A 115,343-nucleotide genomic window follows, 5' to 3' on the forward strand; every position below is an offset into this window, starting at 1 on the left:
CCGCAAGCGTCGACACCGCCATTGCCGGTCTCCGGCTCCGCTTCGCTCCACCTCCGCCCGGCAATGGCGGCGGACACAACAATGCACTAACAATCACCCCGGACCACCCGGTGGGGGCTGCTCAGTTTACGAGGAGCGGCCGGCAGGCGCCGGAAAAGGCAGTATCTGGGGACGAGGATTAAAGGGCATCGGCGACACAATCCTGAGTGCGTTGGGCATATGATCGCATTAAGCTTATGATACACCCAACGACCATTTCTGTCGCAGTGGCCCGCCACAGCTAAATCATGATGACTCGCCAGCCCACCTTCCTGTCCGGCGTGCCAGAGGATCTGGTCCGCGCAGCCCTCAGCAAAGCCGGCGGCAATGAGATCGACAGCGGCAAGCTCGACAGTCCGGAGAGCAGCGCGGCGCTGGCGATCAACGCGTTCGGCTGGTTTCTGGAACGGCCGGCTGACCTGCCACCGTTCCCTTCGCTCGCCGATCTCAACTGGCCGGCAGTTCGCGTCGATGTCGAGCGACAGATGCGTTTCCCATGGCGCGGTGGGCGGCATCCTTGGCTCGACGCGGCGGTCGAAACCGCGACACAGTTGGTCGGCGTCGAGTCCAAGCGGTTCGAACCGTTCCGCGACGCCAAGTCGATCAAACTGTCCGACGCCTATGATCGCGACGTCTGGGGCGAGCGGATGGCGCCGTTCATGGCGATGCGCGACCGCCTGCGCACCGGCGATGCTCGCTATGTCCACCTCGATGCCGCGCAACTGGTCAAGCACGCCTTCGGTCTGGTCACGGAGGGGCGCCGTCTGGAGAAGATGCCGGTGCTGCTTTACCTCTACGCCGAACCGACGCACCGAGGCACTACCGCCATTCCGGCCACCGCGATCGAGCGGCATCGCGCCGAGATCGCCGATTTCGCCACCGCGCTAGCGGGCGCCAAGGTGCGGTTCGCCGCCTGTTCGTGGCGTGAATGGCTTGCAGGCTGGACCGGCGACACCCGCGATCACGCCAATGCGCTCATCGAGCGCTTTCAGGCATGAGGGGGACGACCATGACCGATCGCCCGCGCCGCTTCGGCCTCTCCAAGTCGAAGATCACGATGTTCGACCAATGCCCCAAGCGGCTGTGGCTGTCGGTGCATCGCCGTGAGCTGGCCGAGCAGGACGAAGGTGCCGAAGCACGCTTCGTCACCGGGCACGAAGTCGGCGCGATTGCCTGCTCCTTGCTGCCGGACGGCGTGATGGTCGAGGCCGAGCCGGACCTTGCAACAGCGCTCGCCACTACGCAGGCGCTGCTTGATGGCGAACACAATCGACCGATCTTCGAGGCAACGCTTCAGCACGACGGCGTCCTCGTGCGCATCGATGTGCTGGAGCCGGATGGTGCAGGCGGCTGGCACATGGCGGAGGTGAAGAGCTCGACCAAGGCCAAGGACTATCACGTCGGCGACCTCGCGACCCACCTCTGGGTCGCGCGCAATGCCGGTGTGCTGATAAGCAGCGCGGCGATCCGACATATCGACAGCAGCTTCGCTCTCGAACGCGCTGGCGATTACGATGGCCTGTTCGCCGATACCGATCTGATGGCGAAGGCCGAGCCGATCATCGCCGGTCGAGGCGAGACCGTCGCGGCCGCGCGGGCGACGCTGGCCGGTGCCGAACCGGATACCGCGCCGGGCGCCCATTGCGATGCGCCGTTTCCGTGCGAGTTCGCCGGCTATTGTCACGCAGCGCTGCCGCCCGTGCCGGAATGGCCCGTGTCCGTGCTGCCGCATGGCGGCGGCAAGCGCTGGATCGAACAGGGTGTCGTCGATCTGCTGGCCGTCGATCCCGCCGCGCTGACCAATGCCGTCCACGCTCGGGTCCATCGCGCAACCGTGTCAGGCGAGGTGTATCACGATGTCGAGGGCGCCCGCGCAGCGATGGCCGGCTGGGCGTTCCCGCGCACCTGGCTAGACTTCGAGACGATTGGTTTCGCTGTTCCGCGCTGGATCGGCACGCGACCATACAGCCAAGTGCCGTTCCAATTCTCGGCCCACGTCGAGACTGCGGACGGCACCATCACGCATCTCGAATTCCTGAGCCTCGACGGAAGTGATCCGCGGCGCGCGTGCGCCGAGGCGCTGGTCGAGATGGTGCCGCCGACCGGCGCGGTCATCGGCTACAACGCCAGCTTCGAAAAGGGGCGCATCCACGAACTGGCCGCCGCGTTCCCGGACCTTGCCGACGCGCTGAACGCGATGGCGGCGCGCGTCGTCGATCTGCTGCCGGTCACCCGCGCGAACTGGTATCACCGCGACCAGCGTGGCAGCTGGTCGATCAAGGCCGTGCTGCCGACGATCGCCGCCGAGATGGACTATGCCGCGCTCGAGGTGAAGGACGGCGGCAGCGCACAGGAGGCTTACGCGGAGGCGATCGCGGCGGGCTGCACGCCGGAGCGCAGGCTGGCGCTGGATGCCGCACTGCGCGCCTATTGTGGTCGGGATACCGAGGCGATGATCGTGCTGGCGCGGCGGCTGCAACTTCATGATGATGTGTGCGGAGGGGAGAAATGAAGATGGACGACGATGCCAATTCGCTGGTGCTGGAATCGATGCCGCCGAAGCGCGTGCTTCGCGACCGCATCGACCGCCTGTCGGTGTCGGCGGATGCAAAGGCGCTGCTGAACGATCTGCTCGAGATGGCGATAGAGGTCGGTGGTCGTGTCATCGCCGGCCGACGAATCCTCGCCTTCGTCTTCGATCTGGTCGAACGCTTTCCGAACACCGCCTTCGGCGTGATCGTCGCTTCGGTGGTTTCCACGCTGATCGCGTCGATCCCGCTGCTCGGCCTGGTGCTCGGTCCGCTTCTTTCGCCGCTGTTGCTGGCTTTCGGCCTGGCTGCCGGCGCGATCGCAGACCTCAAGGATGCCCCGCTACGAGCACGGGTGGGCGCACTGGAGCGCCATTTCGCATCCGCGAACCAACATGCGTGAGGGTGGCGCAGTCGACCTTACGCTGAAGGAAGGGTTCGCCTCCGTCGATCGCGTGGTGGCGGATCCGGTACGCTTCAAGCTGCGCCTCGGGATCGGTGAGGAGGCGTACACATCGCTGCGTCTGAAGAACAACGTCCTGAAGGTCTGGGATATCGGCAGTTGGGGCGGGACCGGCGCGGCAGTGGCGTCGTCGAAGATGGTCGCCAGCACGTTCTTCGCGCCGACCGGCTTCATGGCGCTGATCGGCCTTGGCACCGCGGCGACGCCGGTCGGATGGGTCGTGGCGGCGGCGGTGACGTCGGCCGGCGCCTATTACGGCGTGACGCGCCTGTTCGGCCGCTATGCCGGATCACGCGTCGACACGATCCCCAAGTTCATCAACACACCCATCGACGTCCTCGGCGCTGCCCTGCTGGACCTGATGGGCGGGCTGGCGATCCGTGTCGCCGCCATCGACGGCGAGATCGACGATCGCGAGATCGAGACCATCGTCGATCACTTCGTCGCCGATTGGGGCATGGATCGGGACTACGTCGAACAGGCGCTGTCGGTGTTCCAGGCAAATATCGCCAAGGCAACGATCAAAGAACTCGCGGGCGAGCTCGCGAAGTTTATGACCGCTAACCCTGATTGCAACGCGACCGCAATGTCGGCAACGCTGACCGCCTTTCTGCTGGATATCGCGATGGCCGATGGACGGATCGACGAACGCGAAGATCTGGCGATCGACGCTATCGCCGGCGTCATGGCACAGTCAGAGCCGGGAATGATCGTCAGACTTGGGGACGGTGCGAGCCGTGCATGGTCGGCGACTACGGATGCGGTCGCAGCGGTCGCGCAGACCCTGCCAGACAAAATGAAAAATCTCTATGCGCTAGGCGGGAAGCAAACCAAGGCGAGCAGTGACGAGGCCTGACGGAAGCCGTCCCTGAAAGCAGAGCTGAGGCCAAGCAGCGCCAAATCGCACCTCCATCACTGACGACGAACCGAAATTATCCAACAATCTGAGTGCCCAGCTTTGTCCCCTGTGGGGCACCACTTCTCCTGAGGGGAGGAGAACCGAAAAGTCGGTAGGCATCGGCAGCCAGTGGTACCTAGACCCGCCACATGACAGGCTTCCGAATGCGCGCGCACAGCGAACCTTGGCCGGCGCGGCCAGGAGTGGGTCTTTCGGGGGCGATAATCGTATCGCCATCGGCTTCGGGAAAACCGTCCGTAACCATCCCGCCATGGTCACTCCGGCCGTCACAATCCTGCGGCGCCGATAGATGCCCTCCCCTCCTAGACCTTCAGCAGCCAGCCGCGGCGGTCGAGCCACCAGCCGAACGCCCAGCAGACCAGCGCGTAGCAGATGGCGCAGGCCAGCGACCCGACCGGGCCGGGGGCGATCGTCTGGAAGACAGCGATTCCGATCCAGTCGTACAGCCCGCCATAGCGCGGTACCGGCACCAGTTGCAGCGTCACGACCAGCAGTTCGGAGAAGATGTAGATCGCGAGCGGATTGCGCCCGAGGATGGTCAGGAACCGCCGCCCGACGGCAACCCCGCGCATCTCGATCGCCCAGACGAAACCGGCCAGCAACAGCATGTCGATACCGATCGTCAGCAACGCGAACGGCCCGGTCCACAGCCGCTTGCCGATGGGAAACCAGGGCGACCAGAGAAGGGCGAGCGCGATCGATCCTGCGCCGGCGACTGCGATCCCCGCGACCGATCGGGCATGTTTGCCGGCCCGTTGCACCCGGCGGCCAACCAGAAACCCGGCTAGCACATTGACCGTCGACGGCAGCGTACCGAGCAGCCCTTCGGGATCGAAGCCGTCCATCTTGCGGTAAAGATGATCGCGCCCGAACAGGGTGATGTCGATCGTCGTGCCGATATTGCCGAGCGGGGCATAGGCCTGTCCCGCCGGACTGAACCCCAGCAGGATCAGCCAATAGCCGATGAGCAACGCAGCACAGATCACCAGTACCGCGCGCGGCGAGCAACAGCGGGCGATCGGCGCGGCCAGCAGATAGCAGAGCGCGATCCGTTGCAGCACGCCTGGGATCCGCGCGTCGCCAAGCGATTTCGCCACGAAGCCGCCATCGGGTCCGGGTGCCACGAACGGATACCAGAACATCAGAAAGCCGAGCAGGAAGATCAGCGCCGCCCGCTTCGCCACGCGAGCGAGGAAGGCGGCTGCGGGCATGTCGGGCCGCAGCGCGAAGCTCATCGCATTGCCGACCGCGAACAGAAAGGTCGGGAAGATCAGGTCGGCCAGGGTAAAGCCGAACCATGGTGCATGGCTCAGTTGCGCGAAGGGCGCGGCGCCCGGCCCGGCGGTGTTGACGACGATCATCAGGAAGATCGTCGCGCCGCGGAACATGTCGAGCGAAACGAAGCGCACGCGGGCGGGTGCGCTCATTCGGCGTCTGCCAGTGCCAATACCGTGCGCGCCTGTGCGATGACGTCGCGCGGGCGGGTGCGGCGATAGACCTTGTCGTCCTGCACCCAGTCGCGTTCCCATGCCTTCATCGCGGTGCGGAAGGCGGCATCGTCGAACGGCTTGCCGGTGACGGCGGCGGCGCGGCGGTCCTGCAGAAAGCGTTGCCAGCGCGGCAGGTAGAAATCGGCGACCATGCCCTGCCACGCCTTCGATGCATAATCGGCGAGATTGCCGTCACCACCCCAGATCGTCACCTGCGCTTTGGCATTGGCGACGAAGTCGCGCGCGTCGGCAGGTGTGCGGGCATAGCCGCGCGCCATGTCGATCCAGCTCGACAGCGTCTCCTGCTGGTCGCCGAGCAGCAGGTCGATGGCCCGCGCCAGCGGCGCGATCCCCGCTGCCGCCCGGTCGCCGCCGGCGACGTCGCCCGCAGCATAGGCGGTCACCGCCCGCTTCACCCGCGCGTCGAGCCGAAGCAGTGCGTAATGGCGGGTGAAGTCGACCAGATCGTAGCGATAGAGCGCCTCCCCGTGCAGTTGCGGTGCCTGACCCAACAACAGGTCGATCCCGGCGCGCAACGCCGCCGGGTCGCCCGGCGATGCCGGCCAAGCGGTCGCCACCTCGGTCGGACGCTTGAAGAACAGATAGGCGCCGGCCTTGTTCTCCCACCAGCGTGGCGTCCAGTAACGGCTGCTATAGGCGCCCTTCGCAATATCGACCCACGCGGCATCGATTGCCGGGTTCGCCGAACCATAGCGTGCCGCTGTATAGTCGTGCAGCCAGCCGGCGGTCGACGCGCCGCCCCGATTCCACGCCAGATCATAGCTGTTGGCGTAGACGATCGAGTTATTGTGCAATCCTTCGGGGAACATGCCGAACCCGGTCAGCCGCCCCTTGCCCGCGTCGGCGGCGAGCGCCGCCAGATCGCGGCGATAGAAATCGAGATCGCCATAGACCGGGTTCGACCCGCCATAATTATGGACATAGCCATAGACCCAGTTCTTGCCGTCGAACGCATTGGTATCGTGCCAGATGCCGGGATAGCGATCATTGCCGATATCGAGCAGCAGCATCCGCTGGTCGGGCACCTTCGACAGGAAAGCGGCGATGGCATCGGGCGTCCAGAAATGCTTGTCCGCGCCGAACAGCCAGCCCTGCATGACCCACGTCGCGCCCGGCGCGGCATCGGCGATCGAGCGGTACAGCCGTTCGCCATAGGCGGCGAGCCGCACCGCGCGGACTTCGGGCGGCAGGGCAGCGGCGCGCGCGGCGGCCGTGTTGGCGATGCTGTCGCCATACACCGCGCTGGCCGCATCGCTGCCGTCCTCGGCGATCGGCGGCACCATTTCGTTGAAGGCGTCGGCTAGGTAATATTGCCCCGCGCCATATTCGCGAGTGTAGAGGTCGATGAACCGCTTCGCCAAGACCGCGAAGAGCGGGTCGGACGGGTCGAGCCAATAGGTGGCGTTGAACCCTTCCCATGCCCGCATCTTGTAGATCCGCGCCTTGGGATGGGCGTCTGCGAAGGCTTTGGGCACATAGCCGGCAAAGGCGGGCAGCACCGGCGTCATGCCGAGCGCGCGCATCCGCGACAGGATACGCCGTTGCAGCGCGTGCTTGTCGTCGATCCAGTTGGCCGACAACGGGCTGCGATACCCCTCGATATTGCCCATGCGCTGCCAGGGAAGGAAGGCCGGACCCGACATCGACCCGGCAATGGCAGCGTCGGACAGGCCGTTCTCCCGCCACAGCGCGCGCCAGATATATTCCTGCCCCTCCATCGCCAGCGGCATGTCGACGCCCTGCGCCGCCATCCAGTCGATCTCGCGTTCCCAGCGCGCCCAATCCCAGAAGGGCGTGGTGTAGCCATAGGTGCAGGTGTTCAGATAGACGCGGTGCGCAAAGGGCGACGTCACCGGTCCGGTCGTGCCCTGTGGCAGCCGCGCGGGCAGCGCGATCCGGTCGCCCTCCCAACTGAGCGACGCCGCGCCCGCCGCGTTCCAATAGCTATAGGCGCCCCGCACCAGCGCCACCGGCGAGGTCGCCTCGATGCGGGTGCGGCGACCATCGGCGGTGATGCTATAGGCCGGATCGGTACCGGGGGTCAGCGTCAGCGCGAGCCGTTCGGGTGCGAGCCGCAACCGGGCGAGCGCCGCCCGTGCCGCCGCGACGCCGGTCGGTTCGGCCTTCAGCGCGGGGGCCGTCGGGGCGGGGCGGGCGGACAGGGGATTGGCGATCCCGGCCAGCACCATCGCCCCGGCCCAGAACAGCGTCCTCGGAATCGTCATCGCACACCCCCGCCGGAACGCGATAGCGACGGGATGGGGGTAGGTCCGGCACCCCCCATCCCGCCATCACCGGATCAGAAGCGCGCGGTCGCCGACAGGTAATAGTTCCGGCCGGTGACGCTGCTCATCTGCCAGCGATCGGTGAAGTCCTTATACGCTTCCTCGCTGGCGTCGTTGAGGTTGATGATCCCCGCCGCGAAGTTCAGATGCTCGTTCACCGCATAGCCGAGCGCCAGATCGACCTGGGTGCGGCCCCGCACCGTATGGCCTTCGCGCGCGAAGAAGCTGTCGGAGAAATCCTGTTCGTACGAGCTGCGGCGATTGACCGACGCCCGGATCGAGAAGGTGTCGTCCTCCCAGTAACCGGTGAAGTTCCACGTCTGCCGCGACAGGTTGCGGACGCGGTAGCCCTGGCCATTGGCGACCTTTTCGGGGATCACGCGGGTATAGTTGCCGGTAAAGCCGAAGCCGTCGACCGGCAGCAGATTGTCGAGCGACTGGGTCCACGCCGCCTCGAACCCCTTGATCGTCACCGTCGAGCTGTCGTTCAACGTTTCGGTGATGTCGTAATATTCGCCGTTCGAAGCCCGGCATTCGCCGTCGCCATCGATCGCGAGCGACGCCCCTTCGAACGTCGAGGGACAGATCAGCCGCGAGAAGGTGCCGTTGCGGATATCCTTCCAGAAACCGTTCAGGCTGAGCGCGTTGCCCTGTCCGTAATAATATTCGACGCCGAGGTCGTACTGCTTGGCGGTCAGCGGCGACAGGTTCGCCTGACCCAGGTCGATATTGTTGAATACCCGGTTCTGGCTGTCGCGGGTGGTCGAGCGGACCTGCGCCAGCGAGGTATTCGAATTGAGCAGCGGGCGCACCAGCACCTTGGCTGCCGCCGCGCGCACCAGCACCCCGTCGGTCACGTCGAGGATCAGCGCCGCGCTCGGCAGGAAATTGCCATAATCCTTGCGCGTGACATAGGTGCCGGCGACCGCATCGACCTCCGCCCCCGGCACGTCGCGGGTCAGATAGCCCGCGATCTTCTGCTTGGTACGTTCGTAGCGAGCGCCGATATTGCCGCGCACCCCCATGCCGAACAGCGTGGTGTCGATGTTCGTCATCGCATAGACCGACGGGATGAAGCGATCGACCTGATAGCTCGATTCCGGCGCGAACAGGTCGGGCACGGTGACGTTCTGGTCCTTCAACGCCTGTTCGTTGGCGGCGAGCGACGGCGCGACCCAGCTGTTCGGGATCGACATCCGCCCGTTCAGGAAGTCAGTGACGAGGTAATTGGCACTGGCGATCGTCGGAAAGGCGGTGAACGGTACCGCGCCCGATGCGTCGCGATCGTGGCGCGAGACATGCCGGTCGAAGCTTTCGTGCCGATACTTCGCACCGATCGTCACCGACTTGAGGAAGCCACCGTCGAGATCGCGGGTGAGGTCGAATTGCGTCGCGCGTTCCGCTGCATCGGCCAGACGGGTGGCACCGTTCGGATAGGTCGCGCGCAGCAGACGATTGGTCGCATATTGGTTCGTATCGGTCAGCGGCGTGGTGACGCTGAACTTCACATCGTCCGGATCCGAATAGTCGAGCGACAATCCGTTCATATAGACCGAATAGATCGCCGCATCCTCGCGCTGCAGCAAGTCGCCCTTGGTGTAATGGCCGACCAGTTGTGCGTGCCAGCCTTCGCTGTTCCACTTGGCGGTCGCGGTATAGGCGGCACTCGACAGGTTGCGCTTCTCCGCCTGCCGATTGTTGTCGGTATAGACATTGTCGGCGGTAATCGCCGAATTGGTCAGACCCTGCGTCTTAGTGATGGTCTGCCGGGTGCGGTCGAACCCGAATACCTGCTGATTGACGTCATAGGTCGTGTGGTCGCGGGCATAGATAGCACTGGCAGCCAGTTCGAGCGTCTCCGTCGGCTGATATTGCAGCCCGGCGTTGAGCAGCAGACGGTTGGTTTCGCGATCGATCCGGCGATAGCGCAGGCGGCGCGGTGTATAGACGGTGCCGGCAGCGGTCGCGCTGGTGAACCAGCGGTCCATCCACAGATAGTCGGCGCGATCCTTCAGCTTCTGGTAGCTGGCGTTCAGGAACACACCGAGGGTGTTGTCGAGATATTTGTTCACATAGGTCGCGCTGACCTTCGGCGTGATGCCGCCATCGGCATTCTCCGCCTTCTGACCCTTCACCGACAGGATGATATGGTCGCCGCGATACTCCAGCGGCTTCAGCGTATCGATATTGACCGTGCCCGACAGGCCGCCGGCGTCCATATTGGCGGTCGGCGACTTGATGACCTGAATGCTCGACGCGAGATCGGTCTGCACGACGTCGTAGCGGAAGCCGTCGGTGAAGTCGGCGCTCTGGAACGTCTGCCCGTTGATCGTCGTGTTGGCATATTGCGGCCCCAGACCGCGGATGCTGATCGTCGCGCCGCGTCCGTTGACGTTCGACATTTGCACGCCGGAGATGCGCTGCACCGCTTCGGTGATGTTCTCCGACGGGAACTTGCCGATATCCTCCGACGAAATGCCGTCGGTCACGCGGACATCGGCACGCTTCGCCTCCAGCGCGGTCGCGATCGAGCGGCGATATCCGGTGACGGTGATCTCGCCATCCCCCGCATCTTCCTGACCGGTCACGACTTCCTGCGCGGTCTGGGGCGCGGGCAGGCTCGGCTTGGGCGTCTGTGCCTGCGCCAGCGGGTCGGCGGGCGGCTGGGCGGTGGTGGACTCCTGGGCCAGCGCGGGACTGGTCAGCATCGCTGCGCCACCCGCGATCAGCAGGGCGCGCCACGAAATTCGCGAGGCGGCGGGGGAAAACTGGTGGACGCGCATAATCATCTACCTCGTCAAAGGCATGGAAAGGATCGGCGGATACGCGGGATCGGGCGAAGCCCGTTGACTAGGTTCCGACACGGTATTCCGTATGCGGATGGCGACTTGTCAGATGATTGCGATTGGTCGTCAAGATGGTCTTACCAAAAAAAGTACCAATCTAGACCGGCTTGTCTTGCGACCACTTCAGAACTCGCTGAATAAATAGGCAGCCGACTATGGATTCGGTATCGCACCTTGATCTCCCGCGATGTTTTCGCCGTAAAAACAGCGCACTACCGTCCAAGTCCAAGATCGAGGCGTTGCCTGAAAATTGGTCAGCCTGCTCGCGTTCGCATCACCGCCGATTCAAGAAAATTTTGGGTGGTGGATTCGAACCAGGCGGGAGGACCGGCGCGGCCGCCGGGAAGACGCACGAACGTAGCCGACACCCGCAATTTGCATTTGATTCCGCATCCGCGGCAATGGCGCGGGCCGGCGTCGCGGCTGCTTTTATTTGGTGTAGGCGATTCGGAAACCAATGTGCGACGTTGGGAAATCCTGTTCCTGTGCCTGAAACGCGGCGGGGCGAAAATTCGCGCAATAGTTGGTCGCGCACAGGAAGCTACCGCCCTTGACCAGTCCGACCGGACCGTCGCCTGCGACCCATTCCCAGACATTGCCGACCATGTCGTACAGGCCGAAATCGTTGGCGGGAAAGCGTGCGACGGGAGCGATGCCGGCATAGCCGTCGTCGGCGGTATCGCGCATCGGGAAGACGCCTTCCCAGACATTGGCGCGCGGCCTGCCATGATCGAACGCCCATGCCATCGCATCGCGCGCGGTCGTCTGGCCGCCGCGCGCGGCACGTTCCCACTGCTCGACATCGGGCAGGAACCCGCCGGCCCATGCGGCATAAGCGGCGGCGTCGGTGCGGTCGACATGCACGACCGGGTCCTGCCAATGGCCGTCGAGCGCGCTGCCCGGCCCCTGCGGATGGCGCCAGTCCGCGCCTTTCACGAACCGCCACCAGCGCGCGGCGTTGTCGAGCGGCACCGGTTCGGTAGGTGCTACGAACACGGCCGAGCCGCCCTCGCGTTCGGCACGGGTGCGATGGCCGGTGGCGGCGACGAAGGCGGCGAACTGGCGGTTGGTCACCTCATGCGCGTCGATGCGGAAGGCGGCGACGGGGGTTGCCGTGCCCGGTCGCCTGGCACCATCCTCGCCGAGCAGCACGGTGCCGGCGGGGATCGCGACGCAGGGGTCGGTCGCGTCGCAATGCGCGGCGGGGCGGTTCGCGCCGATCGAACCCAGCCCGGCCATCGCCGCGAGCAGCGCCGCCACCCGCCTCACGGCTTGGCGACGCCGGCCGCGGGGGTTTCGGCGGGGGGCAGCGGCACGACGCCCTTGTCCTTCGCATAGGCGTCATAGGCGGCGACCAGTTCGGCAAGCCGCGCCGGTTCGGCAGCGGCCAGATCGCGGGTCTCGCCCGGATCGCGCGCGACGTCGAACAATTGCCACCGCCCGGTGCTGACCCCCTTGCGCGTATAGCGGTTGGTCCCGGCGGGCAGGTACACGACCTTCCAGTCGCCCTTGCGCAGCGCACGGCGGTAGAAGAGTTCGTAGCCGACCGCTTCGTCCGCGCTTCGCACCGCCGGGGCAGTCGCGGCGAGCACCGGACGCAGGCTGTGCCCCTGATGCGGCAGGATCGCGCGGCCGGCAAAGGTCGCGGGCTGGGTCAGCCCGGCATAGTCGAGCAGCGTCGGCGCGATGTCGCGCACGTCGAGATTGGCGGTGGCGATGCGGCCGCCACCGGTCACGCCCCTGCCCGCGGCAAAGGCGCTGACCCGAATGCCACCCTCGCTCGGATAGCCCTTCACCAGCCATGACGGCGTCGAATTGGCCTGTGCCCAGCCCGGACCATAGCCGACATAGCTGGTCGCCTTCCCGATATTGGCGAGACGGTTATCGATGCGAAGCGACGGATCGGCGGGGGTCGGCGCATCGGGATCGGCCGGCGGCGCCTTCGGATCGGCGACCTTGAAGCGGGGGGAGGGCTGTTCGATCACATTCCCCTCCGGCCCATTGTCGGCGAGGAACAGGATGATCGTGTCGTCATAGCGGCCCTGCGCCTTCAGCGCTGCGACCACCCGCCCGACATTCTGGTCGAGCCGGTCGACCATCGCCGCATAGACTTCCATCTTGCGGGCCTCGATCGCGCGTTCTTCGGGCGAGAGCGACGCCCAGGGGCGGACCTGTTCGGTCGCATGGGCGACGGCATCGGCGGGGACGAGGCCGAGCTGTTTCTGGCGGGCGAGGCGGGCGTCGCGCAACGCTTCGTAGCCGGCGTCGTAGCGGCCCTTATATTTCGCGATCGTCTCCGCCGGGGCCTGTAGCGGCCAGTGCGGCGCGGTGAAGGGGAGATAGGCGAAGAACGGGCGGGCGTCGCCCGCGCGCTTCGCTTGGTCGAGATAGCCGATCAGGCGATCGGCGAAATAATCGGTCGAATAGCGGCCGGCAGGGAGCGCGGCGGGTTTGCCGTCGTCGCGGTAGCTGGGGTTCAGCCCGGCCCTGGTCCATGCCTTGTTCTGGTCCGCACCGAAATGGTTCGACAAGCCCTGCAACAGCGCGAAACTATGTTCGAAGCCGCGCGCCGCCGGTTCGCGATCGGGGGTGAGGCCGAGATGCCATTTCCCCGACATCAGCGTGGCATAGCCGCCGGCGCGCAGCAGTTCGGCGATCGAGGCGACGCGGTCGTTCAGATACCCCTCATAGCCCGGCCGGCCGGTCGTCGCGTCGCTGAGCAGTTCGGCCATGGTGCCGAGACCCGCCTGGTGATTGTCGACGCCGCTCATCAGCATCGAGCGGGTCGGCGAACAGGTGGGCGCAGTGTGGAAGCCGGTGAAGCGTACGCCCGATAGCGCCAGCGCGTCGAGATTCGGGGTCGCGATCTCGCCGCCGAACGCGCCGAGGTCGGACCAGCCGAGGTCGTCAGCGACGATCACGAGGAAATTGGGAGCGTTTTTGGGCGCAACCGCCGGCGCGGGCGCGACCGGTGGGGTGTCGGGGGCGGCGGCGGCGGGGAGCGCGAGCAGCAGCGCGGGGAAAGCGGCGGCGATCAGGGGCTTGGCCGGCATGGGCACTCCAAAGGTGACGAAGGTTACACGCACGGCATAGCCACCCGGTGGATTCCAACAATAAAGAATATCTATCAATTCAATGGGAATTAGTCTGTTCGTTTCGATGGCGTCCCTATCCTAGCCAGTGGCGGTCCGGCGGGTGCCGCCGCCATTCGTGACCGAAGGACCATCGATGCCGATTTCGCCCGCCCGCGCCTGCCGCCTGTCCCTGTTCGCCGGCGCCGCGCTGTTCGCGATGCCCGCATGTGCCGCCGATCCGGTGCCGACGACCGCCGAAGTTGACGGCGAAGCCCCGAAGGACGCTGCGACCGGTGAGGATATCGTGGTCACCGCGCGCCGCCGCGCCGAACGCAGCCAGGACGTGCCGATCGCGATCAACGCGTTCGGCGCGGCGCAGATCGAGGCGACGCGGACCTATAATCTCCGCGACCTGCAACAGCTGACCCCCAGCCTGGTCGTCACCAACACCAACCCGCGCAACACCAGCATCAACATCCGCGGCCTCGGCAACAATGTCGCGGTCTATAATGACGGGCTGGAGCCGGCGGTCGGGGTCTATGTCGACGGCGTCTATCTGGCGCGGCCGGGGCAGACGGTGTTCGACCTCGCCGATCTGGAGCGGATCGAGGTGCTGCGCGGGCCGCAAGGGACGCTGTTCGGCAAGAATACCTCGGCCGGTGCGGTGGTCGTCACGACCAAGGCGCCGACGTTCGAACCCGAAGCGGGTGGCGCGTGTCGCTCGGCAATGTCGGCTTCCGCCAGCTCCACGCCTATGTCTCCGGCCCGATCACCGACAGCCTCGCCGCGCGGCTGTTCGTGTCGAAGACCGACCGCGACGGTTTCACCCTGAATCGCTTCGACGGGCGGCTCGGGCAGGATTTCCACGACCTGAATCTGCGCGGGCAGTTGCTGTACAAGCCGACCGATACGCTGACGCTGCGGCTGATCGGCGATTGGGGGCGGCAGCATTCGTTCACTGCCGGCACCATCCTGCTGGGCGCGATCCGCACGTACGACAACGGCACCAACTTCGCGAACAACTATTACGACCGGGCGGCGCGGCTCGGCTACACGCCGGTGCCGGCCGACCCGAAGCTGCGCACCACCGATGTCGATGCGAACCCGCGCTATGCGATGAACCAGCACGGGCTGAACCTGACCGCCGATCTCGATCTGGGCGCCGCGACGCTGACCTCGGTCACCGCCTATCGCGCGTGGAACTGGTATCCGCACAATGACGGCGACAGCACCAGCATCGATGCCGGCGCCGATTTCCATCAGAGCAACGAACAGCGCCAGGTCAGCCAGGAACTGCGCATCGCATCGAACGGCGACCGCCCGGTCGATTATGTCGCCGGGCTCTATTATCTCTACCAGTCGATCCGGGCCGAGGCGGTCAACCGCTATGGCAGCCGTGCCGCCGACTGGTTCCTGCCGCCGACGACCAATGCCGCGGTCGGGGCGGCGGCGCTCAACGATTACAATGTCGTCAGCCAGTCGCGCCCGGTCACCGACAGCTATGCCGCCTTTGCCCAGACGACATGGCATGTAGTGCCCGGCGTCGATCTGACGACGGGGCTGCGCTATACCTATGAGACCAAGACCGGCTATTTCGATCAGGTCGCGACCGGCCGGTCGCTGGCCGGGCTCACCGCCGCACAGCAGGCGGCGGCGCAGACGATACGGTCGCGCTACGGCATCGCCAACCGCTATGAGGCGGAGACCAAGGCCGGGCGGCTATCGGGACAGGCGACGCTGTCGTGGAAGGTCGCCGAACCGGTGCTCGGCTATGTCACCTATGCGCGCGGCAACAAGTTCGGCGGGCTGAACCTCGCCAACATCACCACCACCGGACAGTTCGCCGCCAACCCGGTGATCGCGCCCGAGACGATCGACAGCTATGAGGCGGGCGTCAAGACGACGTGGTTCGGCGGGCGGCTGACCGCCAATGCCGCCGCCTTCTGGACCGATGTGAAGGACTATCAGACCACGATCATCGACATCGAACGCAACGGCGTCAGCTTCTTCACCAATGCCGCGAAGGTCCGCACGCGCGGGTTCGAAGGCGATGTGCGCGCGACGCCGACGCGCTGGCTGACGCTCTATGCCTCGGGCACCTATGACGATGCGCGGTACATCTCCTATGCCAATGCGCCCTGCCCGATCGAGATCACCGGCCGCACGCTGTGCGATCTGTCGGGGCAGCGATTGCCGGGCGTGTCGGAATGGGCGGCATCGGCGGGCGGCGAGGTGCGCGCGCCAATCGCGAACATGGCGGGCCGATCGGGCGAGGTCTATTTCGGCAGCGACTACAGCTATCGATCGAGCACGAACACCACCGCCAGCCTCAGCCGCTATTCGGTGATCCCGGCCTATGATCTGCTCAACCTGCGCTTCGGGTTCCGCACCGACGACGGGCTGTTCGACATCCAGTTGTGGGGCCGCAACGTGACCGACGAAACCTATTTCCTGTCGCGCGCCGCCGCCAATACCGGCGCGATCACGGGCACGCTGGGCGATCCGCGAACCTATGGGATCACCCTGCGCACGCGGCTGTAACCGAAGCGGTGCCGGACGACGGACCGGGATCGGGGGCTGGCGCGTGATGACGACCGTCAGGGCGGATCGACATTCAGCGACGATCGTGCATGTTCGTCATTCCCGCGCAGGCGGAAATCCATGACCGCCGACGTTCCGGCCGGATGCACGGCGATGGCGCATATGGGCGCCCGCCTGTGCGGGAGTGACGATAGCAGATAGAATAGTCGTCCCGCGTACCGGGAACCGAATGTCGATCGCCCTGGAGCGTTACCGGACCAGGGGCTGCGCGAAGCCGAAGCGCCGTATCGAAGCACTTGACCACAAACGGTCCGTCGATACGCCATTTCGTCGGGCGCAATGCCTGCCCCGGGCAACTGCCGCCAGGACGAACGGGCGAGGCGCACGGCATCACGCTCTATCGTCGGTCGCCCGGCGCCGTGCAGGACAACGACGTGTCCATGCGCCGGATCAGCCGCTCGGCGACCGAGGACCGGATCGGCTGGCAGCGATCGATCCGGCGCCACGTATTATAGCTGATGCCGAAGACCTGTTGCAGTCCCTCGTCGGTCTTTGGCACCGACAATCGACGCATTTCGCTGACGATCTCCTCCGGAAGGAGACGCAGGGAACCGCTCATCGCGCCGCTCCCAGCATCGCCGTTACCTGAAGGAGGGCGTAGAGGTAGCCGCTATGCCCTGCGCCGGCGATGACGGTATCCGCCCGCAACGAGACATAGCTGTGGTGGCGGAATGCCTCCCGCTTGTGGATGTTCGAAAGATGGACCTCCACGACCGGCCCCTCGAAGGTGTTCAATGCGTCGAGCAAGGCGACGGAGCTATGGGTGAATGCCGCCGGATTGATGATGATGGCGGCGGCGGCATGCCGGGCTTCCTGTACCCAGTCGACCAACGCATGTTCCGCGTTGCTCTGCCGGAAATCGACGGTGAAGCCGGTTCCCGCGACATGGTCGGCACAGGCCGTTTCGATATCCGCGAGCGTAGTCGTGCCGTAGATTTCGGGCTGGCGCGTCCCGAGCAGATTGAGGTTCGACCCGTTCAGAATGAAAATCGTCTTCACGTCGCTACAGTCTCCGGTCCGGATCGTCCTTCCCCCGTGGCGGCCCGCCGCGTGCGCGGCGGGCCGGTCATGTCGTCAGAACCGGGCCTTGACCCCGACATAGAAGGAGCGGCCGAGGACGTCATAGGTGCCGGGCAGCGTGTTGCCGGGGGTTCCGGCGACGACCAGCGGCGCCTTGTCCAACAGGTTCGTGACGCCCATCCGGAACTGGTACGCATCATTGACCCGGACCCGTGCGGTCAGGTCGAACACGTCATAGGCCGGCACGCCCGCCGCCGGGCTGGCCGGGCGGATGACCGACGTCACGTCGCGCATCCCGTCGAGATGCCGCCAGCGCAGGCCGAAGTCGAAATCGCCCAGCGTCAGGTTGCCGGTGGTGGTGTAGCGCCAGCGCGGCAGTGGCAGGGCGTTGGTCGCGTCGATCGTGCCCCGGAATTCCTGGAAGGCGTCGGTCGCGAAGTTCTTGATCTGATAGCTGTCGAGATAGCTGACCACCGAATTGAGCGTGAACCGCGCATCGCCCAGATCGCCCAGCGTGCCGAGCGGGATCGCCCAGTCGAGCTGGAAGTCGACGCCCCGCGTCTTCAGCCCGCCAAGGTTCAGATAGGGCAGCGACACGTTGACGATACCGCCGGTATTGTCGCGGCTGATGAGCTGGCAGAAGGTGTTGGTCGCGCTGTAGCCGGGGTTGCTGCCGTCCTGGTTATAGCATTTGGACAGCGCGGTGTTGCCCGCCACGGTCGAGATGACGTCGCGGATCGCGATGTCGTAGAAGTCGACCGAGAAGGACAGGCTGCGCAGTACCGGCGAGGCGAAGTCGGGCTTCACCACCAGGCCGACGGTCTTGGTGGACGCCTTTTCCGGGGTCAGGGCGAGGTTGCCGGTGTTGGTCACCGGGATCGCCACCGTGGTGAAGTTGTAACTGTCGACCAGGCTGGCCGGCACGCCGGTCGCGACGCAAAGCGCGCGCAGCTGGCTGGCATTGGCACCGTTGCGCGACACGCTGCGCACGTCGCAGGGGTCGCCCGATGCCGGCGGGTTGCCGATCTGGACCTGCGCGCCGGTCGGCGAGCTGAACAGTTCGCCGATATTGGGCGCGCGCACCGCCCGCTGATAGCCGCCGCGGACCAGCAGCGCCCGCACCGGGGACCATTCGCCCTCCGCCTTGTACGTCCACACGCCGCCGGTGACGTTATAGTCGGAATAGCGCCCGCCGAGGCTGACGTTCAGCGAGTGGAAGAAGGGCTTTTCCTTCAGGATCGGCACGAACAGTTCGCCGGCGATCTCCTTCACATTGGTCGCGCCGCGCGTCGGATTGGTGGCGTTGGTCGCGAAGACGTCGCCGGCGATCAGCGCCGCGTCGGGGACGAAGCTGTACCGGTTCTCGCGATAGGTGCCGACGACCGACGCCTTGACGTCGCCGGCGGGCAGCGCGAACAGCGATCCCTGTACCGCGCCTTCGACCGTGTTCTGGCCGATATCCTCATACCGGCTGATCCGCCGCGTGATATAGGCGGCGCAGGCCAGGCTGATCGTGGCGGCATTGCCGATGCCGAACGGATTGTAGCCGCCCGCGCACAGTGAATTGCCGCCGTCCGCCGCCTGCAGCAGCTGGTTGACCCGCGACCCGATCACGCCGGGCGCGATATCGTCATGGATGACGTTGCGGTCGCGCGAACCGTAGATATCGTAGGTCCAGTCGCCAAAGCCCAGCTTGCCGCGCGCGCCGATGATGAACTGGCTGGTTTCGAAGCTGGTGTCGAACACGCGCGGCGGCAGCTCGACGAACCGGCGGTTGATCGAAAAATTCGCGGTCGGGTTCGGCCGCGACGCCAGCACCGCGCGCAGGCTGGCGGGGATGAAGGGATTGTTGACCGATATGTTGACCGGGATGAACTGGGTCAGCGAATTGCCGACATTGGTCTGGGCATCGGTGCGGGTGTAGAGCGCCTGCGCATAAAGCGTGATCGCGTCGGAGATCTCGTAATCGGCCTTGGCGAAGAAGTTATAGCGCTCGAGCGGGCGATCGATCGACTGCTGCCGCGCGACCGGCTGGCGCACCACATTGCCGAAGGTCACGTAATCGCCGGTCGTCGGTCCGGTATAATTATAGGCGCCGACCTGGCTGAACAGCGATCCGTTGGCGTTGAAGCCCAGCGCGTTGGTGCGCGACACCCGTCCGGCCGGCTGGCCGGGAAAGGCGGCGTCGACCGCCGCCTGCGACGGCAGGTTGGTCGCCGATGGCAGGAACGTCCCCTGGCCGATGAACGACGACAGGATGCCGAGGTCGAAGAAGGAGCGTTCCGACCCCTTCAGCTCGTCGCGCTTGGTATAGCCGGCCGAGGCGATGATGTTGAACCGGTCGTCGTCCGAGGTCCAGCCGCCGATCGCCGACACGTCCGCCGCAAGGCGATCGCCGCGGAACGTGTCGCCGATCTGGCCGTCGATCTCGATACCGTTGATCCGGCGCCGCGTGCGGAAGTTGACCACGCCCGAAATCGCGTCCGATCCATAGACCGCCGACGCGCCGCCGGTGATCGTCTCGACGCTCTCGACGATCGACTGGGGCACGACGTTGACGTCGGTCACGTTGAAGACGGTCGACGGCGGCAGGCGGCGGCCATCGAGCAGGACGAGGTTGCGCTTGTCGCCCAGCCCGCGCAGGTTCAGCGTCGCGCGACCCGCGCTCGCCGCCGCGCTGGCGCCGCCGCCCTGCGACCCCGAACCCGGCACGAACTGCGGCAGCTGGTTGAGCGATTGTTCGATGTTGACCGCGCCGGTCGCCTTCAGCGCTTCCTGGCCGGTCGTCACGATCGGGCTGGTCGAACTATAGTCCGACCGGCTGATGCGCGATCCGGTGACGACAATATCGGCCTCACCGCTCGTCGTTTCCGCCCCCTGGACCGCGGCCGGGGTCGCGGCGCCTTGGCTCGGCAGGTCGCCGGGCGAGGTCTGGTCGGCGGCGGGCGGCATCGTCGTGGCGTCGGCGGCCGGTGCAGCCTGCGGCGCCGTCTGGGCAAGCGCCGGCGCGGCGACGATCATCGACCAGCCCAGCGCTGCGGTGGAAATTCCACCGGCAAGTTTCGACAACATGATTCCCTCTCCTTTTATTTTTTAACTATCTGTTTCGTACAATTTTATGTGCGTTCAGAGTTCGATCCGTTTCACGTCGCCGAGGATGACGATGTACGAGAGTGCGCCCAGCAGCGCGACGACCCCGATGAACCCGATCGCGTAGACGAAGCTGCCGGTCGCAGCGACGATCGCGCCGATAATGATCGGGGTCACGATCCCCGCGAGGTTCGCGGCGAGGTTGAAGATGCCGCCGGTCACGCCCAGCATTCCCTGCGGTGCGATATCCGACACCAGCGTCCAGCCCAGCGCCGCCATCCCCTGGGCGAAGAACGCCAGCGACAGCACGGCGATGACCAGCCGGTTGTCGTCGATGAAGTTCGCCGACACGATGGTCGAGGCAAGCAGCAGCCCGAGGATGATCGGCAGTTTGCGCGCGACATTGGGCGAACGGCCCTGCCGCAGCATCCGGTCGGACCACCATCCGCCGAACAGCACGCCGATCGAGGCGGCAATGAACGGCAGCACGGCGAAGAACCCGATCTTCAGCCAGTCCATGTGCCGTTCGACCGCGAGATAGGTCGGAAACCAGGTCAGGAAGAAGACCAGCGTCGAATTGCCCGCGAACTGGCCAAGACAGATGCCCCACATCTGGCGGGTGCGCAGCAGGCGCCCGGCCGCCGACCAGTCGACGCGCTGCTTGGCCGGCTGTTCGACCAGGCCACCGCCCTCGACGATCAGCGCGAGTTCGGCCGCATTCGCCCGGCTGTCGCGCGGTTCGCGATAGCGCAGCCACCACACGACCGCGAACACCATGCCCAGCGCGCCCGCGACGAGGAACAGCGACCGCCATCCCCAATGGGCCAGCATCAGGAACAGGACCGGGCTGAGAAAGGCGAGGCCGATATATTCGCCGACCGTGTAGACGCCGGTCGCCATCGCCCGTTCGTTGCGCGGAAACCAGGTGGCGACCACCCGGCTGTTCGCCGGAAAACAGGGCGATTCCGCGATACCGAGGAGCAGGCGCAGCCCGAACAGACCGGCGACGCTGCCGATCACCGCATGCAGCAAGGTGAAGAACGACCAGAAACCGACCGACAGCATATAGGTCAGCCGCGTGCCGAACCGGTCGAGGAACGCCCCGCCCGGGACCTGCGACGCGGCATAGGTCCATGAGAAGGCGGAAAAGATCACGCCCATCAGTGTCGGACTGATCGCAAGTTCCTTGGTCAGCGCAGGCGCCGCAATGCCGAGGATCGTCCGGTCGAGATAGTTGATGAGCGTGCCGGTGGCGATCAGCGCCAATACGCCATAGCGGACCCGGGTCGGGCGGACCGCCGCACCCAGCATCCCGCTCATGCCGCAGCCCCCTGGGTCAGGCTCGCGAAATGTCGGACCATGCGGTTGGCATCCGCCTTCGCGCCGGTGAAAATCTCGAACGCGCCCACGGCCTGGAACACGGCCATGGTGCCGCCATGCGCCGTCCGGCAACCGCGTTCGCGTGCCACCCGCAGCAGCTCGGTCTCGAGCGGGAAATAGACGATCTCCGCTACCCACAGCCGGTCGGTGAGCAGCTGCGGGTCGAGCGGAAGGCCGGGATGCCCGGCCATGCCGGTCGGGGTCGCGTGGATCAGCCCCGATGCCGCCTCCAGTGCGCCTGCAAGGTCCCGGCCCGCACTGGCGCGCCCGTCGAACCGGGCGGCGAGCCGCTGCGCCAGCGCTTCGGCACGTTCCATATCGGTGTCGAAGATCGTGACATGCCGCACGCCCAGCGCCAGCGCCGCGGCCGCCGTTGCGGCGCCGGCACCGCCGCCGCCGAGCTGCACGACCATCTGCCCGGCAATATCCCCGATATCGCGCGAGATGCCGGCCGTGAAACCCAGTGCGTCGGTATTGCTGCCCGTGGTCCGGCCATTGACGATGCGCACCGTGTTGACCGCGCCGATCGCTTCGGCGATCGGATCGATCGCGTCGAGCAGCGGCATGACGACCTGCTTGAACGGGTGCGTGATGTTGAGACCGTTATAGCCCAGGTCGACTGCGCCTTTAAGCAGGCCGTCCAGCCGTTCCGCCGACACCGGCTCCCCGGCAAGGTCGATCAACCGATAGATATAGGCGAACCCTTGCGCCCTGGCCTCGGCCATGTGCATCGCGGGGGTAAGCGAACCCTGGATATCCTGTCCGATCAGCCCGGCGACGATGCCGTTGCGGCCGGGTACAGGCACGCCTTCAGGTTCAAGGTTCGTATCGACCACCACCCGCTCCTATCAAACTTTTTCCGGCTTCGACCGGTTATGAGTGGCAGTGTACGAACTAGTACGTTACTGTCAACGGGTCATATGAAGCTAACGTTGCTCCCCGGCTGCCGCTATCAGGACGGCATGAAAACGAAACAAATTGAGGCAGCTGACGTCAGCCGCGCGGATCGCACGCGCATGGACATCCTGACGGTCGCAACCGAGGAATTTGCCGACAAGGGTTTCAGCGGCGCGCGAATCGACGAGATCGCGGAGCGGACCGACACCAGCAAGCGCATGATCTACTATCATTTCGGTAGTAAGGAGGGCCTCTACCGATCGGTATTGGAGGCAGCCTATGGCGGGATCCGTTCGACCGAGGCGGTAGCCGAGCTAGGCGATCTGCCGCCCCTGGAGGCGCTTGCGCGGCTTACCGAGATCACGTTCAACTACCATCTCGAGCATCCCGAATTCGTCCGGCTGGTCATGAACGAGAACATCCAGCGCGGTTCGGTCATCGCTTCGCTGGACAGCACGCGATCCCGCAACGATTCGGTCATCGCCATGATCGGACGGCTGATCGAGCGCGGCGTCGCGGAGGGCGTGTTCCGCGACGGGATCGATCCGCTCGACCTGCACATGACGATGAGTTCGATGGCATTCTACAATATTTCGAATCGCTACACGCTGGGCAAGATCTTCGGGATCGACATGGATTGTCCCGACACGATCGCGCGGCGCCGGCAAAGCGTCATCCATACGGTCATCGCAAGCTGCCGACGCTGATCGGCGCGCACAAAGGAGCGGCACGTCCCATGAAGTTCGGAATCGCGACGGTATCGTTGAGTGGTACGCTCGAACACAAGCTTCAGGCGGCAGCCGCGGCCGGGTTCGACGGCGTCGAGATTTTCGAGAACGACCTGATCGCTTCGCCGCTGCGCCCGCGCGAGGTGCGGCGGATGATGGACGATCTCGGCCTCGCCTGCCAATTGTACCAGCCGTTCCGCGATTTCGAGGGGATGCCCGGCGCGCTGCGGCAACGCGCGCTGGACCGCGCCGCCGCGAAGTTCGACCTGATGGGCGAACTGGGCACCGACCGGATCCTCGTCTGCTCCAACTGTTCGCCCCAGTCGCTGGGCGAGCGCACGCGGATCGTCGACGACCTGTCGGAACTGGCGACCATGGCGAACCGGCACGGCATCGTCGTCGGCTATGAGGCGCTGGCATGGGGGCGGCACGTCTTCGACCACCGCGACGCGTGGACGATCGTCGAGGCGGTCGATCATCCGTCGCTCGGCATCATCCTCGACAGTTTCCATTCGCTGTCGCGCGGCATCCCGAGTGACAGCATCCGCGACATTCCCGGCGACCGCATCGCCTTCGTCCAGCTGGCCGATGCGCCGCGGCTCGACATGGACCTGCTCTACTGGAGCCGGCATTTCCGCAACTTTCCCGGGCAGGGCGGGCTGGATGTCGCGGGCTATGTCGCCGAAATCCTGCGCACCGGCTATGCCGGGCCGCTATCGCTCGAAATCTTCAACGACCGCTTCCGCGCCTGGTCGGCCGAACCGATCGCGCGCGATGGCCTCCGCTCGCTGCGCTACATCCACGACGCAGCGCAACGCCGCCTCGGCCGGCCGGTCGCGATGCCCGCCTGCCCCGAACGCGTGGCGACCGAGTTCGTCGAATTCGCCGTCGACGCGGAACAGCGCCCCCGGCTGGAGGCGATGCTCGGCTCGCTCGGCTTCGCCCATACCGGCGTGCATCGCACCAAGCAGGTCAGCCGGTGGCAGTCCGGCGCCGTCAACCTCGTGGTCAATGCCGAGCAGACCGGTTTCGCCCACAGCTACAATCTGACGCACGGCCCCTCCATCTGTGCGGTCGGCCTGAAGGTTCCCGATCGCCGGGCCGTCGTCGCGCGCGCCGAATGCTTCGACGTCCGCAAGGGTGCCGAGATCGAGACGCCCGGCAATCTCGACGTTCCCGCCATCCGCGGCGTGGGGGGCAGCCTGATCTATCTGGTCGACGAGGGCAGCGCCGAGCAGGTGTGGAACGCCGAATTCGTGCCCACCGGCACGCCAGCTCCCGATAGCGACCTGACCTTCGACCATCTGGCGACCGTCGTGCAGATCGACGAGTTCCTGTCGTGGCAGCTGTTCTGGCGCTCGCTGTTCGGCTTTCGCGAAAGCGCGCAGGCCGATGTGATCGATCCGGCCGGACTGGTGCTCAGCCTGCCGCTCGAGTCCCCCGACGGCGCGACCCGCATCACGATGAATGCCAGCGACGCGAGCGGCACGCTGTCGGCGCGCTTCGTCAGCAAGGGATTCGGCGGCGGGTATCAGCATGTGGCGTTCGCGACCGACGACCTGTTTTCGGTCGCGGGCGATCTTCGGGCGAACGGTGCCGAGGTCCTGCACATTCCGGCCAATTACTACGACGATCTCGCGGCGCGGATCGGCGATGTCGAACTGGCTGGCGAGCTGCGTCGGCTCGGCATCCTGTATGATTCGGATGCGGATGGCGACTATCAGCAACTCTATAGCCGCGCGTTCGACAAATTCTTCTTCTTCGAATTTGTCAGAAGGCGCGGCTATCGCGGGTTCGGCGCCCCCAATGCCGGCGTCCGGCTGGCAGCGCAGGAACGGTTCAAGCCCGCCCCGGGAATTGCGCTCTAGCGCTGCCCGTCAGAGCGGGAATGCGGAGCGCGGCCGTAACCGCCGCCGCCCGGTGTTTCGATCACGAAGCGGTCGCCGGGCGCAAGCTCGACCTGATCGGTGCCGGCCAGCGGCTCGACGCTGCCGGCCTGCCTTTCGACCCGCTGCACGCCGACGGCACCATCGCCACCGCCCGCCAGACCGAAGGGGGCGACCGTGCGGCGCGAGGCGACGATGGTGGCGGTCATCGGCTCCAGCGCGGTGATCGCGCGGATCACCCCGTCTCCGCCCCGATGCGCGCCGACCCCGCCGGAGCCGCGACGGATGGCGAAGCGATCGAGCCTTACCGGATAGCGATGCTCGAGGATTTCGGGGTCGGTGATCCGGGTGTTCGTCATGTGGCTGTGGATCGCGGCGGTGCCGTCGAAATCCGGTCCGGCACCGGTCCCGCCGCAGATGGTTTCATAATATTGGTAGCGGTCGTTGCCGAACAGGAAGTTGTTCATCGTCCCCTGCGCGGCGGCGCACGCGCCCAGCGCCCCGAGCAGCGCATTGCAGACCGCCTGGCTGACTTCGGTATTGCCCGCGACCACGGCGCGGCCCGGCGGGGGAGCGAGGAACGAGCCTTCGGGAATGACGATGTCGAGCGGGGCGAGGCAGCCTTCGTTAAGGGGGATATCCTCACCCACCAGACAGCGAAACGCATAGAGGACGACCGCGCGGGTGACGGCGGGCGGCGCGTTGAAATTGCCGGCGCTGGCGGGACCGGTGCCGGTGAAATCGATCGTCGCCGCCCGGGCCGCGCGATCGATCGTCACGCGGACCCTGAGCGGCGTGCCGTCGTCCATCGCATAGTCGAACTGCCCGTCGGACAGCCGGGTCAGCACGCGGCGGATGCTTTCCTCCGCATGGGCCATGACATGTCCCATATAGGCCTGCACGACGCTCCAGCCGCTGGCGGCGACCAGCGCGGTCAGTTCGGCGATGCCGGTGGCGTTGGCGGCGAGCTGCGCCTTGATGTCGGCTACATTCGTATCGGGGCTGCGCGCCGGATAGCGGGCCCGGGCCAGCAGCGCGCGGAACGCGTCCTCGCACAGGCGACCGCCATCGACCAGCAGCAAGTCGTCGATCACCACACCTTCCTCTTCAAGGGTGCGCGAGGCGGGCGGGGTCGATCCGGGGGTCAGGCCGCCGATATCGGCATGATGGCCGCGATTGGCGACGAAGAAGCGGATCTCGCCGCCCGCTTCGTCGAACACCGGCGCGATCACCGTCACGTCGGGCAGGTGCGTGCCGCCATTATACGGATTGTTCAGCGCGACGACATCGCCGGGCTTGAGCGTCGTGCCCCGGCTGGCAAGGATGGTGCGCACGCTTTCGCCCATTGCGCCCAGATGCACCGGTACGTGCGGGGCGTTGGCGACCAGCCGCCCCTGCGCATCGAACAGCGCGCAGGAGAAATCGAGCCGCTCCTTCATGTTCACGCTGCTGGCGGTATTGCGCAGCACGACGCCCATCCGCTCGGCAATCCCCATGAACCGGGTGTTGAACAGTTCGAGCTGGACCGGATCGGCGATCGCGCCATCGTGCGCCGTGCGCGCGGCGGCGCGTTCGTGCCGCAGGACCAGTTCGCCGCCGGCACCCACCTCGACCGTCCAGTCCGGCTCGACCATCGTCGTCGCGATCGCCTCGCGGATCAGCGCGGGGCCGGCGATCCGGTCGCCGGGGCGCAAGGTAGCGCGGTCATGGACCGGCGTGCGATGGTCGGCCCCGCCGGTCCAGACGGTGACATGGTCGAGCGGCGCGGGCAGACCGCCGTCGCGCGGCGGGAGCGGTGCCGGCGTGACCGGTTCGCCCGCGACGACCGCCTCCACCACCACGCTTTCGATGATGATGGCGCGGTCCGGGCTGACGAAGCCGAAGCGGGCACGGTGCGCGTCCTCGAACGCGGCGCGCATCGCTTCGACATCGCCCCATTCCACGGCGAGCGCGGTGTCGGTGCCGGCATAGCGCAGATGGACCGTCGCGACCCGGTGCGCGCCGTCGCCGACCTCGCCCGCCGCCTCGTCGCCCAGCGCCGCGACCAGATCGTCGAGCATCGTTCCCAGCGGCCGTTCGACCGAACGCTGGCGGATCGCGACCTTGTCGGCCAGCCCCATGCCATAGGCCGACAGCACGCCCGCGAACGGATGGATCAGGACGGTGCGCATCCCCAGCACCTCGGCCACACGACAGGCATGCTGCCCCCCGGCGCCACCGAAACATTGCAGGGCGAAGGTCGCGACATCCTCCCCCCGTTCGAGCGCGACGCGCTTGATCGCGGCGGCCATCTGCGCGACCGCGACGTCGAGAAACCCCTCCGCCACCCGGCGCGGGTCGTCCATGCCGGTCGCGGCAGCCAGATCGGCAAAGCCGCGCCGCGTCGCTTCGAGATCGAGCGGTTCGTCGCCCTTCGTCCCGAATACCGCCGGGAAATAGGCCGGCTGGATCTTGCCGACCAGCAGATTGGCATCGGTCACGGTCAGCGGCCCGCCGCGCCGGTAGCAGGCCGGTCCCGGAAAGGCGCCCGCGCTGTCGGGGCCGACGCGGAACCGCTGTCCGTCATAATGGAGGATCGACCCGCCGCCCGCCGCGACCGTCTCGATCGCCATCATCGGCACGCGCATCTCGACCCCCGCGACCACGGCGTCGAGCACGCGTTCGAACCGCCCGGCGTACAGGGTCACGTCGGTCGACGTGCCGCCCATGTCGAACCCGATCACCCGGTCGAACCCGGCCGCCCCGGCGGTGCGGGCCGCGGCGACGACGCCACCGGCGGGGCCGGACAGGATCGCGTCCTTGCCCTGAAACGCATGCGCATCGGCAAGGCCGCCGCTCGACTGCATGAACTGGAGCGGGACCGTGCCCAGCCCGCCCGCGACCCGGTCGACATAGCGGCGCAGCACCGGCGACAGATAGGCGTCGACCACCGTCGTCCGCCCGCGCGCGACCAGCCCGATCAGCGGGCTGACCGCATGGCTCGCCGAAATCTGCGCAAAACCGGCCTGTCGGGCGAGCGCGGCGACCCGCCCCTCGGTCGCGCCATATGCCCAGCCATGGGTCAGGGCGATCGCCACCGCCTCGAACCCCTCGGCGCGCTTCGCCGTCAGCAGCGCGAGGATGGCGCCGTCGTCGAGCGGCGTGACCTCGGCCCCGTCGCGATCGATCCGCCCGCCAATCTCGATCACGCCATCGTACAGCGGATCGGCCCGGCGGATGGCGAGGTCGAACAAGCGCGGCCGGGTCTGGTCGCCGATCGCGAGCAGGTCGGCAAAGCCGCGATCGACCACCAGCAAGGTCCGCGCGCCCTTGCGTTCGAGCAGCGCGTTGGTCGCGACGGTCGTCCCCATCTTCACCGCCGCGATGGCGTCCGTCGGCAGCGGCGCGTCATCGGCCAGCCCGAGGATCAGCCGGATGCCGGCGATCGCGGCATCGGCATGACGTTCGGGATTTTCGCTGAGCAGCTTGGCGGTCTGCAACCCGCCATCGGGAGCGCGGGCGACGATATCGGTAAAGGTACCGCCCCGATCGATCCAGAAAGACCAGCCCGCCATGCCCATTCCCCTGAACGACGAATCATCGATAAATCGTCGATAAATGATTTGTATGGATTGACAGATTCGCGTGGCGGCGCAACCCTCCGCCAACGAAAGGGGACAGGATCTTGGCTGGGGACAAGCGTGCCATCGTCTCGTCGGCGCATCTGGCCGATGGCGCGGCCCCGGCCCTGTCGGAGCTGGAGTTCAGCCTGACGCTGGCCGCTGCCGCCTATCAGCGGTGGATCGCGCGCTGTGCGGCGGCGGCGGGGCTCGCGTTGTCGCCGCTGGAGGTGCTGATCCTCCACACCGTCCGCCATCGCGACCGGGCGAAGCGGATCGCCGACATCACCCTCGTCCTCGATATCGAGGACACGCATCTCGTCACCTATGCCATCGGCAAGCTGCAGCGCGCCGGGCTGATCGCCACCCACCGCGCGGGCAAGGAAAAGCTGGTCGCGGCGACCGATGCCGGGCGCGATTTCTGCGCACAATATCGCGACATCCGCGAACGGGTGCTCGCCTCCGCCATCGTCGCCGACGGGCCCGACAGCGCGCATCTGTCCGAGGCGGCGGACCTGCTGCGTCGCCTGTCGGGACAGTATAACCAGGCGGCGCGCGCCGCCGCGACCCTGTAGCGGCGCGGGCGCGATGCTGGTCCTGTCGGGGATTGCGATCATCGTCATCGGCTTCGCGCTGGGCGTGAATCCGATGCTGGTCGTCACCGTCGCGGCGCTGGCCAGCGCGGCAGCGGCGGGCCATGGTCCGGTCGAGGTCGTGGCGATGATCGGCAAGGCGTTCGTCGATGCGCGATTCCTTGCGGTCCCGTTCCTCGTGCTGCCGACGATCGGCCTGCTCGAACGCGCCGGGCTGCGCGTCCGGGCGCGCGCCATCGTGCAGGGGCTGCGCCAGGCGACGACCGGGCGGGTGCTGATCGGCTATCTCGCGCTGCGCCAGATCACGGCGGCGCTGGGACTGATCTCGCTGGGCGGTCATCCGCAGATGGTGCGCCCGATCGTCGCACCGATGGCGGAAGGGGCGGAGGAGCGCGACGAAGCCCGCCCGCTCGACCCCGACACCCGCGACCATATCCGCGCCCATGCCGCCGCCGTCGACAATATCGGCGTGTTCTTCGGCGAGGACGTGTTCATCGCGATCGGATCGATCCTGCTGATCCGGGCGATCCTCGAACAGGATGGCGTGACCGTCGCGCCGCTCGACGTGGCGGTGTGGGCGATTCCGACCGCGATCGCGGCGTTCGTCGTCCATGGCGTGCGGCTGCTGCTGCTCGACCGCCGGCTGAAGCGGCGCCCATGATCGGGCTGGATGCGCTCGGCATCGCGGCGGCCATATTGCCGGCGGCGGTCGCGCTGCACCACGCGTGCGACCATCGCGAGGCGACGCGGTGGCGCAATGCCGGATTCTGGGGACTGTTCGCGGTCCTGCTCGGTGCCGGGCCGTGGCTCCCCGACCTGCTGAACGGTTGCCTCGTCCTCGTCATGGTCGGCCTCGCGACCCGGGGGCTGCGTCCGTCGACGCCGGCCGGCCACGATGTCGAGGCGCAGGTCGCGCAGGCGGCGCGGCTGGGCAACCGGCTGTTCGTGCCCGCGCTGGCGATCCCGGCGGTCACGCTGGCGGGTACGCTGGCGATCGGCGACGGGCGCATCGCCGGTGTCGCGGTGATCGACCCGAAACAGGTGACGCTGGTCGTGCTGACCATCGGTGCGGGCGTCGCGCTGTTGCTGGCGACCCGGCTGACCCGCGCGCCGCGATCGGCCCCGGTGGCGGAGGGGCGGCGGCTGGTCGATTCGATCGGCTGGGCGATGGTGCTGCCGCAGATGCTGGCGGCGCTGGGCGGCGTATTCGCGCTGGCCGGCGTCGGCAAGGTGGTGGCCGAACTGGTCGTGAACGTCGTCGCGCTCGACACGCCGCTCGTCGCGACCATCGCCTATTGCGTCGGGATGGCGCTGTTCACGATGGTGATGGGTAATGCCTTTGCCGCCTTCCCGATCATGACCGCCGGCATCGGCTTGCCGATCGTCATCCGCCAGTTCGGCGGTGATCCGGCGATCGTCGCGGCGCTCGGCATGTTGTCGGGCTTCTGCGGCACGCTGATGACGCCGATGGCAGCCAATTTCAACATCGTGCCGGCTGCGATCCTCGAATTGCGCGACCGGTTCGGCGTCATTCGCGTGCAGTGGCCGACCGCGATCGTCCTGCTCCTTTTCAACATCGCGGTGCTGGCGCTGTGCGCCTTTCCCGGAGGACCGGTTCGATGACCCCCATACAGGCCGCGGGTTTTGCCCGGATTGCGCTCGGCCATGTGACCCGCGAATATCCGCACAAGGCCGACCATGTGATGGCCGGCGACGGCGACGTCTATCTGCCACGGCGGGTGCATCCGATCTTCTTCGGCAGCTTCGACTGGCATAGCTGCGTCCATGGCTATTGGCTGCTCGCGCGTATCCGGCGGCTGTTCCCCGACCTCCCCGAAACCACCGCGATCGACGCGCTGTTCGCCGACGCCTTCACCGAGGACAAGGTCGCGGCGGAGCGTGCCTATCTCGACGATCCGCTGTCGCGCGGGTTCGAACGGCCCTATGGCTGGGCATGGCTGTTGATGCTGCAGGCCGAACTGATCGTCGCGGACACGCCGCATGCCGCGACGCTCAGGCCGCTGGCGCATGCCTTTGCCGAACGCTGGCGCGCGCATCTGCCGTTGATGACCTATCCGGTGCGCGTCGGGACCCATGCCAATACCGGCTTCGCGCTGGTGCTGGCCGATCGCTATGCGCGGGTCGCCGGCGATACGGCGCTGCGCGCGTCGATGGCGCAGCGGGCGGAGCATTGGTTCGGAGCCGACCGCGCCGCGCAGGCGTGGGAGCCGAGCGGCGAGGATTTCCTGTCGCCGGTGCTGATGGAGGCGATGGCGATGCAGCGGCTGTTGCCGGCCGACGCCTTTGCCGCATGGTTCGCGGACTATCTACCGGCGCTTGGGGCGGGCAATCCCGCCACGCTGCTGACCCCCGCGCGCGTCAGCGACCGGAGCGACGGGCGCATCGCGCATCTCGACGGCCTGAACCTCAGCCGCGCTTGGGCGATGCGCGCGCTGGCGCCGGCCGTCGGCGGCGCGGCCGGTCGCGTTCTGGAGGCGGCCGCCGCCGACCATCTGGCGGTCGCGCTCGGCGAGGTCGCGGGCGACTATATGGGCGAACACTGGCTGGCCAGCTTCGCCCTGCTGGCGCTGACCGGTGTTGACGGACCGGACGCGGCATAATCCCCGGCGAACGGTGGACGTCGATCGGTCGACCCCGATTACTCCTTCAGGGATCGAGCCCGAGCGCCGCGCGATCCGCCGTGGCGGCGGCGAGTTCGGCACGGGCGGCGGCGATGCGCGCCTGCGCGTCTATCAGGCGGACCCGGGCGTCGTTCGCCGTCTCCTCGCGCTGGTTGACGAGGAAGAAGTCGCTCGATCCCAGTTCGAACCGGCGCCGCTCGGCCGCCGCCAGCCGTTCGGCCAGTTGCCGTTCCTGGTCGGCGATCGCCGCCAGCTGCTCGGCCGCGCCGACACCGATCGCGATCCCCTCCACCTCGACGGCGATCTGGTCGCGCAGGAAGCGGCTGCGCGCCGACAGCGCGTCCAGCTCGGCCTGCGCCTCGACCACGCGTCCCTTGGCGGCGCGGTTCTGCAGCGGCAGCGAGAAGCGGAAGCCGACCGCCGCCTCCAGCGGGGTGCGCGACGGACCGCCCAGCCCGACCGGGCCGACATCCTTGCCGACCTCGCCGCGCAGGTCGAGCCGCGGGCGCAGGTCGTTTTCCGCCAGCGCCAGCCGCGCCGTCCCCTGGTCGATCCGCGTCAACAGCATCTGCAGGTCGGGGCGGCGCTGCACGAAATCGTCGCGGGCGACGGTGGCGACGCCGGCCAGCGCGCCGATATCGCCCGGCAGCCGTTCCGGTCCGACCAGTACCGGTTCGCCCGCGCCATCGCGATAGTAGAGCGACAGCGCATTGGCGGCGGCGGCGAAATCCCCCTCGGCCCGCACCACCAGCGCGCGGCGGCGGACGAGATTCTGGTCGTTCTCCGCCAACAGGATTTCGGGCCGCGCGCCCAGCTGGACCTGCCGCGCCAGCCCGCCGCGCCGGCTTTCGGACAAGGCGAGCAGGTCGCGATAGGCGCGCAGCCGCAACCCGGCCGCGACCCAGTTCTGATAGGCGTCGATCGCGCGGCGCTGCACCCCGATCGCCACCGCGCCGCGTTCGAACCGGGCGATGTCGATATCCCCCGCCGCCAGCGTCCGCTTCGTCCGCCGCTCGTCGATCAGCCGGTCGCGCAACAGCGCATAGAGCGCGCCGACCTTCGCCTCGCCCAGCCGGTTGGTATATTGCTCGTCCTCATAGACCGGGAAATCGCCGCGGCTGACCCGGTAATTGCCATAGACATAGCCGCCATTGCCGGTCAGCGGCCGCGTCGCGCGCCCGGCCACATAGGTGCCGTCATAATAGCCGAGCGCGCGCGAGCGCCCTTCGGCATCGAACACCGTGTCGAAGGCACCATCGGCGGTGATCGCGCGGCCTTCGGCGGAGCGGACCCTGGCCAGCGCCTCGACGATCTGCGGCGCGGCCCGGGCGGAGGCACGCAGCACCTCGTCGAGAGTCAGCGGCGCGGTGGCGGGCACCGGCGTCGCGGGCGGGGTCTGCCCGCGCGCCACGGGGGCGAGCGGAAGCTGCGCGGCGAGCAACACGGACAGGAAGCGGATCATTTCGGCTTGCCCGCCTTCGTCGCGATCTTCTTGTCCTCCTCCTTGTCGCCGGCCTGCCCCGTCTTGTCGGTCGCGGCCTGCCCGAATTCGAGCGGGAAGTCGTTCAGCTGTCGCCACAATTCATAGCCGACGGTGACCGTCTCCCCCTGTACCCAGCCATAGACCTTGCCACCCAGCCGGACGAAGCGCCGCTCGGGCCAGGCGGGCTTGCCCGGCGCCGGTTCGACGAGGATGCGGAACAGCCCCTGCGCATTGGCATTGGGATCGATCGTACGGACGCGCCCGTCGAAAAAGCCATAGGCGACCGACGGCCAGCCGCTGAACTGGATCGCCGGCCACCCTTCGAACTCCAGCCGCACCGGCCGTCCGGGCCGCAGCAGCGGCACGTCGCGACCGTCGATCAGCAATTCGACCGCGCGCTCGACCCGTTCGGGGGCGACCACCGCGAGCACCGTGCCCGCCGACACCAGCGCGCCGCCGGTCGCGGCGCTCAGATTCTGGATGCGGCCGTCGCGCGGCGCACGGACCAGCTGCGCCGACTGGCGGTTGAGCTGCACGTCGATGCGGTTCAGCTTGGCGCGCGATTCGGCCAGCTTGGCCCCCGATTCGGCGACCTTGATCTGGGCTTGTTCATAGTCGCGGCGCGATGCCAGGCCTTCGGAAAAAAGTTGCCGCATCCGGCCGACATCGATCTGCGCCACCGCCTGCGACTGCTGGACGCTGGCAATCTCCGCCTGCACCTGCGCCCGTTCGGCGGCCAGCCGCGACAGGAGATTGGGATCGAGGTCGACGATCCGCGCGATCGGATCGCCGCGCGTGACATGCTGGCCGTCATGGACATACCAGCGCTCGACCCGCCCGGGGACCAGCGCCGTCACCTCCTGCGCGCGGTCCTCGGGATCGAGCGAGACGACCTGCCCGCGCCCCTGCGCGGTCTGCAGCCACGGTACGAAGAACAGGACGAACACCGCCGCCACGACCCCGATCGCCAGCAACCACGCGACGGCAACGGCGACGCGCGGCGGGCGCAGCGTGGCCAGCGTGCGAAAATGCGCCATGGTTTCAGGCGGATGCGGCATCTTCGCCCTCCTGGTTGGCGGCGGCCTGCAGGTCGGCGAGCCGTTCGAACCGGCGTTGCCGGGTCAGGCCGAGATGGAGATAGCCGTCGAGCGTCAGATCCTCGGGCCGGCCGGTACATAGCAGCACGGTCGTACCATGCGCCTTGAGCAGCCGCAGCGCCGCGACCAGCCGTTCGGGCGGCAACAGGTCGAAGAGCTGGCCGAGCAGCAGCAGCCTGGGCCGGACCAGCAGCGCATTGGCGAGTTTGAGCGCCATCGTCTCGCCGACGCTCAGGGGATAGCCGGTCGACCCCAATTGCGTGTCGAGCCCCTTGGGCAGGCTGGCGATGCGGCGTTCCAGTCCGACCGTCGCCAGCGCCTCCATCGCCGCCGTATCGAGTTGCTCGGAGGCGAGCCGCAGATATTCGCGGATCGTCGCCTCGACGATGGTCGATCGGTCGAGCACCGTCACGTCCGAACGCAGCCGGTACATGTCGAACGAGCCGAGATCGGCCCCGCCGATGCGCACCAGACCGCGCTCGGGCACCGCATGCCGCTTGAGCAGCATCGACAGTCGCCGCTCGGCCCCCGGTTCGGCGACCGTCACAAGCTGTTCGCCCGCCGCCAGCGTCAGGTCGTAGCGGGCATCGTCGAACACGACGTCGGTCAGCTTGACCGAACCGTCGCGCGGACCATTCTCGCCGCGCACGGTGGTTTCCTGCGGGATCGCGAACAGCAGCGACAATTCCTCGGAACTGGCGACTAGGTCGTAGAAGGTGTCGAGATACCAGCCGAATTGCGAGATGCCGTAAAAGACCCCCGACAGGATCAGTTCGGCCGCGACCAGCTGCCCCAGCGACAATTGCCCGCGCAGGATCAGCATCCCGCCCAGCAGCAGCAGCCCGGCGCTCGCCAGCGCATAGGTCAGCAGGAACGCGACCGTCTGGGCGAAGTGATAGCGGAAATAGCGCCGGTGACTGGCGACATAGGCGGCGGTCACCGCCTCCGACCGCTGCATCGCGAAATCGAGGTGACGGGACGATTTGTAGAAACCGTTCGATCCGCCGACGCTTTCGAGCCAGCGCGCGGCATTGTGCTTGGCATGGCTCACGCCGACCGCGCTGGTGATCGCGCCACGCCGCCACAACATCCATACCAGCAGCAGTGCGGCCACCAGCACGGCGTTGAAGGCGAGGAAGACCGGGTGATAGAAGCTGGTGATGGTCAGGCCGATCACCGCCTGCAGCATGATGGTGAAGGCACCGATCACCAGGCTAGGCACCGCTTTCTGCACGACGACCAGATCGAAGAAACGGTTGAACAGGTCGCCGCGATTGCCATCGGCAAAGAACGGGTCCTGCGCATGGACCGCGCGCAGCGTGACCTCCGCGACGACGCGCGCGAACAGCCGGCGTTCGAACGCCGCCATGATCCACACCCGCAGCGCACTCAGCACCGCGACCATCAGCAGCAGCAGCAGCAGGATGCCCGACAATGCCCAGAGCGGGGCGGGCATCGCCGTATTGGCGACGCTGTTGATGAGCAGCTGGACCGAGATCGGCGTGGCCAGCGCGAGCAGGCTGATCGCGATGGTATAGACGATGCCGAGCCGCACATAGGCCGAATCAGGTCCGATGATCTGCGACAGCCAGCCGATCGCATCCCGGAACCCCAGTCGTTGCGTCGCCAAAACACACCCCTTTTCCTGCGCCCCGGTCCATTGCCATGGCCGTGCGGCGCGACGTTCGTTCCCCTCCCCGATGACGGACCACCCCTGATCCATGCCGTTACAGCGTAACGACATATCATCAGCCCGGGCAATCCGATTTATGGTGGATCGCCGAGCACAAAGGGCTATGGCGCAGTGGGTTGCTACGTTCCGGCGGGGTCAGCTGTTCGCGGTCGATGCCGGCGTATCGCGGGCGGGTGCCTCGAACGTCGCCCAGTCGCCCTCTTCGCCCGGCCGGGGCGGCGGTCCGGCGATCCCGGGGGGCTCGTTCGCCGCGCCGCTGCGCAGCCGGTGGAGATGGACCTTCGCGATCATGTTCGCCGAAATCGGCGCGGTCAGGAACAGGAACAGCGAAATCAGCAATTCGTGCGCGGTCCACACCCCCAGCTGCGTCCGGAAATAGACGACCGAGGCGAGCAGCAGCGCGCCGAGACCCAGCGTCGTCGCCTTGGTCGGCCCGTGCAGCCGCTCCATCGTCGCGGGCAGCCGCACCAGCCCCCAGCTGCCGATCAGCGCAAAGCCCGCCCCCAGCAGCGACAGGACGGCGACGACGATCTCGGCCAGCGTCTTCATTCGACGATGTCCCCGCGCAGCACGAACTTGCAATAGGCGATGGTGCTGACGAACCCGACCATCGCCAGCAGCAGCGCGGCTTCGAAATAGGTGGCGTTGCCGCCGATCATGCCGATCAGCACGATCAGCGCGATGGCGTTGATGACCATCGTGTCGAGCGCGACGATCCGGTCGCCCAGCCCCGGCCCGCGCAGCAGCCGCCAGCCATTGAGGATCAGCGCGAGCGCGATGCAGCCGGCGGCGATGGGGAGCGCGATGTCGATCATGCGAAAATCCGTTGCAGTCGTGCTTCGTAGCGTGCCTTGATCCGCGCGACCTCCGCCGCCGGATCGGCGGCGTCGAGGGCATGGACCAGCAGGAACCGGCCATCGGCCGACACGTCGGCCGTGACCGTACCCGGCGTCAGGCTGATCGTGCCGGCCAGCATCGTGATCGCCTCCGGACTGGTCAGCGCGATCGGCACGACCAGCCAGCGCGCGCGCAGATCGGCGTTGCGGCGGAACAGGATCAGCGCCGCCACCTGAAAATTGGCGACGACGATGTCGAACAGCACGATCGCCAGATAGCCGGCGAACGCACGGCCGAAGCGCATGCGCGGCCGCGCCGGCCAGAAGGGCTCGGTGAATTTCGGCAGGACCAGCGCGAGGCATCCGCCCAGCACGAGGCCGCCGACGGTGACGCTGTTGGCCATCAGCAGCCAGACGATCAGCAGCATCGCCGACAGCGCCGGATGGGGCAGCAGCCGCCTCATCGTGCCGCTCCGAGGATCGCGGAGCCATAGCGTTCGGGGGCCATGACCTGCCGGGCGGCGGCACCCGCCTGAGCCGTCGCCCATCCGGCGGCGACGGTCAGCGCCGCCGACAGCGTCAGCAGCACCAGCGGCGCGGCGAACTCGGCGGCGGATCGCGCCGGTCCGGCGACCGGGTCGGCATCGGGTGGGGCAGCCTTCCAGAACAGCGTCGACCCCGTGCGCGAAAAACCGATTACGCCGATCAGCGTGGTGCCAAGGATCGTCGCCCAGATCGCCTGCCATCCCGGCGCGGCGAAACTGGCATTCAGGATCAGCAGCTTGCCGACGAATCCGGCGAGCGGCGGCAGCCCGACCGCCGCGATCGCCGCGACCATATAGAGCAGCCCCGCCGCATCCCGTCCGGCGAAGTGCGGCGCGGGGACGATCGCATCGGCATATTGCCCGCGCCGCCGCAGCGTCACGTCGGCGACGAGGAACAGCGCCGCCCCGGCCAGCACCGCCTGCACCAGATAATAAAGTGCTGCGGCCAGCGTCGCCTCGCGCCACGGCGCCACCGCCAGCAACAGCGTGCCGGTCGAGGCCAGCACCGCGAACGCCGCCTGCTCGCGCAATCCCCTTGCCGCCAGCACGCCGATGAAGCCGAGGATGGCACCGGCCATCGCCGCGGGCAGCAGCCACGGTGCCGGCACCCATGCCGCGGCCCCCGCCCCGTTGCCGAACAGCAGCGGCACCGTCCGGATCATCGCATAGACGCCGACCTTGGTCATGATCGCGAACAGCGCGGCGACCACCGGCATCGTCGCCGCATAGGTGCGCGGCAGCCACAGATGGATCGGCACCACCGCCGCCTTCAGCGCGAATACCGTCATCAGCAGCAGCGCGGCGATGCGCAGCAATCCCTGGTCGTCGCTGCCCAGCGTCGCGATCCGCCGCGACAGATCGGCCATGTTGAGCGTCGCGGTCAGGCCGTAGAACAGCCCAAGCGCGATCAGGAACAGCGCCGATCCGACGATGTTGACCACGACATAGGCGATCCCCGCCTTCAGCCGCAGCGCACCCTGCCCGTGCAGCATCAGTCCATAGGAGGCGATCAGCAGCACTTCGAAGAAGACGAACAGGTTGAACAGGTCGCCGGTCAGGAACGCGCCGTTCAGCCCCATCAGCTGGAAATGGAACAGCGGATGGAAATGCCACCCGCGGCGATCGGCGGCGGTGACGATCGCATGGCCGAGCACGACCAGCGCCAGCACGGCGGAGAGCAACAGCATCGTCGCCGACAGCCGGTCGAGCACCAGCACGATGCCGAACGGTGCGCCCCAGTCTCCCAGCGCATAGCTGCGGATCGCATCGTCCTGCGCCATGGCGAACAGCGCGATCGCCACCGCCAGCATCGCGACGCACCCGCCGACCGACAGGATCAGGCTGAACACGCGCCGCCGCCGCATCAGCAGCATCGTCACCGGCACGACGACCGCCGGCACGAGGATGGGCGCGACCAGCAGATGGTCGGACGCGGTCATGCGCCGTCCTCCATGTCGCGGTCGGCACGACCATCGACCTGATCCGATCCGGTTTCGAGGAAGCTGCGCAGGCTCAGGATCACGGTCAGCGCGGTCATGCCGAAGGTGATGACGATCGCGGTCAGCACCAGCGCCTGCGGCAGCGGATCGGCATGGTCGACCACCCCCTTCGCCCAGAGCGGCGGGCGGTCGACGACCAGCCGCCCGACCGCGAACAGGAACAGATTGACCGCATAGGACAGCAGCGTCAGCCCCAGCACCACCTGAAACGTGCGGCCCCTGAGCGCCAGATAGATGCCGCCCGCGACCAGCACCGCAATGGCGGAGGCGACGAGGAATTCGAGGCTCATGCCGCACCCTCCCCGTCGTGCCGCGCGGCACGCTGCGCGACCTGCGCGAGTTGCGCCAGCGCCATCAGCACCGCGCCGACCACGACGCAGGCGACGCCCAGATCGAACAGCATCGCCGTCGCCAGCTCGACCTCGCCGATCAGCGGCACATGGAAATAGCCGAAGCTGCTGGTCAGGAACGGCGCCCCGAACAGCAGCGACCCCGCTCCGGTCGCCGCCGCGATCAGCACCCCGGTGCCGATCAGCGCATGTTCGCCGAACCGGCGCCGCTCGTCGGTCCAGTCGAAGCCCGAGGCGAGATATTGCAGCAGGATCGCGATCGAGAAGACCAGCGCGGCGATGAACCCGCCGCCCGGCTGGTTATGACCGCGCAGGAAGATGTAGCTGCCGACCAGCAGCGCCAGCGGCAACAGCAGCCGCGTCGCCATCACGAACATCATCGGATGCCGCTCGGGCGAATGCGGATCGCTTGACCGCCATGTCCGCAGCCGCCGCCCCGCCACCCCGCGCGCTGCCGGTTCGAGCAGCGCGTAGATGGCGAGACCGGCAATCCCCAGCACGATGATCTCGCCCAGCGTATCGAAGCCGCGGAAGTCGACCAGGATGACGTTCACGACATTGGTCCCGCCCCCGCCCGCATAGCTGTTGTCCCAATGGAAGCGCGCGATGCCGTCGCGCGCCGGGCGGGTCAGCACCGCCCATGCCAGCCACCCCGCCCCCAGCCCGCCCGCACCGGCGATGATCCCGTCGCGCAGCCGACGCGGCACGCTCGACAGGCGCGGCGGGCTGCCCGGCAACAGATGCAGCGCCAGCAGCATCAGCAGGATCGTCACCACCTCGACCGCGACCTGGGTCAGCGCGAGGTCGGCGGCGGACAGATGCACGAACGCCAGCGCGATGACGAGGCCGATGACGCTGATGAACAACAGCGCCAGATAGCGCCGCCGGTCGACCGCGACCACCGCGACGGTCGCCGCGACCAGCGCCCCCCATGCGACGATCGCCACCGGCGAGGCCGGGGTCGTCGCGCCCTCCCCCGCCGGCACCGCGTACGACCACCCCGCCGCGACACACAGCGCGATGGCGACGACGAACAGCACCGCCAGATACCGTTGCAGCGACGCGGCATGGACCGATCCCGACACCCGCCGCAGTCCGGCGACGGTCGCCGTCATCATCGCATCGAACAACCGCCTGGCATCGGGTGCCGGGATGCGTGCCACGCCCGTAGCGATCGACCGATAGCGCCCCAGCAGCACGATCGCGCCCAGCACCGCGCCGATGCTCATCCACAGCGCCGGATTGATGCCATGCCACAGCGCCAGATGCAGCGCCGGCGGTGCGCCGCCGGTCACCGCCCCGCTCACCGCCGCCACCAGCGGCCCCGCCAGCGTCATCGGCGCCAGCCCCAGCCCCAGCGCCGCGAGAGCGAGGATCGCCGGCGGCACCAGCAGCATCGCCCCCGGGTCATGCGGTGCCGCGACCTCGCCGGTCCGCCGCGCCCCGAAATGCAGCGCCACCGCATAACGCAGCGCATAGGCCGCCGACAGCAGCGCGGCGATCGTCGCCAGCGCCGGCACCAGCAGCGCCTGTCCAGCGAACACCGCGTGCGCGCTTTCCTCCAGCATCATCTCCTTCGACACGAACCCGCCCATCGGCGGCAGCCCGGCCATCGCGGCGGCGGCGAGCACGCCCAGCGTCGCGGTCAGCGGCATGATCGCCGCCAGCCCGCCCAGCCGGCGGATGTCGCGCGTGCCCGTTTCGTGGTCGACGATGCCGGCATGCAGGAACAACGCGGCCTTGAACGCGGCATGGTTCAGCAGATGGAAGATCGCCGCGCTCACCGCCGCGCCGGTGCCGAACCCGAGCAGCATGACCATCAGCCCCAGCTGGCTGATCGTCGAATAGGCAAGGATCGCCTTCAGATCGTGGCGGAACAGCGCGACCCCCGCGCCGAACACCATCGTCGCCAGCCCGACCGGCACGACGATGCCGAACCACCATTCGGTGCCGGCCAGCACCGGCCACAGCCGCGCCAGCAGGAACACCCCCGCCTTCACCATCGTCGCCGAATGGAGATAGGCGCTGACCGGGGTCGGCGCGGCCATGGCGTGCGGCAGCCAGAAATGGACCGGAAACTGCGCCGATTTGGTGAAGGCCCCGATCAGGATCAGGACCAGCATCGCCGGATAGAGCGGCGACGCCTGCACCGCATCGGCGCGCATCAGGATGGTGGCGAGGTCATAGCTGCCCGCCGCCTTGCCCAGCAGCACCATCCCGGCGATCAGCGCCAGCCCGCCGCCACCGGTGATGGTCAGCGCCATCCGCGCCCCCTGTCGCGCGTCCGCCTGCTCGCGCCAAAACCCGATCAGCAGGAACGAGGCGAGGCTGGTCAATTCCCAGAACACCAGCATCAACAGGATGTTGCGCGACAATGCGATGCCGATCATCGCCCCCTGGAACAGCATCAGGAACGACAGGAACCGCGCCATCGGCTCGGTCTTCGCCAGATAGCCCTGCGCATAGACCACGACCAGCAACCCGATGCCGAGGATCAGCCCGGCGAACAGCAGCGCCAGCGGATCGAGCCACAGCGCAAGGTCGAGCCCCAGCGCCGGCACCCAGGCGATGGTCAGTCGCGGCGCCGGCCCGGACAGCGCCGCCCCGGCCTGCGACAGCAGCACCGCCAGCCCGGCGCCGCTCGCCGCCGCCGCGATGCCGACCTGCACGCCCCGCCCCGCCCGCCGGCGCGCCAGCAGGACCAGCACCGCCATGAACGGCAGCGACAACAGGATCAGCAACGCCATATGCTGCCTCCTGCGCGGTAGCGGCGCCTGCGGTAGCTACCCTCTTCCCTCGACGCAGACCCCTGCGAGACGCTCTTCTTGCACCCCGGCGAAGGCTGGGGCCCAGTTGGGGGACGTCGGTAAGGTACGGACAAGCCTTCCCGACTGTACCCCGGCCTTCGCCGGGCTACGGGATTTTCCAGGTGATCGGGCGACTTTCGCGGCGGTCTCCCAGACAGGAAGGGCTGGCGGGTTGGCCCGAAAGGAAAGGCCACGACTTTCGACGGGCGGCCCCATCCCCTGCCCCTCGCTTTCAGCGAGGGGAGGGAAACAGCCGCTTTGGCGGGAGCGAGACCCGTGCGCGCGACACCGACTCCTCGCCCGCACCGGACGATCCGCACGTCAACGCATTGCGACAGGAAGGGTCGATCGGACAATCCGATGCTCCGGGCAGCAGGGTTCGTCGCTGGCGGCCCGACCAGCGCATAAACCTGCCCGCCCCCGACCGGGACGGACACCCATGGTCGAAACTGCCCGATCGGCCGGCATGGCACAAGCCGCTTCGACGGTTTCGGATCAGAAGCTGTACGCGATCCCGACCGCGCCCAGCCACTGGTTGCTCGACCCGTTGCGCGCGACGATCGGGCTGTCGGCGAAATCGTTCAGCAGCTTGCGATAGACGACCGTCCCGAACAACTGCCATCCCGAGCGCAGGTCGCCGCTGATCGACCGGCCGCCGAGCAGACCCAGCGTCCAGTTCTTCCACCCGCCGCGCGCATTGTAGACGGGCAGGCCGCTCGCCAGCGACTGGGCCGGCGTGATCGAGAAATAGCTGTCGGCATAGCCCTCGCCGACGCGTTCAGCCGACACGATCACCCCGGCGATGGCGCGGGTGCTCAGCGGGGTGACATAGTTGATCGTGGGGGCGAGCACCGTCGACTTGTGCCCGCCACCGACATCCTTGCGATAGCTGAGCGAGGCCGACAGCCGGTCGAACTGCGAGGTGACGACCCCGGTCTTGCCGATGCCGACATAGCCGCCCAGTTCGATCGCGGTATCGACCGTGCCCAGCGCGCGGACCTGCGCATCGTCGATGCCCTTGGTCGAATTGCGGTTGAGGTTGACGACCGCGATCGGCCCCGCCTGGAAATCCCAGGTCGGCCCGACGCCGTCGGGGATCAGGTCGACGCTGAAGCGGTTGCCGGCCAGCAGGAAATTGAACCCCGAGACGCGACCGGTCGCGGCCGGCACCGGGCTGAACGAATAGTCGTCCGACCCCTCGTAATCGGGCAGCACGGCGGCACCCAGCCCGACGACATAGAAATCGGCACCGGTATCGGTGTTGGGCAGCGCAGATGCCGGCACCGCCGGCGTCGCCGCTTCCTGTGCGAAAGCGGGCGTGGCGAAGGCTGCGGCGGTCAGGACGGCGGCGAAAATGGCGCGCAAGGGCGTGGCTCCGAGAAAATATTACTCCCCCGTAACGCTATCCTGCCCGCTTCGGTCCGTGCCGACGATTAGAGGAGATAGCGAATCCGCACCTGTTGCATGGTTACATCACCCGCCAGCGGGAATTCCGCCGCGCTGAATTTGGGCGGACCGAAGCGGATCGCGGGGTTGCGCGAAAAACCGAATCCTTCGCGCGGGATGCCGGCAAAGGTGTCGAGCTTCGCATTGTTGTTTTCGTCATGGATCACCGACACGGCATAGTCGCCGCGCCCCAATCCCGCGATACGCACCCCGCGCTCATCGGCCGCGAAGGTGCGGGTGACCGCATTGCGATCGTCGGTGCAGCCGGGGAAATTCTTCGGATCGGCGGTCAGGCAGAGGCGGATGACGCCCTTGGTCGAACGCAGGTCGGCGATGCGGACGTCAAGCGTGCCGGTCGGCATGGCCCCGGGCAGCATCGCCAGCGCCAGCGCCGCCAGCGCGATTCGCCCGCCGCGCGACGCGCGCGCGTTCCTTTTCGAAATCGCCAAGACCGCCATCGGTGCCGCACACCCGGTCCCAGAAGCGGAAATAGAGCCCGAAATTGCAGCCATAGCGCTCGTGATGCCTCTGATGATGGCTGGCGGTAATCAACCAGCCGCCCACTCGCCCCGCCCACATGAACCGGGGGAACATTTCCCACCCCATATGGTTCGTGACGCCCATAACCGTCATGATCGTCAGCACCAATGCCAGTGCGCCGATGTGAATCGGAATGACGAACACCAGTAGCGGAATTACCACAGCGCCGGTCAGCGCCTCGATCGGGTGGAACGCCATCGCCGCCCATGCCGTGGGCGGTCGGCTGGCATGGTGCACGGCATGGGCGATCCGAAACCATTTCGGCCGGTGCATCCAGCGGTGCGTCCAGTAGAACCAGGTGTCGTGCGCGAACAGGTACAGCAGCACCGACAGCGGCAGATACCAGAGCGGATAGGCGTGAACGTCGCGGTAGATCTGCGTCCAGCCGCGATGTTCCCATCCCCATGCGACGATCCCCGCCGGAATGCCGTAGATCGCGGCCGACAGCAGCGACCAGCGGATTTCCTTGGCGATCTGCGCGTCCAGCCCGCGATACAGCCCCGGATGTCGGCTGCGCGTCGCAAAGGCGAACCCGGCGGACGCCAGCAGATAGCGGACACCGACGATCACCGTCATCGCCACGGCGGACAAAAGGATAGCCAGCGGGATCGACATGGATGGCGCTGTAGCGGATTGCGGGGAAGGATGACACCCCAACTTCCCCGGCAGAAGGGGCGCCTCAAAATCCTCCCCGGCACGGGGAGGGGGACCATGCGCAGCATGGTGGAGGGGGGTATCCGCATACGAGACCGTTACGTTGCGCCGCCACCCCCCTCCACCATCGCCTTCGGCGACGGTCCCCCTCCCCGTGCCGGGGAGGATCTGAGGACCGCGGTTGCTACCCGGACGCCCCTCCCCTAGTGCACCCCAATGCCAACCATCCATCACTGCGACCTCGCCATCGTCGGCGGTGGCCTTGCCGGCGCGCTCATCGCGCTGGCGGCGGCGAAGCGGCGGCCCGATGCGCGCATCCGCCTGATCGAGGGCGCGGCGCAGTTTGGCGGCAACCATGTCTGGTCGTTCTTCGGCAGCGACGTGGCGGACGAACACCGGGCGCTGGTCGCCCCGCTCGTCGCCCATGCGTGGCGCGGCTACGACATCGCCTTTCCGGGCCATGCCCGCACGCTCGACACCGCTTATTACTCGATCACCTCCGAACGGCTCGACACCGTGCTGCGCCAGACGCTGTCGCCCGAAACGCTGATGGCCTCGGCGCGCGTGCTCGGCGCCAGCCCGACCGCCGTGGTCCTCGCCGATGGCGACCGGGTCGAGGGGCAGGGCGTGATCGACTGTCGCGGTCCCGGCGACGTGTCGCATCTCGATCTCGGCTGGCAGAAGTTCATGGGGATGGAGCTCAAGACCGCCTATCCCCACGGCGTCGAACGGCCGATCGTCATGGACGGTTCGGTCGAGCAGCTCGACGGCTATCGCTTCGTCTATACCCTGCCGTTCGATGCCTCGACGCTGTTCGTCGAGGATACCTATTACAGCGACACTCCCGATCTCGATACGCAAACGCTCGCCCGGCGCATCTCCGCCTATGCCGCCGCGCAGGGCTGGGACGGCGTCAGCGTCGGCCGCAGCGAGACCGGGGTGCTGCCGGTCGCGATGGGTGGCGATTTCGAGGAATATTGGCGGTCGGGCGGCAATCGCGTGGCGAAGGGCGGGATGCGCGCCGGGCTGTTCCATCCGCTGACCGGCTATTCGCTGCCCGATGCCGTCCGGCTCGCGCATCTGGTCGCCGACAGCGGCGACTGGTCGGGCGGCGCGCTGCACACGCTGACCCATGATTATGCCGCGACGCTGTGGCGGCAGCGGCGATTCTACCGCATGCTGGCGACGATGTTGTTCCGCGCGGCCGATCCGGCGGAACGCTACCGCGTGCTCGAACGCTTCTACCGGCTGGACGCGGGACTGGTCGGGCGCTTCTATGCCGGACGGTCGACGCTGTTCGACAAGATGCGGGTGCTGACAGGCAAACCGCCGGTACCGATCGGACGTGCGGTACAGGCGTTGATGGGGAGACAGGGGTGAAGACGGCAGCCGTTATCGGCGCGGGGTTCGGCGGCCTTGCGCTCGCCATCCGCCTGCAATCCGCCGGGGTCCAGACGACGCTGGTCGAAGGCCGCGACAAGCCCGGCGGCCGCGCCTATTACTGGGAGCGCGACGGCTTCGTCTTCGATGCCGGCCCGACCGTCATCACCGCGCCCGAAGCATTGCAGGAATTGTGGCAGCTGACCGGCCGCGACATGGCCGAGGACGTGACGCTGCAGGCGGTCTCGCCCTTCTACCGGCTCAATTGGCCCGACGGCACCAATTTCGACTATACCAACGACGACACGCTGCTGCGCTCGGAAATCGCCAAGCTCGATCCGGGCGACATCGCCGGCTATGCCCGCTTCCTCGAATATTCGGCGGGCGTGTACGAGGAAGGCTATGTGAAGCTCGGCCATGTGCCGTTCCTCGACTTCGCCTCGATGATCAAGGCCGCGCCGGCGCTCGCCAAATATCAGGCGTGGCGATCGGTCTATTCGATCGTGTCGTCGTTCGTGAAGAACGAGAAGCTCCGCCAGGCGCTGTCGTTCCACACTTTGCTGGTCGGCGGCGATCCGATGAAGACCAGCAGCATCTACGCACTGATCCACAAGCTGGAGCGCGATGGCGGCGTGTGGTTCGCGCAGGGCGGCACCAACAAGCTGGTCGCCGGCATGGTCCGCCTGTTCGAGAAGCTGGGCGGGACGCTGATCCTGAACGATCCGGTCGAGCGTATCGACACGCTCGGCGACCGTGCGACCGGCGTCACGACCAAGAGCGGCGTAGTGATCGGTGCCGACATGGTCGCGACCAATGCCGACCTGATGCACAGCTACAAGGACCTGCTGTCGGGATCGCGCAGCGCGCAGCGCAAGGCCAAGCGGCTGGAGCGCAAGCGTTTCTCGCCGTCGCTGTTCGTCGTCCATTTCGGGATCAAGGGCACGTGGCCGGGCATCCCGCACCACATGATTCTGTTCGGCCCGCGCTACAAAGGGTTGCTCGCCGATATCTACGACCATGGCGTGCTGTCGGAGGATTTCTCGCTCTATCTTCACCACCCGACCGTCACCGACCCGTCGATGGCGCCGGAGGGACATTCGACCTTCTACGCGCTGTGCCCGGTGCCGCACACCGGCAAATTCCCGGTCGACTGGGACCAGATCGGCCCGATCCTTGAGCGGCGCATCCTCAACGAGGTCGGCCGCCGCCTGATCCCCGACATCCACGAACGGATCGTGACGAAGTTCAGCTATATGCCGAGCGACTTTACCCGCGACCTGAACGCGTATCAGGGCTCGGCCTTCTCGCTCGAGCCGATCCTGACGCAGAGCGCCTATTTCCGCGCGCACAACCGCGACGACGATATCCCGAACCTGTATGTCGTGGGGGCGGGTACGCACCCCGGCGCGGGGATTCCGGGCGTGGTCGGCAGCGCCAAGGCGACGGCCAAGCTGATGCTGGGCGGCGAGGACTGAGCCCCACCTTAACCGTTCGGTTCGAGCAGCTTCGAGCTTGTCGAGAAGCGGTAGTCGAGAACCCCCCGTTTGAGGCACCCCCTTCTCGACTTCGGTTCTCGACAGGCTCGAACCTCCGCTCGAAGCAAACGGATTTGAAGGGCATAGGAGGGCACCCGCTTGCCCCCCACCCCCCGATCGCCTAACCCCGCGACCATGCAGCGTCTGGCCATCTATTGCGGGTCCGCAACCCCCGCCGACCCCATCTATATCGACTCCGCCCGCGCCGTCGGCCGTGCGCTGGCGGAACGCAACATCGGCGTCGTCTATGGCGGCGGCAGGCTCGGGCTGATGGGCGCGGTCGCCGATGGCGCGATCGAGGCGGGCGGCGAGGTGATCGGCGTGATCCCGACCGCGCTGGTCAAGGCCGAGGCCGCGCACAAGGGCCTCACCGAACTGCACGTCGTCGACACGATGCACCAGCGCAAACAGGCGTTCACCGACCTGTCCGACGGCTTCGTCACCATCCCCGGCGGCACCGGCACGATGGACGAATTGTGGGAAGCGATGAGCTGGGCGCAGCTCGGCTATCATGCCAAGCCGGTCGGACTGCTCAACACCGCCGGCTATTACGACCATCTGATCGCCTTCGTCGAAAAGATGGCGGAAGTCGGCTTTATGCGCCCCATGCACCGCGACATCCTGCTGGTCGCCGATACGCTGGACGTCCTGCTGGACAAGATGGCGGCGCATAGGCCGGTGATGCCGATCATCCAGATGAGCAGCAAAGACCTTTGATCCCGCCACGCGCCGACCTCGTCGCGCATGCCCGCGACACGATCGCGCGCGGCTCGAAAAGTTTCGCGGCGGCGAGCAAGCTGTTCGACCCGGTCACCCGCGAACGGGCATGGCTGCTCTACGCATGGTGCCGCGCCTGCGACGATCTGGCCGACGGGCAGGATATGGGCCATGGCATGCAGCGGCTCGACGATGCCCCCGCCCGCCTGCTGCTGATCCGCCAGCGTACCGCGCAGGCGCTGGCCGGCCAGCCGACCGGCGATCCCGCCTTCGACGCGCTGGGCGTGGTCGCGGTCAAAGTCGGCCTGCCGCACCGGCTGGTGTACGACGTCATCGACGGGTTCCAGCTCGATGCCGATGGCTGGCAACCGGTGAGCGAAGGTGATCTCTACCAATATTGCTATCATGTCGCCGGCGCGGTCGGCGGACTGATGGCGGTGGTGATGGGCGTGCCCGCTGGCGACAAGGACACGCTCGACCGCGCCTGCGACCTGGGGCTGGCCTTTCAGCTCGCCAATATCGCCCGCGACGTGCGCGAGGATGCCGAAGCCGGGCGCTGCTACCTGCCGCGCGACTGGCTGGCCGAACAGGGCATCGACCCGGCCGATCCGATGGCGACGCCCGACCGGGTGGCGATCCTCACCCGGCGGATGGCGGCGCGCGCCGCACTTCACGAGGACAGCGCCCGCGTCGGTGCCGCCCGCCTGCCGTGGCGATCGGCATGGGCGGTACTTGCCGCCGCCGACATTTATGGCGGCATCGCCCGGAAAGTCGCCGCCGCCGGCCCCGCCGCATGGGACAAGCGCCAAACCACGTCGAAGGCGGAAAAGATCGCCGCCATCGCCCGCGCCTTTGTCGCCGCCCGCTGGCGGCCGGCAGCGGACACGCCACGCGATCCAGTGTTGTGGACAAAAAACACCTCATCCGTTCATGCTGAGTAGGGACTGAGCGAAGTCGAAGGCCCGTATCGAAGCACCTGCACCAAACGGTCCTTCGATACGCCCCTTCGACAAGCTCAGGGGCTACTCAGGACGAACGGGAGGGGGCAGTGGTGAAGCCCTCACTCCTCCTTCACCTTGTCCGTCGCCACGGTGATGTCGCGCCCCAGCAACGCTTGCACGTAAATCCGCTGCACCAGCACGAACACGACGATCGTCAGCGGCGCCGCCAGCAGCACGCCGATGAACCCGAACATCAGCCCCATGCCGATGACCGAGAACAACAGCACGGCAGGCGGCACGTCGACCGCATGCTTCTGGACGATCGGTTGCAGGATATTGCCCTGAATCTGCTGGACGATCAGGAACACGCCGATCGTCCACAGCGCGGTCGATGGTGACACGGTAAAGGCCAACATCACCGCCGGCACCCCGGCGATGATCGGCCCGACATAGGGCACGACGTCCATCAACCCGGCGATCAGCCCCAGCCCGATCGCGGCGGGCACGCCCAGCAGCCATAACCCCGTCCCGGTCAGCACCGCGACGACGATGATCGCCACCGCCTCGCCCTTCATCCAGCCGCGCAGGCCGCCTGCGGCATCGTCCACCGCCTTGCGCGCGACCGGCTCGGCCTTGGGCGGCACCAGCTTCACCAGTCCCCGGCGATACAGTTCGGGATCGGCCGCGAGGAAGATCGCCCCGACCAGCACCAGCACCGCATCCGACAGCCCCGACCCGATCGACAGGACATAGCTGCCCGCGCGCGACATGATCGTCGACAGGTCGCTGCTCCCCTGCGACAACAGGTCGCGCGCCGGCTCGCCCAGCCCCCATGCATCCAGCTGCCGCTGGATCGCCTGCAACGCCGACGGAATCTGCTCGCGGATCGTGTCGAACTGCTGCACCAGCTGCGCGCCGAAGCCATAGAAGATGCCGATCACGATCCCCAGCAGCAGGATGATCGACAGCGCCAGCGCCAGTCCGCGCGGCAGGCGGGTCCATTTCTGGATCCGGCGCGCGACCGCGCTGAACAACACCGCGATGACCGTTGCCGCGAACACCAGCAATATCAGCCGCATCATCGAAATCAGCAGATAGCCGGTGCCGATGATTGCCAGCACCATCACCGTCATCGCCGCGACCCGGCCATAGCTCGGGCCCTGTCGTTCCGTTTCGCCGTCCATCGCCGCTTCCCCTTTGTGCGTGAACGGACCATGGCGCCACCGCGTTCCGGTTCGGCTCCGTCACGATCGGCCGAAAATCGTATCCGAAACAATTGCCCTTAAAACGCACCTTCGCTAATGCGACCGCCTATCAATATCAGGGGGACGGTAGTGAAGCGTTGGTGGATGCCCGCGATGGCGGTATTGGTCGCGAGCCAGGCGGCGGCGCAGGACCGTTCGTCGAACGACGACGCCGACATCATCGTCGAAGGGCGCGCCCGGCAACTCTATCGCACCACGCTCACCACCGTCGGCAAATCGGCGCAGGACCCCCTCGACATTCCGCAGGCGTTGCAGGTCATCAACAGCGACCTGTTCACCGATCAGGGCGCGCGCGACGCGACCGACCTCTATCGCAACATCTCGGGCGTCAGCGCCTACAGCTATGCCGGCGTCACCTTTCGCGGCTTTCGGCAGGACGAATCTTTCTACGACGGGATGCGCGGCAATCCGTTCGTCGGCTTCACCGTGCCGCAACTGTTCAACATCGACCGGGTCGAGGTGCTGAAAGGTCCGGCGGGGCTGTTCTTCGGACCCGGCGCGCCGGGCGGCATCATCAACTATGTGTCGAAGACCCCGTCCGATCGGGCCAGCCTGCGCACCGTCGCCACTGCCGGCAATTACGACCGGTTCGGCATCTCGGCAGAGGCGACGAACCGGATCGATGCCGATGGCGTCGTCTCCTATCGCATCGGCGGCTTCACCGAATCGATGCGGCCCTATCGTTTCAATACGCTGTATAAGGCGCTGATCGGCGATGCCGGCCTGTCGATCCGCACCAATCCCGGCGGGCTGCTGACGCTGCAGGTCACGACCTACGACAATTATCTGCGCGCCAACCGGCTGCGCGGGGTGCTGGTCGATGACAGCGGCCGCTTCCGCACGTCGATCGACTGGAACGCCAATGAGCGGAGCGACTATCTCCACCTGACCTCGACCGCATGGGCCGCGCGCTATGCGACCGCCATCGGTGAAGCGGTGACGTTCGATGTTGGCGCGCGCTATTTCCGTTCGACCGAACGGCAGAAATATCACGAACCGCGTGGGACAAGCCCGACCAACCCCGACCTCGTCCTGCGCGAATTCCGCGATCAGGTCCGCCCCGTCGATGGCCTGTCGTTCATGGCCAACGCCACCGCGCGCACGACATTGTTCGGCCTGTCGCATCGGTTGCAGGTCGGCAGCGACTGGTATCGCGAAGCCAATGGCCTCGAATCGCGCATCCTGCGGGCCGGCGTGGCACCGCTCAGCCTGTCCAATCCGGTCTATGGCCGGTCCGACGGTGACGCGCTGCGCGCGATGACACTGCCCTTCACCGTCACCGACACCGATGCGCGCCGCTTCGGCATCTATGCGCAGGACCAGATCGACCTGACCGATCGGCTGCTGCTGGTCGCGGGCGTCCGCTACGACCGGTTCGAGGATCGCACCCGGGTCGCCACCGCCGGGCGGGTCACGTCGAACGCGCGCTATAACGACCACGACGTCACCTTCCGCACCGGCGCGATCTACAAGCTTCAGGACGATCTGTCGCTATATGTCAGCTGGTCGCAAGGCTTCGATCCGCAGGCCCCGGCCAGCCAGCTTCCCGCCGCCGGCGGCCCCTTCGCGCCGATCACCGGCAACCAGATCGAAACCGGCGCCAAATCGCGCCTGTTCGACGGTCGGCTACAGGCCAATGCCGCGCTGTATCGCATCGTCCGCCGCAATCTGTTGCAGGTCGACCCCTCGCTGCCCCCGGTCGGCGGCGTCGACCAGCTTCGCCCGATCGGGGAGGTGACCAGCAAGGGGTTCGAACTCGACCTCGCCACCGATCTGACGCCGAACTGGGTGCTGCTCGCCAATTACGGCTATAACGACACCCGCGTCACCGGCAGCGTCGCCGGACAGGCGCTGACCGATGCGGTCGGCAGCCATTTTCCCAACGCGCCCGCGCACAAGCTCGGCTTCTGGACCCGCTATCAGGTCGCGCCGATCCGGACCGCCTTCGCCGTTGGCGGCGAGCATGTCTCGCGCCGGATCAGCCGCTCGGGCCAGCCGGTGTTGCCCTACACCATCTTCGATGCGTCGATCACGCACCAGTTGGGCTTTGCCGAACTGATGCTGCGCGTCGATAACATCTTCGACAAGGTCTATGCCGCTTCGGGCTTTACCGCGATGAGCGGCCATTTCCCCGGCGACCCGCGCACCGTCTTCGCTGAACTACGGACGAAATTCTGACCACGCATCGATCGCTGCCCAGCCGGCAATGCCCGGCAACGTCCGCGCGCGCCGCTCGGTCATCCCGCCCAAGGCGATGACCGGCAGGCGCGCGCCGCGGATCAGCAGCGCGAAGCGGATGCGGCCCAGCGGCCTTGCGCCCGGATGCGAGCGGGTGGCGAACACGGGGGAGACGAAGGTTGCATCGACCCCCGCGCGCTCCGCGGCGATGCGTTCGCGCACCGAATGCACCGGCCGCGTCGCCAACCCATTGTTCTTCTTCGCCTTCTTTCCATGCACACCGTCCGCGCCGGGCAGAAACGGTCCGGCGATCAGCAGCGTTATCCGCCGCGCCCGTGCGATCCGCCGCACCTGTGCAAACATCCGCCGTCTTTTCCCTTTTGGCGTAGCATATTGGCGGAAGACGACACCGCTGCCGCGTGGCAACTTCGCCACCTTCGCCGCCAGCTCGTCGCCCAGCCGCTCGTCGGTCATTAGCCAGCGGCGCGGCAAAGGGTGGCGGCGATCCATGACCCCCTTTATAGCGCGCCCAATGACCAACGCCGCAACCTCGCTTGGCCGCATTCGCGACCGGATCGCCCATGCCGAATCGATCGCGCGCCGGGACGCAGGCGCGACGACGCTGATCGCGGTCAGCAAGACCCATGACGCCGCCGCGATCCAGCCGCTGATCGACGCCGGACAGCGCGTGTTCGGCGAAAACCGGGTGCAGGAGGCGCAGGCGAAATGGCCGGCGTTGCAGGCGCTTACCCCCGGGATCGAACTGCATCTGGTCGGGCAGCTGCAATCGAACAAGGCCGAGGACGCGGTCCGCCTGTTCGACGCGATCCATTCCGTCGACCGCCCCTCGCTGGTCGCCGCGCTTGCCAGGGCGATCGACAAGGTCGGTCGCGCGCCTGCCTGTTTCGTCCAGGTCGATATCGGCGACGAACCGCAAAAGGGCGGCTGCGCGCTATCCGACCTGCCCGCGCTGCTGGCCGAGGCACAGGCGGCGGGCCTGCCGGTCGCCGGGCTGATGTGCGTGCCCCCCGCCGGGCTCGACGCCGCGCCCTATTTCGCGCTGACCGCCAAACTGGCCCGCGACAATGGCTTGGCCGGGCTCAGCATGGGCATGTCCGACGATTTCGAAGCCGCCGTCACGCTCGGCGCCACCCATGTCCGCGTCGGTTCGGCCCTGTTCGGCCCGCGCGCCTGATCTTCCAAGAGGTTATGATGACCCGTCCGCAAGCCCTGCTCTTCGATTTCGACGGCGTGCTGCTCGAAAGCGAATATGCCGGCAACCGCCAGATCGCCGAGTTTCTCACTCAGGCCGGCCACCCGACGAGCGCCGCAGATTCGATGGCCAATTTTATGGGCCTGTCGGGCGCGCACTTTACCAACGCGATCGAACGCTGGGTCGGCGGACCGATCCCCGCCGGCTTCTTCGAAGCCCGCGCCATCGAGGATGCACGCGTGCTCGAAGAAGGCGTCGAGGCAGTCGCCGGCGCGATCGCCTTCGTCCGCTCGCTTCCCGCCGACCTGCCGCGGGCGATCGTTTCGTCGAGCACGACCCACTGGATTTCTACGCATTTGCGCCATCTGGGCATCGCCGACGCGTTCGGCGATCACATCTATAGCGGCAAGGAGCATGTCGCGAACGGCAAGCCCGCGCCCGACCTCTATCTCTACGGCGCGCAGCAACTGGGCGTGCCGATCGATCAATGCGCGATCCTCGAGGACTCACCGGTCGGCGTCACCGGCGCGGTCGCATCGGGCGCCCGCGTGATCGGCCTGTGCGCCGGCACGCATTGCGGTGTCGGCCATGACGCCCGCCTGCGCGAACTGGGCGTGACCGAAATCGCGCACGGCTTCGACGAAGTGGCGCGGTTGCTCGGACTGGAGCCCGCGACGGTTTGATTTTCTCGGATTCACGCGAAGGCGCGAAGAAAGATTGGGTTTCGCGCAAAGGCGCAAAGGACGCAGAGGATGTTCGTGCAGTCATCGGCACGTCCGATCGGCAGGCCTATACTTCCTTTCCGATCAAAGCGTAGACCGCTGACGGGGATCGGCCACACATAGGCGGCCTCTTCGCGTCCTTTGCGCCTTTGCGCGAACCATCATCCTGATGGCCCCCGCCCGAACGCGGACGAAGCGTTACTCGCCCTTCTTCGCCGCCTGTTCCGCCGCCGCGGGATCGACCGACGGCGCGCCCGAAGCGGGCGTGGCCGCATTCACGATATCGGCGGTATTGGCGGTCGCGCCTTCCTCGACATTCTGCACGCCTTCGTCGGCCGGCGCGGCCCCGGCTGCCGGTGCGGCGGGCAGCGGCAGGTTCGACCCTTGCGAATTGAGATAGGCGATGACGTTCGCCCGGTCCTCGGCACTGCCCAGACCCGCGAAGGTCATCTTGGTGCCCGGCGCATATTTGCGCGGCGAGGTCAGCCACGCATTCATCGCGTCGAAATCCCAGTTGCCCGGAATACCGGTCAGCGCGCTCGAATAGGCGAAGCCCGGCAGATGCCCATGCTTCTTGCCGATCACGCCCCACAGGTTCGGGCCGATGCCATTGGCCCCGCCCTGGTTGACCGTGTGGCAGGCCGCGCATTTCTTGAAGACTTCCGCGCCCTTGGCGACGTCGGCGGTCGCCAGCAGCGTCGCGATCGGCACCGCCGCCGCACCGCCGCCGCCACCGGCCTCGGCCGCGCCCTCCACCGGATAGCCGGGCTTTTCCGGCGGGCCGGAATGGAAGATCATGCCACTGGCAATGGACAGTCCGAGGGCCGCGGCACATCCGGCCAATACCCAACCCGCGATCGTGTTCGTCCGGTCGTCCATGCGCTGAGCCGTCTCGCCTAAGATGGTTTTGTTTGGGGCCATGCTTAGAGACGGCATCCCGTACTGGCAAGTCAGGCTTGCCGGGCCATACTGGCAAGACAGGCTTGCCGCTCGCGCGCTTGACCGATAATCGCCGCGACCCATGCACAAATATGCCGCACCGGCCCGCCCCCTCGTCGCGCAGATGACCGAAGCCGCCGCCCGCGAACCGCATCGCGCAGTGGCGTTTCAGGGCGCGCCCGGCGCCAATTCGCACGTCGCACTGGCGCAGGCGTTCCCCGACGCGCTGCCCTTGCCCTGTTTCGGCTTTGCCGATGCGATCGATGCGGTGCGCTCGGGCAAGGCCGATTGCGCGATCATCCCGATCGAAAACTCGCTGCACGGCCGCGTCGCCGACATGCATTTCCTGCTGCCCGAATCGGGGCTGGTCATCACCGGCGAACATTTCCTGCCGATCCGCCACGCTTTGCTGGGGCTCGGCCCGGTCGAGGCGGTGAAACAGGCGATGAGCCATGAACAGGCGCTCGGCCAGTGCCGCCACTGGTTGAGTGCGCGTGGTATCGAGCCGGTGGCGCATCCCGACACCGCCGGCGCCGCAGCCTCCGCCGCGGCGATGGCCGATCCCGGCGTCGCCGCGCTCGCTCCGCCCGCTGCCGCCGCGCTATATGGCCTGAAGATACTGGCCGACGACATCGCCGATGCCGATCACAATACCACCCGGTTCGTCGTCCTCGCCCGCGCCCCGCTCGCCGAACTGCCCGCCGGGCCGTGCATGACGACCCTGGTGTTCGAGGTGAAGAACGTGCCCGCCGCGCTGTACAAGGCGATGGGAGGGTTCGCGACCAACGGCGTCAACATGACCAAGCTGGAAAGCTACCAGCGCGGCGGCACCTTTGCCGCGACCGAATTCTTCTGCGACATCGAAGGACGCCCCGGCGAACCGCATGTCGACCGCGCGCTGGAGGAATTGCGCTTTCATACGAAGAGCATGCGCCTGCTCGGCAGCTATGGGCGGGCACGCGAACGCGGATAGGTCTCACTCCGCCCACGCCACCAGCAGACTATGCGCGATCGCATAGGCCGGGGGCGCCACGAACCGCCCGCTCTCCCCCGCCAGCGCCGCACGAACCTCGTCGCGCGTCGCCCAGAACGCGTCCTCCAGTTCGGCCGTGTCGATCCGCAACTGGTCATCCTCGGCAATCGCGACGCACCCGATCATCAGCTGCGACGGAAACGGCCAGGGCTGGCTGGCGACATAGCGCACCGCGCCGACCCGTACGCCCGCTTCTTCCAGCACCTCGCGCCTGACCGCTTCCTCGATCGACTCACCGACCTCGACGAAGCCGGCGAGCGTCGAATAGCGCCCCGGCGGCCAGCTCGGCTGCCGGCCGAGCAGCACGCGGTCGCCCTGTTCGACCGCCATGATGACCACCGGATCGGTCCGCGGAAAATGCTGCGCGGTGCAATTGCCGCACGCCCGTGCCCAGCCGGCGCGCGACACCGACGTCGCCTGCCCGCAATTGGCGCAGAAGCCGTGCCGGACATGCCAGTCGATCAGGCTACGGGCGATGCCGTACAATGCCGCCCCTTCCGCCGGCATCGCGGCCAGCGCGGTCATCAGCGTCGGCGACCGCATGGCTGGCGCGGTCGCGACGCCGTCGCCGATCGCGAACAGCGGCGCTCCGCCCAGATTGCCGAGCAACAGCGCGTCGCCGCGCTTTGGGTCCATCGGCACCAATGCCAGCCGGTCGTCCGCGATCGGCGGTTCGAGGCCGTGCAGCACCAGCAATCGCGCGCCCGGATGCGTCAGCGCCCGCGCAAATGCGGCCGGATCGTCGCGTTCATGGTCGACCCGCTCCAGCGTCGCCCCGGTAAAGCCGATCATCGCGCCGCCATCAGGTCGCTCGCCAACGCCTTCACCAGATCGTCGCGCAACGGAAAGCGATCGGCCGGGAAATAATTGACCATCACCGTTCCCCGCACCTGCCGAACCGGATCGACGAACGCCACGGTCCCTGCCGCACCGCCCCAGCCATAGGTGCCCTTGCCCGGCCGCCCCGGCAGCGTTTCGAGATAGACCGAACCACCGGCACCAAAGCCCATTTTCGGCCCCGCCTGTCCGCCGGTCGCCCCGTCGACGCCGCCGAAGGTGACGCCGCCGGGCAGCAGGTTCGACATGGCGAGCGCCACCGTCTCCGCCTTCATCACCCGCTTGCCGTCCAGCGTCCCGCCATTCTGCAACATGTGCAGGAACCGGTCGTAATCTCGCGCCGACATGGCAAGTCCCGCGCCGCCATACGGAAAGCTCGGCCGCTGCAACCACACCGACGTCGCCGCCGGATCGAGCGGCAGCAGCGTGTCGCCTGCCCAGGCATAGTTGCTCGCCAACCGTGCCTTCTCGCGCTCGGGCACCTGCCAATAGGTCGAGGTCATGCCGAGCGGGCCGAACATCCGCGTCTGCAGGAACTGCTCGAACGACATGCCGCTCGCCACCTCGATCACCCGCCCCAGCACGTCGAGCCCGATCGAATAGCTCCACTTCGTCCCCGGTTCGGCGATCAGCGGCAACGTCGCGACGCGATCGGCGAACTCCGCCAGCGATTTGGGCCGGACCGGCGCCATCGCCGCCTCGGCCTGCGCATTCACCGCGGCGGGAATGATGCCTAGCCGCTCATATTCCTTGAGCAACGGCCCCTTGGTGACGATGGTATAGCCCAACCCGGCGGTGTGGGTCAGCAGGTTGCGGACCGTGATCGGCTTCGTCGCCGGGCGGCTGGCAAGGCTGTTGTCGGGATCGGTCAGCACCTTCATCGACTTGAACGCGGGGATGAAATCGCTGATCGGCTGGTCGAGCTTCAGCTTGCCGTCCTCGACCAGCATCATCGCCGCCATGCCGGTGATCGGCTTGGTCATCGAATAGACCCGCCACAGCGTGTCGGTATTCGCGGCAGGCGCGCCGGCCTCTACGGCGGTGCGTCCGGCGGCATGGGCGCTGGTCCAGTTCGGACCGCCGACGACCACGACCATGCCCGGTACCTTGTTCACCGCGGCATAGCGCCGGACCATCGCCTCGGTCGCGGGCAGCGTCCGGGTGGCGGGGGCGGCCGGCGGCCGGGGCGGCGCGGCCTGTGCGAATGCCGCTACCGGTTGCGCCAGCAGCACCACCAGCGCCATCGATCCGTGCGCCCATCGTCCGATCGTCATCGCATTCCCTCCACCACCGCGATCGCCCGCGCGAACAGCGTCGGCAGCCCGGCATCGGCGATCTGCGCCACCGGCCACCATTCGCCCTGCGCGACATCGTCGCCTGCATCCGCCACCATGACGGTGCAGGCAAGATCGAAATGGGTAAAGCCGTGGCGAACCAGTCCGATCGCGCGCCAATCGGCGGCGAACGGCGCGCCCTCCGGCCCCGGATCGCTATCGGCCCATGGCCCGGTCGGCAGCGCGCGCATGCCGCCCAGCAACCCCTTGTCGGGTCGCCGCACCAGCAGCACCCGCCCGTCCCGCTCCGCCCAGAACAGCGTGCCGAACCGTTGCGGCTTGGCCTTCTTCGCCGCCTTGACCGGAAAGGCTTCGGGCGTACCCGCTGCGAATGCCGCGCAATCCTCGCGCAACGGACACAGCAGGCAGCGCGGATTGCGTACCGTGCAGACGGTCGACCCCAGATCCATCATCGCCTGCGCGAAATCGCCGGCGCGGTCGTCGGGGGTGATCGTGTCGGTCGCCGCACGGATCGCCGGACGGGCGCCGGGCAGCGCCTGCGAAATCGCGAACAGCCGCGCCACGACTCGCTCGACATTGGCATCGACCACCACCGCCCGCTGGCCAAAGGCGATCGCGGCGATCGCGGCGGCGGTATAGTCGCCGATCCCCGGTAAGGCGCGCAGCCCGGCTTCGCTGTCGGGCAGCGCCCCCCGCGCCGCGACCACCCGCGCACAGGCCAGCAGATTGCGTGCCCGCGCATAATAGCCAAGCCCCGCCCATGCCGCCATGACATCGGCATCGTCCGCCGCCGCCAGCGCCGCGAACGATGGCCAGCGCGCGGTCCATGCCTCGAAATAGGGCCGCACGCTCGCCACCTGCGTCTGCTGCAGCATCACCTCCGACAGCCACACCCGATAGGGATCGGGCGGCGGCGTGCCGGGCGGGCTGCGCCACGGCAGGCTGCGATGATGGCGATCATACCAGTCGAGCAATCGTTCGGCGACAGAGAGATGCTTGGCGTCCACACCGGCTCTATGGCATGGGGTGGCGACAATGACGACGCGTCCCCGCCCCCATGCGACGATTCCCGAACCCCGCCGCCGTGGGGGAGCGCGCGCCGTGGCCGAACTGCTCCCCGAAATCGGCGGTGCGGCGTTCCGCAAATTCGGTTTCGTCCAGTCGGCGGTCGTCAGCCGCTGGGGCGAGATCGTCGGCGAACGCTTCGCGCGCGTATCCGCCCCCGAATCGATTCGCTTCCCGCCGGGCAAGCGCGCCGACGGCACGCTGACGCTGATCGTGTCGGGCGCGCACGGCACGATGATGCAGCATATCGCGCCCGAGATCGTCGAGCGGGTCAACCGCTTCTTCGGCTATCCGGCGGTCGCGCGGTTGCAGTTCCGCCATGGCGAGGTCCGCCCGCGCCGTGCGGTGCCGGTGCGGCGCGATCCGCCGCCGATCCCGGCCGACATGGGCGAATCGATCCGCGACATCGCCGATCCCGAGCTGCGCGAGGTGCTCGCCGCGCTCGCCGGTGCCGTCGCCGCCCCGCCGCCCCCCGCCATCCCGATCCTCGGCAAGGTCCGCTGATGCGTATCCTCCTCCTCGTCTGTTCGTTCCTGCTCGCGCTGTTCGGCCTGCCGCCCGCCAAGGCGCAGGCGCCTGCGCGCGCCACTGCCAGCCGCGACTGGTCGACCAATGTCGTGATGCTGCCGACCGGCGGTATCGTCGTCGGCAACCCGATGGCCCGGGTGCAGCTGGTCGAATGGGCCAGCTATACCTGCCCCCACTGCGCCGCCTTTGCCAAGGAGGCGAAGGCCGAGCTGCCGGCGATGCTGAAATCGGGCAGGGTGCGGGTCGAATATCGCACGCTGCCGCGCGACGCGCTCGACCTTGCCGCCGCGATCCTCGTGCGCTGTGGCGGACCGAACCGCTTCCTCGCCGCGCATGACGCGATCATGGCGCGGCAGAAGGAGATGCTCGACAAGGCCGATGCCTTTGCGCAGACGCCCGCCGCGCAGACCCGGACCGCGACCATCGCGATCCGCCTGCAGCAACTGGCCGACGCCACCGGCTTGCGCGCGCTGATGCGTGGCCACGGCCTCGCCGATGCGCAGATCACCGCGTGTTTGAACGACGAAGCGGCGCAGAAACGCGTTATCGCCATCGCCGAAGCGGCACAGGCGGCGAATGTCGCCGGCACCCCCAGCTTCGAGATCAACGGGCAGAAGGCCGACGTCCATGACTGGGCGACGCTCAAGCCACTGCTGCTCGCCGCCAAATAATCCCTGTCGCCAAGAGAGTATCGCCCATGCGTTTCGCACTTCCCCTGATCGCGCTCGCTTCGCTGTCGGCCTGTGGCGGCGGCGGTGACGCCGGCGGCAATGGCAGCGCCGCCGCACCGGTCGCCAATGTCGCCGCGCCTGCCGGGCAGAAATGGACCGACATGGTCGCGGTCACGCCCGAGGGCGGCTATCGCATCGGCAACCCCGATGCAGCGGTGAAGCTGGTCGAATATGGCTCGCGCACCTGCCCGACCTGCGGCGCGTTCGGCCGCGAAGGCAACGAGCCGCTCATCAACAACTATGTCTCGACCGGCAAGGTCAGCTTCGAATTCCGCGATTTCGCGATCCATGGCGCACCCGACCTCGCCGCAGCCGTGCTGGGCCGGTGCAACGGCACCGCCACCTTCTTCCCGCTGCTCGAGGCGATGTATCAGGATCAGGCGGCGACGCTCGACCGGATGCAAGCGCTGCCGCAGGCCGAACAGGCCCGGCTCCAGTCGATCCCGCCGCTCCAGGCGGTCTCGGCATGGGCCGATGCGGCGGGCTATGTCGACTTCGTCAAGCAGCGCGGCGTGCCCGAGGCCAAGGCCCGCCAGTGCCTTGCCGACCAGAATCTGCTGCAACAGGTGGTCAAGATCACCGAAGAGGGCGGCGCGGTCGTCACCGGCACGCCGACCTTCCTCATCAACGGCGAGAAGGCCGAGAATGCGCTGTCGTGGCCGCAGGTCGAGGCGGCGCTGAAGGCGGCCGGCGCCTGACCCCATGGCCGCGCCGGATGACGCGGCCCTTCCTCCCGCGCCGGGGCTGACGCTCCAGCGGCTGCGGCTGAGCGGGTTCAAAAGCTTCGTCGACCCCGCCGATCTGGTGATCGAGGCGGGGCTGACCGGCGTCGTCGGCCCCAATGGCTGCGGCAAGTCGAACCTGCTCGAAGCGTTGCGCTGGACCATGGGCGAGAACAGCGCCAAGTCGCTGCGCGGCGCGGGGATGGACGACGTCATCTTCGCCGGCACCGCGACGCGACCGCAGCGCGATTTCGCCGAAGTCGCGATCCTTGCCGAAGACGCGAATGGCGACGAGGTCGAGATCGTCCGCCGGATCGAGCGCGGTGCCGGTTCCGCCTATCGCATCAACGGTCGCGACGTCCGTGCCAGGGACGTGTCGCTGCTGTTCGCCGATGCCGCCACCGGCGCGCATTCGCCCGCGCTGGTCAGCCAGAACCGGATCGGCGCGGTCATCGCCGCGCGCCCCGCCGAACGCCGCGCGATGCTGGAGGAAGCCGCCGGCATCGCCGGGCTGCACGTCCGGCGCAAGGATGCCGAAGGCAAGCTCCGCGCCACCGAGGCCAATCTCGAACGCTTGGCCGAGATCGCGCAGGAACAGGATGCGCGCGCCGCGACGCTCCGGCGGCAGGCACGGGTCGCGACACGGTATCGCGAACTGACCGATGCGATCCGGGTGGCGGAGGCGCGGGCAATCTATGCCCGCTGGCGCGACGCGGTCGCCGCGGCCGAAGCCGCCACTACCGAAGCCAAGACCGCCGAGGCGCTGGTCACCAGTCACGCCGGGATGCAGGGTCGGACCGCCGGCGACCTGTCGGCGGCGACCCAGGCGCTGGCGACGGCCCGCGCCGATGCCGAACGCCTGCGCCAGCAGTTGAGCGACGTCGGCCATGCCCGCGAGCGGGTACAGGCGCAGGCCAATGCCGCGACGCGGCGGCTGGCCGACCTGACCGCACAGACCGCACGCCTGACCGAAGATCGCGCGCGCGAAGCGGCGCTGGCCGGCGACGCCGAAACCGCGCTCGCCCGGCTCGACGCCGAACGCGCGCAACTTGCCGACGCGCTGGCCGACGCCACCGCGCGCCTGCCGCTGCTCGATGCGGCACTGGACGCGGCAACCCGTGCTGCCGCCCTTGCCGACGCCGCCCATGCCGAGGCGCTGGCCGCACAGGCCGCCGAACTGGCCGAAGCGCGCGTCGCCACCGCCGCCCACGATGCCGCCCGCGCGCGACTCGACCGGGCCCGGCGTGAAGAAGCACGGCTGCTCGCCGAGCAATCTACCCTGTCTGCGGTCGCGCCGCTGGTCGCCGAACGTACGGCCGCAGCCGAACGGCGCGCGGCGGCGCTGAACGATGCCGACACCGCCCGCGCGGCGATCGCCGCCGCCGAAGCCGCCGACCGGTCCGCCCAGGAAGCGCGCGGCCGCGCCCAGTCCGACCGCGCCGCCGCCGCCGCCGAACTCGCCGCGATCGATAGCGAGATCGCCGCGCTCGACCGCGCGCTACGGCGGACCGGGCGGGCGCGAATCATCGATTCGGTCGTAGTCGAACCGGGGTTCGAAGCGGCGCTGGCGGCGGCGTTGGGCGACGATCTCGACGCCGGCACCGATCCCGCCGACGATCGCTATTGGCGGGACGACGCGATTGCCGGCGAACAGCCCGCGGTACCGGTCGGCATCGGCCGCCTGTCGGCGCATGTCACCGCCCCGCTCCTCGCCCGGCGACTGGCGCAGATCCTGGTCGTCGAGCGCGACGACGGCACGCCATTGGCGGTCGGACAGCGGCTGGTGACGCTCGACGGTGCGCTGCGCCGCTGGGACGGGCTGCGCAGCCGTGCTGGATCGGGAGCGGCGGCGGCCGAGCGCCTCGCCCGAACCAATCGCCTGCGTACGCTGCGGGAGAGCCGCCCGGCACTGGCCGATCGACGTGCCGTTGCCGACACCGCATTGTCCGCCGCCGATACCGCCATCGCCGAAGCGCGAACGACGTTGACCACCGCGCGGCGCACGCTCGACAGCGCCGAGACTACCGCCCGCGAGGCCGCACGTGCCGAAGACCGCGCCGTCGCCGCGATCGAACGCGCACAGGCGCGTGCCGACGACGTCGCGGCAAGACTGGAGCGTCTGCGCGGCGAACTGGCCGAAGCCGCCGCCGATACCGATCGCGCCGCCGACGCCGTCCGCGCGTTACCCGACCGCACGCTCGTCGGTGCCCGCGTCGCCGCCTTGCTGGCGCAAGCCAATGCCGCCCGCTCCGGTGTCGCCGACGCCCATGCAGCACGGTCGACGCTGGATACCGCCCTGGTCCGCGATCATGCGCGGGCCGCCACGGCGGAGGCCGAAATCGCATCGTGGCACGCCCGCGCGACGGACGCGGCCGGACGGATCGCCGATATCGATGACCGCATGGCGACCATCGCCGCCGATCGCGACGCGCTGCGCGACCGTCCCGCCGCACTCGCCACCGAACTCGTCGCGATCGAGCAGGACTTCGCCCGATTGCGCACCGCCGCCGCCGAGGCCGCGACCGGCGAACAGGCCGCCGAAGGCCGGCTACGCGCCGCCGAACGCGCCGCCGGCGATATCGCCGAAGCGATCGCCGCCGCCCGTGAAACCCGCGCCGGCGCTGCGGCGCGTGCCGAGGGGCACGAGCAACGCCGCCTCGAACTCGGCCGGCTGTCGGGCGAGCGCTTCCAATGTCCGCCGCCGCTGCTGCCGCGCATCGGCTTCGTCGCGGCGGAGGTCGGCGACGCTGCGGCCGAGACGGCGGCACATGACGGGTTGCTCGGGACCCGCGACCGGATCGGCCCGGTCAACCTGATCGCCGAGACCGAACTTGCCGAACTCGAAGCGGCGCAGGGCGAAACGGCGGCCGAGCGCGCCGACCTTGCCGAAGCGGTCCAGCGGTTGCGCGGTTCGATCGGGACGCTCAACCGCGAGGGCCGCCAGCGGCTGCTCGCGGCGTTCGAGGCGGTCGACACCCATTTCCGCCGCCTGTTCGGTGCCTTGTTCGACGGCGGGCAGGCGCAACTCGAGTTGATCGATTCGGACGATCCGCTGGAGGCGGGCCTCGAAATCCTTGCCCAGCCGCCGGGCAAGCGCCTCCAATCGCTGACCCTGCTGTCGGGCGGCGAGCAGGCGCTGACCGCGGTCGCGCTGATCTTCGCGCTGTTCCTGACCAATCCCGCGCCGATCTGCGTCCTCGACGAGGTCGACGCACCGCTCGACGACGCCAATATCGATCGCTTCTGCGACCTGCTCGACCGGATGGCCGCCGACACCGACACCCGCTACCTGATCGTCACCCACAATGCCGCGACGATGAGCCGGATGCACCGCCTGTTCGGCGTCACGATGATCGAACGCGGCGTCAGCCGGCTGGTATCGGTCGATCTGGGCGGCGCGACCAGCCTGCTCGCGGCAGAGTAACCCTCGCAGCCTACCCCATCCCGTTCGGTTCGAGCAGCTTCGAGCTTGTCGAGAAGAGGGTCGGGTGAACCATGCCCCGCATGGTTCAGGATTGTCCGGGGGACAATCCGACCCGCCCCTCGTCGAGAACGGCCCGCTTGGGGCACCCACTTCTCGACTTCGGTTCTCGACTTCGGTTCTCGACAGGCTCGAACCTGCGCTCGAAGCAAACGGGTGGCGGGTAGACGGAACACCTCCGCACATCCTTGCGCCCTGCCCCCTTGTCGCCTAGTCGCCCGGCCAACCGTTTTCGCGACCCCCAAGGAGCCTGCCCATGGCCGAATCCATCAACCGCGTCGTCCTCGCCTATTCGGGCGGTCTCGACACCAGCGTCATCCTGAAATGGCTGCAGCAGGAATATAAGTGCGAGGTGGTAACCTTCACCGCCGATCTCGGCCAGGGCGAGGAGCTGGAGCCGGCGCGCAAGAAGGCCGAGCTGATGGGCATCAAGCCCGAGCATATCTTCATCGACGACCTGCGCGAGGAATTCGTCCGCGACTTCGTGTTCCCGATGATGCGCTCGAACGCCTTGTACGAAGGGCTGTACCTGCTCGGCACCTCGATCGCGCGCCCGCTGATCGCCAAGCGCCAGATCGAGATCGCGCGTCAGGTGAATGCCGACGCGGTCAGCCACGGCGCCACCGGCAAGGGCAACGACCAGGTCCGCTTCGAACTCGGCTATTATGCGCTCCAGCCCGATATCAAGGTCATTGCGCCCTGGCGCGAATGGGACCTGACCAGCCGTACCGCGCTGATCGCCTTTGCCGAGCAGCACCAGATTCCGGTGCCCAAGGACAAGCGCGGCGAATCGCCCTTCTCGACCGATGCGAACCTGCTGCACACCTCGTCCGAGGGGAAGGTGCTGGAGGATCCGTGGGACGAGGTGCCGGACTATGTCTTCTCGCGCACCGTCAATCCCGAGGACGCGCCCGACACGCCGCAGGTCATCACCGTCGCCTTCGAACGCGGCGATGCGGTGGCGGTCGATGGTGAGGGCATGTCGCCCGCGACCTTGCTCGCGAAGCTGAACGAGCTGGGCCGCGCGCACGGCATCGGCCGGCTCGATCTGGTCGAGAACCGCTTCGTCGGCATGAAGTCGCGCGGCATGTACGAAACGCCGGGCGGCACGATCCTGCACGCCGCGCACCGCGCGATCGAACAGATCACGCTCGACCGCGGTGCCGCGCACCTCAAGGACGAACTGGCCCCGCGCTATGCCGAGCTGGTCTATAACGGCTTCTGGTTCTCGCCGGAGCGCGAGATGCTGCAGGCCGCGATCGACCACAGCCAGCACAAGGTGTCGGGCGAAGTCCGCCTGAAGCTGTACAAGGGTGGCGTCCATGTCATCGGGCGTCGTTCGCCCAATTCGCTGTACAGCGAAAAGGTCGTGACGTTCGAGGATGATCAGGGCGCCTATGACCAGCGCGACGCGGCGGGCTTCATCAAGCTGAACGCGCTGCGCCTGCGCCTGCTGGGCCGGCGCGACCGGTAAGGCGCTAACGCGCGCTTAACCATGCCGGGATAGGCAGGGGCGATGCCAGCCCCTGCCGCACCGGCCGCGCGCACTGCTTTGCTCGCGCTCAGCCTCGCTTCGGGGATGGGCGCGGCATGGACTATGGTACGATGGCGCGACCTGCTGGCGCGCAACCTGCCCGACCCCGACGATCTGATGCGGCTGCAACAGGTTGACGACTGGCTGGCTGGACAGGCTTTCGCGGATCTGACCCAGCACCGCATCGGGCTTCGCGGCGTGGCGATGCACTGGTCGCGGCTTCCCGATCTGATCCCCGCCGCGATGCTCCGCGCGCTGCGTCCGCTGATCGGGGAGGCCCCTGCCGAACTAGCGATGCTGATAATGTGGCCGACGCTGCTGTTCGCGGCATTGCTGTGGGTTGCGGCATTGCTGGGGCGGCGCATCGGGGTTCGCCCGATCGAAACGATGCTGGTGGCGCTACTCGCCTATCCGCTGACCCCGTTGTTCGCGCCGGGGCGGATCGACCATCATGGGTTGCAGATGGTGCTGCTGCTCGCCGGACTGCTGGCGCTTGGCGGCCGTGCGACGCTGCGTGCCGGCATCGGCGGCGGTCTGGCGCTGGTCGCATCGATCGTCGTGGGGATGGAAACGGTGCCGCTGTTCGTCGTGGCGGTGGCCGTGCTCGCGCTGCGCTGGTGTGGCGATCGATCGGAGGATGCGCGGCTGACCGGCCTTGCGCTGGCGACGGGCGGCGCGGCGGTGGCGGCGATGCTAGTCTTCGCAACCGATAGCTGGGCGCTGCCGGCATGCGACGGCTTCCTGCGCCAGAGCTGGATCGCGACGATGATCGGCGCGGTCGCGCTCGGTTCGCTCGCGATGGTCGGACGCTTCGCAACGACCCGCGTCGCGCGATATCGCTGTGTGGCGGTCGCCGGCATCGGCACGGTTCTGGCGATCGCCGTCCTGGCACCTGCCTGTCGCAATCCCTATGGCGCGGTCGATCCCCTATTGGCGCGGCTTTGGCTGCGCGAGGTCGGCGAGGCCGGCAGCATCCTGACCGCCGATCCGCGCTGGTCGTTGCGCTATACCGGCTTGCTGGTGGCCGCGATCGTCGCCGGCATCGTTCGCGAACGCGCTTCGCCCGCCGCGCTGCGTCGCATGCTGCTGATGGTGGCGTTTGCGTCGCTGGCGCTGGCGGCGGTGCAATTGCGCGGCGCCTATGGCGGGATCGCGGTGGCCACGATCCTGCTGGCCGACGCCATCGCCGCAACCCGGCGACACGGTGTCGCCGCCGCATCGGCGATGCGACTGGCGGGGGCGGGTATCGCCTATCCGCTGCTTGCCGCCGCATTGCCCATCTCCGCCCGATCGGCCGGCCCACCGTCCTGCGTTACGCCAGCGACCCTGCAGGCGCTGGCCGCGCTGCCGCCGGCCCGCGTCCTCGCGCCGGTCGATCTCGGCCCATGGCTGGTTCGCCACGGGCACCATGCCATTGCCGCACCCTATCACCGCAACGCCGCCGGCATCCTTGCGACCTATCGCTTTGCCGCAGCTGGGGAGCGGCAACGCCGGACGCTGCTGCATCGTCTCGACATCGACTATGTCGTCGGATGCGACGGGCGGGGATTGATCGCGACCGCCACCCCCGCACTGTGGCGCGTGCCCTGACCGGCACCGGACACGGCCAGCGCCGGCCATACCGGCACCCTGTCAACAACGCTTGTCGGAACCGGCGCCGACCCTATAGAAGCGGCACATGAACGGGGGCAAAGCGGCTTGGTGGCAGACGCGATGGTTCGTCGCGCTGATGGCGGTGCTGGCGGTCGTCCCGCTGCTATGGCCCGACGTCCCGCCGCTGGTCGACCTGCCCGGCCATATGGGGCGCTACCGTGTCCAGCAGCTCTGGGACACCGGACAGGCACCCTGGTTCCACGACTGGTATAATTTCGACTGGAGCCTGATCGGCAATCTCGGCGTCGACCTGCTGGTCTGGCTGTTCGAGCCGCTGCTCGGCCTCGAACCGACCGTGAAGCTCATCATCATGGCGATCCCGCCGCTGACCGCGGTCGGGCTGCTGTGGATCGCGCGCGAGGTGCATGGCCGCATCCCGGCGACCGCGCTGTTCGCGCTGCCGATCGTCTACAGCTTTCCGCTCCATTTCGGCTTCGCGAACTTCGCGCTGTCGATGGCGCTCGCGCTCAACGCCTTCGCGCTGTGGCTGCGGCTCGGGCGACAAGGGCGGCTGCTGCTGCGCGGGATCGTGTTCGTGCCGATCGCGGGGCTGATCTGGCTGACCCATACCTTCGGCTGGGGGACATTGGGCGTGCTCGCCGCCTCGGCCGAGCTGATCCGCGAACATGACCGGCGGCGCAACTGGTTCGCCGCCGCCTTCCATGCCGGGCTGCACTGCCTCGTCCTCGCTCCGCCCGCGCTGCTGATGCTGCTGTGGCGTTCAGGGGGCCATGTCGGCGGGCAGACCGCCGACTGGTTCAACTGGCGCGCAAAGATGTTGTGGATGACCATGACGCTGCGCGACCGGTGGCAGCTCTACGACCTCGCCTCGGTCGCGGTCTTCTACCTCGTGTTGTTCAAGGGGCTGCGCGATCCCAATATCGGCTATTCGCGCAATCTGGGTCTGTCCGCGCTGTTCCTGATCGCGGTCTATATCCTGTTGCCGCGCATCGTGTTCGGGTCGGCCTATGCCGATATGCGGCTGGTCCCCTATCTCTTCGGCATCTGCCTGATCGCGCTGCGCCCCAAACCGGGCCTCTCGATCCGCCATGCCGGGGTGCTCGCCGCGATCGGCCTTGCCATCTTCGTCGTGCGGATCGGCGCGACCACGGCCAGCTTCTGGCTGTACGACCGCGACTATGACCGCGAACTGGCGGCGCTCGACCATGTCCCGGTCGGGGCGCGGCTGGTCACCTTCGTCGGCGAAACCTGCTACAATGAATGGCGGATGACCCGGCTGCAGCATCTGCCCGGCATGGCGCTGACCCGGCGGCTCGCCTATGCCAACGACCAATGGTCGATGGCGGGCGGCCAGTTGCTGACCGTACGCTATACGCCCGCCCGCGGCTTCTCCCACGACCCCTCCGAACTGGTCACCGACGTCAAATGCCCGCGCGAATATTGGCGGCCGATCGCCGGGGCGCTGTACAAATTCCCGCGCGACGCCTTCGACTATGTCTGGCTGATCCGCCCGCCCAAATATGACCGCCGGCTGGAACAGGGCCTGGTACCGATCTGGCGCAACGGTCGCAGCGCGCTGTTCCGCATCGACCACCGCGTGCCCCCGCCGGTGCTGACATGGAGCGATCTGGGCAACCGGCCGTTTGCCAAACCCCGCCGCCGCCCGTCACGCCAGATGGCGGCACGCGACACGATCGTCCGGTAAAGGAGACGCCCATGGACTTTCTCAACAACGCGCTGAACCTTGCCGGCCGCTTCGACCTGCCCGCCATCGCCGAAAAGGCGGGCATCACCCCCGAACAGGTGCAGACCGTGATCGGCCTGCTCGGCAAGTTCGCCGGCCATGCCGACCCGGCACAGGACGCCGCCGACCATAGCGGCGTGTCACGCCATCAGATCGAGGCGATCCTGTCCGAAATCGGCGGCGCCGACGCGCTGGGACAGGTGGCGCAGGCATTCGGCTTCGATGTCGATCCGAAGGGTGCGGGCGACGTGCTGGGCAATCTCGGCGGGATGTTCGGGCGGAAGTAAACGCAAAGCGCGATTCATCCGACTGAACACGTCGCCCCAGCGCAGGCTGGGGCCTCTCGCGGCTCCTGCTGCGTGCGATCACTGGGAGATCGCAGCCTGCGCTGGGATGACGTACGGTTCAATGCCGGTAATTCAACGCTCACCCCCGCCGGAACGGGGTCATCTCGCCCAGATATTCCTGCTCCTGGCCCACCGCCGCGCGCTCGCGTTCCAGAAACTCGGCGACCGCGCGGCGGAAACCGGGATCGGGCAGGAAATGCGCCGACCACGTCGTCACCGGCACATAGCCGCGCGCCAGCTTGTGCTCGCCCTGCGCCCCCGCCTCGACCCGTTGCAAGCCCCGCGCGATCGCGGCATCGATCGCCTGATAATAGCATAGCTCGAAATGGAGGAACGGCACCTCCTCCACCGCGCCCCAATAGCGCCCGTACAGCGCATCGCCACCGATCAGGTTGAGCGCCCCCGCAATCGGCCGCCCGTCGCGCTCGGCAAGGATCAGCAGCACGTCGTCGCCCATCGTCTCCGTCAACAGCGGAAAGAAGCTGCGCGTCAAATACGGCCGGCCCCACTTCCGGTTGCCGGTGTCCTGATAGAAGGCCCAGAACGCATCCCAATGTTCGGGCCGGATGTCGCGCCCGGTCAGGTGCCGCACCGTCAGCCCGTCGAGCGCCGCCGCGCGTTCCTTGCGGATCGCCTTGCGCTTGCGACTGGCAAGCTCGTTCAGGAAATCGTCGAAACCGCCATAGCCGCGATTGGCCCAGTGAAACTGCGTCCCCGCCCGCGTCAGCCAGCCCGCCGCCTGAAACGCAGCCAGCTGCGCCTCGTCGACAAAGGTCGCGTGCGCCGACGACAGCCCGTTCTGCCGCACCACCGCCTCGATCGCGCCGATCAGCGCTGGCGCCTGCTCGGCATCGCGCAGCAGCAGTCGGGGGCCGGGCACCGGGGTGAAGGGCACCGCGATCTGCAGCTTGGGGTAATAATCGCCCCCCGCCCGCTCCCACGCATCGGCCCAGGCGTGGTCGAACACATATTCGCCCTGGCTGTGCCCCTTGGCATAGGCGGGCGCGATCGCGACCGGCATGCCGGCGGCATCATCGACGATGATCGGCAGCGGCTGCCATCCCGACCGCCCGCCGACGCTGCCCGACGCCTCGAGCGCCGAGAGGAAGGCGTGGGACAGGAACGGATTGCCCGTGCCCGCGCACGCATCCCACTGATCGGCAGGCACGGCACGGACGCCCTCGGCGATGCGGGCGGTGATGGTCGTCACGGTGGCGAAGATAGGGGGTGAGACGTTGCGAGGAAAGGTGTCGGCCGCCCATCACGTCACCCCGGCGCAGGCTGGGGTCTCTGCCGGCTCCTGTCCTGAACTATAACCGGGAGACCCCAGCCTGCGCTGGGGTGACGTTAGGGAAGCAGGCGCACCCTACTCCCGCGTCACCGTCAACCCATCGCGGAACAGCAGCTCGCGCCGCGGCACCGGAATCTCGATCCCGTTCTCCTTGAACAGGTCCCACAGCCGGTTGAGCACGTCGGACCGGACATTGCCGACCCCCTGTTCGGGGTCGCTGATCCACGCCAGTATCTCATGCTCGACCGCATAATCGCCGTACGAGATCAGCCACACATTCGGCTTGGGACTGCGCAGCACACGCGGGCTTTCCACCGCCGCCTGCAACATCAGCTTCTGCGCCAGCCGCAAATCGGTCTCATACCCCACCCCGACCGGAATCCGTACCCGGACGTTGCGGTCGGAAAAGGACCAGTTCTCGACCTCCTGCGTCATCAGGTTTTCGTTGGGGATCAGATGTTCCTTGCCATCGCGGGTGATGACCGACACCGCGCGCACCCCGATCTTGTTGACCCAGCCGAAGCTGTCGCCGACGACGATCACGTCGCCCGGCTTGATCGAGCGGTCCATCAACAGGATGATCCCTGCGATCAGATTGCCGACCGTCTTCTGCAACCCGAAGCCGACCGCCAGTCCCAATCCGCCCGAAAAGATCGCAAAGGTCGTGAGGTCGATGCCGAGCAGGTCGATCCCGAAGAAGAAGGCGGTAATGACCACCGCGATCGACGCCAGCTTCTGCGCCAGCAATTTCTGCGCAGGGTCCAGCCCCTTGGCCTGCGCCACGCCATGCGCGACCAGCTTGTTGACGATCCGCACGATCGCATAGAGCACCACGGCGGTCAGCAGCGTGCTGACCAGCGCCAGCAGTGACAATCGCCGCCGCCCGATCGAAAAGCCGATCGCATCGAGGGTATCGGTGATCGGCTCCAGCCCGCCGATCGCGCCCGACAGCACGGCGACGAACAGGATGAACCCGACGGTCCACGCCATCCACCGCGCCAGATGGACGCCGCGCAGCAACTGCACCGCCAGCCGCGCGACCGCCGCGCCCAGCGCCACGCCGACGACGATGTCGGCCAGCGCCCCCCAGTCGCGTCCCTGTGCGACGATCGCCAGCGCCAGCACCGCGACCAGATGGCGGACGATGTCGCACAGCCGTCCGACGATGCCGGTGGCATGCTCGCCCACCCGCTCACGCCACAGCCCGGTCAGCCCCGGTCCCGCCCAGCGCCCTGCGAACCAGCCGAGCGCCAGCGACAACAGCACGAGGCCGAGCGCTACGCCCGCCTCGATCAGCCCCGCGCCGCCGCCGACCGGCAGGCCGCGCGCCGCCAGCCAGTCGGCGACCCCGTTCACCGCGTCGCCCGGAACCGTGCGAGGCCGGCGTCGAGATCGGCGATGAGGTCGTCGGCATCCTCCAGCCCGATCTGCAACCGGATCATCGGTCCTTCGGCCGCGCGCCGGGTGACGCTGCGATAGCGATGCGGATCGATCGGCAGTGCAAGGCTCTCATACCCGCCCCAGCTATAGCCGATGCCGAACAGCGCGAGGCCGTCGATCAACGCCGCGCGCGCATCGTCGCTACCCCCATCGAGGACGAAGGCGAACAGCCCGGCACTCCCCCGGAAATCGCGGACGAAGACGTCGTGCCCCGGACAGCCGGGCAGCGCGGGATGCAGCACCCGCGCGACGCCCGGCTGGTCCATGAGCCATTTGGCGATACGGATCGACGACTCGCCATGCTGCTTTAACCGCACCGCCATCGTCCGGAGACCACGTGCGCCCAGCGCGGCGTCGTCCGGCCCGACATGCTGGCCCAGTTGATAGGTCGCATCGCGCAATGCCTGCCAGTGCGACGCGACCGCCGTCGCCGACCCAAGCATCGCGTCGGAATGGCCGACGACATATTTGGTGCAGGCCATGATCGTCACGTCGACGCCATGCGCCATCGCCGGGAACAGCAACGGCGTCGCCCAGGTATTGTCGAGGATCGTCGTGATCCCCCGTTCCCGCGCGATCGCCGTCATCGCCGGCACGTCCTGCACCTCGAAGGTAAGGCTGCCGGGGCTTTCGAGGAACAGCACCCTGGTGTTCGGCCGGATCAGCTCGGCGATGCCGGCACCGACGACCGGATCGTACAGCGTCGTCTCGACCCCGATCGTCTTCAGCATGCCATTGGCGAAGGCGCGGGTCGGATCATACGCGCTGTCGGGCAGCAACAGGTGATCGCCGGGCTTCAGATAGGCGAGCAGCGCCGTCGTGATCGCCGCGACGCCGGAGGGATAGAGCAGCGTCCCCTCCGCCCCCGGCTCCAATTCGGTCAGCGCCTCGGCCAGCGACCATTGGGTCGGCGTACCGCGCCGCCCGTAATAGAGCCGGTGATGGGTGTTCGCGCCCGCCGCCGCGCGCAAATCGGCGACATCGTCATACAGGATCGTGGAGGCGCGCCAGACGGGGACGTTGACGACGCCGCCGGTCCATTGCTCGCGGCGGCCGCCGGTGACGACGCGCGTCGCGGGCGATTGCGGGGTATCGTGCTTGCTCATGCGATCACCTTCGGCGTCTGCGGGTCGGCCGCCCATTCGCTCCAGCTGCCGTCATACAGCGCCGCGTCGCGCCCCAGCAGATGCAGGGCAAAGGCGGGGATCGCGGCGGTGATGCCCGACCCGCAGGTCGTCGTCACCGGCCGGTCCAGATCGACGCCTTCGCTCGCGAACAGCGCCGCCAGTTCGTCGGGCGAACGCCATGTCCCGTCGTCGCGAAAGAAGCGCGCATAATGCAGGTTGCGGCTGCCCGGGATATGCCCCGACGGCAGCCCGCGCGGATCGGCCTCGCTCCCGTCGAACCGCGCAGGAGACCGAGCGTCGACCAATTGCGCACCATCACCTGCCAATATCATGGCTTTAGTCCGCACTGCCGCCAGATCGGGATCGGCAACGAACTGCACCGGCTCCGCCATCACCGCGCCGCTCTCGACTGGCCGCCCTTCGCTCCGCCACTTTGCAAGGCCGCCGTCGAGGATCGCGACCGGCAGCGACGGCGCGAACCGGCGGAATAGCCACCAGCCCCGCGCCGCCGTATGGTGCGGCGAATTGTCGTACAGCACGACCTGCGCATCCTGACCGACCCCGATCGAGCCCAACCGTTCGGCGAACTTGTCCGCCGTCGGCAGCGATGTCGCCTGTCCCGTCGACAGGCCACGCAGATCGAGGAAGCGCGCATCGGGGATATGCGCGGCGGCATATTCAGCGCCCTCGTCGCGCGGCGGATCGGGCTGGACCGGCACGAACGTCGCGTCGAGGACGATCAGCCCGGGAGTGCCGATCCGATCGGCCAGCCATGCGGCGGAAACAAGCGATTGCATGGGGGAGAGGCTTAGGCTGCGTTGCCCGGCGGTCAAGCGTCGGATGCCCTTCGCTGCCCTACGACACTTCGTTCGTCATTCCCGCGCAGGCGGGGATGACGAACCGCGGCAGTATCACCCCTCATACCGTGGCAACCCGTCAAGCGCCTCCAAAAACCCCGCCGCCTGCTTCCGCAAATCGCGCTGCGTTTCCTCGGCCATCTTGTCCCAGCTGCGATAGGGCATCGCCATGCGCGGATTGTTGCCGAACTTGCCGCGATTGCGAACGATGAAGTCCCAATAGAGCGCATTGAACGGACAGGCGTCCGGCCCGATCCGCTGCTTCACGTCATAGCGGCAGGACCGGCAATAATCGGACATCCGGTCGATATAGGCGCCTGATGATGCATAGGGTTTCGACCCCAGCAGCCCGCCATCGCCGAACTGGCTCATCCCCAGCGTATTGGGCAACTCGACCCATTCATAGGCATCGGCATAGACTTCCAGATACCAGCGATGCACCTGTTGCGGTTCGGCCCCGATCAGCAGCGCGAAATTGCCGGTAATCATCAACCGCTGGATATGATGGGCATAGGCATTGGCCAGCGTCTGTCCGATTGCCTGGCGCAGACAGTGCATGTCGGTTTCGCCCGTCCAGTAGAAGCCGGGCAGGTCGCGCTTCGCGTTCAGGAAATTGCGGTTCACATAGTCCGGCCCCTCGCGCCAATAGATGCCGCGGACATATTCGCGCCAGCCGATCACCTGCCGGATAAAGCCTTCGGCGGCGTTGATCTTGACCTTTCCGGCGACGAACTGCTTCTCGACCGCGCGGCATAGGTCGAGCGGATCGAGCAGCCCGGCGTTGATGTAGGGCGAGAGCACCGCATGCCACAGATAAGGTTCGTCGGTCAGCATCGCGTCCTGATTGTCGCCGAATCCAGGCAGGGCATGGGTCAGGAACGCGCGTTGCTGGCGCAGCGCATCCTTGCGCGTCACCGCGAAGTCGAACCCGTCGAGCGTCCCCGCATGATCGCCGAAGCGTTCGCCGACCAGTTTCAGCACGTCCCGGGTCACATCGTCGGGCGCGAACGACAGCGGCCGGGGCATCAGCATGTCGCGCTGCGCCGGCTTGCGATTGTCGTGGTCAAAATTCCATTTGCCGCCGACCGGCTTGTCGCCGTCCATCAACAGCCCGGTCTCGCGCCGCATGTCGCGATAGAAATATTCCATGCGCAGTTCGCGCCGTCCCTCCGCCCATGCCGCGAACCGGTCGTGCGAGCAGATGAAGCGTGTGTCCGGGCGGATCGACACGGACACGCCGAAGACCGTTTCCCACGCCTCCAGCATCGCCTGCACCCGCCATTCGCCGGCTTCGGTGACGACGATTCGCGTCGGATCATGCCGCTCGACCGCCCGTGCGATCTCGCCGGTGAAGCTACCGGTATTGTCGGGATCGTCGAGCGTGACGTAATCGACGCTCCAGCCTGCCGCGCGCAGCGCCCCCGCATGATGCCGCATCGCGGCGAACAGGAACGCGATCTTCTTCGGATGGTGGCGGACATAGGTGGCTTCCTCGACCACCTCCATCATCAGGATGGTGCTATTGTCCGGCTCGGCATCGGCCAGCGACGACAGCGAAAACGACAGCTGGTCGCCCAGCACAGGGATCAGCACCCGTTCCATTCGCCTGCGCCTTCCCTTAAATGGCGGCCATGGACCCGAAATTCCTTGGCCAGGCCAGCCCGCTTCCCGCCAACCCGGAAGCCGCCGAACTCGATTATGTTCCGAACCCGCGGACCACGCCCTATCTGGTGCGCTTCACCGCGCCCGAATTCACCTCGCTATGCCCGGTGACCGGCCAGCCGGATTTCGCGCATCTGGTGATCGACTATGTGCCGGGCGCGACGATCGTCGAATCCAAGTCGCTGAAGCTGTTCCTCGGCGCGTTCCGTAATCATGCCGCGTTCCATGAGGATTGCACGGTCGGCATCGGCGAGCGCCTGTTCCGCGAAATGCAGCCGGTATGGCTGCGCATCGGCGGCTATTGGTATCCGCGCGGCGGCATTCCGATCGACGTGTTCTGGCAGTCGGGGGAACCTCCGCGGGCGCTATGGATTCCCGATCAGGACGTTCCCGGTTATCGCGGGCGGGGGTGACCGTCGCGGGTGCGACACGGTTCGCCACGGAATCGTGTCGCAACGCACAAATCGTGCAACCATTCATTGTGCCGAAATGTTTCTGTTTGCGGACACCGCCCCTAGGGTGCGGACATTGCATCGCAAAGAGGAACGCTGATGGACCATAAGGTCGCCTTGGAGCCGCTCGACCGTATCGCGCTGATCGGTAACTTCCTGCCGCGCAAATGCGGGCTCGCGACCTTTACGACCGACACGTACAACGCGCTGCGCGACCGCTATCCCGAACTTGCGGTCGACGTCTATGCGATGGACGACCGGCCCGGCGCCTATGCCTATCCGCCCGAAGTGACTCATGCGATCGCTCAGAACGATCGCATCGCATATCTCGACGCCGCCCGCCGGATCGAGGCAAGCGGCGCGCAGGCGGTTTGGGTCCAGCACGAATATGGCATCTATGGCGGTCCGGCGGGCGAACATATCGTCGCGCTGCTCGACCGGGTGAACGTGCCGGTGGTGATCACGCTGCACACCATTCTCGAAACCCCCAATGCCGACGAACGCCGTGTGCTCGAAGCGCTGCTGCGCCGTGCTGCCAAGGTCGTGGTAATGGCCGACAAGGGCCGCGAGATACTGGTGCGCGTCCATGGCACCGATGCGCGCAAGATCGTGATGATCCCGCACGGCGTCCACGACCGTCCGTTCGTCGCACCCGACACGATGAAGGGCCGTTTCGGTTGGGAAAACCGGCCCGTTATTCTGACCTTCGGCCTGCTCGCCCCGAACAAGGGGATCGAGACGATGATCGACGCGATGCCCAAGGTCGCGGCCAGCCACCCCGACGCACTCTACGTCGTACTCGGCGCGACTCACCCGCATCTGGTCGCACATGAGGGCGAGGCCTATCGTGATCGGCTGAAGGCGCAGGCAGCTCGGCTGGGAGTCGCTGACAATGTCTGCTTCCTCGACGGCTTCGTCGAACAGGATGAACTGCTCGATTATCTGCAAGCCGCCGACCTTTATGTCACCCCCTACAGCAACCCGGCACAGATCACCTCGGGCACGCTGTCCTACGCGGTCGGCGTGGGCAAGGTCGTGGTGTCGACGCCCTATGTTCACGCCACCGAAATCCTCGCCGACGAACATGGCGTGATCGTCGATTTCGGCGATGCGGATGCGTTCGCTCATGAAATCAATGACTTGCTTGGCAATGACCTGCGTCGCGACACGCTGGCGCTGCGTGCCTATGCCCGCGGCCGGACCATGTTGTTCCCGTGTCTTGCCGAGGCGGCGATGGTCGAGATCGAGCGTGCAGTCGCCGCCCGCCCCCTCCGCGTTCGTCCCAGCACGGACCTGACCGCGCTGACGCCGGACTTCGCCGCCGTCGAGCGGATGAGCGACGCGACCGGCATGTTGCAGCATTCGATCTATTCGGTGCCCGACCGTCGACACGGCTATTGCATCGACGACAATGCCCGCGCGCTGATCCTGATGTCGCAGATCGACGATCTCGATCCGGTCCAGCGCGACAAGTGGACGACGATCTACGCGTCGTTCGTCCAATATGCATGGAACCCTGACAAGCGCCGCTTCCGCAACTTCATGAACTTCGACCGGACGTGGTGCGAGGACGAAGGGTCGGAGGATTCGAACGGCCGCACGCTGTGGGCGCTGGCGATCACCGCCCGCGATGCCAAGTCGCACAAGCATCGCGACTGGGCTACCGCCCTGTACGAACAGACCGCGTCGATCGCACTCGATCTCGGCTCTCCGCGTGCCCGCGCCTTCGCGATGCTGGCGGCGGTGGCGATGCTTGAGGTCAATGGCAGTCATGCCCTGTCGAAGGAAATTGCGACCCGCTTCGGTGCCGAGCTGGTTACCCTGCTCGATGCGACCCGACGGCCCGAATGGCAATGGTTCGAAATCGTCCTCGCCTATGACAATGCCCGTCTGCCCGAAGCGATGATCCGCGCCGGCAAGGCACTCAAGCGCGACGATTTCCTGCAGGTCGGCCTCGACACGCTCGACTGGATCGTCAGCCGCCAGACCTCGCCCGAAGGCCGCTTCCGCGCCGTCGGCACCGAAAGTTTCGGTCGCGCCTATGCCGATCCGCTGCCCTTCGACCAGCAGCCGCTGGAAGCGCAGGCGACGGTGGAGGCCTGTGCCGCCGCGTTCGAAGCGACCGGCGACCGGCGTTGGCGGGACGAAGCGGTGAAGGCGTATAACTGGTATCTGGGCGCCAACGATCTCGATCTGCCGCTGGCGACGGTGGCCGATGGCGGCTGTTTCGACGGGCTGATGCCGACCGGTCTCAACCGCAATCAGGGGGCGGAGTCGATTCTCGCGCTGCAATTGGCATCCTGCGCGATTTCAGCCCTTTCAAAGCGCCGCGCATCCGTGGCAGACCCTCGCCGCGCCGTGGCCTGATCGGCCACGGCTTCGGCCGGGACTAATTGGACGCGCGAATGCTGGATATCTACAACCACCCCTTGCGGCTTTATGCCGATCCTTCGCGTGTGGTGGTGCGCCCGTTTCATATCGCGTGGCAGCGCAACGGCTCTGCTCCCAGCCGTACCGAGCGGCTGGTCGGCGAAGTGCTGGCGATGTCGCCCGCCGAAACGCGCGCCCAGCTCGAAACCGTGCTCAAGGATTTCGAGGCGCGCCATTGGCAGACGCGTCGCGTGTTCATGACCCGCTATGACGAGATCGAGACGGTGCTGGGCCTTAACGGCGCCGAGATCGGCGACGAGAAGCGCCAGCTGATCGGCGCCTATTTCTGTCACGAATACAGCTATGCCGCCGCCGCGCTGATGAACCCCAGCGCGGTGCCGCATTTCGACCAGTCGGGTATGCCGGACGGGTCGTTGCGTATCCTGATGTCGCTGCGCGCGGTCGGCGAAGGCCATATTTCGTCGGTCGCCTTCCGCGAAGGCATCATTACCGACGAGAACGAACTGACGCTCGCGCCCGAACCGCCCTTCGCCACCGCCGCCGACGCGATCGGTGAGGAGGATGAAGCGCCCGAGGGCGAGGTGACGGTGTTCCGCCATCGCGACTCGACGCTGTCGGGCACGGTGATCTTCCCGATTACCCAGGCCCAGTCGAAGGGACTGGAGGACATGCGCCTCGTCCGCTTCCAGCATGACGATGGCAGCTTCGAATGGCTCGGCACCTACACCGCCTATAACGGATCGATGATCCAGTCCGAACTGCTGCGCACCCGCGACTTCCGCGCATTCGACCTCGTGCCGATGACCGGCAGCGCCGCCCGGAACAAGGGCATGGGCCTGTTCCCGCGCAAGGTCGGCGGCCAGTATATGATGATCGGCCGGCAGGACGGCGAAAACCTGTTCCTGATCAAATCCGACACGCTGACCCATTGGGACGAGGGCGAGTTGCTGCTCAAGCCCGTCTATCCATGGGAACTGGTCCAGATCGGCAATTGCGGCCCGCCGATCGAGATCGACGAGGGCTGGCTGCTGTTGACCCATGGCGTCGGCGCGATGCGCAAATACGCGATCGGCGCGGTGCTGCTCGACAAGGACGATCCGTCGAAGGTGATCGGTCGCACCCGCGACCCGATCCTCGCCGCCGCGAACGAGGACCGCGAGGGCTATGTCCCGAACGTCGTCTATTCGTGCGGCGCGATCCGCCACGGCGACCGCATCTTCATTCCTTATGGCGTCGCCGACAGCTCGGTCGCCTTCGCTTTCGTCACGATCGAGGCACTGCTCGGCGCGATGTGAACGGTTCTCGATCGTTGTTCTGAGTAGCCAGTGCGGCAAGCACAATGGCTACTCAGAACGAACGGGTCAGGTTCTGGTCGTCCGGATCTAGGCCCTACGCGGCTCGAACCGCCCTACCTGTTCGCATGACGCCGCGACTGCATCGGAAAACGCAGACTTCTGCGTGTTTTCTATTAAGCGATCACAGCCGGTGCTCGCCCTTCACCCAGCGGACGGTGCCCGAGCTGGCGCGCATCACGACGCTTTCGGTGGTCATCTTGCCCTTCAGACGCTTGACTCCCTCGAGCAGCGACCCGTCGGTGACGCCGGTCGCCGCGAAGATGCAGTCGCCGCGCGCGAGTTCGGTAAGGTCATACTGCTTGTCGAGATCGGTAACGCCCCATTTGGCGGCACGCGCGCGTTCGTCGTCGTTGCGGAACAGCAGCCGCCCCTTGAACTGCCCACCGACGCAGCGCAGCGCGGCGGCTGCCAGCACGCCCTCCGGCGCGCCGCCCGACCCCATATACAGGTCGATGGTCGTGTCGGGGTCGCTGGTCGCGATCACCCCCGCCACGTCGCCGTCGCCGATCAGCATCACGCCGCAGCCGACCGCGCGGAGCTCGGCGATCAGTGCCTCGTGCCGCGGGCGATTGAGGACGCAGACGATGATGTCGCGTGGGTCGACGCCCTTTGCCGCGGCGACCGCCGTCACATTCTCGGTCGGCGACCTGTCGAGGTCGATGATGCCGTCGGGATAGCCCGGCCCGCACGCGATCTTGTCCATATACACGTCGGGGGCATTCAGAAGCCCGCCCTTCTCTGCGATCGCTAGCACGGCAAGGCTGTTCGGCCCGGCGGTGGCGCAGATGGTGGTGCCCTCCAGCGGATCGAGCGCGATGTCGATTTCGGGACCGGTGCCGGTGCCGACCTTTTCCCCGATATAGAGCATCGGCGCCTCGTCGCGTTCGCCCTCGCCGATCACCACGGTGCCGTGCATGTCGAGTTCGTTGAGCGCGGCACGCATCGCTTCGACGGCGGCGGCGTCGGCAGCCTTTTCGTCACCCCGCCCGACCAGCGTCGACGCGGCGATCGCCGCCGCTTCGGTGACGCGCACCATTTCGAGAACGAGGACGCGGTCGAGTGTGTTGCTGACAGGCTGCATTGGACGAAGCTCCTAACCGTTAAACGGGTTAAACGAGCGATAGGCGAGCGATGCTTGCCGGGCAAGCCGCGTCGTTCGATAACAAGGCGAAGAGTCGATCGCGAAAGGCACGAGCATGACGGCGTGGATCGTGTTGCTGGCGATGGTGCAGGACGAAGGCCGGGCGGCGGCGATGATCGCGCGGGCGCGCAACATTACCCAGGTCGCGCAAGCCTGTCGCGTCGACGCCGATCCCGACGAAATCCTCGTCTGCGCGGCCCGCAATGCCGACCGGTTCCGCGTCCCGCTGACGACGGCACCGGCCGAGGGCGATCCGCGCGCCGTCGATGCGCTGGGCGAGCGCGAACGGTTGCTGGCGGTGCCGCAGCCATCGTGCGGCACGGCAGCGTTCCTGCAAGGGTGCGGCTTTGTCGGCGTGACCGCGTCGACCCGGCGCGGCGGCAGCATCGGCGCGCCGCGACCGTTAGCGAAATAGGCAACTATTGCGAAGATAACGGGTTGGGGAATCTAGCTTTCGGGGAGCAAGCCCATGTCGATGACGCTGTTGGTCGCGCTGGTCCTGCAATCGGCGCCGGTTGCGACGAAGCTGAACGTCGCCGAACCGGTCGATTGTGTCGTTACGCCGCGCGCGCTGGGCTGTCCCGAGCGGCGCAGCGACCGCTACCGGCTGGGCGACGACGACGAACCGGCGTTCGATCGCAAGGCCGACGGGTTGAAGCAGGACGGGCGGCAGTGTGGGCTGCTCGGGTCGCAGCAATATTGCACGCGCAAACCGCGCACGATCCTGTCGGCACCGACCAACTGAACGGACGGGACGGCCCGGTGCCGCCCCGTCCCGCTCCTCACGCTTCCGCCAGTTCGGCCTGCGCGTTGACCTTGTGCTCGGCCATCGAGGTCAGCTTCTCGTCGGTGGCGCGTTCCTCGGCCAGCGTCTCGGACAAGAGCGCGGCGCAGTCCTCGCGGCCCAATTGCCGTGCCCATGCGATCAGCGTGCCGTAGCGGGTGATCTCATAATGCTCGACCGCCTGCGCCGACGCGATCAGCGCGGCGTCGAGTACCTTCTTGTCGGCGATGTCGCCGGCGACCTCGTTCGCTTCCTTGATGATGCCGTCGATCGCGGGACAGGTCACCGCCTTCTTGGTCGCGCCGTGCAGTTCGAAAACCTGCTCGAGACGACGGATCTGCCCTTCGGTTTCGGCCAGATGGCGTTCGAACCCGGCCTTCAGCTCAGGGTCGGTCGCCTTCGCGATCATTTTGGGCAGTGCCTTGGTGATCTGGTTTTCGGCGTAGTAAATGTCCTGGAGCTGGTGGACGAAAAGGTCGTCGAGCGTCGCGATATCCTTTGAAAACAGGCCCATGACGGTTTCCTTCGCTGCGGGGTGATGCCCCCCTCAACGATGCGGAGCGGCGCCGGTTGCGTCACCCACCGCGACAGGCCAGCAGTTCAACGACATCCTCAAGACGCGCCGCATCCCCCAACGCAATCACCTCGCCGATGCTGCCGGCATGGAGCGGATCGCCCGACCAGTCGCTCATCGTGCCGCCGGCGCCCTCGACGACGGGTACCAGTGCAGCGAAGTCGTGCAGCTTCAACCCGGCCTCGACCACCAGATCGATATGGCCCGACGCCAACGTGCCATAGGAATAGCAATCGCCGCCGAGCACGGTCGAGCGAACCTTCGCCTCGACATGTTCGAAGCCGTGCAACTGCCCATCGTCGAACAGCGCCGGGCTGGTCGTCGCCAGCAGCGCGTCGGCAAGGTCGCGGCAGCGGCGGGTCTGTGCCGGCTGCCCGTTGAAGGTCGTGCCGCGCCCGACCGCGCCGAGCCAGCGTTCGCCGATGATCGGCTGATCGATGACACCGAGCACCGGCCAGCCATCCTCGACCAATGCGATCAACGTGCCGAAGATCGGCCGCCCGGCAATGAACGAGCGCGTACCGTCGATCGGGTCGAGTACCCAGACGCGGCCGCTGGTCCCGTCGCGGACGCCATATTCCTCGCCATGAATACCATCCGACGGCCGTTCGCGCTCGATCAGGGTGCGCATCGCCGCCTCCGCCTCGCGATCGGCCAGTGTCACGGGCGAGGCGTCGTCCTTGATCTCAAGGCCGTAATTGCTGCGGAAGCGCGGGCGGATCGCGGCACCGGCGGCGTCGGCCAGTTGCGCGGCAAGGGTCAGGTCGGCGGCGGTGACGGGCATGATGGGCCTTTGCATTGCGGAGTGCCAGATAGGCGGTCAAACGGGCAAAGCGCAAACGCTGCTCGCGGTTGTCGCAAATGGCTGGCACAGAGGGGCGCATGATCGCGCTCGCCCTGCTGCTCGCCGCCCCGCAAAGCCTGCGAATCGTTGCCGAACCGCCGGCATCGACCAGTGCCGCGGAGGCCGGGGTGCAGGTCTTCGCGCTCAACGAAGGCAGCGAACCGGTCGAGGCGGTGCCGACCGAGATGACCGTCGTCGCCGCCGATGGCGCGCGGCTGCGGATCGTGCCGGTCGAACCAATGGCGGCGACCGTCGCACCGGGCGGATTCCGCGCGCTGCGCTACCGACTTGCGCCGGCCATGGTTGCGGAGGTCGCGCCGCCGGCCTCGGACGAGACGGTCGTCGCGACGGCTGAGGGCAGCAGATCGGGATTTCTCGACCGGTTCGAACCGCATGCGCCGATCTATGGGGTCTTTGGCCTCGGATCGGACGGGGCGAAACTGCAGTTCAGCCTTGCCGTCCGCCCCTTCGACGGTGCCGGGCTGTTGGACGGGGTGCGGGTCGCGTGGACGCAGACGATGTTCTGGGCGATCGATGCGCCGTCCGGCCCGTTCCGCAGCACCAATTACAGTCCCGAAATCTATTATCAGCGCGCGCTGACCGACGATCTGGTCGGTGCGGTCGGCTATGCCCATGACTCGAACGGGCGCGATGCCGGGTCGATCGACGTCAACCGCCTGTTCGCCACCGCCAGCTATGCCCTGCCGATCGGCGATGGCTGGCAGGTAGAGGCGACGCCGAAGCTGTGGACCTATGTCGGCACCGGCTATCGCGATCTCGACCGCTATTGGGGCAACTGGTCGCTGGCCGCCGCTGTCGGGCAGGTCGATGGATTGCGGATCGCCGCGACGCTGCGCAATCCGCTGGGCAGCCGGCGTGCGGGCGAATTGTTCGCCTCCTATCCGCTGACCCGGATCGGCGGCGGCGCCGGACTGTACGTTTTCGGACAGGCATATAGCGGTTACGGCGAGGCGATCGACGATTATCGTCTGCGCAGTTCGAGCGCGCGGCTTGGCATTGCCTTCACGCGTTAGCATAACCGACCCCAAGCTCTTTCCGACAAGGAACCGCCCGATGCGTATCGCTTTGCTCGCCGCCGCCCTGACCCTGCCCTTCGCCGCCCCGCTGTCGGCGGCACTCGCGCCCGGGGCGAAGGCTCCCGATTTCACCACCCAGGCGGCGATCGCGGGCAAGGCGTTCACGCTCAACCTGCGCTCGCAGTTGCGCAAGGGACCGGTCGTTCTCTACTTCTTCCCCGCGGCCTTTACCGGGGGCTGCAACGCCGAGGCGAAGGCGTTCGCCGATGCGGTCGACCAGTTCAAGGCCGCCGGCGCGACCGTGATCGGCATGTCGGCCGACCCGATCGGCAAGTTGCAGGCGTTTTCGAACGAACATTGCGCCGGTCGCTTCGCCGTCGCAAGTGCCGGCCCGCGTGTGATTCAGGGGTTCGACGTTGCGCTCGATCGTCCGGCCGGCGCCGATGGCAAGGCGCGCACCATGACCACGCGCACCAGCTATGTCATTGGTCGCGATGGCCGGATCGCCTTCGTCCATTCCGACATGAACCCCGCCGACCATGTCCGTACCACGCTGGCGGCGGTACGCGGCCTCGCCGCGCCGCGCTGAACGGGGGGGGCCGCCCATCGTTAATCGTGGATAGAGGGTAAATCCCGGCGCAACGCGATCTTAGCAATCGGGGCATACTCCGTTGGCGAGAGTTTCGCGGGGGCGGAGGGAAGACGCGGTGTATCTGGAAAGAATCGGTAGCGGGACCCCGGTCGGAAACGGCCTGGTTCGTGCGATCATGGCTTTCCTCGAAAACCAGCGGCTCGAACCCACGCCCGTCAACTACACCTTCGCCTATCATGTGCTCAGCGATCCGGCGGGCGATCTTGCGCGCGAGGTCGCCCGGCGGACCGATGGCGGCGTCCGGTTGAGCGGCAGCGAGGTCGCGGAACTGGGCAACGCCATCGAAGCCGCCGCTCTGGGGCATGTCGGCCCGGCACCGACGTGCCCGGCCGCCGCAACGGTCCCGGATGAACCGGGTCCACGCGTTGCCGAGACACAGCGCCTGGTCGCCGGGTTCGAATCGACGGTCACCGCGATGCAGGACGAAACCCGCGACTTCGGTCGCGACCTTGCTGCGAGCGCCGATGCGTTGCGCGCGGTACCGTGCATCGACATCGTGACCACGATCGCCGATCTGGCAAAGATCACCGCGACGATGCGCGCGCGTGTCGAGATCGCCGAGTCGCGGCTGGCGCAGGCAAAGCGTGAGGCGAGCGAGTTACGCGAGGAACTGGCTGCCGCGCACGAGGACGCCCGGCGCGATCCGCTCACCGAACTGCCCAATCGTCGCGCGTTCGAAGCGGCGCTGGCCGGCAAGACCGGCGGCCCGTTCCACGTCGCCTTGTGCGACGTCGATCATTTCAAATCGATCAACGACCAATATGGCCATCCGGTCGGCGACCGCGTGCTCAAGGCGATTGCGGCGACGTTGACGCGCGAGTGCGCCGGGCAACTGGTCGCACGCTATGGGGGGGAGGAATTCGCCGTGCTGCTGGACGGAATCGATCCGATGGCTGCGGGCGCCCTGCTCGAACGCGCACGACGGGCGGTGGGAGCGCGACGCTACCGGTTGCGGGAAAGCGATACGGTGATCGACGGGATCACGCTGTCGGCCGGGCTGGTGACGCTGCGTTCGGATGAGACGATCGTCGAAGGCGTCGCGCGGGCGGATCATCTGCTATATGCGGCGAAACGCGGCGGGCGGAACCGAATGGTTGGTGAAATGCGCTAACTGCTGGCGGAGATTGCGCCAATATCGCGAGAAGGAGGCGCTTCTCTGGAATTAAGTCGTTTGTAAACAATCACTTACAAATTTGGCATGACCCCTGCAAAGCGCTCCGCATCGCCGGTGAAATGGTTCACACGGCCAAGCAAGGAGTAACTTCGATGACCCGTCTCGACCTTCGCCAGCAGTTCGCCGCCGCCTTTGCCGCGTTCTTCGTTTCCGCCGTCCTGTTGTCGGCCGCCGCACCCGTCGTACCGATCGCCTGAACTATCGGACAAGGGCGCGGCCGACCGCCTCCGCGACCTTGATGCCATCGACCGCCGCCGACAGGATGCCACCGGCATAGCCGGCCCCTTCGCCGGCGGGGAACAGGTTGGCGGTGTTGACGCTCTGGAAATCGTCGCCTCGGGTGATCCGCACCGGGGACGATGTCCGGGTCTCCACACCGGTCATCACCGCATCGGGATGGTCATAGCCCGGAATGGTGCGACCGAACGCGACCAGCGCCTCGCGCATTGCGGCCACGACGAAATCGGGCAGGCATTCCGACAAATCGGTCAGGTGAACGCCGGGGCGATAGGACGGTATGACGCTGCGCAGCGCCGTCGACGGACGGCCCGCCAGGAAATCGCCGAGCAGTTGAGCCGGAGCGCGATAGGCGCCGCCGCCCGCGGCGAAGGCGCGTTCTTCCCAATGGCGTTGCAGCGCGATGCCGGCCAGCGGATGGCCGGGATAGTCGCGCGCCGGATCGATGCCGACGACGATGCCGGAATTGGCGTTGCGTTCGTTGCGCGAATATTGGCTCATGCCGTTGGTTGCGACGCGACCCGGTTCGGAGGTTGCGGCGACGACGGTACCGCCCGGACACATGCAGAAGCTGTAGACCGTTCGTTCATTGGTGCAGTGATGCGACAGCGTATAGGCCGCAGCCCCCAGATCGGGATGGCCGGCGCAGGCACCGAAGCGCGCCTGATCGATCCAGCTTTGCGGATGTTCGATCCGCACGCCGATCGAGAACGGCTTGGGTTCGAGGAACACGCCGCGATCGTGCAGCATGTGGAAGGTGTCGCGCGCGCTGTGCCCCAGCGCCAGCACGACCGGGCCATCGGCGGCCAGCGTCTCGCCGGTCGACAGCTTCAGCGCGGACAGCCGACGCGTGCCGTCGGGGCGTTCGTCCAGTTCGATGTCGTCGACCCGGTGCGAGAAGCGATATTCGCCGCCCAGCGCCTCGACGGTCGCGCGCATCGATTCGACCATGGTAACGAGGCGGAAGGTGCCGATATGCGGATGCGCTTCGGTCAGTATTTCCTCGGGCGCGCCGGCCTTCACGAATTCGGTCAGCACCTTGCGGCCGAGATGGCGCGGATCCTTGATCTGGCTCCACAGCTTGCCGTCGGAAAAGGTACCGGCGCCGCCTTCGCCGAACTGCACGTTCGATTCGGGGTTCAATTCGCTCCGTCGCCACAGGCCCCAGGTGTCCTGCGTCCGCTGGCGCACGACCTTGCCGCGTTCGAGGATGATCGGGCGAAAGCCCATCTGCGCAAGGATCAGCCCGGCGAACAGCCCGCACGGGCCTGCGCCGACGACGATCGGCCGCGGGCCGGCATAGTCGGCCGGTGCCTTGGCGACGAAGCGATAGCCGGTATCGGGCGTCGGACCGACATTGCGGTCGCGCTTCGTGCGTCCCAGCACCTGCGCTTCGTTGCGGACGGTGACGTCGACCGAATAGACGAGCTGGATATCGTCCTTGTCGCGCGCGTCATGCGCCCTGCGCGCGATCGTGTATCGAACCAGGTCGCGCGGGGTGATGCGCAGCCGATCGCGGATCGCGGCGGTCAGTGCCTCCTCGGGATGGTTGAGGGGCAGTTTGAGTTCGGTGATGCGAAGCATCCGGCCATCTACAGCCTGTCGACGAAGCGGGAAAGCGTCGCGATTGTCCCCGCAGCGCGATGGCGATAGGCCGGGGGCATGATGGCATTGCTCCGAACCCTGTTGTCGTTGCTGCTGATGGTGACGGCGATTCCGGCGCTGGCACAGGGGGGCGGCGATGTGGCCACCCGCCTCGACGGCGCCGCCAGCGAGTTGGGATTGGTCGACGGGGCGCTCGACACCAAGCTGGAACAGAGCGACCGCGCGGCACTGCGCGCACGGGCACAGACCGTACGGGCAACGACGCTGGATGCCGCGCAGCAATTGACCGCCGATCTGGCGCAGATCGATGCGCGGCTGGCGCAACTTGGGCCGGCGGCCTCGGGCGAGGACGCTTCGATCCGCAGCGAGCGGACCGCACTGGCACGACAGCGCACGACGATCGATTCGGCGACGAAGCGCGCGCGGTTGCTTTCGGTGGAGGCCCAGCAGCTTATCGATGAGATTCAAGAAGGGCAGGCGGCCGAGATCAGCCAGAAATGGTTCGGTCGCGGTGCGTCGCCGCTGACGCCGGCATTCTGGAGCGCGATATTGCGTGCGGTGCCGCGCGATGCGCACCGGATCGAACGCTTCATCGCGGCAGAGGCGCGCACGGTCGCCACCGCCGTGCCGGGGCGGATGTGGCCGGCGCTGCTGGGCCTTGCCATCGCGATCCTGTTGCTGGGACCGGCGCGGCTGGCGGCGGGGCGGGTCGGGCAGCGGCTGCTGATCGACGGGGCGCCGGGGCGGCGGGTGCGACGGTCGGCCAATGCGCTGGGCCGGGTGCTGGTCGGGACGCTCGCCCCCCTGCTCGCTGCCGCTGCGATACTGGCCGGGCTGCGCTGGGCGGGACTTGTCGCACCGACATGGAGCGCGATGCTCGACCAGTGGCTGGTGGCGATCGGCTTTACCGCCTTCACCAGTTCGGTGCTGGGCGCGGTGCTGATGCGCGGCAGTCCCAGCTGGCGGATCGCGCCGATCGGCGATGCGCTGGCGGCGCGGCTGCGGCCCTATTCGTTCCTGCTGGCACTATTGGCCGGCTTCGCGATCGCGATCGATGCCGGACATAGCGCGATCGGGACCAGCGCCGCCGCGCGTACCGCGACGGCCGCGTTGCTGGCGCTGGCGCATATCCTGCTGATTGCGGCGGCGCTGTTCGCGATCGGCCGGTTACGCGCCGAAACGAACGGAGCCGAGGATGCGCCGGCTCGCACCGGGCTGGCCGCCGTCACGTTGTTCGCATGGGGTGTGGCGGCTGTGGCGCTGCTGGCGCTGGCGGCGGGCTATATCGGGTTCGGCCTGTCGGTCGGGCAGATGGCGGCATGGACGCTGGTGCTGGGGGCGGCGGTCTATCTGGCGCTAGCCGCCATCGACGATGTCGCGACGACGGTGTTCGAACGCTCGAGCCCGCTCGGCCTAGCCCTGACCCGCGGCCTCGGCCTGCGCGGCGGGACGGTCGATCAGTTCGGGGTGCTGCTCTCGGGCGTGCTGCGCGTCCTGCTGGCCGTGCTGGCGCTGGCGCTGTGGCTGTTGCCGTTCGGGGGCAGCGGCGTCGCCGATATCTTCACCAGGCTGGGCGATCTGGCGCGCGGCATCCAGGTCGGCGGGGTGACGATCTCGCCCGGCGCGATCCTGCGATCGGTCGCGGTGCTGGCGATCGGGCTGACGCTGGTGCGCGGCTTCATGCGCTGGCTGGAGGGGCGGTATCTGCCCGCGACCGAACTGGACGGCAGCGGGCGCAATTCGGTCAGCCTCGTCGCGCGCTATGTCGGCATCGCGCTGGCGGTGATCTGGGCGCTGGCGTCGCTCGGCATCGGGGTCGAACGGATCGCGCTGCTATTGTCGGCGCTGTCGGTCGGCATCGGCTTCGGTCTGCAGGCGATCACCCAAAATTTCGTGTCGGGTCTGATCCTGCTCGCCGAACGGCCGATCAAGATCGGCGACCTGATCCGCGTCGGCACCGACGAAGGCGATGTGAAGCGGATCAGCGTGCGGTCGACCGAGATTACGCTGGCCGATCATTCGACGCTGATCGTGCCCAATTCCGAACTCATTACCAAATCGGTACTCAACAAGACGCTGGCCAGTCCATTGGGGCGGATTCAGGTGCAGTTTTCGGTGCCGCTCGGCACCGATGCGGCGCGCGTGCGGCGGCTGGTGCTCGACGCCTTCGCCAATGAAGAAGCGGTGCTGGCCGATCCGGCGCCGTCGGCGTTCATCGACGCGATCATCGACGGCCGGATCGCGTTCAACTGCTTCGCGCATGTCGAATCGCCGCGTGCCGCCTATGGCGCGCGCAGCAATGTACTGCTCGAACTGCTCACCCGCTTTCGTGCCGAGGGGATCGAGATGGGCACGGTGCCGCAGCGGCTCGAATTGGTGACGGCGTCGCCTTCCGACCCCGTTCCCCCCTTGCCAGCCGATCCCGGTGGAGGCACGGCGCGGCCATGATCCTGCTCAGCGACGAATTTGCCGACCTGCCCTGCGCCGATGGTGGCGTGATGCGCACCCATGTCTTTCGCCCGGTAGGCGAGGGGCGGTTTCCGGGCGTCGTGCTCTATTCGGAAATCTATCAGGTGACCGCGCCGATCCGGCGGCTGGCGGCGTTCCTTGCCGGCCATGGCTATGTCGTCGCGGTGCCGGAGGTCTATCACGAATATGAGGCGCCCGGCACGGTGCTCGCCTATGACAAGCCGGGTACGGATCGCGGCAACGACTTGAAGTTCACCAAGCCGGTCGCGGGGTTCGATGCCGATGCGACGCTGGTGATCGATTTTCTGGAAGCGCATCCGGCCTGTTCGGGGCGGATCGGCGTGGCGGGTGTATGCCTTGGTGGACATCTTGCCTATCGCGCGGCGCTCGACGCCCGGGTGCTCGCGGCGGCGTGTTTCTATCCGACCGATATTCATTCGGGCACGCTGGGCGAAGGGCGGTGCGACGACAGCTTGCCGAGAGTCGGCGAGATCGGTGCCGAGATGCTGTTCGTCTGGGGGCGGCAGGACCCGCATGTCCCCTATGCCGGGCGGCAGGCGATCCGCGACGCGCTGGAGGCGGCGGGAACCACATACGAGTGGCATGAGGTGAATGCGCAGCATGCGTTTCTGCGCGACGAGGGGCCGCGCTATGATCCGGCGTTGTTCGTGAGCGCGACGGGGTGGATGCTGGCGATGTTCGCGCGGGTGCTTGGCAGGCGGATTTGACGGCTGACTAACCCGCTCTATCCGTTTGCTTCGGACGTAGGTTTGAGGCAGTTGAGAACCGTAGCCGAGAAGGGGTCGCCCAAAGCAAGCTGTTCTCGACAGACGCTTCTCGACAGGCTCGAAGCTGCTCGAACCGAACGGGTTTCACCGGGGGGATAGCCTAACCGACCGTTGCTACCCCCAGTCGCGGTATCTCGATCTTCGGGCAGCGGTCCATCACCACCTGCAGCCCGGCGGCTTCGGCGCGCGCGGCGGCGGCTTCGTTGATGACGCCCAACTGCATCCACACTGCCTTCGCGCCCGCTGCGATCGCGGCATCGACCGCTTCACCGGCGGCTGCCGAGTTGCGGAAGATGTCGACGATATCGATCGGCTCCCCGATCTGGTCGAGGTCGCGGAACACGAATTCGCCGTGGAGATGCTCGCCGGTGATCTGCGGATTGACCGGGATCACGCGATATCCCTGCCGCTGGAGATACGCCATCACGCCATAGGATGCGCGGTCGGGCCGGTCCGATGCGCCGACCAGTGCGATCGTTCTTGCCTCGGTCAGCAGGGTGCGGATGCCGTCGTCGTCAAGCATGTCAGTTTCTCGCCAGCCAGTCGCCGACCTGTGCGGCGATCTCCCTGAACGGATCGGCTTCGGCACCGTTCCCGGCGGCGGGGGGCGTGCCGGCGTCCGATGCGCTGCGAATGGCGAGAGTCAGGGGCACGCGGCCGAGGAACGGGATGCCGAGTGCTGCCGCCTGTGCCTCCGCGCCGCCGCTGCCGAACGGGTCCGACGTTTCCCCGCAATGCGGACAGACATAGCCGGCCATGTTTTCGACGAGGCCGATGATCGGCACCCCGGCCTTGGTAAACAGATCGATCGCGCGGATCGCGTCGATCAGCGCAAGATCCTGCGGCGTGGAGACGATGACGGCGCCGGCCGGCTTGTGCTTCTGGATCATGGTCAGCTGCACGTCGCCGGTGCCCGGCGGCATGTCGACGACCAGCGTGTCGGCCATCTCCCAATGCGCATCGACCAGCTGGGTCAGCGCGCCGGCCGCCATCGGCCCGCGCCACGCGATCGCCTGTCCGGCCGGGACCAGCTGCCCCATCGACAGCAAGGGCACGCCGAGCTTCGTCGCGACCGGCACCAGTTTCTTGTCGTGCGCCTCGGCCTTGATCCCGTCGACGCCCATCAGCCGCGGCTGCGACGGGCCATAGATGTCGGCATCCACCATGCCGACCCGGCGGCCCGAACGGGCCAGCGCGATGGCGAGATTGGCGGCGAGGGTCGATTTGCCGACCCCGCCCTTGCCGCTGGCGACCGCGACGATGCGCTGTGCCACACGCTCGCTGGTCTGCGCCACGCGGACGCCGGCGATGCCGGGTGCGGTGAGGGCGGCGGCGCGGACATCGGCCTCCAGCGCGTCGCGCGCGGCGGGGGGCAGGCCGGTCACGTCGAGGATGACACTCGCCTGATCGCCGGCGACGCGGACCATGGCGCGTCCGGCGGCGACGGGGGCGAGCAGTGCGTCGAGCGCGGCGGCGGCGGGCGAAGGTGCGGTCATGGCCGCGATGTAGCGTCGCCAAGGCGCGTTACCACTGTAAAACGCAAGGCGGCCCCCTATAAAGGATGGATGCGATGGATCATGGGGCGGCGCGGACGCGCGCAAGTGGTGGGGATGAGCGACAAGGGCCCATGGGGCGGCGGCGGCGATTCCGGGAACGGATCGGGCGGCGGCGGCGGCGATGACGGCCCACGCAATCCATGGTCGCTGCCGCCCGCCGGCAAGCGCGGACGGGTCGGCGGATCGACCTCGCTCGATGAATTCCTAAAGCGCGCGCGCACCGGCGGTCCGGGCGGCGGGCCGTCCTTCCCGGCCAATGCCGGCAAGCTGTGGCTGGCGGCGGTCGCGGCGCTGGTGCTGGTGTGGATCGCCTTCACCAGCTTCCATTCGATCGGGCCGCAGGAGCGCGGCGTGGTGACGATGTTCGGCCGCTATACCGGCACGCTGAATCCCGGCATCCAGTTCACCCTGCCCGCGCCGATCATGCGCGTGCAGGTCGAGGACGTGCAGAACACCCGCACCGAATCCTTTCCGGAGGGCAGCCAGCCCAATCTGATGCTGACCGGCGACCAGAATATCGTCGATCTAGCCTATTCGGTCCGCTGGAACATCAAGTCGCCCGAAGACTATGTCTTCGAGATCAAGAATCCGAAGGAAACGGTGCGTGCCGTCGCCGAAAGCGCGATGCGCGCGGCGGTGGCGGGCAAGAACCTGACCCAGGCGATCGGTTCGGGCCGCGGCGAGATCGAGGCGGAGGTGCAGACGCGGATGCAGGCGCTGCTCGACGAATATCAGTCGGGCGTGCGCGTGCTGGGCATCAGCATCCAGAAGGCGGCGGCGCCGGCCGAGGTCGACGACGCGTTCAAGGCGGTCACCGCCGCGCAGCAGGAGGCGCAGTCGAACCTCAACCGCTCGCGTGCCTATGCCCAGCAGGTGATCGCGCGGGCGCAGGGTGACGCGACCGAGTTCGACAAGATCTACGAACAATATCGTCTGGCCCCCGACGTGACCCGCCGGCGGCTCTATTACGAGACCATGGAGCAGGTGTTGAACCGCGCCGACAAGACGATCGTGCAGCCGGGCGTGCAGGCCTATCTGCCGCTGCCCGAGGCGCGTCGCCGCCAGCAGGCGACCCCCGAGCCCGAGGCGCCCGCGACGCCGCAGGCGCAACCGACGGGAGCGGCACGATGACCCGGTGGCTGCGCAATCCGATGGCGGCGGGTATCGCGCTGCTGGTGCTGGTCATCCTGTTCTTCAGCACGATCGTGATCGTGCCGGAGACGCGACAGGCGGTAATCCTGCGCTTCCAGCAGCCGGTCGGCACCCTCAACCCCTATCGCGCCGACCAGCCGTTCGGCCGGACGGGCGCGGGGCTGGTCGCCAAGATCCCGTTCCTCGACCGGGTGGTGTGGATCGACAAGCGCGTGCTCGATATCGAGTTGAACAACCAGCCGGTGCTGTCGACCGATCAGCTGCGGTTGGAGGTCGACGCCTTTGCCCGGTTCCGCATCGTGGATCCGTTGCAGGCGGTGATCTCGACCGGGTCGGCGTCGAACACCGAGGAGCGGGTCGCGGCGCAGCTCGAACCGCTGCTGTCGTCGGCATTGCGCGCCGAGCTCGGCCGGCGGCCGTTCGCGACGCTGCTCAGCCCCGAACGCGGCGCAGTGATGGACAATATCCAGAATGCGTTGCAGCGGACCGCGCGGCAATATGGTGCCGAGATCGTCGACGTGCGGATCAAGCATGCCGACCTGCCCGATGGCAGCCCGCTCGAATCGGCGCTGACCCGGATGCGGTCGGCCCGCGAACAGGAAGCGGCGACGATCGCGGCACAGGGTCAGCGCGACGCACAGGTCGTGCGCGCCAATGCCGAGGCGGAAGCGGCGCGCATCTATGCGGCAAGCTTTGGCAAGGATGCCGATTTCTATGCGTTCTGGCGGGCGATGCAGTCGTATCGCACGACCTTTGCCGGGGCGCCGAACCAGAGCGGATCGACATCGATCATCCTGTCGCCTGAAAACGGCTATCTTCGCGAATTCGGCGGGCGGGAACGCTAGACGTCCGCCGAACATTCAAACCGCGTTCAGCAAGGCAATGGCAGGTTCGCGCCCGAAGGGGTTGTGAGCCAATTTCGAAGAGGACCATCCGACTGTGCGTTACGCCTACGCCATTACTTCCGCTCTGTTGCTGGGCGGCGCTGCCGCGACCCTGACGCTCAATCCGTCGGGGGCGCAGACCGCGCAGAACGAACCCGGCGCGATCAACGCCATTTCCGCCCCGCGCGCCGGCGCGCCGATGAGCTTTGCCGACATGGTCGCGCGCCTGTCGCCGGCGGTCGTCAACATCTCGACCACGCAGCGCATCACCGTGCAGCAGCAGGCGAATCCGTTCCAGGGTACGCCGCTCGAACAATTCTTCGGCGGGCGCGGTGGCGGTGGCGGCGGCGGCCGGACGCAGGAGGCGCAGTCGCTGGGATCAGGCTTCCTGATCTCCAACGACGGCTATATCGTCACCAACAACCATGTCGTCTCGGCGGGCGCAGAGGGTGCCACGGTCGAATCGATCACCGTCACGCTGGCCGACCAGAAGGAATATAAGGCCAAGCTGATCGGGCGCGACGCGCTGTCCGACCTCGCGGTGCTCAAGATCGACGGTCCGAACTTCCCGTTCGTCCGCTTCGGCGATTCGCGGCAGGCACGGGTAGGCGACTGGGTGGTGACGATCGGCAACCCGCTCGGCCAGTCGGGCACCGTGACCGCCGGCATCATCTCGGCGCTGAACCGCGTGGGCCAGGGACCGTATGACCGCTTCATCCAGACCGATGCCGCGATCAACCGCGGCAATTCGGGCGGGCCGATGTTCGACATGCAGGGCAATGTCATCGGCATCAACTCGCAGATTCTGTCGCCGACCGGCGGCAATATCGGCATCGGCTTCGCGATCCCCGCCGAACAGGCGAAGCCGATCGTCGACAAGCTGATGAAGGGCCAGTCGGTCGCACGCGGCTATCTGGGCCTCGGTCCGCAGGACGTGAGCGAGGACATCGCCAACGCACTGGGCATCCGCAAGGATCGCGGCGCGCTGGTCCGCAGCGTTTCGCCGGGCGAACCGGCGGCACGCGCTGGCATCCGCGTTGGCGACGTGATCCTTGCCATCAACGGCAAGGAGATCACGCCGCAACAGTCGCTGACCTATCTGGTCGGGCTGGAGTCGCCGGGCAGCCGCGTCACGCTCGACGTGCTGCGCGACGGCCGTCGCCAACAGATCCCGGTCACGCTGGGCACGCGTCCGTCGGAAGAGCAGTTGCTGGCACAGGACGAGCGCTTCGATCCGAACGAGGCGCCCAAGACCCCGCCGGCGAACGACAGCCTGTCGGCAACCGCCGGCATCGCGGTGCAGCCGCTCAACCCGTCGATCGCGCGACAGCTCGGCCTCGAAGGGACGACGCGCGGCGTCGTGATCCTCGCGGTCGATCCTGACAGCGATGCGGCGGCCAAGCAGTTGCGGCGCGGCTTCGTCATCCTGTCGGCGGATCGCCAACCGGTGACGTCATCGGCCGAGCTGGCCCGTGCAGTGGCAGCGGCGCGTGCCGCCAAGCGTAAGCTGTTGTTGCAGGTCCAGCCGATCGGCCCGGGTGGGTCGGTGCCCCCGGCGTTCGTCGCGATCGCCGTCGACAACCAGTAAGCGGCAGCAAATGAAACTGGGCGGCGGCGAAAGTCGTCGCCTCTGTTCATTTGGAATCACGCAATTTACGCGGGCGGCAAAGCGGGTAATATCTTGCCACGATAAAGGGCAGGGACATGACCGATACGACCGAATTGTTTCTGGGCGCGACCGCCGGGGGTGTCCGCCAGTCTTTGGTCCTCAAACGCGCCAATCGTCATGGGCTGATCGCGGGGGCGACCGGCACCGGCAAGACGGTGACGTTGCAGGGGCTGGCCGAAAACTTCTCCGCCGCCGGGGTGCCGGTGTTCGTCGCGGATGTGAAGGGCGACCTGTCGGGCATCGCCATGGCAGGCAGCGCCACCGCCAAGCCGCACGCCGCCTTTGCCGAACGTGCCGCCGCGATCGGCGACAGCGACTGGCAATATCGCGACACGCCGGTCGTGTTCTGGGACCTGTTCGGCGAGGCGGGGCACCCGATCCGGGCGACCGTGTCCGAAATGGGGCCGCTGCTGCTCAGCCGGATGCTCAATCTGAACGACGTGCAGGAAGGGGTGCTGAGCATCGCCTTCCACGTCGCCGATGAAGACGGGCTGCTGCTGCTCGACCTCGACGATCTGCAGGCCATGCTGGCGCATGTCGCGGAGCGGGCCGACGAACTGACCACCCGCTATGGCAATGTCAGCAAGCAGTCGGTGGGTGCGATCCAGCGCGCGCTGCTGCAATTGCGGACACAGGGCGGCGATCGCTTCTTCGGCGAGCCGGCGCTCGACCTCGCCGATTTCCGGCGCCTAAGCGATGACGGGCGCGGCATCGTGTCGGTGCTGGCCGCAGACAAGCTGATGGCGTCGCCGCGGCTCTATGCGACGTTCCTGTTGTGGATGCTGTCCGAATTGTTCGAGACGCTGCCCGAGGTGGGCGACCCCGACAAGCCGGTACTGGTCTTCTTCTTCGACGAGGCGCATCTGCTGTTCGACGATGCGTCCGACGCGCTGGTCGACAAGGTCGAACAGGTCGTGCGGCTGATCCGGTCGAAGGGCGTCGGCATCTATTTCGTGACGCAGAACCCGATCGATATCCCCGATGCGGTTGCGGGACAGCTCGGCAACCGGGTGCAGCATGCGCTGCGTGCGTTCACCCCCAAGGAAGCGCGCGCGATCCGTGCGGCGGCGGAGACCTTCCGCGCCAATCCCGGCGTCGACGTCGCGCAGGCGATCACCGAACTGAAGACCGGCGAGGCGCTGGTGTCGGTGTTGCAGGCCGATGGATCGCCCAGCCCGGTCGAACGCACGCTGATCCGGCCGCCACGATCGCGGGTCGGGCCGGTATTGCCGGTCGAGCGCGGCGTGCTGATCGAGACCGATGTGATCGGCGACCGCTACGACGCCGCGATCGACCGCGAGTCGGCTGCCGAATTGTTGGGAGCCAAAGCCGAGGAAGCCGCTGCCGCCGCCGCTGCTTCGAAGGCGCAGGTCGCCGCCGACAGGCAGGCGGCGTTGCAGGCGAAGGAGGATGCGCGTGCCGCCAAGGAGGCCGAGCGCCAGCGCATCGCCGAGCAGCGCGCCAACGACCGCGCAGCGCGCGAGGAGGAGAAGGCGGCACGTGCGGCCGAGCGCGAGGCTGCGAACAATCCATGGGCGCGCGCGACGCAATCGGCAACGCGATCGGCCGGATCGGCGGTAGGGCGGATCGTCGTCAACGAAATCGGCAAGCAGGTGTTCGGCACCGGCCGGGGCGGCCGTGCAAGGAGCGGCGGCGTCGTCGGCGGATTGCTGCGCGGCGTGCTTGGTGGACTGTTCCGCGGTTGAGCCGGATGCAGCCGGTCGTCGGGGGGACCGAGACGCCCGATATTCCGCCCGCGCTGTTCGCGATGCCGCCCGGCATGGCGATCCGCTACGAACAGCCCGATCCGGTGCTGGCCGACTATACGACCGGCTACCACCTCTATGCCGCCAGCGGGCCGGCATCGATCGGCATGGAGAACTGGTTCCTGCCGGGTACCGCCAATGTGCGGGTGACGCTGAACGCCGGGCCGATCGCGGTGTGGATCGGCAACCGCGTGTTCGATCCGATGCCGCAGGCCAGCCTGTGCGGCCCGAGCAGCCATGCCCTGCGCACGATCACCAATGGCGGGATCATGATCGGCTTCGGCGTAAGCGCGCTCGGCTGGTCGCGCCTGTTCGCAGGGAGCGCCGACCTGTATGCCGACCGCATCGTGCCGCTGGCCGATGCCGCGCCGCCGGGCTTTGCCGAACGGCTGGTGGCGACACTGTCGGCGGTCGAGAGCGAACATGGCGTGAAGGCGGCGCTCGACGCGTTCCTGCTCGCCGAAATGGGACCACCCGGCCCCGACGCGGCGCTGATCCGCCAGATCGCGCGGCTGGTGGTCAATGACGCCCCCGGCGGGCTGGCACAGGCGGCGCGGGAATGGGATATTTCGCCCGAGGTGTTGCGCCGCATCTGCCGCCGGCATTTCGGGTTCCTGCCGAAGACGCTGCTGATCCGCGCGCGCTTCCTGCGGTCGCTGATCCCGCTGATCGAATCGCGGGGCGAGATCGATTATTCGACCATCGATCCCGCTTATTTCAGCGCATCGCATTTCCTGCGCGATGCCCATGCGGTGCTTGGCACCACGCCGCGCCGGTTCCTGCACGAGCAGCTCGATTTCCTGGTCGTTAGCCTGCGGGCGCGGGCGGCGGTGCTGGGGAGCGCGACGCAGGCGCTGCATCGGTTGTAAGTTTGCAATTCCGGACCCAAGAACAGGACCGTTCGGCTTGGGGGCCCGACCCGTTATTATGCTCTGGCGATTGGTCATGTGAGGGTTTTTACAGAAGCGAGGTTCAAACAGGCTTCCTGCGCCTGGTCGGAGGCTTCATAGTCGTTGGCGAAACCCCGGTTTCGACCGAGCCATGCGAAAGTCCCCTCGACGACTCATCGCGGTGGTTCCCGAACGAAGTGTCCGACGGGTTGCGGGCGGATGGTACGCTCGATGGTCCCTGGCCTTGAATCAGCGATGGCGGCGAGCAGCTTGGTGCCGCAACTGGCGCGGTCGGTATGGGCATGGCCTGGGCCGGGAAAGCGTTCGGCCAGTGCCTTGTGCGACGGCACGGCGCCGACGACCACGAACCGGCGGCGGCAGCAGCGGACCCGATCGCTGCCACTTCGCCGCACTCCAGTTGCTTGCATACCGACCCTTGCCCCGGCAATACCGATCCCGATTGGCTGCATTCCAAACCATCGTCGGTCCTTTCGTAGCTCCGCAACCCCGACCGGATCATACAGGACGAGGCCGCCCAACCTTTTTCCCCGTCAACCTCCGAGGGCGAACGCAGCGATTGGTTGGCCGGATGTCGTCCAGCTTGACGCGATCGGCGTTACACATGATGGCAGTCGCAACCCACGGGTTCACGCCGCGTTCAATGCGCCGATCCTATCCCGGCCCCATGACACGGAGACTGACCATCCGCCCGTTCGCCTTTGCCGTCGCGCTTGCCGCGCCGGTCGCACTGCATGCGCAGGCCCCGCAGAACGACCTTGCCGCGGTCCAGCGACATTTGTCAGCGACGCAGACGATGACCGCTGATTTCAGCCAGACCGACCGCAACGGTCGCGTGCTGACCGGGCAGTTGACGCTGAAGAAGCCGGGCAAGATCCGCTTCCAGTATCAGAAGGGCGTGCCGATCCTGCTCGTATCGGACGGCAAGTCGCTTTACTTCCTCGACTATCAGGTCGGGCAGAAGCAGCGTTGGCCGATCGGTAATTCGCCGCTCGGCATCCTGCTCAATCCGGAACGCGATGCGTCGAAATATGCGCGGGTCGTCCCGTCGAACGACCCTCGCATCGTCAGCGTCGAGGCCTATGATCCGAAGCGCCCCGAATATGGCCGGATCACGATGGTGTTCGCGCGGCAGTCCTCCGCCCCCGCCGGGTTGATGCTGCAGGGGTGGGTCGCGCTCGATGCGCAGGCGAATCGGACAACGGTGCGGCTGACCAACCAGCGTTTCAACGTGCCGGTCGCCGACAACGCGTTCCGGTTCAACGAACCCCGCCGGACCCGCCGCTGACGAAGGCCAGTCCGGGAAAATGAATCTGTCCGGCATTTTTATAAAATTACCGGATGTGTTCATCTTGGCGACAGGTTCGCGGCCCTAAGGCTGATCTCGCGGTGTTGGAGCGCGTCCGGGATTTTCCCCCCTGTTGCCCGGGTCTCCAATGCCCGCCTGCGTAACGAACGCTAGGTCGGCCCTCGCTCCATGCCCCCGGAGCGGGGGCCTTTTCATGTCTGGCGCAGGTGCTTTTCCGACGATACAGGCGCTTCATGGACACGCTTTCGGTCGCTTCGTGGAACATCAACTCGGTCCGGTTCCGCATGGACATCGTCGAGCAATTTTTGCGCGAGGCGCAGCCCGACGTGCTGTGCCTTCAGGAAACCAAGGTTGAGAATCGCGACTTTCCGCACGATCCGCTGCGGCGGCTGGGCTATACCCATATCGCGATCAACGGGCAACGGATGCACCACGGCGTCGCGGTGATCTCGAAAGTGCCGCTGGCGGAGGACGACCGGCTCGACTGGCAGGCGAATGGCGAGGCGCGCCATCTGGGCGTGCGGCTGGACAATGGTCTCAGGATCGAGAATGTCTATATCCCCGCCGGCGGCGACGTGCCCGACCGCGCAGTGAACCCGAAATTCGGGCAGAAGCTCGATTTCCTCGAACGCATGATCGACTGGTCGAAGGGGTTGGCGGGCATCCCGACGCTGCTGGTCGGCGATTTCAACGTCGCGCCGCTGGAAAGCGATGTGTGGAGCCACAAGCAGCTGCTCGATGTGGTCAGCCATACGCCTATCGAGGTGGAAACGCTGGCGCGGTTGCAGGCGGCGAACGACTGGATCGATCTGGGCCGCCATTTCATCCCCGCGCCGCAGCGGCTCTATACCTGGTGGAGCTACCGCGCGAAGGACTGGGCGGCGTCGGATCGCGGGCGGCGGCTCGACCATATGTGGGCCAGCCGCGATGTGGCGGCCAAGGCGACCGCGCACCGCGTCCACGAACCCTGCCGCAGCTGGCTGAAACCCAGCGACCATATCCCGATCGTCACCGAGTTCGCATTTTGAGCCAGACCCGTGATGTCGCGCGCGCGATCGACGCGCTGCGCCGCGGCTGGCCGATCGCGATCGCGGCGCCGGGCGAGCCCGCGCTGACGCTGTTGCCGATCGAGACCGCCGATCCCGAACGGCTGGCGCGGTTCGATCCCGACGGCACCAGCCAGATCCTGTTGTCGTTCGGCCGGGCCGAGACGCTGCGCATCGTCAACCAGCGCGCCGCTGCCCAGCCCGATCACCCGGTTGCGATCCGGCGCGAGGCGTGGACCGACTTCGCCGCCGCGACCGCGCTCGCCGATCCGCAGCTCGACCTCGCCACGCCGATGAAGGGGCCGTTTCGCAGTGTCGAGTTGGCGGCACCCGTCGCCGCTGGTGCCGCGCTGCGCCTCGCCCGGGTGGCGGGTCTATTGCCCGCCTTCGTGACCGGCGGGACCGGCGCCGAGGTGACGATCAGCCCGGCGGCGATCGACGCACATGAGGATGCCAACCGGCTGGCGATCGTCACCCGCGCAAGGCTGCCGGTCGCGGGGGCCGAGGACAGCGAGATCGTCGCGTTCCGCACCCCCGATGCCGCTGGCGAACATGTCGCGCTGGTGATCGGCCAGCCCGATGGCCGCCCGCCACTGGTGCGGCTGCACAGCGAATGCCTGACGGGCGATGTGCTCGGCAGCCTGAAATGCGATTGCGGGCCGCAGCTTCACGCCGCGATCCATGCCATTGCCGATGGAAATTGGGGCATCCTGCTTTATCTGCGGCAGGAGGGGCGCGGGATCGGGCTGGTCAACAAGTTGCGTGCCTATGCCTTGCAGGATCAAGGGTTTGACACGGTCGACGCCAATACGCGCCTGGGCTTTGCAATCGATGCGCGCGACTTTGGCGTCGCGGGGCGGATGCTGGCGCTGTTGGGGCAGCGGCACATCCGGTTGCTGACCAATAATCCGGCCAAGGTCGCGGGGCTGGAGGCGACCGGGATCGCCGTCGTCGAGCGCGTGCCGCATCACTTGCCCGCCAACCCGCATAACGAACGCTATCTGGCGACCAAGCGCGACCGGACCGGGCACCAGCTATAGTCAGCGGCTCTCCGATTGGAGATAGGCGATCAGGTCGGCGCGCTCCATCGGGTCGCGGACGCCGGTAAAGGCCATGCGCGTGCCCGGTACCACCCGCGACGGGGCGGCGAGCCATGCGTCCATGCGCGCGGCGTCCCAGCGGCCGCCATGGTCCTTCAACGCCTGGGTATAGCCGAAGCGCGAATCGCTCGCGACCGCGCGGCCGAGGATGCCGTGCAGATTGGGTCCGGCCAGCGCCTGCCGCCCCTTGCCGATCGTATGGCACGCCGCGCACTGGCCGAAGGCGCGGCGACCGGCGTCGACATCGGCATGGGCAAGCAGCGTCGTAAGGTCGGCATTCGGCCCGGCCGCGCGCAGCCGCCCGGCGCGGTCGGCATCACCGCCGCCGCATCCCCCCACCAGCAGCGCGAGCAACAGCCAGCGCATCAGTTCTGCCGCAGCGTCTTCCACGCGACGCGCTGCAACGCCTTCGCGACCGCCGGGGTCAGGCCGAGGTCGCGGGCGGCGCGTTCGTCCGGCCCGAGCCGGCGGACGTCATAGTCGGTGACCCGGCCGAAAATCGTCAGCGCCTCGAGATAATAGCCGGCGGTGCTGCCATGATAATGATCGTCGGCCCATAGCCCGACCTTGCCCGGATCGATCCCGTCATAGGGGTCGGCGTCAGCGATGCCGGTGGCAATCGCGTCGTTCCACGCGCTACCGACCGGGATCGTGCCGGCGATCCCCGGAACCGTCCGCGCCACCTGTCGATTGGCCGCCGCCAGATCGTTGGCCATCGTCGCAATCGGCTTGCCCGACCAGCGGCTGCCGGGACGATAGGTCAGGTCGGCGCGCGACCAGGTTTCGACCAGCTCGACCCGCGCCCGGGGGTTGCGGGCATGGAACAGCGCGGCGAGCCTGCCCGCCGCCGCGCCGTGGCGGGTGGCGTCGCCCGGATGACGTGCGTCGAGCGTCGAATAGCCTTGCAGGATCACCACGTCCCAGCGCCGGTCGATCGCCGCGCGCCGGTTGGCATCGTGATAGGCGAGATCCTTGCCCGGCGAGGTTTCGAGCGAGACCGTCCAGTCGAGTCCGGCCTGTTCGGCGAAGGTACGGAACAGCGCGGGGACGCCACCGATCTTCTCGCCGTTCAGGTCGGTGACGCTGTCGGGGCGGTAGCGTTCGACCGGCGACCCCGCCCCGAAGGTGAAGCTGTTGCCGATGAACAGGATGTCGCGCGCCGAAGCCGGGGCGACGGAGAGCGAAAGCGCGGTCAGGGTCAGGAGCAGACGGATCATGCGGTCTTCTACCCCAGCCGCCGGCGTCAGGCGACCGCCGCCGCGGCGAATTGCGTGCGCAGATCCTCGATCGTCGCCTCCAGATGGCGGGTCAGCATCTCGCGTACCGCCACCCCGTCGCGCGCCAGCCATGCATCGAGCAGCGCGCGATGCTCGACATAGGCGCGGTCGCCGCGCCCGGCCGGGCGCAGATGGGCGACGACATAGCGTTCGGCGAGCACCGACAGGCGCTGTACCAGTTCGATGGTCAGGTCACGCCCGTTCGCCGCCACCAGCGCGGCGTGGAAGGCACGGTTGCGTGCCGCCGCCTCCAGCAGGTCGCGCGGCGCCGCCCCGTCGAGTCGTTCGAACGCATCGATCACCGCCGTGCGGCGCTGCTCGTCGGCATGGATCGCGGCATAGGCCGCCGCCCCCGGTTCGACCGACAGGCGCAGTTCGTAGATTTCCTCGGCCTGCATCGCCGACATCGGCCGCACGGTATAGCCGCGATTAGCCTGTCCGGCGACCAGCCCTTCCTGTTCGAGCCGGGCCAGCGCCTCGCGCAGCGGGATCTTGCTGACGCCCAGTTCGCTGGCCAGCGCGTCCTGACGGATCGGAAAAGTCTCCGGCAGCGCACCGCTGACGATTCGTTCGCGGACGATCTCGAACACGCGATCGGACAGGGTTCGGACGACGATGGTCACGCTGCATTCCTTTGCGAAGCGGTCCGTTACCGGATGACGAAGAAGATATCCGGATTCCGGACATCCAAAAGTCGTACATATTCAAAAAACCGGCCAGTAATCAATCTTTTCGTGACAGCGGTTACCGGTGATCCGGTTCCCGGCGCGACAGCACGGTCGGTCGCATCGCGGCTTGTCGCAGCCGCGGCGACGTGGAACCAAGATGGGCATGGCCGTTCCCCGTTTCACCGCCCTGTTGCCGATATTACTGCTGTCGGCCTGTATCGGCGGCGACCGGCGCGAACCCGCCCCGCCGCCGGCACGGCCGATCGCGCCGCGCGCATCGGGTCCGGTCACCCTGTCGGGGCAGACGCCGCGCGATACCCAGCAATGTTTCGCCGATCTGTCGCGCGCAGAGGTCCGTTTCAGCCCGCTGCCCGATCGCGATTACGGGTCGGGCTGCGTCGTGCTGGGGGCGGTGCAGCTGCTCGATATCGGCACGCCGGTAAACGGGCTGAAGGCGATACGCTGTCCGACGGCACGCGCGCTGGTCGGTTGGGTCCGCCACGGCGTGCGCCCGGCGGCGCGGCAATTGCTGGGCAGCGACGTGACTCGCATCGACAGCTACGGCACCTATGTCTGTCGCGGAATCGTCGGCGGGGGCAGCCGCGCGGCGGGACGGGTGTCGGAACACGGCCTCGCCAACGCCGTCGATATCGGCAGCTTCGTGCTGGCGGACGGCCGGCGTATTTCGATCGAGCGCGACTGGAACAGTCCCGACCCGCAGGTTCGCGGATTCCTGCGTATCATCCACCGATCGGCGTGCAAACGCTTCGTCACGACGCTCGGCCCCGAATACAATGCGGCGCACGCCAACCATTTCCATTTCGACATGGGCGGGCGGCCGCTGTGCCGGTGATGCAAGGCGCTTGCCGGTGTCTGCGGGCGTGCTTACAACTTCGCCACCTATGACCGATACAAAAGTACCGTCCCGCGTGTTCCGCGGGGCCAAGCAGGAGGCCGAGGCGGCCCGCGCCCAGCTCTCCACCCCGCAGACCGAGCATCCCGCCTATCGCCTGGCGTTTCAGGACATGGAGTTCCTGCTGCGCGAGGATCTGCGGCCGGTGCGGTTCCAGCTCGAACTGCTCAAACCCTCGCTGCTGCTCGACGAGGCGAACATCGCCTCGACCTTCGTCATCTATGGCTCGGCACGCATTCCCGAGCCGGAAAAGGCCGAAGTGCTGCTCGACCTCGCGCAGGACGACAAGGCGCGCGCGATCGCCGAGCGGATCGTCGCCAAGTCGCATTATTACGACGTGGCGCGCGAACTGGCCTTCAACGCCAGCCAGTTTCCCAACGACGTCAACGGCAAGCGCCACTTCGTCGTCTGTTCGGGCGGCGGACCGTCGATCATGGAGGCCGCCAATCGCGGCGCGAACGAAGCCGGTGCCGAGTCGATCGGGCTGAACATCGTCCTGCCCCACGAACAGGCCCCCAACCCGTACGTCACCCCGGCGCTGTCGATGCAGTTCCACTATTTCGCGCTGCGCAAGATGCACTTCCTGCTGCGCGCGCGGGCAGTGGCGGTGTTCCCCGGTGGCTTCGGCACGTTCGACGAAAGTTTCGAGTTGCTGACGCTGATCCAGACCGGCAAGATCGAACCGATCCCGGTGCTGTTCTATGGTCGCGAATTCTGGGACCGGGTGGTCAACTGGGACGCGCTGGTCGAGGAAGGCGTGATTTCGGAACGCGATCTCGACCTGATCACCTTCGTCGAAACGGCAGAGGAAGGGTGGAACGTAGTCAAGAAGTTCTACGAGGACCGGAAATAGGGGCAGCTTGCCGCTCTTGCCACAGGCGTCACCCGAGCGGAGGCTGGGGTATCCCGGTTACAGGGCGAGGCCGGAGCCGCAGGAGACCCCAGCCTTCGCTGGGGTGACGCCGGTGGCTCCGGCATAACCGGGTTCGCGCCTCCTACCGCGCCAGTGCCTCGGCGATCAGCTTGCGACTGTTGTCGATGCCGTAGAGCGCGATGAAGCTGCCCATGCGCGGGCCCTGCGCCGTGCCGAGCAGCGTTTCGTAGCAGGCCTTGAACCAGTCCCTGAGCGATTCGAAGCCGGCGGTCTTGCCGATCTCGTACACCGCATTCTGGATCTGCTCGGCGCTGGCATCCGCCGGCATCGCCGCCAGTTCGGCATCGAGCCGTTCGAGCGCGGCGCGTTCGATGTCGGTCGGCGCGCGGCGTTCGGGCTTTTCCGCCACATCGCGGACATAGGCCAGCGCATGGTCGATCAGCGCGTCGAGCGCCGGGTAGCGTTCGGGCGACGCATGTTCAACGTAGTTGGCGAGATAGCCCCAGACCTGCGGCTTGGTCGCCTCCCCCATCACCCCGACGAGGTTGAGCAACAGCCCGAAGGTGACCGGCAGCGTTTCGGCGGGCGGCGGGCCGCCATGGATGTGGTGGACCGGATTGCCCAGCTTCTGTTCGATCGGCTGTTCGGCATAATTGCCGCGGAACTGCCAATATTCGTCGATCGCCCGCGGGATCACGCCCAAATGGAGCTGCTTGGCCTTTTTCGGCTCGCGATAGGCGTAGAAGGCGACGCTTTCGGGCGGGCCATAGGTCAGCCATTGTTCGAGGCTCAGGCCATTGCCCTTCGACTTCGAAATCTTCTGCCCATGTTCGTCGAGGAACATCTCGTAGTTGAAGCCCTCGGGCGGGCGGGCGCCCAGCACGCGGGCGATCTTCGACGACTGGGTGACCGAATCGATCAGGTCCTTGCCCGCCATCTCGTAATCGACGCCCAGCGCCACCCAGCGCATCGCCCAGTCGACCTTCCATTGCAGCTTCGCACCGCCCGACAGGATCGATTGCTCGACGCGGGTGTCGCCGTCCATGAACGCGACGATGCCGGTCTCGGCGTCGAGTACCTCGACCGGGACCTGCAGCACGATGCCGCTGGTCGGGCTGATCGGCAGCACCGGCGAATAGGTCGCGCGGCGTTCGGCACCCAGCGTCGGCAGCATGATGTCTAGGATCGCTTGATAATGGCGCAGCACGCCCTTCAGCGCATCGTCGAACCTGCCGCCGCGATAATAGTCGGTCGACGAAGCGAATTCATAGTCGAAGCCATATTGGTCTAGAAACGCACGCAGCCGGGCATTGTTGTGCGCGGCGAAGCTGGAATGCGTGCCGAACGGATCGGGAATTTCGCTCAGCGGCTTGCCGAGATGCTCGCGCAGCATGTCGCCGTTCGGGACATTGTCCGGCACCTTGCGCAGCCCGTCCATGTCGTCGGAAAAGGCGATCAGGCGGGTCGGCTGGTCCGACAGTTCCTCGAACGCGCGGCGGACCATCGTCGTGCGCAGCACTTCGTTGAACGTGCCGATATGCGGCAGGCCCGACGGGCCATAGCCGGTTTCGAACAGGATCGGCGCGCCGCCGGGTTTTCCGTCGGGATAGCGCTTGAGCAGCTTGCGCGCCTCTTCATACGGCCAAGCCTTTGAAACCAATGCTGCATTGCGGATTTCTGCGTCGATCATCCGGTCCAGATACGCGGTCGGCCGCAATATTTCCACCTGTTGCGACGCAACCTTGATGCAGGTTGGGCGTAGCCTGTTGCGATGATCGTATCCGACGCACCCCGCCTGTCCCGCATCGTCTCCGAAGTATGGAAGCCCGCGCTGGCACTGTTCATTTGGGACGTGATCGTCACCGGCGTCTATTTTGTGCTGCCGTTCAAGGCGCCGTCGCTGCCGCTGACGATCTTCGGTTCGGCGCTGGCGCTGTTCCTCGGCTTCCGGGTCAATTCCGCCTATGCGCGCTGGTGGGAGGGGCGGTCGCTATGGGGACTGATGATCAATGCCTCGCGCAACCTGGCGCGTGGCGCGATCTCGTTCATCGGGCCGGAGAATGAGGGGCAGAAGCGCGACCTGAAGCGCTCGATCGTGTTGCGGCATATCGCCTATGTCCATGCGCTGCGCTGTCAGTTGCGGCGGCAGGATTCGAAGGACGAGGTCCACCGCTTCCTGTCGCGCGACGAGGCGGGCGAACCGCTGGGGCGGACCAACGTCGCCAACGGACTGCTCGACGGGACCGGCGCGCGCATCGCCGAGGCGCAGCGGCGCGACTGGATCGACAGCATCCAGCAGACCAGCCTCGAAAGCGTGCTGATCGACATCGCCAATGCGCAGGGCGGCATGGAGCGGATCAAGAACACCCCGTTGCCGGTGCAATATCGGTTCCTGCCGTCGCTGTTCACGCGGCTGTTCTGCATCGTGCTGCCGATCGGGCTGGTCGAGACGCTGGGCATCGCCACGCCGCTGGGGTCGGGGCTGGCCGGGTTGATGTTCCTTGCGGTGCTGCAAATCGGCGAGGATCTGGCCGATCCGTTCGCCAACAACGTCCACGACCTGCCGCTGACCGCGATGTGCCGGACGATCGAGATCGACCTGCTGCAGGCGATCGGCGATCCCGCGCCCGAACCGCTGAAGCTCGAAAAGGGCGTGCTGTGGTGACAGAACCCGGCCGCGAACGAACCGGTTGGGCCGTTGACGGAGGATGACGATGGCCGACGAACACAAGCCGACGAAGAAGATGGCGGCGAACGCCGAAAAGGGCCTGAAGCTGCGCGAGAAATTCGATCGCGGCGGGACCGAGGCCGGGGTGAAGCGCGCCAAGCAGATCGCCGATGGCGGGCCGATGTCGGACGCCGACATCAAGTCGATGCACAGCTATTTCGCGCGGCACAGCGTCGACAAGGACGGCAAGGCGCATAGCTGGGGCGACGATGAAGACCCGTCGGCGGGCTATATCGCGTGGCTGTTGTGGGGCGGCGACGAAGGCAAGGAATGGGCCGACCGCCAGCTCGAGAAGATCGACGACTAATTCCTCCCCGTGCCGGGGAGGATTTAGCGCGTTCGACTTCCGTTCCGAATTCGTGGCGCTATGTAGGGCAGGATGCTCCCCTACCCCGCCCTGCACGCCAGCCATTCGGGCGTCTGGATCGCCGATGCGAACGGCACGCGCGAGGTCAGCCGGGGTGAAGCGATCAGCTGTGTCGCCGATACGCCGACCATCGTCCTGAACGCGCCGCTGATCGGGCAGCGGCTGGGCTATGCCGAGCTGTCGGGGCTCGACCTGCTCGAGCTTTACGCCTTCGTCCATCCGGCGCGCTTCGCGGTGCCGACGCCTAAGGGGCTGGCGCAGGCGCTGGACCTGTCCCCGCCCGCCGATGAAGCGGCGGTCGCGGCGCTGTTGCGCGATGCCGCCGCCGCACTGATCGCCACCGCATCGGCGCCCTGGGCGGAGCAGGAGGGCGCGTGGACCGCCGCGCAATCGCTGTTTCGGCTGCGCTGGCCGTGGGCGCCGGCGCTGGGACAGGTGCTGCCCAAGCCGGCGACCGCCGAACGCTGGCTGTTCGCGAAGCTGCCCGAATGGGAGGAAGCGCCGCCACGGGGGCACCCGCGCACGGTCACCCTCGCTCCCGACGCGGTTGCCGAACGGTTGACGACATTGACCGGCCAGGGGGCCGAGACGCGCCCCGGCCAGCGCGCCTTTGCCGCCGCTGCCGCCGATGCCTTCGCCCCGCGCGTGGCGCGCGACACGCCCAATCTGGTGCTGGCGGAGGCGGGAACGGGGATCGGCAAGACGCTCGGCTATCTCGCGCCGGCATCCTTGTGGTCGACGCAGGCCGATGGCGCGGTGTGGGTGTCGACCTTTACCAAGGCGCTGCAACGCCAATTGGCGCAGGAAAGCGAGCGCGTCTTTCCCGATCCCGTCGAACGCCGCGCGCGCGTCGTGACGCGCAAGGGGCGCGAGAATTATCTGTGCCTGCTGAACCTCGAAGATGCATTGCAAGGCGGGTTTCAGGGGCGGGCGGCGGTGTTGGCGCAACTGGTCGCGCGCTGGGCGGCGTATAGTGCGGATGGCGACATGGTCGGTGGCGACCTGCCCGGCTGGCTGCCGATCTTGTTCCGGCGCAACGGATCGACCGCGCTGACCGACCGGCGCGGCGAGTGCATCTATGCCGGGTGCCCGCATTACCGGAAATGCTTCATCGAACGCGCGGCGCGGGCTTCGGCACAGGCCGATATCGTCATCGCCAACCATGCGCTGGTGATGGTCAACGCAGCGCGCGGGCGCGAGACCGGCACGCGCCCGACCCGCTTTGTTTTCGACGAAGGCCATCACCTGTTCGATGCCGCCGACGCGATGTTCTCCGCCGCGCTGACCGGCATGGAGGCGATCGAGATCCGCCGCTGGGTGCTGGGGCCGGAGGGCGGCGGACGCGGGCGGCGGCGGGGGCTGGCCGCGCGGCTGTCTGATGTTGCCAGCTATGATTCGGCGGGGGCCGAGGCGGTGGCGGCGGCGGTCGATGCCGCACGGCTATTGCCCGCCGAGGGCTGGCTGGCGCGGGTGCAGGAAGGCAATGCGTTCGGTCCGGTCGAGGAATTGCTCGCCTGCGTGCGCGGCGCGGTGTTCGCGCGGGCGAAGGATGGCGAGGCCGGCTATGGGCTGGAGACCGAGCTGACCGAGCCGCCGCCCGAACTGGTCGATGCCGCCGGCCCGGCCGCACAGGCACTCGACGCGCTGCTCCGTCCGCTGATCGCGCTCGGCAAGCGGCTGGAGGCGGTGCTGACCGAAGGGCCGGACTGGATGGACGGCCCGGCGCGCGCGCGGATCGAGGGGGCGATCGCCTCGCTCGGCTGGCGGGCGGAGACGGTGGCGGCATGGGGGCGGCTGCTGGCGCGGGTCGGCGGACCGGTCGATCCCGATTTCGTCGACTGGCTGGCGGTCGACCGCGTCGAGGGGCGCGAGTACGACATGGGGCTGCACCGCCACTGGCTCGACCCCAGCCGTCCGTTCGCCGAAACGGTGCTGAAACCCGCGCATGGCGTGCTCGTCACGTCGGCGACGCTGCGCGCGGGCGGCGACTGGGACGTGGCCGATGCGCGGGTCGGGGCGCCGCACCTGATGCGCCAGCCGACCCATTTCGCCGCGACCAGCCCGTTCGCCTATGCGCAACAGGCCGAGGTGCTGATCGTCACCGATGTGAAGCGTGGCGACCTGCCCGCACTCGCCAATGCCTATGGCCGGCTGATCGTCGCGGCGGGGGGCGGGACGCTGGGGCTGTTCACCGCGATCCGGCGGCTGCGCGGGGTCCATGCGCGCATCGCCGACCGGTTGGCGCGCGACGGATTGCCGCTCTACGCGCAGCATGTCGATCCGATCGATACCGGTACGCTGGTCGACATCTTCCGCGACGATCCCCGTGCGTCGCTGATCGGCACCGATGCGCTGCGCGACGGGGTCGATGTCCCCGGCCATTCGCTGCGGATGGTCGTGATGGAGGGGGTGCCGTGGGTGAAGCCGGGCGTGCTGCACGCCGCGCGCCGGCTGGCGGGGGGTGGCAGCGCCTATGACGACCGGATGGTGCGCGCGCGGTTGGCGCAGGCGTTCGGGCGGCTGATCCGCCGTGCCGACGATCGCGGGTTGTTCGTGCTGCTGTCGGCGGCGATGCCGTCGCGGCTGCTGGGCGCGTTCCCCGATGGGACACCGGTCGTGCGCTGCACGCTGGACGAAGCGGTCGCGCGTGCTCTTTCCTTGGGTAAAGAAGTGGGGCATGGGGCGCATGCCCTGCCGATGGAGCCCTTGCCATGAAGACGCTGACGCTGCTGCGCCACGCCAAGTCGAGCTGGGACGATGCCATTGCGCGTGATTTCGACCGGCCGCTGAATGCGAAGGGCGCACGCGCCGCGACCGCGATGGGCGCGCATCTGCGGCAACTGGGCTGCAAGTTCGATCATCTGGTCGCCAGCCCGGCGGTGCGCGTCGTCGAGACGCTCGACCATTTCCGGCGCGGGTACGGCACCTTGCCCGAGGAACAGAGCAACCGCGCGCTGTATCTGGCGTCGGCGGGGACGTTGCTCGACACCGTCCGCGCGCTGCCGCCCGAGGTCGATCGCGCGCTGCTGGTCGGGCATAATCCCGGGTTGGAGGATCTGGTCCTGCTGCTGTCGGCCGAGAGCAATCCGTTGCGCGGTGCAGTCGAGGAGAAGTTTCCGACCGCCAGCGTCGCGGTGCTCGAACTGGATGGCGACTGGGCGAGCGCGTGCGATGGGTGCGGGCATCTGGTCACGTTCGTGCGGCCGCGCGATCTCGATCCGAGCCTGGGGCCGGGGCACGATTGAACGATCGACCCGCTTCGGCGACAGCGTCACCCCAGCGAAGGCTGGGGTATCCCGGTTGTGACGCGAGGCCAGAGCCGCACGATGCCCCAGCCTTCGCTGGGGCGACGCAAGGGGACAGCGTTTCGTTCGCTGCGCGCGATCATCGCGCCGCCATGCGCCGCGCGAAGTGGATTTCCACCGCCTGCGTCACGCTCTTCGCAATCGCCTTGCGCCCGTCGACCGAATCGAGCCGCTTCGCATCGCCCTCGTTCGACAGATAGCCGGTTTCGAACAGGATCGACGGCAGGTCCGGCGCCTTGAGCACCATCAGCGACGCCATGCGGTGATAGTTGGATTTGAGCGGGATCACGCCCTTCGCCTCGCGCCCGAGCAACCGCGCGAAGCCAGCCGATTCGTTCATCGTTTCGCGCTGGGTGAGGTCGATCAGGATCGAGGAGATATCCGCCGATTGCCGGCCGAGATCGACCCCGGCGAGAATATCCGCCTTGTTCTCCCGCGCAGCCAATCGCGCGGCTTCACGGTCCGATGCAACTTCGGACAGCGTGTAGATGCTGGCGCCGCTGGCATCGGGATTGTCGGCGCTATCGCAATGGACCGAGATAAACAGGTTCGCCCCCAGCCGGCGGGCGATGGCATAGCGTTCCTGCAGCACCAGAAACTGGTCGCGATCGCGGGTCATGGCGACGCGGACCCGGCCACCGGCGAGCAATGCGTCGCGGATCGCGCGGGCGGTCTTCAGCGTCAGATCCTTCTCGCGCAGCCCGCCATGCGGCGAGATCGCGCCGGGATCATGCCCGCCATGACCGGCATCGATCACGACCAGCGGCCGATCGGCATCGCCGTCCACCTTCGGCAATGGCAGGCCGCGCCGGGCGCGGGCCCCCGGCACCGCGACGCTGGCGGTCGCGCGCTGGCGGCGGTCGACGACCATCGCCGCCGACGACGACGCCGGAACGATCGCGCCGACCACCGGCTGCGGCAGGAAGCGCATCCGCCCGCCACCGGCCGCGCGCGCGAAACGCTGCGCAGTTACCGGGCGAAGGTCGAGCGTAAGGCGACGTCCCCCGTCGGAAAAGCCGCCGCCGGTGACCATTGCGGTTTCGGCGAGGTCGAGCACGATGCGGCTGCC

The 115,343-nt window shown here is 67.4% G+C and carries 97 protein-coding genes and 2 pseudogenes (1 of these 99 running past the window's edge); 54 read left to right on the forward strand and 45 right to left on the reverse strand.

Features of this window, described 5'->3' with window-relative positions; all coding sequences use genetic code 11:
- The 5 genes and pseudogenes from MF607_RS10825 to MF607_RS10845 all read left to right on the forward strand — a co-directional run.
- A pseudogene (locus MF607_RS10825) lies at window positions 1-90 on the forward strand (integrase catalytic subunit); the annotation flags it as partial.
- Between the two features lie 197 nt (window positions 91-287).
- Entirely contained in the window at window positions 288-1,037 is a 750-nt protein-coding gene (locus MF607_RS10830; RefSeq protein WP_242118531.1) for a PGN_0703 family putative restriction endonuclease, read from the forward strand.
- Window positions 1,038-1,048: 11 nt separating this feature from the next.
- Entirely contained in the window at window positions 1,049-2,551 is a 1,503-nt protein-coding gene (locus MF607_RS10835) for a DUF2779 domain-containing protein (protein ID WP_242118533.1), read from the forward strand.
- A 2-nt stretch (window positions 2,552-2,553) separates the two neighbouring features.
- Window positions 2,554-2,970: a hypothetical protein gene (locus MF607_RS10840; protein ID WP_242118535.1), complete on the forward strand. Its 417-nt coding sequence runs from the start codon at window positions 2,554-2,556 to the stop codon at window positions 2,968-2,970.
- Window positions 2,963-3,886: a tellurite resistance TerB family protein gene (locus tag MF607_RS10845; RefSeq protein WP_242118537.1), complete on the forward strand. Its 924-nt coding sequence runs from the start codon at window positions 2,963-2,965 to the stop codon at window positions 3,884-3,886. Before MF607_RS10840 ends, MF607_RS10845 begins: the two co-directional genes overlap by 8 nt.
- 365 nt (window positions 3,887-4,251) lie before the next feature.
- On the opposite strand, the gene MF607_RS10850 is transcribed toward MF607_RS10845, so the two are convergent.
- From MF607_RS10850 to MF607_RS10870, 5 genes are all read right to left on the reverse strand, one after another.
- Window positions 4,252-5,376 (reverse strand): acyltransferase family protein, encoded by a 1,125-nt coding sequence (locus MF607_RS10850; RefSeq protein WP_242118540.1) that lies wholly within the window; start codon window positions 5,374-5,376, stop codon window positions 4,252-4,254.
- On the reverse strand, window positions 5,373-7,685 hold the full coding sequence (locus MF607_RS10855) for an alpha-N-acetylglucosaminidase (protein WP_242118542.1): 2,313 nt from the start codon (window positions 7,683-7,685) through the stop codon (window positions 5,373-5,375). Before MF607_RS10855 ends, MF607_RS10850 begins: the two co-directional genes overlap by 4 nt.
- A gap of 74 nt (window positions 7,686-7,759) precedes the next feature.
- Entirely contained in the window at window positions 7,760-10,528 is a 2,769-nt protein-coding gene (locus MF607_RS10860) for a TonB-dependent receptor (RefSeq protein WP_242118545.1), read from the reverse strand.
- 492 nt (window positions 10,529-11,020) lie between these two features.
- Complete coding sequence (locus tag MF607_RS10865; RefSeq protein WP_242118547.1) at window positions 11,021-11,860, reverse strand: SUMF1/EgtB/PvdO family nonheme iron enzyme; 840 nt, start codon at window positions 11,858-11,860, stop codon at window positions 11,021-11,023.
- A complete protein-coding gene (locus MF607_RS10870) occupies window positions 11,857-13,644 on the reverse strand; it encodes an arylsulfatase (RefSeq protein ID WP_242118549.1) in 1,788 nt (595 codons plus the stop codon). Before MF607_RS10870 ends, MF607_RS10865 begins: the two co-directional genes overlap by 4 nt.
- 175 nt (window positions 13,645-13,819) lie before the next feature.
- Between MF607_RS10870 and MF607_RS10875 the strand changes: the two genes are divergently transcribed.
- Together MF607_RS10875 and MF607_RS10880 are read left to right on the forward strand one after the other, a co-directional pair.
- Window positions 13,820-14,497, forward strand: a complete 678-nt coding sequence (locus MF607_RS10875; RefSeq protein WP_242118551.1) for a TonB-dependent receptor plug domain-containing protein — start codon at window positions 13,820-13,822, stop codon at window positions 14,495-14,497.
- On the forward strand, window positions 14,380-16,206 hold the full coding sequence (locus MF607_RS10880) for a TonB-dependent receptor (RefSeq protein WP_242118553.1): 1,827 nt from the start codon (window positions 14,380-14,382) through the stop codon (window positions 16,204-16,206). Before MF607_RS10875 ends, MF607_RS10880 begins: the two co-directional genes overlap by 118 nt.
- A gap of 397 nt (window positions 16,207-16,603) precedes the next feature.
- On the opposite strand, the gene MF607_RS10885 is transcribed toward MF607_RS10880, so the two are convergent.
- The 5 genes from MF607_RS10885 to MF607_RS10905 form a co-directional block, all read right to left on the reverse strand.
- On the reverse strand, window positions 16,604-16,825 hold the full coding sequence (locus MF607_RS10885) for a hypothetical protein (RefSeq protein WP_242118555.1): 222 nt from the start codon (window positions 16,823-16,825) through the stop codon (window positions 16,604-16,606).
- Window positions 16,822-17,265: a type II 3-dehydroquinate dehydratase gene (locus tag MF607_RS10890; protein WP_242118558.1), complete on the reverse strand. Its 444-nt coding sequence runs from the start codon at window positions 17,263-17,265 to the stop codon at window positions 16,822-16,824. The genes MF607_RS10885 and MF607_RS10890 overlap by 4 nt, the downstream gene beginning before the upstream one ends.
- A gap of 75 nt (window positions 17,266-17,340) precedes the next feature.
- Window positions 17,341-20,358: a TonB-dependent receptor plug domain-containing protein gene (locus MF607_RS10895; protein WP_242118560.1), complete on the reverse strand. Its 3,018-nt coding sequence runs from the start codon at window positions 20,356-20,358 to the stop codon at window positions 17,341-17,343.
- Window positions 20,359-20,412: 54 nt separating this feature from the next.
- Complete coding sequence (locus MF607_RS10900) at window positions 20,413-21,696, reverse strand: MFS transporter (RefSeq protein ID WP_242118562.1); 1,284 nt, start codon at window positions 21,694-21,696, stop codon at window positions 20,413-20,415.
- Window positions 21,693-22,592 carry a shikimate dehydrogenase gene (locus tag MF607_RS10905; protein ID WP_242118564.1) on the reverse strand — a complete coding sequence of 300 codons (900 nt, stop codon included), beginning with the start codon at window positions 22,590-22,592 and terminating at the stop codon, window positions 21,693-21,695. The genes MF607_RS10900 and MF607_RS10905 overlap by 4 nt, the downstream gene beginning before the upstream one ends.
- 180 nt (window positions 22,593-22,772) lie before the next feature.
- Here MF607_RS10905 and MF607_RS10910 point away from each other — a divergent pair, with 180 nt between their 5' ends.
- Window positions 22,773-23,360: a TetR/AcrR family transcriptional regulator gene (locus MF607_RS10910; protein ID WP_242118565.1), complete on the forward strand. Its 588-nt coding sequence runs from the start codon at window positions 22,773-22,775 to the stop codon at window positions 23,358-23,360.
- Window positions 23,361-23,389: 29 nt separating this feature from the next.
- Window positions 23,390-25,249: a bifunctional sugar phosphate isomerase/epimerase/4-hydroxyphenylpyruvate dioxygenase family protein gene (locus MF607_RS10915; protein WP_242118570.1), complete on the forward strand. Its 1,860-nt coding sequence runs from the start codon at window positions 23,390-23,392 to the stop codon at window positions 25,247-25,249.
- Here MF607_RS10915 and MF607_RS10920 read toward each other — a convergent pair.
- Window positions 25,246-28,821, reverse strand: coding sequence for a hydantoinase B/oxoprolinase family protein (locus MF607_RS10920; protein ID WP_242118572.1), 3,576 nt, complete (start codon window positions 28,819-28,821; stop codon window positions 25,246-25,248). The genes MF607_RS10915 and MF607_RS10920 overlap by 4 nt on opposite strands.
- 110 nt (window positions 28,822-28,931) lie before the next feature.
- Between MF607_RS10920 and MF607_RS10925 the strand changes: the two genes are divergently transcribed.
- The 4 genes from MF607_RS10925 to MF607_RS10940 are packed head-to-tail and all read left to right on the forward strand — an operon-like array spanning window position 28,932 to window position 32,080.
- Window positions 28,932-29,441, forward strand: coding sequence for a winged helix DNA-binding protein (locus MF607_RS10925; protein WP_242118574.1), 510 nt, complete (start codon window positions 28,932-28,934; stop codon window positions 29,439-29,441).
- Between the two features lie 13 nt (window positions 29,442-29,454).
- Window positions 29,455-30,120 (forward strand): DUF969 domain-containing protein, encoded by a 666-nt coding sequence (locus tag MF607_RS10930; protein ID WP_242118577.1) that lies wholly within the window; start codon window positions 29,455-29,457, stop codon window positions 30,118-30,120.
- Window positions 30,117-31,082 (forward strand): DUF979 domain-containing protein, encoded by a 966-nt coding sequence (locus MF607_RS10935; protein WP_242118580.1) that lies wholly within the window; start codon window positions 30,117-30,119, stop codon window positions 31,080-31,082. Before MF607_RS10930 ends, MF607_RS10935 begins: the two co-directional genes overlap by 4 nt.
- Window positions 31,079-32,080, forward strand: coding sequence for a DUF2891 domain-containing protein (locus tag MF607_RS10940; protein WP_242118582.1), 1,002 nt, complete (start codon window positions 31,079-31,081; stop codon window positions 32,078-32,080). Before MF607_RS10935 ends, MF607_RS10940 begins: the two co-directional genes overlap by 4 nt.
- A 46-nt stretch (window positions 32,081-32,126) precedes the next feature.
- Here MF607_RS10940 and MF607_RS10945 read toward each other — a convergent pair whose 3' ends face one another.
- The 12 genes from MF607_RS10945 to MF607_RS11000 form a co-directional block, all read right to left on the reverse strand.
- Window positions 32,127-33,563 carry a TolC family protein gene (locus MF607_RS10945; protein ID WP_242118585.1) on the reverse strand — a complete coding sequence of 479 codons (1,437 nt, stop codon included), beginning with the start codon at window positions 33,561-33,563 and terminating at the stop codon, window positions 32,127-32,129.
- Window positions 33,560-34,642, reverse strand: coding sequence for an efflux RND transporter periplasmic adaptor subunit (locus tag MF607_RS10950; protein WP_242118587.1), 1,083 nt, complete (start codon window positions 34,640-34,642; stop codon window positions 33,560-33,562). The genes MF607_RS10945 and MF607_RS10950 overlap by 4 nt, the downstream gene beginning before the upstream one ends.
- Window positions 34,626-36,311, reverse strand: a complete 1,686-nt coding sequence (locus tag MF607_RS10955; RefSeq protein ID WP_242118589.1) for an ABC transporter transmembrane domain-containing protein — start codon at window positions 36,309-36,311, stop codon at window positions 34,626-34,628. Before MF607_RS10955 ends, MF607_RS10950 begins: the two co-directional genes overlap by 17 nt.
- A gap of 198 nt (window positions 36,312-36,509) precedes the next feature.
- A complete protein-coding gene (locus tag MF607_RS10960; protein ID WP_242118591.1) occupies window positions 36,510-36,923 on the reverse strand; it encodes a Na+/H+ antiporter subunit G in 414 nt (137 codons plus the stop codon).
- Window positions 36,920-37,189 carry a K+/H+ antiporter subunit F gene (locus tag MF607_RS10965; protein ID WP_242118594.1) on the reverse strand — a complete coding sequence of 90 codons (270 nt, stop codon included), beginning with the start codon at window positions 37,187-37,189 and terminating at the stop codon, window positions 36,920-36,922. Before MF607_RS10965 ends, MF607_RS10960 begins: the two co-directional genes overlap by 4 nt.
- On the reverse strand, window positions 37,186-37,674 hold the full coding sequence (locus tag MF607_RS10970; RefSeq protein ID WP_242118597.1) for a Na+/H+ antiporter subunit E: 489 nt from the start codon (window positions 37,672-37,674) through the stop codon (window positions 37,186-37,188). Before MF607_RS10970 ends, MF607_RS10965 begins: the two co-directional genes overlap by 4 nt.
- The gene (locus MF607_RS10975; protein WP_242118600.1) at window positions 37,671-39,194 is read right to left on the reverse strand and encodes a monovalent cation/H+ antiporter subunit D; all 1,524 of its coding nucleotides are present in this window, start codon (window positions 39,192-39,194) and stop codon (window positions 37,671-37,673) included. The genes MF607_RS10970 and MF607_RS10975 overlap by 4 nt, the downstream gene beginning before the upstream one ends.
- The gene (locus MF607_RS10980) at window positions 39,191-39,544 is read right to left on the reverse strand and encodes a Na+/H+ antiporter subunit C (RefSeq protein WP_242118602.1); all 354 of its coding nucleotides are present in this window, start codon (window positions 39,542-39,544) and stop codon (window positions 39,191-39,193) included. The genes MF607_RS10975 and MF607_RS10980 overlap by 4 nt, the downstream gene beginning before the upstream one ends.
- Window positions 39,541-42,351, reverse strand: a complete 2,811-nt coding sequence (locus MF607_RS10985) for a monovalent cation/H+ antiporter subunit A (protein WP_242118605.1) — start codon at window positions 42,349-42,351, stop codon at window positions 39,541-39,543. Before MF607_RS10985 ends, MF607_RS10980 begins: the two co-directional genes overlap by 4 nt.
- Window positions 42,352-42,906: 555 nt before the next feature.
- Entirely contained in the window at window positions 42,907-43,776 is an 870-nt protein-coding gene (locus MF607_RS10990) for a MipA/OmpV family protein (protein WP_242118607.1), read from the reverse strand.
- A gap of 68 nt (window positions 43,777-43,844) precedes the next feature.
- The gene (locus MF607_RS10995) at window positions 43,845-44,234 is read right to left on the reverse strand and encodes a DUF2141 domain-containing protein (RefSeq protein ID WP_242118609.1); all 390 of its coding nucleotides are present in this window, start codon (window positions 44,232-44,234) and stop codon (window positions 43,845-43,847) included.
- Window positions 44,200-45,012, reverse strand: a complete 813-nt coding sequence (locus MF607_RS11000; RefSeq protein WP_242118611.1) for a sterol desaturase family protein — start codon at window positions 45,010-45,012, stop codon at window positions 44,200-44,202. The genes MF607_RS10995 and MF607_RS11000 overlap by 35 nt, the downstream gene beginning before the upstream one ends.
- A 255-nt stretch (window positions 45,013-45,267) precedes the next feature.
- On the opposite strand from MF607_RS11000, the gene crtY reads away from it, so the two are divergent.
- From crtY to MF607_RS11020, 4 genes are all read left to right on the forward strand, one after another.
- The gene (crtY, locus tag MF607_RS11005) at window positions 45,268-46,431 is read left to right on the forward strand and encodes a lycopene beta-cyclase CrtY (RefSeq protein WP_242118614.1); all 1,164 of its coding nucleotides are present in this window, start codon (window positions 45,268-45,270) and stop codon (window positions 46,429-46,431) included.
- The gene (locus MF607_RS11010) at window positions 46,428-47,906 is read left to right on the forward strand and encodes a phytoene desaturase (RefSeq protein ID WP_242118616.1); all 1,479 of its coding nucleotides are present in this window, start codon (window positions 46,428-46,430) and stop codon (window positions 47,904-47,906) included. The genes crtY and MF607_RS11010 overlap by 4 nt, the downstream gene beginning before the upstream one ends.
- Window positions 47,907-48,101: 195 nt before the next feature.
- Window positions 48,102-48,683 (forward strand): LOG family protein, encoded by a 582-nt coding sequence (locus MF607_RS11015; RefSeq protein WP_242118618.1) that lies wholly within the window; start codon window positions 48,102-48,104, stop codon window positions 48,681-48,683.
- Window positions 48,680-49,624: a phytoene/squalene synthase family protein gene (locus MF607_RS11020; RefSeq protein WP_242118620.1), complete on the forward strand. Its 945-nt coding sequence runs from the start codon at window positions 48,680-48,682 to the stop codon at window positions 49,622-49,624. Before MF607_RS11015 ends, MF607_RS11020 begins: the two co-directional genes overlap by 4 nt.
- Before the next feature lie 119 nt (window positions 49,625-49,743).
- Here the strand turns inward: MF607_RS11020 and MF607_RS11025 are convergent, their stop codons facing one another.
- Entirely contained in the window at window positions 49,744-50,808 is a 1,065-nt protein-coding gene (locus MF607_RS11025) for an AI-2E family transporter (protein WP_242118622.1), read from the reverse strand.
- Window positions 50,809-50,958: 150 nt separating this feature from the next.
- Here MF607_RS11025 and MF607_RS11030 point away from each other — a divergent pair, with 150 nt between their 5' ends.
- The gene (locus tag MF607_RS11030; protein WP_242118624.1) at window positions 50,959-53,067 is read left to right on the forward strand and encodes a TonB-dependent siderophore receptor; all 2,109 of its coding nucleotides are present in this window, start codon (window positions 50,959-50,961) and stop codon (window positions 53,065-53,067) included.
- Here the strand turns inward: MF607_RS11030 and MF607_RS11035 are convergent.
- The gene (locus MF607_RS11035; RefSeq protein WP_242118625.1) at window positions 53,050-53,577 is read right to left on the reverse strand and encodes a thiamine phosphate synthase; all 528 of its coding nucleotides are present in this window, start codon (window positions 53,575-53,577) and stop codon (window positions 53,050-53,052) included. The two genes, MF607_RS11030 and MF607_RS11035, sit on opposite strands and share 18 nt — an antisense overlap.
- A 22-nt stretch (window positions 53,578-53,599) precedes the next feature.
- Between MF607_RS11035 and MF607_RS11040 the strand changes: the two genes are divergently transcribed.
- Window positions 53,600-54,262 carry a YggS family pyridoxal phosphate-dependent enzyme gene (locus MF607_RS11040; protein WP_242118628.1) on the forward strand — a complete coding sequence of 221 codons (663 nt, stop codon included), beginning with the start codon at window positions 53,600-53,602 and terminating at the stop codon, window positions 54,260-54,262.
- 17 nt (window positions 54,263-54,279) lie between these two features.
- A complete protein-coding gene (locus tag MF607_RS11045; protein WP_242118629.1) occupies window positions 54,280-54,963 on the forward strand; it encodes an HAD family hydrolase in 684 nt (227 codons plus the stop codon).
- Window positions 54,964-55,200: 237 nt separating this feature from the next.
- Here MF607_RS11045 and MF607_RS11050 read toward each other — a convergent pair whose 3' ends face one another.
- A complete protein-coding gene (locus tag MF607_RS11050) occupies window positions 55,201-55,881 on the reverse strand; it encodes a c-type cytochrome (RefSeq protein WP_242118632.1) in 681 nt (226 codons plus the stop codon).
- A 142-nt stretch (window positions 55,882-56,023) separates the two neighbouring features.
- Here MF607_RS11050 and MF607_RS11055 point away from each other — a divergent pair, with 142 nt between their 5' ends.
- The gene (locus MF607_RS11055; protein WP_242118634.1) at window positions 56,024-56,914 is read left to right on the forward strand and encodes a prephenate dehydratase; all 891 of its coding nucleotides are present in this window, start codon (window positions 56,024-56,026) and stop codon (window positions 56,912-56,914) included.
- 3 nt (window positions 56,915-56,917) lie between these two features.
- Here MF607_RS11055 and nudC read toward each other — a convergent pair whose 3' ends face one another.
- Genes nudC through MF607_RS11070 form a run of 3 tightly spaced genes read right to left on the reverse strand, consistent with a single transcriptional unit; the run spans window position 56,918 to window position 60,113 of the window.
- Complete coding sequence (gene nudC, locus MF607_RS11060) at window positions 56,918-57,766, reverse strand: NAD(+) diphosphatase (protein ID WP_242118636.1); 849 nt, start codon at window positions 57,764-57,766, stop codon at window positions 56,918-56,920.
- A complete protein-coding gene (locus tag MF607_RS11065) occupies window positions 57,763-59,085 on the reverse strand; it encodes a serine hydrolase domain-containing protein (RefSeq protein WP_242118638.1) in 1,323 nt (440 codons plus the stop codon). Before MF607_RS11065 ends, nudC begins: the two co-directional genes overlap by 4 nt.
- The gene (locus tag MF607_RS11070; protein WP_242118640.1) at window positions 59,082-60,113 is read right to left on the reverse strand and encodes an A/G-specific adenine glycosylase; all 1,032 of its coding nucleotides are present in this window, start codon (window positions 60,111-60,113) and stop codon (window positions 59,082-59,084) included. The genes MF607_RS11065 and MF607_RS11070 overlap by 4 nt, the downstream gene beginning before the upstream one ends.
- 28 nt (window positions 60,114-60,141) lie before the next feature.
- Between MF607_RS11070 and MF607_RS11075 the strand changes: the two genes are divergently transcribed.
- The 8 genes from MF607_RS11075 to MF607_RS11110 all read left to right on the forward strand — a co-directional run bounded on the left by MF607_RS11075 (window position 60,142) and on the right by MF607_RS11110 (window position 70,812).
- The gene (locus MF607_RS11075; protein ID WP_242118641.1) at window positions 60,142-60,675 is read left to right on the forward strand and encodes a DUF721 domain-containing protein; all 534 of its coding nucleotides are present in this window, start codon (window positions 60,142-60,144) and stop codon (window positions 60,673-60,675) included.
- Window positions 60,675-61,370: a DsbA family protein gene (locus MF607_RS11080; protein WP_242118643.1), complete on the forward strand. Its 696-nt coding sequence runs from the start codon at window positions 60,675-60,677 to the stop codon at window positions 61,368-61,370. The genes MF607_RS11075 and MF607_RS11080 overlap by 1 nt, the downstream gene beginning before the upstream one ends.
- A gap of 26 nt (window positions 61,371-61,396) precedes the next feature.
- Window positions 61,397-62,128 carry a thioredoxin domain-containing protein gene (locus tag MF607_RS11085; RefSeq protein WP_242118646.1) on the forward strand — a complete coding sequence of 244 codons (732 nt, stop codon included), beginning with the start codon at window positions 61,397-61,399 and terminating at the stop codon, window positions 62,126-62,128.
- A gap of 46 nt (window positions 62,129-62,174) precedes the next feature.
- A complete protein-coding gene (locus MF607_RS11090) occupies window positions 62,175-65,576 on the forward strand; it encodes a chromosome segregation SMC family protein (RefSeq protein ID WP_242118960.1) in 3,402 nt (1,133 codons plus the stop codon).
- Window positions 65,577-65,889: 313 nt separating this feature from the next.
- Window positions 65,890-67,107 (forward strand): argininosuccinate synthase, encoded by a 1,218-nt coding sequence (locus tag MF607_RS11095; RefSeq protein WP_242118648.1) that lies wholly within the window; start codon window positions 65,890-65,892, stop codon window positions 67,105-67,107.
- A 42-nt stretch (window positions 67,108-67,149) separates the two neighbouring features.
- Entirely contained in the window at window positions 67,150-68,757 is a 1,608-nt protein-coding gene (locus MF607_RS11100) for a hypothetical protein (RefSeq protein ID WP_242118650.1), read from the forward strand.
- An 88-nt stretch (window positions 68,758-68,845) separates the two neighbouring features.
- Window positions 68,846-70,486, forward strand: coding sequence for a hypothetical protein (locus MF607_RS11105; RefSeq protein WP_242118652.1), 1,641 nt, complete (start codon window positions 68,846-68,848; stop codon window positions 70,484-70,486).
- A gap of 11 nt (window positions 70,487-70,497) precedes the next feature.
- Window positions 70,498-70,812, forward strand: a complete 315-nt coding sequence (locus MF607_RS11110) for a hypothetical protein (RefSeq protein ID WP_242118654.1) — start codon at window positions 70,498-70,500, stop codon at window positions 70,810-70,812.
- 139 nt (window positions 70,813-70,951) lie between these two features.
- Here the strand turns inward: MF607_RS11110 and MF607_RS11115 are convergent, their stop codons facing one another.
- From MF607_RS11115 to MF607_RS11135, 5 genes are all read right to left on the reverse strand, one after another.
- A complete protein-coding gene (locus MF607_RS11115) occupies window positions 70,952-72,082 on the reverse strand; it encodes a GNAT family N-acetyltransferase (RefSeq protein WP_242118655.1) in 1,131 nt (376 codons plus the stop codon).
- Window positions 72,083-72,238: 156 nt separating this feature from the next.
- Entirely contained in the window at window positions 72,239-73,519 is a 1,281-nt protein-coding gene (locus MF607_RS11120; protein WP_242118657.1) for a mechanosensitive ion channel family protein, read from the reverse strand.
- Window positions 73,516-74,709 carry a cystathionine beta-lyase gene (gene metC, locus MF607_RS11125; RefSeq protein WP_242118659.1) on the reverse strand — a complete coding sequence of 398 codons (1,194 nt, stop codon included), beginning with the start codon at window positions 74,707-74,709 and terminating at the stop codon, window positions 73,516-73,518. The genes MF607_RS11120 and metC overlap by 4 nt, the downstream gene beginning before the upstream one ends.
- Complete coding sequence (locus MF607_RS11130) at window positions 74,706-75,527, reverse strand: sulfurtransferase (protein ID WP_242118661.1); 822 nt, start codon at window positions 75,525-75,527, stop codon at window positions 74,706-74,708. Before MF607_RS11130 ends, metC begins: the two co-directional genes overlap by 4 nt.
- A 114-nt stretch (window positions 75,528-75,641) precedes the next feature.
- Window positions 75,642-77,189, reverse strand: coding sequence for a cryptochrome/photolyase family protein (locus MF607_RS11135; protein WP_242118663.1), 1,548 nt, complete (start codon window positions 77,187-77,189; stop codon window positions 75,642-75,644).
- A gap of 29 nt (window positions 77,190-77,218) precedes the next feature.
- On the opposite strand from MF607_RS11135, the gene queF reads away from it, so the two are divergent.
- The 3 genes from queF (at window position 77,219) to MF607_RS11150 (ending at window position 81,387) form a co-directional block, all read left to right on the forward strand.
- A complete protein-coding gene (gene queF, locus MF607_RS11140) occupies window positions 77,219-77,662 on the forward strand; it encodes a preQ(1) synthase (RefSeq protein ID WP_431311940.1) in 444 nt (147 codons plus the stop codon).
- Window positions 77,663-77,800: 138 nt separating this feature from the next.
- Entirely contained in the window at window positions 77,801-80,068 is a 2,268-nt protein-coding gene (locus MF607_RS11145) for a glycosyltransferase family 4 protein (protein WP_242118667.1), read from the forward strand.
- A gap of 38 nt (window positions 80,069-80,106) precedes the next feature.
- Entirely contained in the window at window positions 80,107-81,387 is a 1,281-nt protein-coding gene (locus tag MF607_RS11150; RefSeq protein ID WP_242118669.1) for a glycoside hydrolase family 130 protein, read from the forward strand.
- Between the two features lie 181 nt (window positions 81,388-81,568).
- On the opposite strand, the gene glpX is transcribed toward MF607_RS11150, so the two are convergent.
- The gene (gene glpX, locus MF607_RS11155; protein ID WP_242118672.1) at window positions 81,569-82,528 is read right to left on the reverse strand and encodes a class II fructose-bisphosphatase; all 960 of its coding nucleotides are present in this window, start codon (window positions 82,526-82,528) and stop codon (window positions 81,569-81,571) included.
- Between the two features lie 115 nt (window positions 82,529-82,643).
- On the opposite strand from glpX, the gene MF607_RS11160 reads away from it, so the two are divergent.
- Together MF607_RS11160 and MF607_RS11165 are read left to right on the forward strand one after the other, a co-directional pair.
- On the forward strand, window positions 82,644-83,003 hold the full coding sequence (locus MF607_RS11160) for a hypothetical protein (RefSeq protein WP_242118675.1): 360 nt from the start codon (window positions 82,644-82,646) through the stop codon (window positions 83,001-83,003).
- A gap of 54 nt (window positions 83,004-83,057) precedes the next feature.
- Complete coding sequence (locus MF607_RS11165) at window positions 83,058-83,333, forward strand: hypothetical protein (RefSeq protein ID WP_242118677.1); 276 nt, start codon at window positions 83,058-83,060, stop codon at window positions 83,331-83,333.
- Between the two features lie 37 nt (window positions 83,334-83,370).
- Here the strand turns inward: MF607_RS11165 and MF607_RS11170 are convergent, their stop codons facing one another.
- Window positions 83,371-83,886, reverse strand: a complete 516-nt coding sequence (locus tag MF607_RS11170; RefSeq protein ID WP_242118679.1) for a YciE/YciF ferroxidase family protein — start codon at window positions 83,884-83,886, stop codon at window positions 83,371-83,373.
- 61 nt (window positions 83,887-83,947) lie between these two features.
- Complete coding sequence (hisN, locus tag MF607_RS11175; protein ID WP_242118962.1) at window positions 83,948-84,730, reverse strand: histidinol-phosphatase; 783 nt, start codon at window positions 84,728-84,730, stop codon at window positions 83,948-83,950.
- A gap of 98 nt (window positions 84,731-84,828) precedes the next feature.
- On the opposite strand from hisN, the gene MF607_RS11180 reads away from it, so the two are divergent.
- The 3 genes from MF607_RS11180 to MF607_RS11190 all read left to right on the forward strand — a co-directional run bounded on the left by MF607_RS11180 (window position 84,829) and on the right by MF607_RS11190 (window position 87,590).
- The gene (locus MF607_RS11180; protein WP_242118681.1) at window positions 84,829-85,824 is read left to right on the forward strand and encodes a phospholipase A; all 996 of its coding nucleotides are present in this window, start codon (window positions 84,829-84,831) and stop codon (window positions 85,822-85,824) included.
- A gap of 40 nt (window positions 85,825-85,864) precedes the next feature.
- A complete protein-coding gene (locus tag MF607_RS11185) occupies window positions 85,865-86,416 on the forward strand; it encodes a peroxiredoxin (protein WP_242118683.1) in 552 nt (183 codons plus the stop codon).
- Window positions 86,417-86,594: 178 nt separating this feature from the next.
- Window positions 86,595-87,590, forward strand: a complete 996-nt coding sequence (locus MF607_RS11190) for a GGDEF domain-containing protein (RefSeq protein ID WP_242118685.1) — start codon at window positions 86,595-86,597, stop codon at window positions 87,588-87,590.
- 261 nt (window positions 87,591-87,851) lie between these two features.
- Here MF607_RS11190 and MF607_RS11195 read toward each other — a convergent pair whose 3' ends face one another.
- A complete protein-coding gene (locus tag MF607_RS11195) occupies window positions 87,852-89,474 on the reverse strand; it encodes an NAD(P)/FAD-dependent oxidoreductase (RefSeq protein WP_242118686.1) in 1,623 nt (540 codons plus the stop codon).
- Between the two features lie 117 nt (window positions 89,475-89,591).
- On the opposite strand from MF607_RS11195, the pseudogene MF607_RS23045 reads away from it, so the two are divergent.
- The 3 genes and pseudogenes from MF607_RS23045 to MF607_RS11205 all read left to right on the forward strand — a co-directional run.
- Window positions 89,592-90,032: pseudogene (locus tag MF607_RS23045) on the forward strand (DUF3772 domain-containing protein); the annotation flags it as partial.
- 405 nt (window positions 90,033-90,437) lie between these two features.
- Complete coding sequence (locus MF607_RS23050) at window positions 90,438-91,943, forward strand: mechanosensitive ion channel family protein (RefSeq protein WP_431311944.1); 1,506 nt, start codon at window positions 90,438-90,440, stop codon at window positions 91,941-91,943.
- On the forward strand, window positions 91,940-92,692 hold the full coding sequence (locus MF607_RS11205) for a dienelactone hydrolase family protein (RefSeq protein ID WP_242118691.1): 753 nt from the start codon (window positions 91,940-91,942) through the stop codon (window positions 92,690-92,692). The genes MF607_RS23050 and MF607_RS11205 overlap by 4 nt, the downstream gene beginning before the upstream one ends.
- A gap of 160 nt (window positions 92,693-92,852) precedes the next feature.
- Here MF607_RS11205 and MF607_RS11210 read toward each other — a convergent pair whose 3' ends face one another.
- Window positions 92,853-93,275, reverse strand: a complete 423-nt coding sequence (locus MF607_RS11210) for a CoA-binding protein (protein ID WP_242118693.1) — start codon at window positions 93,273-93,275, stop codon at window positions 92,853-92,855.
- 1 nt (window position 93,276) lies between these two features.
- Window positions 93,277-94,248: an Mrp/NBP35 family ATP-binding protein gene (locus MF607_RS11215; RefSeq protein ID WP_242118695.1), complete on the reverse strand. Its 972-nt coding sequence runs from the start codon at window positions 94,246-94,248 to the stop codon at window positions 93,277-93,279.
- 69 nt (window positions 94,249-94,317) lie between these two features.
- On the opposite strand from MF607_RS11215, the gene hflK reads away from it, so the two are divergent.
- The 8 genes from hflK to ribA all read left to right on the forward strand — a co-directional run bounded on the left by hflK (window position 94,318) and on the right by ribA (window position 104,082).
- The gene (gene hflK, locus MF607_RS11220) at window positions 94,318-95,439 is read left to right on the forward strand and encodes a protease modulator HflK (RefSeq protein WP_242118697.1); all 1,122 of its coding nucleotides are present in this window, start codon (window positions 94,318-94,320) and stop codon (window positions 95,437-95,439) included.
- Window positions 95,436-96,305: a protease modulator HflC gene (gene hflC / locus MF607_RS11225; RefSeq protein WP_242118699.1), complete on the forward strand. Its 870-nt coding sequence runs from the start codon at window positions 95,436-95,438 to the stop codon at window positions 96,303-96,305. Before hflK ends, hflC begins: the two co-directional genes overlap by 4 nt.
- Before the next feature lie 94 nt (window positions 96,306-96,399).
- Window positions 96,400-97,932: a Do family serine endopeptidase gene (locus MF607_RS11230; RefSeq protein ID WP_242118701.1), complete on the forward strand. Its 1,533-nt coding sequence runs from the start codon at window positions 96,400-96,402 to the stop codon at window positions 97,930-97,932.
- Window positions 97,933-98,048: 116 nt separating this feature from the next.
- A complete protein-coding gene (locus tag MF607_RS11235; RefSeq protein WP_242118703.1) occupies window positions 98,049-99,719 on the forward strand; it encodes a helicase HerA-like domain-containing protein in 1,671 nt (556 codons plus the stop codon).
- Window positions 99,716-100,648 (forward strand): hypothetical protein, encoded by a 933-nt coding sequence (locus MF607_RS11240; RefSeq protein WP_242118705.1) that lies wholly within the window; start codon window positions 99,716-99,718, stop codon window positions 100,646-100,648. Before MF607_RS11235 ends, MF607_RS11240 begins: the two co-directional genes overlap by 4 nt.
- Before the next feature lie 706 nt (window positions 100,649-101,354).
- A complete protein-coding gene (locus MF607_RS11245) occupies window positions 101,355-101,975 on the forward strand; it encodes a LolA family protein (protein WP_242118707.1) in 621 nt (206 codons plus the stop codon).
- A gap of 254 nt (window positions 101,976-102,229) precedes the next feature.
- A complete protein-coding gene (locus MF607_RS11250) occupies window positions 102,230-103,024 on the forward strand; it encodes an exodeoxyribonuclease III (protein WP_242118709.1) in 795 nt (264 codons plus the stop codon).
- Window positions 103,021-104,082, forward strand: coding sequence for a GTP cyclohydrolase II (gene ribA, locus MF607_RS11255; protein ID WP_277925863.1), 1,062 nt, complete (start codon window positions 103,021-103,023; stop codon window positions 104,080-104,082). Before MF607_RS11250 ends, ribA begins: the two co-directional genes overlap by 4 nt.
- Here ribA and MF607_RS11260 read toward each other — a convergent pair whose 3' ends face one another.
- From MF607_RS11260 to MF607_RS11270, 3 genes are read right to left on the reverse strand one after another with little or no spacing between them, the layout of a single operon-like run.
- On the reverse strand, window positions 104,083-104,508 hold the full coding sequence (locus tag MF607_RS11260) for a c-type cytochrome (protein WP_242118710.1): 426 nt from the start codon (window positions 104,506-104,508) through the stop codon (window positions 104,083-104,085). It lies immediately after the preceding gene.
- Window positions 104,508-105,359, reverse strand: coding sequence for a PEP-CTERM sorting domain-containing protein (locus tag MF607_RS11265; RefSeq protein ID WP_242118712.1), 852 nt, complete (start codon window positions 105,357-105,359; stop codon window positions 104,508-104,510). Before MF607_RS11265 ends, MF607_RS11260 begins: the two co-directional genes overlap by 1 nt.
- Before the next feature lie 26 nt (window positions 105,360-105,385).
- Window positions 105,386-106,042, reverse strand: a complete 657-nt coding sequence (locus MF607_RS11270; RefSeq protein ID WP_242118714.1) for a GntR family transcriptional regulator — start codon at window positions 106,040-106,042, stop codon at window positions 105,386-105,388.
- Between the two features lie 208 nt (window positions 106,043-106,250).
- On the opposite strand from MF607_RS11270, the gene MF607_RS11275 reads away from it, so the two are divergent.
- On the forward strand, window positions 106,251-106,940 hold the full coding sequence (locus MF607_RS11275; protein WP_347340882.1) for an extensin family protein: 690 nt from the start codon (window positions 106,251-106,253) through the stop codon (window positions 106,938-106,940).
- A gap of 49 nt (window positions 106,941-106,989) precedes the next feature.
- The gene (locus MF607_RS11280) at window positions 106,990-107,853 is read left to right on the forward strand and encodes an LOG family protein (RefSeq protein ID WP_242118718.1); all 864 of its coding nucleotides are present in this window, start codon (window positions 106,990-106,992) and stop codon (window positions 107,851-107,853) included.
- Window positions 107,854-107,995: 142 nt separating this feature from the next.
- Here MF607_RS11280 and MF607_RS11285 read toward each other — a convergent pair whose 3' ends face one another.
- The gene (locus MF607_RS11285; protein ID WP_242118719.1) at window positions 107,996-109,564 is read right to left on the reverse strand and encodes a lysine--tRNA ligase; all 1,569 of its coding nucleotides are present in this window, start codon (window positions 109,562-109,564) and stop codon (window positions 107,996-107,998) included.
- Window positions 109,565-109,645: 81 nt separating this feature from the next.
- Here MF607_RS11285 and MF607_RS11290 point away from each other — a divergent pair, with 81 nt between their 5' ends.
- The 4 genes from MF607_RS11290 (at window position 109,646) to MF607_RS11305 (ending at window position 114,214) form a co-directional block, all read left to right on the forward strand.
- The gene (locus MF607_RS11290; protein ID WP_242118721.1) at window positions 109,646-110,539 is read left to right on the forward strand and encodes a bestrophin family protein; all 894 of its coding nucleotides are present in this window, start codon (window positions 109,646-109,648) and stop codon (window positions 110,537-110,539) included.
- A 49-nt stretch (window positions 110,540-110,588) separates the two neighbouring features.
- Complete coding sequence (locus MF607_RS11295) at window positions 110,589-110,909, forward strand: hypothetical protein (RefSeq protein ID WP_242118723.1); 321 nt, start codon at window positions 110,589-110,591, stop codon at window positions 110,907-110,909.
- A gap of 72 nt (window positions 110,910-110,981) precedes the next feature.
- On the forward strand, window positions 110,982-113,684 hold the full coding sequence (locus tag MF607_RS11300) for an ATP-dependent DNA helicase (protein WP_242118725.1): 2,703 nt from the start codon (window positions 110,982-110,984) through the stop codon (window positions 113,682-113,684).
- Window positions 113,681-114,214, forward strand: a complete 534-nt coding sequence (locus MF607_RS11305; RefSeq protein WP_242118727.1) for a SixA phosphatase family protein — start codon at window positions 113,681-113,683, stop codon at window positions 114,212-114,214. Before MF607_RS11300 ends, MF607_RS11305 begins: the two co-directional genes overlap by 4 nt.
- A gap of 139 nt (window positions 114,215-114,353) precedes the next feature.
- Here the strand turns inward: MF607_RS11305 and MF607_RS11310 are convergent, their stop codons facing one another.
- On the reverse strand, window positions 114,354-115,343 hold the 3' portion of the coding sequence (locus MF607_RS11310) for an N-acetylmuramoyl-L-alanine amidase (RefSeq protein ID WP_242118729.1). 297 nt of this gene lie beyond the right edge of the window; 990 of the gene's 1,287 nt are visible here — the last part of the coding sequence; the start codon falls outside the window, past its right edge; the stop codon is at window positions 114,354-114,356.

The sequence above is a fragment of the Sphingomonas lacusdianchii genome (assembly GCF_022664395.1).
Lineage (GTDB): Bacteria > Pseudomonadota > Alphaproteobacteria > Sphingomonadales > Sphingomonadaceae > Sphingomonas > Sphingomonas lacusdianchii.

Bases quoted from the DNA above. Each gene is read 5' to 3' on its own strand.
- MF607_RS11055 (WP_242118634.1), top strand. From the start codon at position 56,024: ATGCACAAATATGCCGCACCGGCCCGCCCCCTCGTCGCGCAGATGACC.
- MF607_RS10915 (WP_242118570.1), top strand. From the start codon at position 23,390: ATGAAGTTCGGAATCGCGACGGTATCGTTGAGTGGTACGCTCGAACAC.
- MF607_RS11185 (WP_242118683.1), top strand. From the start codon at position 85,865: ATGCGTATCGCTTTGCTCGCCGCCGCCCTGACCCTGCCCTTCGCCGCC.
- crtY (WP_242118614.1), top strand. From the start codon at position 45,268: ATGCCAACCATCCATCACTGCGACCTCGCCATCGTCGGCGGTGGCCTT.
- MF607_RS10970 (WP_242118597.1), bottom strand. From the start codon at position 37,674: ATGAGGCGGCTGCTGCCCCATCCGGCGCTGTCGGCGATGCTGCTGATC.
- MF607_RS10980 (WP_242118602.1), bottom strand. From the start codon at position 39,544: ATGAGCCTCGAATTCCTCGTCGCCTCCGCCATTGCGGTGCTGGTCGCG.
- MF607_RS11265 (WP_242118712.1), bottom strand. From the start codon at position 105,359: ATGATCCGTCTGCTCCTGACCCTGACCGCGCTTTCGCTCTCCGTCGCC.
- MF607_RS11250 (WP_242118709.1), top strand. From the start codon at position 102,230: ATGGACACGCTTTCGGTCGCTTCGTGGAACATCAACTCGGTCCGGTTC.
- hisN (WP_242118962.1), bottom strand. From the start codon at position 84,730: ATGCCCGTCACCGCCGCCGACCTGACCCTTGCCGCGCAACTGGCCGAC.
- MF607_RS10950 (WP_242118587.1), bottom strand. From the start codon at position 34,642: ATGCCGCATCCGCCTGAAACCATGGCGCATTTTCGCACGCTGGCCACG.
- MF607_RS11275 (WP_347340882.1), top strand. From the start codon at position 106,251: ATGGCCGTTCCCCGTTTCACCGCCCTGTTGCCGATATTACTGCTGTCG.
- MF607_RS11105 (WP_242118652.1), top strand. From the start codon at position 68,846: ATGAACGGGGGCAAAGCGGCTTGGTGGCAGACGCGATGGTTCGTCGCG.
- MF607_RS10895 (WP_242118560.1), bottom strand. From the start codon at position 20,358: ATGTTGTCGAAACTTGCCGGTGGAATTTCCACCGCAGCGCTGGGCTGG.
- MF607_RS11145 (WP_242118667.1), top strand. From the start codon at position 77,801: ATGGACCATAAGGTCGCCTTGGAGCCGCTCGACCGTATCGCGCTGATC.
- MF607_RS10900 (WP_242118562.1), bottom strand. From the start codon at position 21,696: ATGAGCGGGATGCTGGGTGCGGCGGTCCGCCCGACCCGGGTCCGCTAT.
- nudC (WP_242118636.1), bottom strand. From the start codon at position 57,766: ATGATCGGCTTTACCGGGGCGACGCTGGAGCGGGTCGACCATGAACGC.
- MF607_RS11150 (WP_242118669.1), top strand. From the start codon at position 80,107: ATGCTGGATATCTACAACCACCCCTTGCGGCTTTATGCCGATCCTTCG.
- MF607_RS11160 (WP_242118675.1), top strand. From the start codon at position 82,644: ATGACGGCGTGGATCGTGTTGCTGGCGATGGTGCAGGACGAAGGCCGG.
- MF607_RS10995 (WP_242118609.1), bottom strand. From the start codon at position 44,234: ATGCTGCCCGGGGCCATGCCGACCGGCACGCTTGACGTCCGCATCGCC.
- MF607_RS11045 (WP_242118629.1), top strand. From the start codon at position 54,280: ATGACCCGTCCGCAAGCCCTGCTCTTCGATTTCGACGGCGTGCTGCTC.
- glpX (WP_242118672.1), bottom strand. From the start codon at position 82,528: ATGCAGCCTGTCAGCAACACACTCGACCGCGTCCTCGTTCTCGAAATG.
- MF607_RS11305 (WP_242118727.1), top strand. From the start codon at position 113,681: ATGAAGACGCTGACGCTGCTGCGCCACGCCAAGTCGAGCTGGGACGAT.
- MF607_RS11180 (WP_242118681.1), top strand. From the start codon at position 84,829: ATGATCGCGCTCGCCCTGCTGCTCGCCGCCCCGCAAAGCCTGCGAATC.
- MF607_RS11110 (WP_242118654.1), top strand. From the start codon at position 70,498: ATGGACTTTCTCAACAACGCGCTGAACCTTGCCGGCCGCTTCGACCTG.
- MF607_RS10830 (WP_242118531.1), top strand. From the start codon at position 288: ATGATGACTCGCCAGCCCACCTTCCTGTCCGGCGTGCCAGAGGATCTG.
- MF607_RS11295 (WP_242118723.1), top strand. From the start codon at position 110,589: ATGGCCGACGAACACAAGCCGACGAAGAAGATGGCGGCGAACGCCGAA.
- MF607_RS11190 (WP_242118685.1), top strand. From the start codon at position 86,595: ATGGCTTTCCTCGAAAACCAGCGGCTCGAACCCACGCCCGTCAACTAC.
- MF607_RS10975 (WP_242118600.1), bottom strand. From the start codon at position 39,194: ATGACCGCGTCCGACCATCTGCTGGTCGCGCCCATCCTCGTGCCGGCG.
- MF607_RS11195 (WP_242118686.1), bottom strand. From the start codon at position 89,474: ATGCTTCGCATCACCGAACTCAAACTGCCCCTCAACCATCCCGAGGAG.
- MF607_RS10920 (WP_242118572.1), bottom strand. From the start codon at position 28,821: ATGGCGGGCTGGTCTTTCTGGATCGATCGGGGCGGTACCTTTACCGAT.
- MF607_RS11165 (WP_242118677.1), top strand. From the start codon at position 83,058: ATGTCGATGACGCTGTTGGTCGCGCTGGTCCTGCAATCGGCGCCGGTT.
- MF607_RS10885 (WP_242118555.1), bottom strand. From the start codon at position 16,825: ATGAGCGGTTCCCTGCGTCTCCTTCCGGAGGAGATCGTCAGCGAAATG.
- MF607_RS10960 (WP_242118591.1), bottom strand. From the start codon at position 36,923: ATGAAGACGCTGGCCGAGATCGTCGTCGCCGTCCTGTCGCTGCTGGGG.
- MF607_RS10945 (WP_242118585.1), bottom strand. From the start codon at position 33,563: ATGATCCGCTTCCTGTCCGTGTTGCTCGCCGCGCAGCTTCCGCTCGCC.
- MF607_RS11095 (WP_242118648.1), top strand. From the start codon at position 65,890: ATGGCCGAATCCATCAACCGCGTCGTCCTCGCCTATTCGGGCGGTCTC.
- MF607_RS10840 (WP_242118535.1), top strand. From the start codon at position 2,554: ATGGACGACGATGCCAATTCGCTGGTGCTGGAATCGATGCCGCCGAAG.
- hflK (WP_242118697.1), top strand. From the start codon at position 94,318: ATGCGATGGATCATGGGGCGGCGCGGACGCGCGCAAGTGGTGGGGATG.
- MF607_RS10835 (WP_242118533.1), top strand. From the start codon at position 1,049: ATGACCGATCGCCCGCGCCGCTTCGGCCTCTCCAAGTCGAAGATCACG.
- MF607_RS10940 (WP_242118582.1), top strand. From the start codon at position 31,079: ATGACCCCCATACAGGCCGCGGGTTTTGCCCGGATTGCGCTCGGCCAT.
- queF (WP_431311940.1), top strand. From the start codon at position 77,219: ATGGACCCGAAATTCCTTGGCCAGGCCAGCCCGCTTCCCGCCAACCCG.
- MF607_RS10855 (WP_242118542.1), bottom strand. From the start codon at position 7,685: ATGACGATTCCGAGGACGCTGTTCTGGGCCGGGGCGATGGTGCTGGCC.
- MF607_RS10965 (WP_242118594.1), bottom strand. From the start codon at position 37,189: ATGATCGACATCGCGCTCCCCATCGCCGCCGGCTGCATCGCGCTCGCG.
- MF607_RS10875 (WP_242118551.1), top strand. From the start codon at position 13,820: ATGCCGATTTCGCCCGCCCGCGCCTGCCGCCTGTCCCTGTTCGCCGGC.
- MF607_RS11205 (WP_242118691.1), top strand. From the start codon at position 91,940: ATGATCCTGCTCAGCGACGAATTTGCCGACCTGCCCTGCGCCGATGGT.
- MF607_RS11075 (WP_242118641.1), top strand. From the start codon at position 60,142: ATGACGACGCGTCCCCGCCCCCATGCGACGATTCCCGAACCCCGCCGC.
- MF607_RS11085 (WP_242118646.1), top strand. From the start codon at position 61,397: ATGCGTTTCGCACTTCCCCTGATCGCGCTCGCTTCGCTGTCGGCCTGT.
- MF607_RS10930 (WP_242118577.1), top strand. From the start codon at position 29,455: ATGCTGGTCCTGTCGGGGATTGCGATCATCGTCATCGGCTTCGCGCTG.
- MF607_RS11130 (WP_242118661.1), bottom strand. From the start codon at position 75,527: ATGCAATCGCTTGTTTCCGCCGCATGGCTGGCCGATCGGATCGGCACT.
- MF607_RS10985 (WP_242118605.1), bottom strand. From the start codon at position 42,351: ATGGCGTTGCTGATCCTGTTGTCGCTGCCGTTCATGGCGGTGCTGGTC.
- MF607_RS10845 (WP_242118537.1), top strand. From the start codon at position 2,963: ATGCGTGAGGGTGGCGCAGTCGACCTTACGCTGAAGGAAGGGTTCGCC.
- hflC (WP_242118699.1), top strand. From the start codon at position 95,436: ATGACCCGGTGGCTGCGCAATCCGATGGCGGCGGGTATCGCGCTGCTG.
- MF607_RS11050 (WP_242118632.1), bottom strand. From the start codon at position 55,881: ATGGACGACCGGACGAACACGATCGCGGGTTGGGTATTGGCCGGATGT.
- MF607_RS11215 (WP_242118695.1), bottom strand. From the start codon at position 94,248: ATGACCGCACCTTCGCCCGCCGCCGCCGCGCTCGACGCACTGCTCGCC.
- MF607_RS11210 (WP_242118693.1), bottom strand. From the start codon at position 93,275: ATGCTTGACGACGACGGCATCCGCACCCTGCTGACCGAGGCAAGAACG.
- MF607_RS11035 (WP_242118625.1), bottom strand. From the start codon at position 53,577: ATGGATCGCCGCCACCCTTTGCCGCGCCGCTGGCTAATGACCGACGAG.
- MF607_RS11285 (WP_242118719.1), bottom strand. From the start codon at position 109,564: ATGATCGACGCAGAAATCCGCAATGCAGCATTGGTTTCAAAGGCTTGG.
- MF607_RS11040 (WP_242118628.1), top strand. From the start codon at position 53,600: ATGACCAACGCCGCAACCTCGCTTGGCCGCATTCGCGACCGGATCGCC.
- MF607_RS10860 (WP_242118545.1), bottom strand. From the start codon at position 10,528: ATGCGCGTCCACCAGTTTTCCCCCGCCGCCTCGCGAATTTCGTGGCGC.
- MF607_RS10850 (WP_242118540.1), bottom strand. From the start codon at position 5,376: ATGAGCGCACCCGCCCGCGTGCGCTTCGTTTCGCTCGACATGTTCCGC.
- MF607_RS10935 (WP_242118580.1), top strand. From the start codon at position 30,117: ATGATCGGGCTGGATGCGCTCGGCATCGCGGCGGCCATATTGCCGGCG.
- MF607_RS11025 (WP_242118622.1), bottom strand. From the start codon at position 50,808: ATGGACGGCGAAACGGAACGACAGGGCCCGAGCTATGGCCGGGTCGCG.
- MF607_RS11135 (WP_242118663.1), bottom strand. From the start codon at position 77,189: ATGGAACGGGTGCTGATCCCTGTGCTGGGCGACCAGCTGTCGTTTTCG.
- MF607_RS10910 (WP_242118565.1), top strand. From the start codon at position 22,773: ATGGACATCCTGACGGTCGCAACCGAGGAATTTGCCGACAAGGGTTTC.
- MF607_RS11170 (WP_242118679.1), bottom strand. From the start codon at position 83,886: ATGGGCCTGTTTTCAAAGGATATCGCGACGCTCGACGACCTTTTCGTC.
- MF607_RS11260 (WP_242118710.1), bottom strand. From the start codon at position 104,508: ATGCGCTGGCTGTTGCTCGCGCTGCTGGTGGGGGGATGCGGCGGCGGT.
- MF607_RS11100 (WP_242118650.1), top strand. From the start codon at position 67,150: ATGCCAGCCCCTGCCGCACCGGCCGCGCGCACTGCTTTGCTCGCGCTC.
- MF607_RS23050 (WP_431311944.1), top strand. From the start codon at position 90,438: ATGCGCGGCAGTCCCAGCTGGCGGATCGCGCCGATCGGCGATGCGCTG.
- MF607_RS11015 (WP_242118618.1), top strand. From the start codon at position 48,102: ATGCAGCGTCTGGCCATCTATTGCGGGTCCGCAACCCCCGCCGACCCC.
- MF607_RS11300 (WP_242118725.1), top strand. From the start codon at position 110,982: ATGCTCCCCTACCCCGCCCTGCACGCCAGCCATTCGGGCGTCTGGATC.
- MF607_RS11290 (WP_242118721.1), top strand. From the start codon at position 109,646: ATGATCGTATCCGACGCACCCCGCCTGTCCCGCATCGTCTCCGAAGTA.
- MF607_RS11245 (WP_242118707.1), top strand. From the start codon at position 101,355: ATGACACGGAGACTGACCATCCGCCCGTTCGCCTTTGCCGTCGCGCTT.
- MF607_RS11065 (WP_242118638.1), bottom strand. From the start codon at position 59,085: ATGACGATCGGACGATGGGCGCACGGATCGATGGCGCTGGTGGTGCTG.
- MF607_RS11080 (WP_242118643.1), top strand. From the start codon at position 60,675: ATGCGTATCCTCCTCCTCGTCTGTTCGTTCCTGCTCGCGCTGTTCGGC.
- metC (WP_242118659.1), bottom strand. From the start codon at position 74,709: ATGAGCAAGCACGATACCCCGCAATCGCCCGCGACGCGCGTCGTCACC.
- MF607_RS11280 (WP_242118718.1), top strand. From the start codon at position 106,990: ATGACCGATACAAAAGTACCGTCCCGCGTGTTCCGCGGGGCCAAGCAG.
- MF607_RS10870 (WP_242118549.1), bottom strand. From the start codon at position 13,644: ATGCCGGCCAAGCCCCTGATCGCCGCCGCTTTCCCCGCGCTGCTGCTC.
- MF607_RS11235 (WP_242118703.1), top strand. From the start codon at position 98,049: ATGACCGATACGACCGAATTGTTTCTGGGCGCGACCGCCGGGGGTGTC.
- MF607_RS11000 (WP_242118611.1), bottom strand. From the start codon at position 45,012: ATGTCGATCCCGCTGGCTATCCTTTTGTCCGCCGTGGCGATGACGGTG.